Here is a 90,721-nt window from a genome sequence, read left to right as displayed (position 1 = left end):
CGAGGTCGTGGCCATGGCCAATGACACGCCCTTCGGGCTCGCCGCCTATTTCTACACCCGGGATCTCGGTCGCGCCTTCCGCGTCGCCGAGGAGCTCGAATACGGCATGGTCGGCATCAACTCCGCCATCCTCGGCACCGAGGTCGCGCCTTTCGGTGGCGTCAAGGAATCCGGCCTCGGCCGCGAGGGCTCCCTCCACGGCATGGATGAGTTCGTCGAGATCAAGTACATGCTCCTCGGCGGGCTGGGCGCGTGACAGGTCAGGACAAGCTCATGAGCCCGGACGATCTCAAGAAGCAGGCGGCCGCGCGCGCGCTCGAACTGGTTCGCCCGGGCATGAGGCTCGGCCTCGGCACGGGCTCGACGGCGAAGCATTTCGTCGACCTGCTCGGCGCTCGCGTCGCGGCGGGGCTGGATGTGCTCTGCGTCGCGACCTCCGAAGCGACGCAGGCCCAGGCCCAGGCCCTGGCCATCCCGATGTCGACGCTCGATCAGACGCCGGAGCTCGATCTGACGGTGGATGGTGCCGACGAGGTCGATCCGCAGCTGCGTCTGATCAAGGGCGGCGGTGCGGCCCATCTGCGCGAGAAGATCGTCGCGGTGGCCTCGAAGCGCATGGTCGTCATCGCCGACGACACCAAGCTGGTCGAGACGCTCGGGCGTTTCCCGCTGCCGATCGAGGTCGTGCCTTTCGGGCTCGAGGCGACGCGCCGCGCCGTGGCCTTCGCGATCGCGGCGTCGGGGGCGGAAGGCGAGCTCACGCTGCGGCTGCGCCCGGATGGCTCGACGCTGGTCACCGATGGCGGCCACTTCATCCTGGATGCCCATCTCGGGCGCATCGAACAGCCCGAGGCGCTCGCCGCCGCCCTGAACGCCGTTCCGGGCGTGGTCGAGCACGGGCTCTTCCTCGGCATTTGCTCCTGCGCCATCCTCGCCAGCAGCTCGGGCCTGAAGATTCTCGGCACGATCGAATGATTCCATTCCGGCGCAATCCGCGCTAAGGAGACGCGCACCACGCCGCCCGGAACCGGACGGATACGTCACCACGCCGATTGCGGCGATACCGAAACCGCCGGGCCGACCGGCTCGCTTGCCGAAGGGCGGGCGAGGGTCATGCCCGGGCTGTGTGAGTTAGCCTGATAATGAAGGGGCCCAACGCAATGTTCCGTCACCACCTCGCCGGCGTGGCCGTCGGTCTGGCGCTTGTTTTCGCCGTGCCTGCGCAGGCCCAGGCTCCGGCTGCGACCCCGGCTCCGGCCTCCACGGTGACGCCTTCGCAGCTCCAGGCTGGCCGCGATGTCGTGATCTCCTCGGGCATCGCACAGTCCTTCGAGTCGATTTACGGCGAGTTTCGCGATCGCGTCCGCCAGATCGTCGGCACCACCCGTCCCGAGATCCAGAAGGATCTGAATGAGGTGATCGACACGCTGAAGCCGGAATCCGATCAGAAGATCGCGGAGATGATCACCGCGGCGGGCGAGATCTTCGCGAAGAAGATGACCGAGTCCGACCTCAAGGAGGTCGCGGCCTTCTTCAAATCGCCGGTCGGGCAGCGCTACAATGCCTTCCGTCCGCAGGCGATCGACGAGATCTTCGTCGTGCTGCAGCCTTGGACCCTGCAGACCAGCAACTTCCTGTTCGATCGGTTCAGCCAGGAAATGCGCAAGCGCGGCCACCAGCTCTAAGCCGCCGAACAAGCAGTCCAACGAGAAGGCCGCCGGTGGTGAACCGGCGGCCTTTTTGGTTTTCGACGCGGCGTGGGGGGCTGTCCGTTGACCGGTGCTGCGCATCCGAGCTCCATCATCTGTACGGGGCGTCCGCTGGGGCGCCCCGGCGCGATGTTCGGGCCGATGCCTCAGTCCTCGGAGGCCTTGAAACGGTTCAGCCCGCTCATCACGAAGGGCGCGACGAGCCCGATGAAGGCCAGGCCGAGCAGGATCGCGGAGCCAGGGTTCTCCAGCAGGATCATCGGGTCGCCGAGGCTGATCTGGAGCGCGCGGCGCAATTGCGCTTCCGCCATCGGGCCGAGGATGAGCCCGACCACCATGGGCGCGACCGGATAGTCGTAGCGGCGCATCAGGAAGCCGAGGAAGCCGAAGACGAAGAGCATCGAGAGTTCGACCACCGAGGCCTTGACCGCGAGTGTGCCCATCGCCGCGAAGACAAGGATGCCGGCATAAAGCCAGGGCTGGGGGATCGCCAGAAGCCTGACCCAGAGCCCGATCAGCGGCAGGTTGATGATCACCAGCATCGTGTTGGCGATGAAGAGCGAGGCGATAAGGCCCCAGACGAGATCGGGGCGTTCGGCGAAGAGCAGCGGGCCAGGGTTGAGCCCGTATTGCTGGAAGCCGGCCAGCATGATCGCGGCCGTCGCTGAGGTCGGCAGGCCGAGCGTCAGCAGCGGCACCAGCGTGCCGGCGGCCGAGGCATTGTTGGCCGCTTCCGGGCCGGCGACGCCTTCAATCGCGCCCTTGCCGAACTCGTCGGGATATTTGCAGAGCTTCTTCTCGGTCGAATAGGACAGGAAGGTCGGCACTTCGGCGCCGCCTGCCGGCAGGGCGCCGATCGGGAAGCCGAAGGCGGTACCGCGCAGCCATGGCGCCCAGGAGCGCTTCCAGTCCTCCTTGGTCATCCATAGCGAGCCCTTGATCGGGACGATCTCCTCCGGGTCGCGGAAGCGCTTGGAGGCGACATAGAGCGCCTCGCCGACTGCAAACAGGCCGACCGCCAGCGTCGTCACCTCGACGCCGTCGAGCAGTTCAGGCACGCCGAAGGTCAGCCGCGCCTGTCCGGTCAGGCGGTCGATGCCGATAAGGCCCAGAGTGACGCCGATGGCGAGGCTGGTGATCCCGCGCAGGGGCGAATCGCCGAAGGTCGCCGATACCGTGACGAAGGCGAGGATCATCAGAGCGAAATAGTCCCACGGCCCGAACTTGACCGCGACCTCAACCAGCCAGGGCGCGAGGAACGCGAGGCCCAACGTGGCGATGGTGCCGGCGACGAAGGAGCCGATCGCGGAGGTCGCCAGTGCCGGGCCGCCGCGGCCGGCCTTGGCCATCTTGGAACCCTCGAGCGCGGTTGCGAGCGAGGCACTCTCACCTGGCGCGTTGATCAGGATCGCAGTGGTCGAACCGCCATACATGCCGCCGTAATAGATGCCGGCGAACATGATCAGCGAGCCGGCGGGATCAAGCTTGAAGGTCACCGGCAGGAGCAGCGCGACCGTCAGCGCCGGTCCGATGCCCGGCAGGACGCCGACCGCGGTGCCGAGGAAGACGCCGACCAGCGCGAAAAGCAGTTTCGATGGCTCGATCGCGACGGAGAAGCCATGCATCAGGGCGTTGAATGTGTCCATTGTCCCGGCTCCTCAGAACAGCTTTTCAAGCGGACCGGACGGCAGCGTCAGCTGCAGCAGCTTGGAGAACATCAGGAAGATGGCAAGCCCGAGCACGAGGCCGATGCCGAAATCGACGGCCAGTGCCTGACGGCCGAAGGAGCGCGCGGTCGCGGAGAAGACGATGGCCGTCGCAATGATGAAGCCGCCGCCGAGCCCGATGCAGGCGATCAGGCCGATCAATCCGCCCGTCAGCCAGAGCACCGCGGTGCTGTCGACCGCCTCGGGCTTGGGCAGGCCCTCTCGGAACGCGACGACGAGATGGCACAGGCCCAGCACACCAAGGACGGCGCTGACCACGTAGGGCATCGCCGTCGGGCCGACGCCATAGGTCGAGACGATCGTCTGCGATTTCGCGTCATAGGCAACGAGAGCCGCCGCGATCAGCAGCAGAGCTGCGACGACGAGGGCGGGGATGTCGGCGCCCTTGGCCGAGGAGGTGGAGGCCATGTCGTTCCTTACCTGGTTTGATGCGGACCAGAACCGGTGCGCCCAGCTGATGGCAAAGCGGCGAGTGCCAGAGATAACTGGCAGGAGATAATGGGCGGGCGGTGATGGCACCGCCCGCCCATGCCTATGTTCGTCAGTCGCCTGTGGCGTTACTTCACAAGGCCGACGTCACGGAGGACCTTGCCGACGCGGGCATCTTCGGCCTTCAGGAAGGCTTCGAACTCGGCGCCGCCGAGATAGGCGTCATCCCAGCCGCGAGCCTTGAGGATCTCGGCCCATTCCTTCGACTTGGCCATCTTCTCCATGGCATCGGCCAGCACCTTGCGCTGCTCGGCGGTGATGCCGGGAGGGGCGACGACCGAACGCCAGTTCAGCACCTCGAGATTGACGCCGCCCTCCTTCAGGGTCGGAGCATCGGGGGCGTTGGGGAGGCGGGTGCCGGAGCTCACGCCGACGACGCGCAGCTTGCCAGCCTTGATCTGACCCTCGAACTCGCCATAGCCGGAGATGCCGGCCGTGACGCGCCCGCCGAGCAGCGCGGCCAGGGCCTCGCCACCGCCGGAGAAGGGAATGTAGTTGATCTTGGTGGCATCGCCGCCGACAGCGCCGGCGAAGAGGGCAGCCATGATGTGGTCGACGCCGCCGGCCGAGCCGCCAGCCCAGGTCACCTTGGCCGGGTCGGCCTTGACGCGGTCGGCGAGGTCCTTGGCGGTCTTGATCGGCGAATCCGCGGGAACGACGATGACCTGAGCCTCGGCGGTCAGTCGGGCGATCGGCGTCACCTGGCTGAGATTGACCGGCGACTTGTTCAGGAGGATGGCGCCGACCATGACGAAGCCGTTGACCATCAGCTGCGAGCCGTCGCCCTTGGCGCCGTTCACGAACTGCGCAAGGCCGATGGTGCCGCCCGCGCCGTTGACGTTGTTGACCTGCACGCTCTTGGCGATGCCGGACGCGGTCAGCGCCTGCTGCATCGAGCGGGCGGTTCCGTCCCAGCCACCACCCGGCGCGGCCGGAGCCATGATCTTGAGTTCGAGCTGCGCAAATGCGGCAGTCGTCAGGCCAGCGAGCGCCAGAGCCGTCACGGCTCCGCGCGACAGAATGGATTTGAGCATGTTGTTCCTCCGCTTGCGGATTCCCGCACTGTTTTGGTGTCAGCGCTCCGCGAGTGACACTTTGACGCTCCGCCGGTCAATTGCGCCTGATTGCATAATCTCAAGTCAAGGTCTTTTGCGCATCAACGCACGCAAGCCAGCGGAATTCACGCTAGGCGGGCTTGGTGCGATCGCGTAATCGCATGACCATGAGCTTGAACATCAACTCGCGGGATGTCGATCGCGCTGTGATCACCGACCCTTCTCCATCACGCCCGGCGGTTCGACTCGCAGCGCTGGGCGGCATCCTGATGGTGGCATTGCCGCTCGTCATGTGGGCGGCAAACCGGTCCGCGCCGCTGATGCTCGGGCTGTCGGCAGCTGCATTCGCTGCCGCTGCCGTTGCCGCGGCGGGCCGCGATGTCGGCCCCCTGTTGCGGCGCATCCTTGCAGGCTTGCTGAGCCCGATCGGCCTCGCACTGACGGCCTTCCTGGCCTGGTCCCTGGTCTCGCTGCTCTGGACACATCGGCCAGCAGCCGGCTTTGCTGCCTGGGCGGAGTTACTGCTGCCGCTTGGTTTTGCACTGGTCATCGCGGCGAGTGCGTGGTTCAGGCCGCAGCAGGCACTGGTCCGGGCCCTGGCCATGTGCCTGATACTGGCCTCGGGCCTGATCTTCCTGGAGCTGCAGAGTGGCCTCGCTCAGCGCATGACGCTGGGCCTGGGTGGCAAGCAGATGGGCTTCATTTTCAACCGGCCGGTCATCGCCTGCCTGGTGCTCCTGGCTCCGGCTGTCCACTTGCTCTGGAACGCCGGATCGAAACGCGTCGCCGATCGCCTGCTGGCGGGGGCCGCAGCCGCAGCGGTTGCAGGCATCATTCTCTATTCCGATAGCGGCACTGCGAAACTGGGATTGGGCATTCTCGTCCTTGCCGGGCTGCTGGCCCGCCTGCTTCCACGCCTGACACTGGCTGCGACGGCACTTGGCTTTGCGGCGACGCTGGTGCTGGCGCCGGTGATCGGACAATTGGTCGATCGGCTTTTGCCGCCCGCGCTCTATGAGCAGACGGCCGAATCCCATTCGCGTGACCGCGTCGACATCTGGCTCAGCTTCGGGGAGGCGATCGCGGCCCGCCCGTTCATCGGCTCCGGTTTCGGCTCCTCCTCGGCCCTCCAGACGCACCCGGTCGCAGAACAGGTCTCGCCGCCACGTCGCTTGCTCCTGGCGGTTGGACACCCGCATAGCGCGCCGATTCAGCTCTGGACGGAAACCGGCATCGTCGGCGCCGCATTGCTGCTGGTTGCTGGGCTGTTGTTCTTCCGGAGGCTTGGCGCCTTGTCCGCGCGCGAACGCGCCCCGCGGCTTGCACTTTTTGCGGCAGCCTTCGTCATGGCATCGGTGGGACATGGCGCCTGGCAGGGCTGGTGGATCGCGGCCCTGGCTGCCGCCGCCCTTTGGTTCGAGTCGGGCCGAGATGTCGGCCGAGGAGCAGAGCATGGCTGATTTCGATGTCGACCTCTTCGTGATCGGCGCTGGTTCCGGCGGTACGCGCGCGGCGCGGATCTCGGCCGGGCACGGGGCGCGCGTCATGATCGCCGAGGAAGACCGCATCGGCGGCACCTGCGTCATTCGCGGCTGTGTCCCGAAGAAGCTCTTCGTCTATGCCAGCCGCTTTGCAGACGAGTTTGAGGATGCTGCCGGCTTCGGCTGGACGCTCGACAAGCCGAGCTTCGACTGGCCGACCTTGCGGGATGCCGTTGCCAACGAAGTGACCCGGCTCTCCGGCCTTTACCGCAAGGGGCTTGAAGGCGCCAAGGTCGCGATCCGCGAAGAGCGCGCCGTGGTCGAAGGGCCGAACACGGTGCGCCTGCTGAAATCCGGCGAGACCGTCCGGGCCCGGCACATCCTGGTCGCGACGGGAGGCTACCCCGCCTTCGATCCGCCGATCCCTGGCGGCGAACTCGGCATCAGCTCGAACGAGATCTTTCATCTTCCGAGCCTGCCGCGGCGCATGCTGGTGGTGGGCGGCGGCTATATCGCGCTCGAGTTCGCCAGCGTGTTCCGGCGCCTCGGCGTCGAGGTGACGGTGCTGCACCGCGGCGACAACGTCCTGCGGGGTTTCGACGAGGATCTCCGCGCGCGACTCCGCGACGCGCTGGTCCATGCCGGCATCACATTGCGGCTGGGCTGCACCATCGACCGCATCGAACAATTGCCCGACGGCGCGCGCCGCGCCCATTGCGCCACGGGCGAGCCGATCGACGCTGACGTCGTTCTGGTAGCGACCGGCCGTCGTCCCAACACGGTGGGGCTCGGCCTGGAGACCGTGGGCGTCAAGCTCGGGCCCGTCGGTCAGGTCATGGTCGATGCGAATTCCGCCTCGAGCGTGCCGTCGATTCATGCGGTTGGCGATGTCACCAATCGCATCAATCTCACGCCCGTGGCCATTCGCGAGGGCCACGCCTTCGCCGACTCGACCTTTGGCGGAAAGCCTTGGGCGATGGACCACCACGTGGTGGCCTCGGCGGTGTTCACCACGCCGGAGATCGGAACGGTTGGCCTGACCGAGCAACAGGCAATCGCCGCCGGTTACGAGCTGCGTGTCTTCGAGGCCGGTTTCCGTCCGATGAAGGCGACGATCTCGGGCCGCCATGAGCGCATCTACATGAAGCTCGTGGTCGACGCGAAGACAGACCGGATGCTGGGCGTCCACATCATCGGCCACGACGCGGGCGAGATCATCCAGGCGGTGGCCATTGCGGTCACCATGGGAGCGACCAAGGCCGATTTCGACCGCACCATCGCGCTGCATCCGAGCGCTGCCGAAGAGCTCGTGACGATGCGTACGATGCGCCACTGAGCAGCGCGGCGGCGCCCCTATCACTTGGTCAGGCCCTTCCTGGCCAGCCAATCCTGGACGACCTGCGCCACCTCGAGATTGTTCTTGTCCATCATCAGCATGTGGGAGTTGCCCTTGATGCCGATGCTGGGAAGGTTGATGACGTCGACCGAGCCGCCTGCCGCCTTGATCTTGTCGCCGAACTCGGTGCCGTTCTTGCGGATCGTCGGCCAGCGCGCATCCTGCTCGATGTAGTCGCCGTAGATCATCAGCACGGGGATGTTCTTCAGCACATCGGCCTTGGCCGGGTCTCCGAGGCCTGCCGGTTCCACGGCGACCAGGGCCTTGACCTTGTCGGGGCGGGCCTGGGCAACCTTGAAGCCGAATTGGCCCGCCTGGCTGTGGAACACGATCACACAGGGGCAGACCTTGTCGACCTCGGCCAGATAGGCGTCGATGATCATCTGGTCCGTCGACGTCCAGCGCGGCACGATCTGCTTGACGAAATTGTCGTAGCCATCGGGCGGGAACTGGCTGCCGGCCAGGAATGTCCGCTTGGCCGGGTCTTTATCATAGGCATTGGCACCGGCGCCGATCCGGAAGCGCTCGAATGGGTTCGCGGTGGTCAGGAAGACCGGCTCGCCGGGGATGACGTCCGGATACATCGCCCAGCCGGCCCGGCCGCGCTCGACGGCATCGGAATTATAGACGGCCCAACCCTTGCGCAGGAAGTACTCGAGCCAGCCCTGCCGTCCATCCGGCGTGCTCTCCCAGTTCACGCCGGTCATGCCGCCGCCATGCCAGAACAGCAGTGGCGCCGCACCGCGCTCGTTCTGCGGCAGGAAGTACTGCACATACATCTGGCCGGTCTGGTAGGTGCCGTTGGGGTCGACCTTGGCTGGTACCCCGCCAGGGGTGAAGGTGACCTCCTTCACGGGACGGCCCGAGATCTCGACCAGCTTGCCGCCGACATGGAACGAACCCATGCCGCGAAGCGCCAGGGGCTCCTCAGCCCGTGCAGCCCATGCTGTCGCCACCATGATAGCAGCAACCGCGAACGCGCGAATGACCATGCCCTGTTTCTCCCGCCGATGTTCTTGTGATCGACGGGTGACGTTAGGGAGCTGTCGAGGCGAATACAACGACGCCCGGCAGCCGGCGGCTTGCATCGCCGACGGGATGAACTCCTCCGCCGACACGCAGAGGCGAACGAACCGGCATGCCCTTACCGCGCTCTTGGGCGCTCTCGCTCACGCGGCCCGGTCCTGGTTGCCGGAACAGCTCCGCCCTGCGACGCCCAGCTCGCGCATACGTAACCGTCAACGGCTTTATGGTCTTTGCTGCGGTGCGGGTGTATAGCGCCGGGATCGCGCTGCCTTTCCGTGGGGAGGGGTGGGCGTGAGATGTTATCACCAGGAGCAAGTGAGATGTCCGAGCGGTGGACGCCCGAGAGCTGGAGGGCAAAGCCCGTCCAGCAGATGCCGGAATATCCGGACCAGGCAGCCTTGAAGGCGGTTGAGCAGCAGCTCGCCGGCTTTCCGCCGCTCGTTTTTGCAGGCGAGGCGCGCAAGCTCAAACGGGCGTTGAGCAAGGTTGCTGCCGGTGAGGCCTTCCTCCTCCAGGGCGGCGACTGCGCCGAGAGCTTCGCCGAGCATTCGGCTGATAATATCCGCGACTTCTTCCGTCTGTTCCTGCAGATGGCGGTCGTCCTGACCTTTGCCGGCGGCTCGCCGGTGGTGAAGGTCGGCCGCGTCGCTGGCCAGTTCGCCAAGCCGCGCTCGACCCCGACCGAGACGATCGGTGGCGTCGAGCTGCCGAGCTACAAGGGCGATATCATCAACGACAACGAGTTCACGGCAGAATCCCGGATTCCGGATCCGCGTCGTCAGCTCGAGGCCTATCGCCAGTCGGCGGCGACGCTGAACCTGATCCGCGCCTTCGCGACCGGCGGTTACGCCAATCTCGACAATGCGCATCGCTGGATGCTCGGCTTCGTCAAGGACAGTCCGCAATCGGGCCGCTACCAGGAGGTGGCGGGGCGCATCACCGAGGCGCTCGATTTCATGCGCGCCATCGGCATCGATCCTGAGACGCATCCCGAGATGCGGAGCACGGATTTCTACACCAGCCACGAGGCGTTGCTGCTCGGCTACGAGCAGGCGATGACCCGCGTCGATTCCACCTCCGGCGACTGGTACGACACCTCCGGCCATATGGTCTGGATCGGTGACCGCACCCGTCAGCTCGACCATGCCCATGTCGAGTTCTTCCGTGGCATCCGCAATCCGATCGGCCTGAAATGCGGCCCGTCCCTGACCCCGGACAACCTCATGAGGCTGATCGACACGCTCGATCCGCAGAACCAGGCCGGGCGCCTGACGCTGATCGCACGCTTCGGCGCCGACAAGGTCTTCGACCATCTGCCGGCCTTGGTCCGCGCCACCAAGCGGGAAGGGCGCAATGTCGTCTGGTCCTGTGATCCGATGCACGGCAATACGGTGAAGGCTGCGAGCGGCTACAAGACGCGGCCCTTCGACCTGATCCTGAGCGAGGTGAAGAACTTCTTCGCCGTGCACCAGGCCGAAGGCACCTATGCCGGCGGCCTGCACCTGGAAATGACCGGCAAGAACGTCACCGAATGCACGGGTGGCGCACGCGGCATGACCGACGCCGACCTGAACGACCGCTACCACACCTTCTGCGACCCGCGCCTCAATGCGGAGCAGGCGCTGGAGATGGCGTTCCTGGTGGCGGAACTGGTCAAGCGCGAGCGCTCGGGCCGGGCACGGCCCGAGGCCGAGGCGGCGGAATAAGCCGGCGTCATCCTGGCAGAAACAAGAAAGCCGCGGCGCGAGCCGCGGCTTTTTCCTTGCGTCCGTTTCGTCGGATCAGAATTTGACGCCCGCAGCGACGCGGGCGGTGTTGACCGTCGTCGTTGTTCCTTCGACGTCCGCGAAGCGGATCAACTGATATTCGCCGCGCAGGAACAGGTTGTCGGTCAAGGCCATGTCAACGCCGGCGCCGACCGCGAGGCCGTAGCCATAGACGTTCTTCTTGGTGGCCCCGACTCCGAGCGGGTAGCCAACCGCCATGCCGGAGTTGATAGCGCCGGTGACAGGATTCGCCTGGGTGATGAAGTTCGTTGCTGTGATCGTCGATACGGTGTCGAAGCGGCCAACGGCGCCACCGAATGTCGCAAATGGCATGATGCGGCCATAGGCCCAACCCATGCGAATGCGCGCCGTGGCGTAGTCGTTCAGCACCGCTCCCTGGCGGGTCGTCATCGACCAGTCGTTCACCGTCCCGTTTGAGGTGATAGTGCGACGCGCAATGAAGTCGTTGATGCTGTAGCTCTGATCGGAACGGGTATAGTCGACTTCGATGCCGAGCACGGCATCGCCGAAGGCTATGTTATAGCCGGCCATCCCAAAATAGGTCGCGCCGCTGTCCCTTTTGGACGGCAGATTGTTGACGAACGAGCCCATGTTGCTTTCGGCGCCAAGCAGCGTGTTCCGAAAGGCGAAGTTGGCCAGATTCTGCAGCCCGGTTCCGGGTTCGAATTTCGTTTCCGAGACGCCAGCGCCGCCGCCCAGATAGAAGCCCGTCCAGTTGAATCCGCCCGAGAAATAGTCCGATGGTGGCGGTGGTGCATCTTCGATCTGCGACCCACGCAGCACCGGATAGTCGGCCGAAACCGCCGGCGCGCCGGCGATGGACAGTCCGAGCGCTGCAAGACCCAAGGCCGGCGCAATGGAGCGGATACGCATCGTGGTCTCCCCGAGCAGAGGCCGCAATCCGGCCTTTGTGGCACTGCTCTGGGCGGTATTGATGCATTGGTAACCCTAATGCGGCGTTAACGTGCTCATCTCTGTTTGCAGCCTCGTTCCCTCAGCGTCCCATTCCAGACCGCGCTTTGCGGGCCAAAGCCCCTCAATTGATGTGCTTCGTCTGGCGCTCGACCATGCCAATCGACATGGCGAACAGGGCGGCAAGCCGCTCATGGCATCGTCTGCGACGACCGGGAGGAGAGCTATGTGATGCCGTTCCACGTGTCTCCGAAGCGCACCGGCGCGTCTACTCGGTTCGTAAGTGCGGCGCTGAAGGAACGCCAAACTGGCGACCGGCTGACAAATTGGCCCTAGGGCGCCACCCAACATCCAGGATGGCGCCCGACTTCATCGAGCCTAGGCCTTCTTGCACTCGTCGCGGAATTTCTTCCGGGCCTTCCCATGAAGTCCCTTCTGATCCGCTTGGACAGAGCACGCCTTCGACTTGGCGGTCATTCCGGAGGAGGTCGCTGTAGCCTTCTTGGCAGGCGCCGCGGGGGCCGGGGAGGTCATGGTCGGCTTTGTATCTGGACCCATCTGTACGGGTGTTTGCGCAAACCCGTATCCCGTCATCATCGCGAGCGCGGCAATCGGCAGCAGATAGCGCGAGAGGTTCATGGCATCGTCCGTCCTTAACCCGGAGGATCGGTCCCAGGCAGTCGCCGGGTCGGCTGTCGGATGGCGAATGATCGCGCCGCTCGACTTGAATGGCTACTGAACAGCTGGCTGGCTAAGTCTTCGACCTGTAGCATTTTCAACCTCGCTCCCGCGGGGCTTTTCTTTGAGGTGAGACAGTGAGCCCGAGCACCAAACAAGTGCCGGATGGTGGAAAGCGTCGCCCGCCGGCCGCTGGCTTGCCGGGATGCCATCAGCCGCTTCCGCGAACGGCTTCAGCGCCCCTCCAGCTCGACAACTCGCGCTTCGGCGGTCTGGCGGTGGCGCAGATGATCAAGGGCGACGCCAACCTGACCCTCGTTCCGCGTCTCGAACCCATCCCGTTCCCCCTCCGCAGCGCGCCAGCCGGGCGCGGAAATCGGAGATAAGGGCGAGGAGGGCTCGCACATTGGAAGGCTGGACGACGCGCTCGTTCTCGCAATCGGAAAGCCCTTGCCGGACATACGCCAGCCGTTCCTCGCTGATCGGCGCCCTCTCGGGAGTGGGGGCGTCAGTCAGGGCTCGCTCCTTGCTGGGAGGGAGGCGGCGGCGAATACCGCGAAGCCAAGATTGGTAATGCCCCAGCGACGGCCGCCGCTGGCCGCCAAGCCGAGAGGCTCAACACATTCCAACGAGTGAAGCGCCTTGAGGGCGTCGTTGACCCATTCACGCAAGCCGCGGCGGGTGCCGTGCGGGAAGCTCTTGGCGTCGATCTCGGCACACGTCAGCGAATATTCCGTGCCGCGATGCCGAGCCCGGATTTTGAGCACGGCAATCCATTTGGCGGTCAGTTGAGGCGCGTGCTCGCTCATGGCGCCACCTCGCGGAAGGGACGAACAGGGGGAAGAACGGTTTTCAGTGTTCCTCGCGGTTCCGCGTTCCTACGCGGTTGTTCCGGTGGCCGCAGAAAGCGGGTGGCTAGCAATATCAAGTGTTTGGGCAGATCGATGCTGATGCGGCGTCAACGCAGGTTGCGTTTTGCGCGTCGCCGGGAAGACATCGGCCCGATATGGCGGCGCGATTCCCGGCTGCCTGCGAAGGAGGGCGCATGATCCGCCACATCGTATTCTTCACGGCGAAGCGGCGCGAGGATGTCGAGACCGTCCGGTTATCTCTGACTCGGCTCGGCGATATCCCGCATTCGCTCGCCTTCGAGGTCGTCGCCAATGCCAAGGTCGACCCGCTCGGCAATGACATCGATGTCGTTGTTTACGGCGAGTTTGCCGATGAGGCGGCGCTGGCGGCCTACAAGGCCCATCCGATCTATGACGAGACGACGCGCCGCGTGCGTCCGCTGCGTGAGCTGCGCTATTCCGCCGATTTCCGTTCGACCTTGCGTTGATCGAAGGGCTGATCACGCGCAAATGCAGGTCAGGGCAGGGCGCGCGGCCGTTGCTGGCCCTGCCGCCGCGCGGTAAAGCCGGAGCATGACAGCGACCTCCTTCCGCCTGGCTCTGGCCCAGCTCAATCCCATCGTCGGCGACGTCGCCGGCAATGCCGACATGGTGCGCGTTGCACGGCGCGACGCTGCGGCCGCCGGCGCCGATCTGGTGATGTTCCCGGAACTCTTCCTGTCGGCCTATCCGCCGGAGGATCTGGTGCTGAAGCCCGCCTTCCAGGATGCCTGCCGCAGGGCCTGCGAGGATCTGGCGCGCGAGACCGCCGATGGCGGTCCAGCCGCGCTGGTCGGCTTGCCCTGGCTCGAGGATGGCAAGCTCTACAACGCCTATGCCCTGCTTGACGCCGGGATGATCCAGTCGGTGCGCTTCAAGGTCGACCTGCCGAATTACGGTGTGTTCGACGAGAAGCGCGTCTTCGAACCCGGCCCGCTGCCCGGTCCTGTCGTCTTCCGCAACCATATCCGCCTCGGCCTGCCGGTCTGCGAGGATATCTGGGGCGAAGAGGTCGTCGAATGCATCGCCGAGACCGGCGGCGAGATCCTGCTTGTCCCCAACGGCTCGCCGTACCGGCGCGGCGTCACCGAGGAACGCCTGAACGTCGCGGTCGCCCGCGTCGTCGAGGCCGGACTGCCGATGGTCTATCTCAACCAGCTCGGAGGCCAGGACGAACTCGTCTTCGAGGGCGCCTCCTTCGTGCTGAATGCCGACAAGACCTTTGCGCATCAGCTCCCGGCGTTCCGCGAGGCTCTGCGCCTGACCGAATGGGTGCGCGAGAACGGGTCCTGGCGCTGCCGGCCGGGCGAGATCACGCCCATCGAGAGCAGCGACGAGGCGGACTACGCGGCTTGCGTGCTGGGCCTGCGCGACTATGTCGAGAAGAACGGCTTTCCCGGCGTGGTGCTCGGCCTCTCCGGCGGCATCGATTCCGCGATCTGTGCGGCGATGGCGGTCGATGCGCTCGGCGCCGACAAGGTCCGTTGCGTGATGATGCCCTATCGCTTCACCTCGCAGGAGAGCCTGGACGATGCGAAGCGCTGTGCCGATGCGCTTGGCGTCCGCTACGAGATCGTGCCGATCGCCGAACCGGTCGAGGGTTTCGAAGCAGCGCTCGCCAGCCTCTTCGCCGGCACCAATCGCGGGGTCACCGAGGAAAACCTGCAGAGCCGCGTGCGCGGCACGCTGCTGATGTCGATCTCGAACAAGTTCGGGCCGATGGTGGTGACCACCGGCAACAAATCCGAGATGTCATGCGGCTATGCCACGCTCTATGGTGACATGAATGGCGGCTACAACCCGATCAAGGATCTCTACAAGACCGAGGTCTTTCGCATGTCGGCGCTGCGCAACCGCTGGAAGCCCGCCGGTGCGCTCGGGCCGGACGGCGAGGTCATTCCGCACAACATCATCGTCAAGCCGCCGACGGCCGAGCTGCGCGAGAACCAGAAGGACCAGGATTCGCTGCCACCCTATGACGTGCTGGACGATATCCTCGCCTGCCTGATCGAGCACGAAATGCGCCTCGCCGACATCGTCGCCCGGGGCCACGATCTCGAGACGGTCAAGAAGGTCGAGCGCCTACTCTATCTCGCCGAGTACAAGCGCCGCCAGGCCGCGCCCGGCGTGAAGGTGACGCGCAAGAATTTCGGCCGCGACCGGCGCTACCCGATCGTCAATCGCTTCCGTGATCCCGGCGAGCCCGCGCATCGGCCGGACGCCGCGCTGGTCAAGGGCGTCGGCAAGGTCGGGGGCGAGAGCTTCGATTTCTGAGCCGATTGTCGGCCCCGCGCAAAGGCGTCATAAGCCTCGTCATGACAACGCCACTCGTTCGCTTCGCGCCGTCGCCGACCGGCTATCTCCATATCGGCAATGCCCGGCCGGCGCTGTTCAACTGGCTCTTTGCCCGCCGCCATGGTGGGCGCTTCCTGCTGCGCTATGACGACACCGACCTTGCGCGCTCGAGGCCGGAATTCGCGGATGCGATTGCCGGGGATCTCGGCTGGCTCGGCATCGAACCCGATCTCGTCATTCGCCAGTCGGAACGGCTGCCGATCTATGATGCGGCGGCCGACCGGCTGCGCGCCGCCGGGCGACTTTACCCCTGCTTCGAGACCGCCGACGAACTGGATCGCCGCCGCAAGCGCCAGCTCGCTCGCGGCCTGCCGCCGATCTACGACCGCGCTGCGCTGAAGCTCACGGCCGAGCAGCGGGCGGCGCTCGAGGCGGAAGGGCGCAAGCCGCATTGGCGCTTCCTCCTCGAGGCCCGCGAGGTCGCTTGGGATGATCTCGTGCGCGGCGCGTCGCATGTCGACTGCGCCTCTCTCTCCGACCCGGTGCTGGTGCGTGAGGATGGCAGCTATCTCTACACGCTTCCCTCGGTGGTGGATGACGTGGAGACCGGCGTCACCCATGTCATTCGTGGCGAGGACCATGTCACCAACACCGCGGTCCAGATCCAGATCTTCGAGGCGCTGGGCGCCGCCCTTCCGGCGTTCGGCCACCACAACCTGCTGACCACGGCGAGCGGCGAGGGGCTCTCGAAACGGCTCGGTCATCTCTCGCTGCGCGGTCTGCGCGAGTCCGGGGTGGAGGCGCTCGCCGTCGCGGCACTGGCCGTTCTCGTTGGCTCCTCCGACGCGGTCAGGCCGGTCGCGAGCCTGGATGAACTCGCTGGTCTCGTCGACCTCGCGCATGTCTCGCGTGCACCGGCCAAGTTCGACGAGCATGAGCTTGAATCGCTGAGCGCACGCACGCTGCATCAACTGCCGTTCGATGCGGTGTCGGATCGGTTGGAGGCGCTGGGGATCGCGGCCGACGAACCTTTCTGGCTGGCAGTGCGCGGCAATCTTGCGAAGCTTGCCGAGGCGAAGGCGTGGTGGCAGGTCGTGCGCGGCCCGATTGCGCCCGTGATCACCGATGCCGGCTTTGCGGCGAGCGCAGCCGCACTGCTCCCGGCCGAGCCCTTCGATGCGACAACCTGGAAAAGCTGGACTCAGGCCGTCGGCGCGGCGACCGGCACCAAGGGCAAGGCGCTGTTCATGCCGCTTCGCCAGGCGCTGACCGGCCTCGAGCACGGGCCGGAGCTGGCTGCACTGCTGCCGCTCATCGGCCGTGACAAAGCGCTGAAGCGGCTCGCGGGCGAGGCGGCCTGAAGGTTTCACATCGTCCCGGATCAGTGCGGCTGCACCGCCTGTCCGGGACGATATCCGCCCCGCGGGCAATGGCGCCCTGGTTCACTCGTGCCGGTGCATCGCCGATTCATGCTTGGTGTCGCGCATGGTGGCGTAGACCAGCAGCGACAGGAAGATTACACCCGCCAGGTAGTAGAAGAACCACTGCTCGTGGCCCTGCTGCTTGAAGAACAGCGCGATTGCAGGCGCGGTGCCGCCAAAGATCGAGACCGTCACGGCGTAGGGCACGGCGACGCCGGTGGCGCGGATCGCGGTCGGGAACAGCTCGGCCTTCACCACGGCATTGATTGAGGTATAGCCGGCAACGAAGATCCAGGCTGCGGAGATCAGCAGGAACGCCATCCAGGGCGACTTGGTCTGCGACAGCATGGTCAGGATCGGCACCGTCAGCAGCGAGCCGGCGATGCCGAAGAAGATCAGCAGCGGCTTGCGGCCGATCCTGTCCGAGATGGCGCCATAGATCGGCTGCAGGATCGAGGCGAAGATCAGCGAACCGGCAATGACATAGGTCGTCGTGATGTCGGACAGGCCGACGGTCTGCTTCACGAAGGTCTGCATATAGGTGGTGAAGGTATAGAAGGCCGCGGTGCCGCCGGCGGTCAGGCCGACCACGATCGCAACCTCGCGCGGGTATTTCAGCAGCCCGCGCAGCGAGCTTTCGCGCTTCTTCGTCTTGCTGGCTTCGACGAAGGATTCCGTTTCGTGCATGTGGCGGCGCATGAACATCGCGGTAATCGCGAGCAGCGCGCCGATCACGAAGGGAATGCGCCAGCCCCAGGCGACGAGCTGTTCATGGGTCAGGAACACGTTCTGGAGCAGCAGCAGCACCACGATGGCGGTCAGCTGGCCGCCGATCAGCGTGACGTACTGAAAGCTCGAATAGAATCCGCGATGGTTCGGGTCGGCGATCTCGGTGAGATAGGTCGCGCTTGCCCCGTACTCGCCACCGAGGCTCAGGCCTTCGATGATCCGCGCGAGCGCGAGCAGCGCTGGTGCTGCAAATCCGATCGTCGCATAGGTCGGCGTCAGCGCGATGATCAGCGAGCCGAAGCACATCATCAGCACCGAGATCGTCAGCGAAAGCCGGCGGCCATAGCGGTCGGCGATGTGGCCGAACAGCCATCCGCCGATCGGGCGGACGATGAAGCCGGCAGCGAACAGCGTCGCGGCGTTGAGCTGCTGGACGACGGGATCGTGCGACGGGAAGAAATGGGGCGCGAAATAGAGCGCAAAGGCCGTGTAGGCGTAGAAATCATACCATTCGACCAGATTGCCGACCGAGCCCATGAAGATCGCCTTTAGGCGACGACGGGTGTCGGCCAGATCCATTCCGGTATGGGTGTCGGCTGTTGTCTCTGACATGGGACGCCTCTGCTGGGCTCTGCCAAGGAGGCCGTCAGAGTAGGATTGCGTGCTGGGAAAGCAATCCTGACGAAATCTGGCGCGTATCCAGGCCGGCCGGGGTGAAGTTGCCTGTATATGCGCCTGTCGGCGTCATGCGTCTAGCGCTTGATCTATGGGATTTTTAGCTCCGGCTACCACTTGAGCGCATGCCGTAGCATCCGCCGCCGACGCACGAGGCGCCATTGCGGCGGGGCTGCCGGTGTCAGGGCCGCGCGACCGCGGGGCCCAGATTGGGTGCGAGGTTGGGCGCGACGATCCTGACCGTGCGCCGCTCGCCGGTGATGCTGCGGCTTTCCTTCTTCACACCGTCGCCCTGTTGCACGACCTTTTCCGGCTCGACGCTCTGCGGACCCATGCCGGCCGACTCCGTGCCCGATGTCGGCGAATTTTCCGATGGCATCGGCTTGTCGTCGGCCTCAGGCAGGATCGGCTGCTGTTGAGCCGGCGTGGGTGCCGCGGTCCTGCGTTTCGGATCGGGCTTGGGCCGCGACAATTCGGCGGCGCGCTGTTCGGTGACGATGACGTCGCCCTTGCGCTTGTCGAGAAGCTCCTCGGCATTGCGCAGCGCCTGCGACCAGCTCTGGCCGGGCGCTCGGCAGGTGCAGGCGGAATCGAAGCTGCGAATATACTTTCCGGCATTCGCCAGCGACGCATAGGGCGTTCCGCTGCCGCGGGCGACGGCATTCTGAATGTCGCCGCCGGTGCTCATGCCGAAGGCCAGCGTCTCGGTTCCCGGGCAGAGCGCCTGGCACATCTCATCCTGGCCGTCGCGGCCGCCGGGGCTGTTGGCAAGCGGGAAGAAATAGCCGTCGCAGGTCCGGACGCAGACCGTATTGGGGCCGCCCTGGCGAGGCTTCTCGGAATCGAGCGGCTGCATGTCCGGATCGAGTTCGGGCATGGTCGAATCGATCTCGCCGCGGCGCGGCTCGATGCCGAAGATCGTCTCGAAGAAGCCGCGCTGCTGCTGTCCACCCCGGCAATTGGTCTCAATCGCGGCGGCGAGCTGCATGCGGCGCTGCTCGGCAGCTCCGCCCTGTGCCTGGCGCTGAAGTGCCGTGTACTGGGACTGCAATTGGTTGATCTGTGCCTGCAGGCCGCCGCATTGCGGGGGCGGCTGCGCACCAAAGAAGAGGAAGCCGCCACGTTCGCAGCCCATCGCGCGGAACTGGCTGACGCTTTGCGAGAGCTGGGCGCCGACGCGCTGCGCCTGTTGCGCGGCGCGCGGATCGCCGCCGCGCTGGCCCTGCAGGCTCGCAAGTTCGCTGCGCCACGCATTGCACGCGGGCGACTGCGCAAGCGCCGCTCCACCCATCGCCGAGAGGGCCAGCAGCATCGCGCCGAGGCGCCGGGTTAGTCGTAGTCTCATCGCCGGTTGGGCCATATTACCTGCTTGTTCGATCCGTCCCGGAGACCGGGCAATCGCTTTGCGGGAGTTTCACCTGCCAAACGCGACGGAACTAAGGACGGAGCCTGCGACGGCGCGGCGCGGATTCGGGCGCACCGCCATGGCGAAGCCCGGCATGCCATATTTGGCGGCAAGCGGCAATTCAGCCTTCGCTTTCGTGATAGCCGCCCGCGAGATGGCGGCCACGCTCGGTGAGAATCGAAAGCACGCGCTCGAACACGCGCAGCTCGTCTGCCGGCAGTCCCTCGGTCCAGCGCGCCTGGAAGGCGAGCGCCAGCGGCACGATCTCGGCATAGGTCCGGGAGCCGCGGGGCGTCAGGCTGATGAAGGCCTCGCGCCGGTCCTCGCGATTCTCGCTGCGCGAGGTCAGGCCGCGCTTCTCGAGCTCGCTGACGGCGCGCGAAACCTTGGTCTTGTGCATCTGGGACAGCTCGCCGATGTCGCGCGAGGTCAGCTTTCCGAATTCGCCGAGCTGCGCGATCACACGCCATTCGGGAATGCCTATGCCGAAGCGCTCGCTATAGATTCGTCCGAGCGCGCGGCTGGCGAAATGGCCGACGACGTTCAGCCGATAGGGCAGGAACTGCTCCAGCCGCAAGGTCGTTTCGTCGCCGGGTGGGGGAGGCTCGGGCTGCGTTGACATTAGTTTCATCTGTAACTAGCTGAGGTCGGGGCGGGACGCCCGCTCCGATCTTTCCGGAACCTGCGTTCTTGTCAAAGCGGTCCGGCAGCGGAAGGGGAAATGCTCATGAATGTCCAGGCACAGATTCATACAGCCCCGCTGCGCCAGGCTGCCACCGGCACACGCTACATGTCGGGCTTCGGCAACAGTTTCGAGACCGAGGCGCTGCCCGGCGCCCTGCCGGTCGGCCGCAACTCGCCGCAGAGGGCTGCTTATGGCCTTTATGCCGAGCAGCTGTCCGGCTCGCCCTTCACCGCGCCGCGCTCCTCGAACGAGCGATCCTGGCTCTATCGCATCCGCCCTAGCGTCAAACATGGCGGACGCTGGAAGAAGGTCGACAAGGGGCTGATCCGCAGTGCTCCCTGCCGTGACGAGGCCGAGCTGCCGATCGGCCAGCTGCGCTGGAGCCCGATCCCCATACCATCGGAGACGCTGACCTTCCTCACTGGCCTGCGCACGCTGACGACGGCCGGCGATGCCGAGACCCAGGCCGGTATGGCCGCCCATATGGTTTTCGTCACCGCCTCGATGGAACGCGAATACCTCTTCTGCGCCGACGGTGAGTTCCTGGTCGTGGCGCAGGAGGGGGCGCTGCGCTTCTGCACCGAATTCGGGGTGATCGAAATCGAACCCGGCGAGATCTGCATCATTCCGCGCGGCGTCGTCTTCCGCTGCGAATTGATGGGCGGCCCGGCTCGGGCCTATGTCTGCGAGAATTATGGCGGCTCCTTCACCTTGCCGGATCGCGGTCCGATCGGCGCAAATTGCCTGGCCAATCCGCGTGACTTCCTGACACCCATCGCGGCCTATGAAGACGACGAGACGCCGTCGACGCTCTATGCGAAATGGGGCGGAGAGCTCTTTTCCACGCCGATCGGCCAGTCGCCGCTCGATGTCGTGGCCTGGCATGGCAATTACGCGCCCTACAAATACGACCTGCGCCATTATTCGCCGGTCGGAGCGATTTCCTTCGACCATCCCGACCCGTCGATCTTCACGGTCCTGACCGCGCCGTCGGAAACACCCGGCACTGCGAATATCGACTTCGTGATCTTTCCCGAGCGCTGGCTGGTCGCAGAGAATACGTTCCGCCCGCCCTGGTACCATCGCAATATCATGTCCGAGTTCATGGGACTGATCTACGGTGTCTATGACGCCAAGCCCGAGGGCTTCACGCCCGGCGGCTTCAGCCTGCACAACATGATGCTGCCGCACGGCCCGGACACGCAGGCGTTCGAACATGCGAGCACCGTCGAGCTCAAGCCGGTGAAGCTGACCGGGACCATGGCCTTCATGTTCGAGACCCGCTTTCCCCAGCGCGTCACCGGCTATGCCGCGGGCCTGCCAGCCTTGCAGCCGGACTACAGCGCCTGCTGGGAGGGCCTGAAGAAGCGCTTCGATCCGACACGGCGCGAGGCCTGGTAGCGTCCCGATCCCTGCAAGGCACTTGCGGAGCCCGAATGCTTGTCGCTCAATGCGCTTTCCGAACTTCGCAAGGAGCGCGCCTTGGCGACACCCGCGAAAGCACCGGCCCGGCCGAGCGGCGGCAGGAGCCCGCGCGCTCGGCCCTCGCGCTCTGCGGTGCCTCGCGGTCCGGCATTGATGCGGCTCTGGGCCCAGCACTGGCTGGCAGTCTGTCGCGAGATGCCGTTGCACGGTCGGCGGTTGCTCGACCGCCTGGAGAGCGACCCGGCCAAGGGCATTCATGATTTCCGCCGCCTGATGAAGGCGTGGCGTTCCCTGCTGAAACTCTCGCCGGCTGCTCTGGAGGAGGAGACGGCGCAGCTCCGGGCCGACATCAAGCGCCTGCGCCAGAACTTCGGTGCGACGCGCGATGCAGCGGTCGTCGCGCGGACATTGCGTGAGTTGATGCCCGGTGAACGCGGCAGGCTGGTCGAGCCCCCGCCGGACCCGATGCCGCCGCCGGACACCATCGTCTCCATGCAGATGGAGCTCGACCGTCTCGCCGCCAGGATGGAGGAGTGGTCGGTGGCCGGCGAGCGTGGCGGCTTCCTGCTCGTCGCATTCCGGCGCAGCTATCGCAAAGCCAGGCGCGCGGCGCGGCAGGATCCGCGCCGGATGAGCCTGAAGCGCCTGCATGCCTGGCGCACCCGCATCATCGATCTCGGCTATCAGCTCAGCTTCTTCCAGCCCGCCGACCCCGGTCACTACAAGGAGCAGATCGAGGCGGTCGAGCGCTTGCGCACCCATCTCGGCGCGGTCGTCGATCTCGACATGGCCGATCGGCAACTGGCGGAAACCGTCGCGACCAAGCCCCTCAGGAAGGTCAGGAAGAAACTCCGCCGCCGGGTCGGCAAGCAGCGTGGCAAAGCGGCCGGGATGGTCGGGCCCGTCCTCGAGACGCGCCCGAAAGCCGTTTCTACGCATCTGGCCGAGGCGATGGCGGCGCATGCACCGCGCCGGATCAGACTTGTCTGACCCGGCGCCTGCAATCGGTCCTGGCGGCGCCTCAGCGCGACCGCAGGCGGTTCATGAACGAGTCGTAGGAGAGTTCTGCGACCTGCCACCAGAGCAGGTTTTCGCCGCGGAAGGCGACCATCGAATCGTAGCCCTTCTTGAACTGCTCGCTCTTGGCAGAGGTCTCGGCGTAGTATTCGTCTGCCGCCTTGAGAGCCGCTTCCATGATCGGCATCGGGAAGGCCTTGAGCTGTGCGCCCTGCTGGACCAGCCGGCGCAGGCCGCCCGGGTTCACGGCGTCGTACTTGGCCAGCATCCAGTTATTGGCAGCCTCGCAGGCGTGGTGGACGATCGCCTGGTAGTGCTTCGGCAGCTTGTTCCAGGCCTCCTGGCCGATGACGAGATGCAGCATGGCACCGCCCTCCCACCAGCCGGGATAATAGTAATATTTGGCGACGCGCACGAAGCCGAGCTTCTCGTCGTCATAGGGGCCGACGAATTCCGCGGCGTCGATCGTGCCGCGCTCCAGCGCCGGGTAGACGTCGCCGCCTGCGATCTGCGTCGGCACCACGCCGAGCTTGGCGAGCACGGCGCCGCCCATGCCGCCGATGCGGAATTTCAGGCCCTTGAGATCATCGAGCGAGGTCAGTTCCTTGCGGAAGAAGCCGCCCATCTGGCAGCCGGAATTGCCGCAGGGGATCGAATAGGCATTGAACTTGGCCAGTGCCGAATTGATGATCTCCTCGCCGCCGCCGAAGAACCACCAGGAATGCTGCTGACGTGCATTGAGCCCGAACGGGATGCCGGTGCCGAGCCCCAGTGCCGGCTCCTTGCCGATATAGAAATAGGTCGGCGTATGCGCGCATTCGACCGTGCCGGAGGTGACCGCGTCGAGGGCCTGCAGGCCCGGCACGATCTCGCCGGCGGAGAAGGTCTGGACCTGGAATTTGCCGTCGGTCGCGTCCGACATGTATTTCGCGAATTGCTGGGCCGTGCCGTAGATCGTGTCGAGCGCCTTCGGGAAGCTCGAGGTCAGGCGCCACTTCACCTCCGGCTGCGACTGCGCGATCGCCGGCATCGCGACCGGCGTAGCAGCCGCTGCCAGCGCACCGGTTTTCAAAAAGTCGCGGCGTTTCATAAGCTGATCTCCCAGAGGTTTGTTGCGCGCAATCTCGCGTGTTCGTCACGGATTGGAAAGAGATGAAACTCGCTTCCCTCATGCACGGTCGTGATGGCCGCCTTGTCGTGGTTTCCAAGGACCTGACGCGCGCCACGGACGCCTTTCCCGTGGTCGCGACCATGCAGGCCGCCCTCGACGACTGGGGGCGCCATGCGCCGCGCCTGGCCGATCTAGCAGAAGGTTTGGAGCATGGCTCCGTCCCATCCTTCCGTTTCCACGAGCATGATTGCGCAGCCCCCTTGCCGCGCGCCTATCAGTGGCTCGACGGCTCGGCCTATGTGAACCATGTCGCGCTCGTCAGGAAGGCAAGGGGCGCCGAGATGCCGGAGTGCTTCTGGAGCGACCCGTTGATGTATCAGGGCGGATCCGACGCCGTGCTGGGGCCGCGCCAGCCGATCCGGACCCGCAGCGAGGAGGACGGCATCGATTTCGAGGCCGAGATCGCCGTCATCACCGGCGACGTGCCGATGGGCGTCTCCGCGGAAGCGGCGCATGGCCATGTCCGCCTCGTGATGCTCGTCAATGACGTCAGCCTGCGCAACCTGATTCCGGGCGAACTGGCGAAGGGCTTTGGCTTTCTCCAGTCGAAGCCGCCGACGGCCTTCTCGCCGGTGGCCGCGACGCCCGATGAACTGGGCGAGGCATGGCAGGGCGGAAAGCTGCACCTGCCGCTGCTCTCGCTGCTCAACGGCCAGCCCTTCGGACAGCCGAATGCGGGTGTCGACATGACCTTCGATTTCGGCACGCTGATCGCTCATGCCGCGCGAACGCGCCCGCTCTCGGCCGGCACGATCATCGGCTCCGGCACGGTCTCGAACCGCGACGAGGAAGGCGGCCCGGGGCGACCGATCGCGCAAGGTGGCGTCGGCTATGCCTGTATCGCCGAGCAGCGCATGGTCGAGATCATCAAGTCGGGCACTGCCGCAACACCCTTCCTGCGCTTCGGCGATACGATTCGTATCGAGATGAAGGACGGGGAGGGTTCTTCGGTTTTCGGTGCGATCGAACAGGACGTCCTGCCCCATGTCGACTGACAAGCCCGCCTTCGCCTCCAGCGCCGATCTCGGCGAGAAGACCATTTCCTTCGATGAGATCGGCCGGGGCATCTACGCCTATACCGCCGAGGGCGACCCCAATACAGGGGTCGTCGTCGGTGACGAGAGCGTGCTCGTCTTCGATGCGCAGGCGACGCCGAAGATGGCGGAAACGGTGATCGAGCGCGTCCGCAGGGTCACCGACAAGCCGATCAGCCATGTCGTGCTCTCGCATTACCATGCGGTCCGCGTGCTGGGGGCGCCAGCCTATGGCGCCCGCGAGATCGTCGCATCCGATGTCGCCCGCGAGATGATCGTGGAGCGCGGCGAACAGGACAAGGCGAGCGAGATCGGCCGGTTTCCACGGCTCTTCCAGGGCGCGGATTCGATCCGGCCGGGCCTGACCTGGCCGACCATGACCTTTTCCGATACCGCCTCGATCTGGCTCGGCAAGCGCGAGGTCAGGCTGACGAAGCTCGGGCGCGGCCATACCGCAGGCGACATCGTCGCCTGGATTCCCGATGCCGAGGTCTCCTTCGCGGGTGATCTCGTCGAGTATGGTGCGACGCCCTATTGCGGCGATGCCCATTTCGAGGACTGGCCGACGACGCTCGACCATTTGTCCGCCCTCGGCTCGGTCGCAATGGTGCCGGGCCGTGGCGCGGCGCTGACCGACGCGGCAATGGTCGCTGATGGCATCAGTGGCACGCGCGCCTTTCTCAGCGACCTCTATGACGCCGTGAAGCAGAGCGCCGGCGCGGGTTGCTCGCTCCGCGAGACCTTCGAGCGTGTCCATGCCGTTTTGAAGCCAGGCTATGGCGACTGGGTGATTTTCGAGCATTGCTTGCCCTTCAATGTTTCGCGTGCCTATGACGAGGCCAACGGGCTCGACCACCCGCGCATCTGGACCGACGAGCGCGATCGCCAGATGTGGATCGATCTTCGGGGCTAGGGCGATGTCGCTCGTCACATATCTGCGCAAGGCGGCTCGCAACAATGGCTGGGCCAATGACCGGCTGCTGCGTGCCTGCGCCGAGCTGGACGACGAAGCGTTCAGGGCGCCGGGCACGAGCTTCTTCCCCTCGCTCCACGAGACCTTGAACCACAATCTCTCGGTCGATCAGTTCTATCTCGATGCGCTGGAGCAAGGCGGGCGCGGGCTGGCCGTCTTCGATACCTTCCGGCCGCTCGACGCGGCGGCGCTCCTCATCGTGCAGGGGCAGACCGATCGCCGCCTGATCGCGTTTTGCGATGCGCTGAGCGAGGCAGGGCTGGCACGGCAGGTCGAGACCGATCGCGGCGATGACGGCAAGGTGCCCGAGCGGATCGACGATCTGCTCGCGCATCTCTTCCAGCACCAGATCCATCATCGCGGCCAGGCTCACGCCATGCTCGCCGGCACGAAGGTCGCGCCGCCGCAGCTCGATGAGTACTTCCTCGCCTTCGATATCCGTCGGCGCGCCTCCGATCTGAAAACGCTCGGGATCGAGGGGCCGGAGGCGATCGGATGACGATGGAGATCCGCCGTTTCGCCTATCGCCGCAGCCCTGACCAGGATGCACGCGGACCGGCCCATCATCCCGTCGTCATCATCGGCGCCGGCCCGGTCGGGTTGACGCTCGCGCTCGATCTGGCACGCCGCGCAGTCCCCGTCGTGCTGATCGATGATTCCGATCGCATCGGCGAAGGCTCGCGCGCGATCTGCTTTGCCAAGCGTACGCTGGAGATCTTCGACAGGCTCGGCCTCGCCGAAGGTATGGTCGCGAAAGGCGTCACCTGGCAGCGGGGCAGGGTCTTTCACGGGCAAGAGCAACTCTATGAGTTCGATCTATTGCCTGAGCCTGGCCACAAGCAGCCGGCTTTCATCAACCTGCAGCAATATTACGTCGAAGCGGCATTGGCCGACGCTGCGGCTGCCGAGGCGCTGATCGATCTGCGCTGGTCGAACCGTCTGACTGGCATCCAGCCATGTCGCGACGGCGCGCTCCTGACCATCGCGACGCCGGATGGGCCCTACCAGCTCGACGCCGGCTGGGTGGTCGCCTGCGACGGAGCGCGTTCGCCGACGCGCGCGCTGCTTGGCCTGGAGTTTCGCGGCGAAGCCTTCGAGGACAAGTTCCTCATCGCCGATGTGAAGATGCAGGCGGAGTTCCCGACCGAGCGCTGGTTCTGGTTCGCGCCGCCCTTCCATTCCGGCCAGTCCGCCCTGCTGCACAAACAGCCGGACGATGTCTGGCGCATCGATCTGCAACTCGATCGGGACGCCGACCCCGAGCATGAACGACGGCCAGAGATCGTGCGGCCGCGCATCCGGCAGATGCTCGGCCATGATGATTTCGCGCTGGAATGGGTCTCGGTCTACCGCTTCCAGTGCCGCAGGCTCGAGCACTTCGTCCATGGCCGGGTGGTCTTCGCCGGTGACGCAGCCCATCAGGTCTCGCCCTTCGGCGCGCGCGGCGCCAATTCCGGCATCCAGGATGCCGATAATCTCGGCTGGAAGCTGGCTTTGGTCGTGAAAGGGCAGAGTCCCGCTGCGCTGATCGACAGCTATGACAGGGAACGTGTCGAAGCGGCGCAGGAGAATATCCTGCATTCGACCCGCGCCACGGAATTCATCGCGCCGCGCTCGCCAGGCGAACGGGTCTTGCGCGATGCGGCACTTGCCCTGGCCGGCAAGGCCGGCTTCGCCCGGCGCTTTGTCAATTCAGGGCGCCTCTCGCAGCCGACGACCTATCTGGCGTCGCCTCTTTCCACATCTGGCCCGGATTGGCCGAGCGGTGTCGCGGCAGGCGCCCCCTTCCTCGACGCTGCGCTGCCAGCGACTGCCGACGGGCGGCGTTGGCTGAGCGAGACGCTGGCCGAGGGCAGGCCGGTCATCATTGCCTGCGGCATGGCGGCCGAGAGCAGGGCTCTTTCCACCGCCTTGTGGGTCGATCTTCCCGCCCGAGACCCTGGGGACGAGCCCCTGGCGCGGCGTTACGGATTGACGCCGGGCGATGCCGTCGTGCTGCGTCCTGACGGTCATGTCGCGGCCCGGTTTCGCCAGGCGACGCCCACGCAACTGGCGGCCGCGATCGAGAGGCTGGAAGGGCGCGCGGCAGCATGAGCGGCGAACTCGTCACGGAATCGAATTTCTCCGATCCCGACGCGGCCTTCCGGATGATCGCGGAGGCGCATCGCGATCTCGTGGAGGCCGAGAGCGTGGCGCTCAATGCCAGGCTCGTCCTGATCTTCGCCAATCATATCGGTGACGTGGAGATCCTGCGTCAGGCCTTGGCGCTGGCCCGCGAGGCGCGGTAACGTCGCATTTCCTCTGCCGGAGCCTTGGCCGCGATGATCGATCCCGTTCCGCTCTATTCCAGCGCCATCCCGCTCTCGTTTTTCCTGTGGGGGCCGGCACTGGTGATGCTGATGTTCTGGCTCACCGGGCTTTGGGCGAGCCGCCAGGGTGTGGCGCGCATGCTCGAGAGCGACTGGAACGGCTTCAACGCTGCCGATGTCGAAAAGCTCTTCGCGGCTTATGGCGAGGAGCGCCGGAACCGCTACCGTCACCGGGTCCTGCCGGCCGATGTCGCCTTCGCCCTGACCTATGCGATCGTCGGCGCGATCACCGTCGCGGGCGTTACCATGCGCGGCTATCCCTGGTGGGTCGCGGCATTATGCGGCGGCGGCTGGCTCTTCGGCGGGCTCTGCGATGTCGTCGAGAATTTCGTCATTGCCCGGCTGCTCGACAAATACCCCAGGGTCGAGGCGGGCGATGTCGCCATGGCGAGCGGCTTCACGCAATTGAAGCTCGTGCTGTTCACGCTCGGCGTGCTCGGCGCGCTGGCCGCGGCCTATCTGGTGTTCAAGCCACTGGCGGTGTGACGGCCGGTGCCGCGGCTGCGTCATGGGTGGCAAGCCAGCCGGCGCGGCTGAGGCGGAAGTAGGCGCACAGGAAGTGCGGATCGCCCATCAGCCATGAGCGCCGGTCGCTGTCGCGCTGGAAACCGAGCTTCTCGGCCAGACGAAGGGATGCCGCGTTGAGCGGGTGCGTCAGGATGACGGCCTCGGCCAGGTCCAATGAGCCAAAACCGTGCTGGAGCAGGCGCGAGGCCGCCTCCGTCGCATAACCCCGGCCCCAATGGCGGGTGTCGAAGCGGTAGCCCAGTTCGATCTGCGCCGTCGCCGGATCGTTGGGGAACAGAGCGATATAGCCCAGCAGTTCGCCAGGGCTCCCGCGCCGGCTGATCGACCAGTAGCCCAGCCCGCGATCGACATGCGTGAAGCTGCGCTTCGCCACGGCCTCCTTGCTCATGAAGGCGGTGCCGACCGGTGCGATGTGTCGCATCACCTCCGGGTCGGAATTCATCGCAATGACATGGTCGAGATCCTCCATGGTTCTCGGCCTGAGGATGAGGCGGTCCGTCTCGAGGATCGGCTGCGTCGTCGCCGGCATCTTGCTAGTCTGCATCGGACGGCTCTGGCATTGCTTCGCTTCAGAACCCATATCCGGCGCCGGCTACGCGGAAAAGTCAGGAGATCGAGAATGCGCGCCTGTGGTACCACCTCTTCACGCGCCCTGGCCCTGGCTCTGTTTGCGCTGGGGCTCTGTCTGACCGGGCCCGCCCAGGCCCAGGAGGACCTGATCTTCAGGAAATCGACCGTCTGGAAGATGCTGACGCCGAACGACAAGCTCGCCGTCTATGGCGTCGACGATCCGATCGTCGAGGGCGTGGCCTGCCACTACACCATTCCCGAGAAGGGCGGCGTCTCCGGCATGTTCGGTGTGGCGGAGGAGGTCTCGGAGATCTCGCTCGCCTGTCGTCAGGTCGGTCCGATCAAGTTCAAGGAGAAATTCGAGCAGGGCGATGTCGTCTTCCGCGAGCGCCGCTCGATGGTCTGGAAGAAGATGCAGATCGTGCGCGGCTGCGACATCAAGCGCAACGTGCTGGTCTATCTCGTCTATTCCGACAAGCTGATCGATGGGTCGCCGCAGAATTCGACATCCACCGTCCCGATCATGCCTTGGGGCGGGGTGGGCGAGGCGCCGAAATGCTCGGACTGGGTGAGGTGAGCCGGAGCCTCAGCCGCCGCAGGTGATCGAGAGCGGCTGCTCCGCCGGTTCGGTGATGACAGGCTTCGAGACCGAACCGGTGAAATCTTCGCGCGAGGCGATGCCAAACGCGGTCGCCTTCGCAAAGCCCTGGGCTTCGCACCAGGCATCGGCGACGATCTTGCCGCATTCCGAGGTCTTCGAGGACAGGCAATCGGCGACGCCATAACCGTCGCTCGCCGGAATCAGGAAGATGCGCTGATCGTTGGATGCGGCCACGGTCTTCGAGGTCGGCAGGACTGCGAGCGAGAGGCCGGCTCCGACGATTCCGAACAGGCCGATCAGGGCGATGGCGCGGCGCATTCTCGATCTTTCCTCGTGACCCGACAGGCCAAAGAACCTTCGAAGCATGAGGATGGTTCCAGTCCGTTAAATTTGAATGAATTCGGCGTCAGCTATGTTGCGGCGCAACAAACTCGGGCGCCCTCTTGACGCAAAGCCCGCGCACAGGCAATCAGTTTTTCATGACGCAGGCCGCCATCCGGATTTGCATTATTTGCCGCTAGCTTTCGCTGGCCGGCTGCTCACGTCATCGTCCTGAAACGACCCGACAGAAAGCGCCCCCGGCCAGCGGCCCGGACCACGCTTCTCGTCGCCTATTCGCCAGGATCGTTTCGATGACGCCGACTTTAAGGCTCTACAACACGCTGACGCGGACGAAAGAGACGTTCGCGCCGATCGATCCCGGCAATGTCCGCATGTATGTCTGCGGACCGACCGTCTATGACTACGCCCATATCGGCAATGCCCGCCCGGTCATCGTCTTCGACGTGCTCTACCGGCTGCTCCGGCATCTCTATGGCGCCGAGCATGTGACCTATGCCCGCAACCTCACGGACGTCGACGACAAGATCAACGCGCGCGCCGCCCGCGATTTCCCCGGCTTGCCGCTGAACGAGGCGATTGCCAGGGTCACGCAGACGACGACGGCGCAGTTCCACAGCGATGTCGATGCGCTGGGCAATCTGCGCCCCGATGCCGAGCCGCGCGCCACCGACCATATCGAGGAGATGAAGGCGATCATCGAGCGCCTCATCGCTCGTGGCATCGCCTATGTCGCCGAGGAACATGTCCTGTTCCACGTGCCGGCTGTGGCGAGCCTGGGGAAGGCGCCGAAATACGGCTCGCTCGCCCGTCGCTCGCTCGACGAGATGATGGCCGGCGCTCGCGTCGATGTCGCTCCCTACAAGCGCGATGCCATGGATTTCGTGCTGTGGAAGCCAAGCCGCGACGGCATCGACCCCGGCTGGCCGTCCCCGGCGGGCATCGCCACGCCCGGCCGTCCCGGCTGGCATATCGAGTGCTCGGCCATGTCGATGGCCAAGCTGCTCGCGCCCTTTGGCGGCGGGCTCGCCTGCGATGATCCCGCCAAGAATGTCTTCGACATCCATGGCGGCGGCATCGACCTCGTCTTCCCGCATCATGAGAACGAGATCGCCCAGAGCTGCTGCGCCTTCGGCGGTGCCGACGGCGCCGGCCGCATGGCGAATATCTGGATGCATAACGGCTTCCTGCAGGTCGAAGGCGAGAAGATGTCGAAATCGCTCGGCAACTTCGTCACCATCAACGAACTGCTGCAGACCGATGCCTTCGGCGGCCGGACATGGCCGGGCGAAGTGCTGCGCCTTGCGATGCTGAAGACGCATTACCGCCAGCCGATCGACTGGACGGTGAAGTCGCTGGAGGAGGTCGAGTCCATCATCGCCGGCTGGGAGGAGATCCTGCGTGGCATTCCGACGGAACCGCAGACCGCTCCAAGTGACGTGGATGCGGAGATCATCGCCGCACTGGCCGATGACCTGAACACGGCCAAGATGATGACGCGGCTTCATGGTCTTGCCCGCGAAGCGAAGGCCGGCGATCCGAAGGCTGCGCGCGCACTGGCGGCAAGTGTCGATTTCCTCGGCCTGAATCGTCAGGCCTGGGGGCGAAAGGAACAGGAGTTCCTCGTCCGGGCGGCGACCGATGACGGGTTCGCGGCGCGTGTCGACGATCTGATCCAGCGCCGGCTTGCAGCGCGTCGCGCCAAGGACTTTGCCGAGTCCGACCGCATCCGCGACGAACTCGCGGCGATGGGCATCCACCTCAAGGATGGCAAGGACCCGGCGACGGGCGAGCCCGCGACAGCATGGGAAGTGAAACGATGAACCGCACCCGAGCCCCCTCTCCCCCTGCGGGAGAGGGTTGGGGTGAGGGGTCGCGCGACGCTTGCCGCTCTTCTCATTCTGCTTCAACCGGAGAGCGTGGCGCGACCCCTCATCCGGCCGCTGCGCGGCCACCTTCTCCCGCAGGGGGAGAAGGGGAGGACGCGCTGTCGTTGCGTGCCAAGCTCGGCCAGCGCGCGCGCTCGATGCGCAAGGAGCCGACAGAAGCCGAGCGCAAACTTTGGCTCCTCCTGCGCGACAGGCGGTTCAGTGGTTTCAAGTTCCGTCGGCAGGTCCAGATCGGTTCCTATATCGTCGATTTCGTGTGTCCATCGAAGCGACTGATCGTCGAAGCCGATGGTGGCCAGCATGCAGGAAACACCTATGACGAGGTGCGGGATGCCTGGCTGAAAGCGCAGGGCTTTCGCATTCGCCGCTTCTGGAACGCCGATATCCTTCGTCGTGGCGACGAGGTCCGGGACACGCTTTGGCACGATCTCCATGGAGCGACGCTCCATGAGACGGATATGACATGGGAAGTGAAACGATGAACCGGGATGCCCCGAAGATCCGGCGTGCGGGAGCGCTCTCGGTCGCGATGAAACTGGTCATGCTCGCCATGGTGATGCCACGCGTGCTGCGCTATCGGATGAGGGCCGGGCGATGAGCGCCCGCATCCATCTCTTCGATACGACGCTGCGCGACGGCGCCCAGACCACCGGAGTCGACTTCTCGCTCGACGACAAGCGCGCGGTCGCCGCCATGCTGGACAAACTCGGCATCGACTATGTCGAGGGTGGCTATCCCGGAGCGAACCCGCTCGATACCGCCTTCTTCGCGGAAAAGCCGACCTCGAAGGCCAAGTTCGCGGCCTTCGGTATGACCAAGCGGGCAGGGCGCTCGGCCGCCAACGACCCGGGCATCGCGGCCCTGCTCGAGGCGAAGGCCGACGCCATCGTCTTCGTCGCCAAGAGCTGGGACTACCATGTCCATGTCGCGCTCGAGATCTCGCTCGAGGACAATCTCGAGGGCATCACCGACAGCGTGAAGGCCGCCAAGGCGGCCGGGCGCGAGGTGATGCTCGACTGCGAGCATTTCTTCGACGGCTACAAGGCCAATCCCGACTATGCGCTGGCCTGCGCCCGGGCGGCCTATGAGGCGGGCGCACGCTGGGTCGTGCTCTGCGATACCAATGGCGGCACACTGCCCGATGAAGTCGGCGCCATCGTTGCCGCGGTCGCCAAGGTGGTGCCGGGCGATCATCTCGGCATCCATGCCCATGACGATTGCGGCTGCGCCGTTGCCAATTCGCTGGCGGCGGTCGAGGCCGGGGTCCGCCAGATCCAGGGCACGCTGAACGGGCTCGGCGAGCGCTGCGGCAACGCCAATCTGGTGACTCTGATCGGGGCGCTGAAGCTGAAGGACAGGTATCGCGAGCGCTTCAGCATCAATGTCGACGAACAGCAGCTCGGCGAACTGACCCATGTTTCGCGTGCACTGGACGAGATGCTGAACCGCGCCCCGAACCGGCACGCGCCCTTCGTCGGTTCGTCTGCCTTCGCGACCAAGGCCGGCATCCATGCGTCGGCCGTGCTGAAGGACCCGCGCACCTATGAGCATGTCGCACCGGAAGCGACCGGCAATATCCGCAAGGTCCTGATCTCGGACCAGGGCGGCAAGTCCAACCTCGTGGCCGAGCTGGAGCGCATCGGCGTCACGCTTGGGCGCGACGATCCGCGGCTCGGGCGCCTGCTCGACGAGCTCAAGGACAAGGAGGCGCAAGGCTACGCCTTCGAGGGGGCAGATGCCTCCTTCTTCCTGCTCGCCAAGCGGATCCTGCGCGAGGTGCCGGACTATTTCACGGTCGAGCGCTTCAAGGTGAATGTCGAGCGGCGCTACAACGCCAATGGCGAGCTCGTCACCTTCTCCGAGGCGATCGTGAAGGTGCAGGTCGGCGACGAGCTGCTGATCTCGGCTGCCGAGGGCTCAGCCGGCCCGGTCAATGCCCTCGACGTTGCCTTGCGCAAGGATCTCGGCCGCTATCAGTCGCTGATCGGGGGCTTGCGGCTCGTCGACTACAAGGTCCGCATCTTCCAGGGCGGCACCGACGCGGTGACGCGCGTCCTGATCGAATCCGCTGACGAGACCGGTGAACGCTGGACCACGGTCGGTGTCAGCGCCAACATCATCGACGCCTCGTTCCAGGCGCTGGTCGACTCGATCACCTACAAGCTGATGCGGGCCGGCGCGACGGCGTAAGCGAAGGGATCTTTCCATCCGCCGCGATTCCCCGGGCGAGGCGCAGCTTCGACCCGGCAATCATTCGGCGGATGGGGCGTGGCGCGGTACCGCCGCGGTCGGGAATGGCCGGGACGAGGCCCGGCCATGATGGGCTTGGTGGCTCAATCCGTCAGCCGGATCGTCCGTTCCTTGCAGAGATCGACGCCGTCATTGTCGTTCTCGACCTCGTCGGTGAAGCGACCGAGCACGAAATAGCTGCAGCCTGCCGGCTTGTTGAGTTTCAGCACGGCGCTCTTTCCGGGAGCGAGCGGCTTGGCGAGTTTGGCGACGAGGCGGGGCTGTTCACCCGAGGTGGTGATTTCGAGCGTGTTCAACGGCACGCTGCGGGCATTGGTTACCTTGATCTGCGCCGGCGGGCGCGCCGATTGCGCCAGGGCGGGAAGCGTCGCGAGGCAGAGTGAGACGCTGGCGCCGATCAGGCCGGCAAGGATAACCCGTTGAGCTCTCATGGCTGTTTCTTTCCCCGATCCGAGCGTTGACCGCTCCGACGCCATCTCACACCGGTCTTTCGACAAGAACAAGGCCAAGCCGGCGCGCGTGTTCCGCAATCCCCGGCTTGCAGCAAGGCCCATGCATTCGCCTGCGATCGCGGATATATGGGCGGTTCAACTTGGAACTGTTTGAAAAATGTCCCCGCCTGCCGCGCCGCCTCCGGCGTCGAACTTCGCCCACTCGGCTGTCCTGCAACCGGGCTCCGGCTTCGTCGCCACCTTCCGTGCGCTCTGGCCCTATCTCTGGCCGCCGGATCGCGCCGATCTGCGCAAGCGCGTGGTCGCGGCCTTCATCCTGCTGGTCGTGGGCCGCATGGTGTTGATGGGCGTGCCCTTCACCTTCAAATGGGCGACGGATGCCCTGGCGAACACGCCGACAAGTCTCGGGCGCTGGCTGCCCTGGCTGGTCGGCGCACCGCTGACCCTGACGCTGATCTACGGGCTGGCGCGCGTCGGCTCCTCGGCCTTCATCCAGATGCGCGATGCATTGTTCGCACCCGTGTTCATGCATGCGGTGCGCACGCTGGCGCTGCAGACCTTCGGCCATCTGCATTATCTCTCGCTGCGCTTCCATCTCGAGCGCAAGACCGGCGGCCTGACCCGCGTGCTGGAGCGCGGCCGCAACGGTATCGAGGAAATGGTCCGCCTCGGCCTGAACCAGTTGGTGCCGGTCGTGGTCGAGGTCGCCCTGATCACCGCCGTGCTTCTGACGATGTTCGACTGGCTCTATGTCGTCGTGCTGGTGGTGATGGTGACGACCTACATGGCCTACACCATCAAGGCGACCGAATGGCGCATCGCCATTCGCGGCGCCATGAACGAGTCCGATACCGACGCCAATTCGAAGGCGATCGACTCGCTGCTCAACTATGAGACGGTCAAGTATTTCGGGGCAGAGGCTCGCGAGACGGCCCGTTACGACCGTTCAATGGCGCGCTACGAGCGCAACTCGATCAAGGCCTATACCTCGCTCGCCTGGCTCAATTTCGGACAGGCGGCGATCTTCGCGACAGGCCTGACCATCTCGATGGTGATGGCGGTGCGCGGCTTCCAGGCCGGCACGCACACGGTCGGCGATTTCGTGCTGATCAACGCCATGCTGATCCAGCTCTACCAGCCGCTGAATTTCATGGGCACGGTCTATCGCGAGATCAAGCAGGCGACCCTCGACATCGGAGAGATGTTCGCCCTGATCGGCCGCGATCCCGAGATCCAGGACCATCCGGGCGCCCCGCCGCTTCGCGTCGATGCAGGCGAGGTCCGCTTCGAGGACGTGCATTTCGCCTATATCCCGGAGCGGCCGATCCTGAAGGGCATTTCCTTCACGGTGCCGCCGGGCAGGACGATCGCCATCGTCGGACCGTCCGGCGCCGGCAAGTCGACGATTTCGCGCCTGCTCTTCCGCTTCTACGAACCGGCCAAGGGCAGGATCCTGATCGACGGGCAGGATATCGCCGCGATCCAGCAGGTCAGCCTGCGCTCCGCGATCGGCATGGTTCCCCAGGATACCGTGCTGTTCAACGACACGATCGAGTACAATATCCGCTATGGCCGGCCGGATGCGACCGAGGCCGAGGTCGAGGAGGCGGCGCGGCTCGCCCAGATCGACCGCTTCATTCGCTCTCTGCCGGAGGGCTATGAGACCTCCGTCGGCGAGCGCGGCCTGAAGCTCTCAGGCGGCGAGAAGCAGCGCGTCGCCATCGCCCGCACCATCCTGAAGGGGCCGCCGATCCTGGTGCTGGACGAGGCAACCTCGGCACTCGATTCCTTCACCGAGAAGGAGATCCAGGACGCGCTCGACCGGGTCAGCGAGGGGCGCACGACGCTGGTCATCGCCCACCGGCTCTCGACCGTGATCAATGCTGACGAGATCATCGTGCTGGACAAGGGCCTGATCGTCGAACGCGGCCATCACCGCGAGTTGCTGGCGGCGGATGGCGTCTATGCGGCACTCTGGAACCGCCAGCGCCAGGTCGACGAGGCCAAGGCGACGCTGAAGCGCGCGACCGAGGAAGAAGAAGAGAGTGTGAGAGTGACCCTGACGCAGTAATCGGGGCGACGGAATTCTCTCGCCAAACGCGGCCTGCTTCCTGCATGCTATACCCCGCCGGTTTCACACGAAGCCGGCGGAGCATTGCGGGGGCTGCTCATGTTCGATCCGACAACATTCACCGGCTTTCACACCTGGCTCAGCCTGATCGCCATCGTCGCTGGTTTTCCGGTCGCCGCGGCCATGCTGAAAGGGCACACGCGGCCGCGCTGGACCGGAATTTTGCTCTCCACTGCGTTTGCCACCAGCGCGACGGGCTTCGGCTTTCCATTCAACGGCATCCTGCCCTCGCACATCGTCGGCGCGATCTCGCTCGTTCTGGTCGGTCTTGCCGGATACGCCCTCTACGCCCGCAGGCTCGACGGCGCCTGGCGGCGGATCTATGCGATCACGGCGATGGTCGCCTTCTATCTGCTGATCTTCGTCGCGGTCGCGCAGGCCTTCATGAAGGTGCCATTTCTCCAGGCGATGGCGCCGACACAGTCAGAGCCGCCCTTCGCGATTGCCGAAGGGCTCGTGCTGCTGATCTTCGTGGTGCTGACCTATCTCGCCGCGCGCCGCTTCGTCCGCAGCCCGACGGCGCTCGCCTGAGTTCGCGTGGCTTGCAATGGCGAGGGCTTGCATCCCAAGCAAGCTGGCCGATCCCAGCCTGCCGCGGTGACCACATGCTGAAACGCCTGCGCCTGACCGGGGCACTTTTCCTCTCCATTCTGGCCGCGGATCCGGCCGCTGCCGCGACGGGGCAGGGCTGGGAGCTCTGGATCGTCAAACCGGGACGGCCGGGCATTGTCCAGACCTGCTCGCTGCTCAAGATGTCGCCGTCGCCGCTTGAAACGACGCTTCCTGCCGATCAGCACCCGCTTCGACTCGATGAGGCGCTCTCGATTCGCTGGCAGGGCGGATATCTCGTGCAGGATGGCGCGCCTGAGAGCCCGGCAGCGAAGCGGGGCTGGAATCCGGTCGACAGTTGTTTCGTCCTGATGGTCGCGGGCAAGCCCGTCGCGACTGGCGCAGTATTGCCACGTGCCTCCGCCCAGTTGCTCCGCTTCGACACGCTCGTGATCCAGGAGGATCGGGCAGGCCAGCCGCTCGCCTTCGAACTGCTCCCGCATTTTCCGGCGGATGTCATGTTACCGGCCCCTGGGCCATGGTCGGCGGCGCTCGGTGCGCTCAGCCGCCCCTCCGGGGCCGCGCGATGACGGTAGCGAAGCGCTTGCGAGCGATGCTCCGGCTCGGCGCCGGCCTGGTCCTGGCGCTGCCGGCCCTTCCGGTGCAGGCCTCCGGCACGAAGAAGGTCGGCAATTGGGTGGTCATCACCAATGACCGGCAGGGCGGGCGCCAGGATGTCGCGGCGGTGCTGAGCGATAGAGAAGCCCATGTCGGCCTCGCGATCCGCTGCATCGATGCCAGCCTGTCCATCGCCTTTCTGCCGCTGAACAATGACGGGCTGTTCGGCCGGGCGGGGCGGGCGGCTGCATCCTTCGTTCAAGCCGATGGCCAGGCGGCGGTCGAGCTGGCGGGCTCGGTCGGGGCGGACCGGGCCGTGCAGGTTGCGCGCCCGGCGTCCCTCCTCGGATTGATCCTCGGCGGGGCCGAGATGAGTGTGTTGATCCCGGTCCAGGGCAACGGAGCTGTTTCGGCCGGCTTTGACCTTGCAAACAGCCGGAGCGCCCTGGCCGAGCTTGTCGGGCAGTGCCCGGCCGACTGACGCCAGCGCTCAGCCCAGCTCCAGTCGGTAGCGCAGCTTCAGCCGCTCGCCGCGAGCATAGCTTTCATAGTCTTCCGGGATCGTGACCTCTTCGACGAGGGCGCAGCCGAGCCTTTCCAGCGTACGGCGGGAGGCGAGATTGTCGGGGGTCGTCGTCAGCCAGAGCTCGGTAAGGCCGCACGCTTTGGCCAGGGGAAGCAGCGCCTTCACGGCTTTCCCGGCGAGGCCGCGCCCGCGACAAGCGGGCTCGATGGAAAAGCCGATCTGCCCTGCGAGATGGGTCAGGAGATAGCTCGCGCCTGGCCGCAGGCTGATCGTGCCGGCGGGCTCGTCTCCGGCCAGGACGTCGAAGCGATAGGCGGCGACGCGCCACAGCGATGTGTCGGGTGAATAGCTCCGGCTCAGCCGCAGCCTGACATCGTCACAGCCAAGCTTGCCCAGGAGAGCCGTGCCGATATCGCCGGCCTCCGCCATGTCCCGCACTCCCCGCCAATGCCATGGCTGCGCTTCTAGCCGTTCGGCTACCCTGTCTGGAAGACGCGGCGGCAAAGAGGCGGAGTTTCGTCCGCCACAAGGGGCGCGGCATGCGGCCTCTTCCCCCGGAGCGCCGAACCCCGTAAATCACGCGGCAATGCCTGCCGCCCCAATCGGGCCGCAGGGGAGCGTCACTCTGCCGACGCGCTGACAAGACCAAACAGGATTGCCCATGTCGCTCGTCGATTCCGTCCGCAAAGTGATCGTTCCCATCCACAAGGAGGGCTACGTCTTCATCGCGATCGCGCTGGTGGCGACGATCGTGCTCGCCAATCTCTGGTCGCCCTTCGGCTGGCTCGGCGCGATCATCACGATCTGGGTCTGTTATTTCTTCCGTGATCCCATCCGGATCACGCCGCAACGCGAGGGGCTGGTGATCTCGCCGGCCGATGGCCGCATCAGCCAGATCGCCTCCGCGCTGCCGCCGCCGGAGCTGAACCTGCCGGCCGAGCCGATGACGCGCATCTCGATTTTCATGAACGTCTTCGACTGCCATGTGAACCGCGCCCCGGTCTCGGGCCGCATCATCAAGATGGCCTATACGCCGGGCCTCTTCCTCAATGCCGAGCTCGACAAGGCGAGCGAGGACAATGAGCGCAACGCGCTGGCGATCGAGACCCCGGCCGGCACGGTCGGCGTCGTCCAGATTGCAGGCCTGATCGCGCGGCGCATCGTGCCCTTCGTCAAGGAGGGCGATTCGATCGCGACCGGCGAGCGTTTCGGCCTGATTCGCTTCGGTTCGCGCGTCGACGTCTATCTGCCGACGAGCGTGATCCCGCTGGTTGGCGAAGGCCAGACCGCCATCGCCGGCGAGACCGTGCTGGCCGACGTCTCGGCCAGCGAAATACGGCGCAGCTTCCGCGGAATCTGAGCGCTTTCGACATCTCGGAGCGCCGTGATGCGGCGCCCGGGATGATCGCCGAGTGCTCCTAGCCTCCGCGCCTAAAACCGCGTATTCCGGCTGGCATGAGCGATCTCTTTCCTCCCTTCGAGCCCGAGCAGGCTGAATCGAAGCGCACGCGCTTCAAGGCGATCCCGTTTCGGCTGATCGCACCCAATGTCATCACATTGCTGGCGCTCTGCCTCGGCCTCACCGCGATGCGGCTCGTGGTCGAGGGCAAGCTCGAATCGGCGACGATCTTCATCCTGATCGCCGCCGCGCTCGACGGCGTCGACGGGCGCCTGGCGCGCATGCTGAAGGGCACGTCGCGCTTCGGCGCCGAGCTCGACTCGCTCTCGGATTTCGTCAATTTCGGCGTCGCAACCGGCTATGTGCTCTGGATTTTCGTCCTGCACGATCTGCGTTCCTTCGGCTGGATCATCGTGCTGACGCTGGCCTGCGCCATGGCGCTCCGGCTCGCACGCTTCAACGTGATGATCGACGATCCCAATCGTCCCGACTGGCAGAAGAACTTCTTCGTCGGCATGCCGGCGCCCGCGGGCGCGATCACCGCGATGCTGCCGCTCTATCTGCACTTCATCGGCGTGCCGGTACAGGAATATGGCGCCCTGCTGGTTGGGATCTATATCCTGTTCATCGCCTTCCTGACGATTTCGCGCATCCCTTGCTATGCCGGCAAGACGCTCGGCACCCGGGTGCCGCGTGAGAAGGTGCTGCCGCTCTTCGTCGCGGTGGTGGTGGTGGCGGGGCTGCTCTTTGCCTACCCCTTCGAGATGCTGACGCTGATCGTGCTGGCCTATCTCGCGCTGATCCCGATCAGCGTTGCGCGCTATCGCAAGCTCGAGCGCGAACACAATGCCGGCTTGGCGGAAGCTCCGTCCGAGGTGGGCAAGGCGTCCGTGTCGGATACCGACTGAAGCATCGGCCCGAAAAGTGGATTGCGGTTTTCGGAAGAGCCGATGCGAACGCACTAAAGCATCGGCCCGAAAAGTGGATTGCGGTTTTCGGAAGAGCCGATGCGAACGCACTAAAGCATCGGCCCGAAAAGTGGATTTGCGGTTTTCGGGATAGCCGATGCAAACACACTAAAGCATCGGCCCGAAAAGTGTCGGGCCGGATGCGAGATCCGGTCTCGATAATTTAGCGGCGGCGGTTGCTCAGTCGCGCCGCATTGGCGCGGGTTCGTTTCGAGAATGGCTCGAGCGTGTTGCTGGTCGCCCGGGCGACGGCCTCGCTCATGTCGAGCTGGCTGAATGGGCTGAAGGCCAGATCCCACCAGAACAGGCTGACGGCCTGGCTCGCGGCGAGGCCGCTTTCCATCACCGCGGAAACCTTCTCGGTCAGGGCCTTCGTCGCCTCGCGCTGGCCGCGCCGGTCGCCGAGCGCGCCCTTGAGCAGGATCGGCATCCGCATTGCGATGGTCAGCCCGGCCTCGGCCTGCATCGTCATGACCTTGCTCACGAGCGCCTGCGCTTCCACTCCCGTTCCCAGAGCGGAACGCGGACGTCGGGTCGATGTGGTCATTTCGGTGAAGGGCTCCAGAACACGGGACAGGTCGGAAAGGACTCCGGCCTCGCAAAGAGGCCGCGTCTGCGGGCCGCAGGCTTTAATGTGTCAAGTGAAAGGCTGAAACGCAAGGGTGAGGCTGCGTATTTTATGCGCAGTGGACATAACGAAGTGGGTATTGCGCTCCAGGGCTGCACTCGGCGCGTGGCGGCTCAGAGAGATTTCGCAACCGGCGAAAATGATCTAGAGGCTTGGGCGGAGGGTGTCCGCCATGGGCGCCTGCGAGCCTCAGAGACGAACGCCCTTGAGTTTCTTCTCCACTCCCAAGCAGCCCGGCTGGCGGCCGATGCTGGTCCTGGCTTCGGCCTCTCCGCGCCGGCTGGCCTTGCTGGAGCAGGCCGGGTTGAAGCCCGACGCCATGCTGCCATCCGATCTGGACGAGACGCCGCTGAAAGGCGAGCGTCCGCGCGATCTCTCGCGCCGCCTGGCACGCGAGAAGGCGCAGGCCGCGCGGGAAGGCGCGAAGAGCCGCCCCGATCTCGAAGGCTGCTACATCCTCGCGGCCGATACCGTGGTCGCAGTCGGCCGTCGCGTCCTGCCCAAGGCGGAGATCGTCGATGAGGCGGCTGCCTGCCTGCGGATGCTCTCCGGGCGCGCCCATCGCGTCTATACCAGCGTAGCCCTGGTGACCCCGGGCGGCGCGATCCGTGACCGCATCGTCGAGACGCGCGTGCGCTTCAAGCGGCTCTCGACCGAAGATCTCGAGATGTACCTCGCCTCAGGTGAATGGCGCGGCAAGGCCGGCGCCTATGCCATCCAGGGCATTGCCGGCTCCTTCGTGGTCAAGCTCGTCGGCTCCTATACCGGCGTTGTCGGCCTGCCGCTTTACGAGACGGTGAACCTGCTCGGCGGCGAAGGCTTCCCGATCCGGTTCGGCTGGATGAATGTCGGCTGAGCGTCAGCGCATCTTGCCCTGACCTGCGGTTATCCCGATCCTGTCGCCGCTGCCGCTTCGGCAGCGCGAGGCGCGCAACCAGGGATGGGGTCGATGACGGAACGCTTGAGGGGCAAGGTTGCAATCGTCGCGGGCGCGGGCTCGATCGGGCCCGGCTGGGGCAATGGCAAGGCAACCGCGACGATCTTTGCGCGTGAGGGCGCCAGGGTGGTCTGCGCGGATGTCAACCGCGATGCCGCCGAGGAGACGGCGGCGATCATCCAGAACGAGGGCGGCCAGGCCTTTGCGGTGCAGACCGACGTGACCAGGGCCGATTCGATTGCCGATCTCGTCGGCCAGGCGCTCGGCCGCTATGGCCGCATCGACATCCTCGACAACAATGTCGGCATCGCCGAGGTCGGCAGCGTCGTCGATCTGCCCGAGGAGACCTGGGAGCGGGTCTTCAAGGTCAATGTCACCAGCGCCTTCCTGGCGATGAAACACGTCATCCCGGTGATGCAGCGTCAGTTCGAGGAGACGGGCGAGGGCGGCTCGATCATCAACATTTCCTCGATCGCCTCGATTCGCCACACCGGCGTGCCCTATGCCAGCTACTCCGCCACAAAGGCGGCGCTGAATCACCTGACCCGCACGACCGCGGTGCAATACGCGGCGCAGAAGATTCGCGTCAACGCGATCCTGCCCGGCCTGATGAAGACGCCGATGGTCGAGCATTCCGCCGGCCTCGCGCAGGCCTATGGCGAAGGTGACATCGCCGCGATGTGGAAAGCGCGCGATGCGCAGGTGCCGATGGGGCATATGGGCGAGGCCTGGGACGTGGCCTACGCCGCGCTCTTCCTTGCTAGTGACGAAGCGCGCTATGTCACCGGCATCGAACTCGTGGTCGATGGAGGCATCACGCTCAAATATGGCTGAGAATCAGGACACCTCACCCCCGCCGGCACCCAGGCCCTGCCCGATCTGCGGCAAGCCGGCGGTGCATCGCTTCAGGCCCTTCTGCTCGTCCCGCTGCCGCGACATCGACCTCGGCCACTGGCTGAAGGGCAGCTATGTCATTCCCGGCGAGCCGGTGGAGGAGGCTGAAACCGGGTTACCCACACGCGAAGACGAGACTTGATCGGAAGCCGGCTGAAGCGACTGGACAGCCCGCCAATCACGCTCTATATCGCCCCCACCAACACGAAGCGCTTGGCGCTTCGCCGGATGCCCAGATAGCTCAGTTGGTAGAGCATGCGACTGAAAATCGCAGTGTCGCTGGTTCGATTCCAGCTCTGGGCACCACTCCCCCTCTAAGGGGTTGATCAGTAAAGAAAAGCCGCTAAATCAAGAGCTTGCAGGCGCCCGAGTGGTACAAACGGGTGATCCAAATGGTTCTCGCAATGGCGAGTCCGTTCAAGCATCCCAAGACAGGCGTCTACTGGTTTCGCAAAGCGGTGCCGAAGGACCCTCAGGAGACCCTTGGCAAGCGCGAAGAGAAACGCACGCTTAAGACCAAAGGACCCTGCGGAGGCCCGCGCGGCTCACGCGAAGGTGGCTTTGGCATATACCGGGGCTCGCGTCGGGGAGATCGCTCAGCTCCGCAAGGAAGACATCCGGCAAGAGGCAGGGCATTGGGTGATCCGCATCACGCCCGAAGCAGGAGCCGTGAAAAACGGATCAGGCACGGGATGTCGTGCTCCATGCCCATTTGGTCGAAAGGGCCTTCCCGCATTCGTGGGGGAGTCGAAGCCGGGGCATCTCTTCATCACGCCTGCCAAGGCAACCGGCGATGTTCTTGGGCCTCTTCAGGGCATCGCCAATCGGCTCGGGGAGCAGGCGCGAAAGGTCGTGACGGCCCCGCTGGTGAAGCCCAACCACGGCTGGCGGCGCCGCTTTAACACAATCTCTCGCAGCGTCGGGATAGACCCGAGAGTCATGGATGCTATCCAAGGGCACGCTGCGCGAACGGCCGGCGATGACTACGGGGACGTGACGATTGCGGCGATAGCTCTCGCCTTGTCGAAGTTCCCGAAACAGTACGAGCTTGCAGCGCCAGCGGCCGAGGAGTCTTCAGGAGCCCAGCGGTAGCCTGAAGTAGCGAACGGATCTGTACGCTGAAGATGCGAGGCGGGGAGCCCGACAAGTTCGGCAATTGGGCTCCTGTCATGAGCGCCCGGTTCTACAAGCTCCGGCTTGATCGGAAGATGGACAACAAGCCGGAAGGGAAGAAAGTGTCCCGCGTCAACTTCCACTCGTTCCGCCGCTGGTTCGCGGGATGCAGTGGTACGCAGTCGCGAGCCCTCCCGGCTGGGCCAGTGCCGGCCATCCTCCGCAATGCCCTGTATGCTCCTGACCTGTACCGGCAAGAAGCCCTTCAGGAGCCCGGCAGGCTCCCGTGATGGCGATGTACCGAAAGCGCGAGGGGGCACTGGAGAAATCGGAGAGCGGCCGGGCAGGGGAGGGTCTTAGATTTTTTCGCTAGAATGTCTGCCGTTATTTTGATCCGCAAAGGCATTCCGCTGTGACGGAAGGGTGGCTGAGAAAGCGAGCTGTTTCCCATAGTCGGTTAGTGCGACGTGATTGGTCGTACTCGGCTTGTCAAAGCTATAAGTTTGTATCTTTTCAATTCGAATGAGATTTTGTGTCGCAAATTCAGCAAGAATTTCTCTCGCTGCTGGTTGTTGAATCGTAGATAAATAGTATCCATCTACGTTTTCGGTTTTAGGAAAGATATATTTAATGATTATGTTTCGGACGGAGGACATGCTTGGCGATAAAGAAAATTCTTTAACGCAATATAGAAATATCTCAAGAAGATCTATATTTTCATTAATTTTGGGTCCGTCTGTATCGTTTTCACTGATTTTTATATCGTAATCTGTAGCTTTCTTGTTCTTTAGAAGGTCGATGCGGTACAATATATCCTGTGGAACTTTGATGGAGTTTTCCGCCGCCTCAAGCGCGGAAATCTGATCTTGAAGCCTTCTTTTCTCTTCGGAGAGTTTAGAAATCTCATTGAGTGCCATTTCTGGCGCTACGGTATTCGCTCGGACCCAGCCAATTCGGGGGCTGTCGGCCATCAGGGCAACCAGAGAAACGGCCACTTTAGCAGCAAGATCATCCGGGTTTCTCCAATGTTTGACCAGTTTTCTCTGGCATATTTTCCTAAATGAGTTGATGCTGGATTGCTTGTCAAACTCGACTTTGTCTCTTGCAAGGGACGCGCGAGCGTCCTCGTGAAGTAAGAATGATATGACAGGAACGCCGGATGAGGAGGCGAATTCATACTCCATTTGAGTATAGCTTTTCCCCTTCGCTCCTATCGATCCATATCTTTCGGATAGTATCAAAATGTAGTAGTCACAATCGAGTATTCTTTTCTTGATGTGAGACCACTGAGATTCATCCGCCGCCTGGAATAGCTCCATCCCAACAGGAATATGGCCAAGATTTAGGATCTGTTCCATAACAATTCGTCGCTCTTCGATTAGGTCTGTATATGTTGAGCTGACGAAAATCTGGTACTTCACATTCATAAGTTGCCCCTGAGAACCAGGCATCCCGCTGGGCTGGGAGCCAACGGGAGCTTCGCCGCTTCTCGGCGGCATCTGCAACCCCGCACGAAGTAGGGGGGGCGATTCTGAAGTCTCTCTGTGAAGTGGGGGAATGGGGCAACTCTGCTTCTCAGTGAAGCCTCGACGGGTGGTGCACGGCTATGATCCAGAGACCTCCTTATCAGGTCTCTTGTATTATTGATTTTATTGTGCTTTTTCGCGCTGAAAGCGCGGTCCAGCTCTGGGCGCCCCTCCCCCTCTAAGGGGTTGATCAGCAAAGAAAACGCGCTCCACCGAAAGCCCATTTTCCCGATGACGGTGAACGGGAGCGACCTATCAGGCCTGAAGACGCTCGTCGCATGGGCTGTAGCAAACCACTGCGTCCTCACGAACCCTCCCCTCGGAGTGACAGTTGTCTCGGGTGGACCCCAAGTCTCCAATGCGGAATGCTTGGCGCACGGCTCGAATCATTGCTGCCACGTTGCTCTTTCTCGCCGCTCTCGGGATCGCCCAAGTGGCTCTCGCTGCCGGTGCCTGCCGCGCCACGCGCGACGGCAAGGATCGCATTGAGCTCACAGGTGGCTGCCCAAGCGGCTACTACGTGCGGGGGGCGTGCTGTGAATCCTTCAATGCCATCTCTCCACAGGCACAGCCGAATGCCAGCAGCGCGAAGACGTGCCCGGCCGGCACCGTGTTAAAGCTTGGGGTCTGTGTCGCTGGCCAGTGATCGGACTGGGGGGCTAGCGCGGAGCGGACCTTGCAGTCTGTTCCCTATCGGGAGGGGCCGGTCGATTTGTCATTCTGCGCGACCGGCCTTCGCGCGCCGGCCCGCGGACTCTGTCCAGCTCAACACCTGCATCAAGCCCTTCAGGAGCTGGCGAGGTGGCAGCTTGGGTTCCAACAGTGGCGCATCGGCAGGGGGCTACGGAGTTGCTCTATGGTTCCAGTGGGATGCTCTGTCTGAAGATGACAATTGAGGTGACGGCAAGCGCCAGCCAAAACCCCCAACCGCTCAAGATCGCAACATCGCCGCTGAGGACCGTGCGGCCGCTTACACGCCAATAGAGGGAGAAGGGGCGTCTTCCGTAGTCACCGATCGCGAGCCTGCCCAGCGTAAGGCCGCGAATGAGCGCCTTGCCGGTCACGTAGCCGATGATCTGAACAATGAACTCGACCAGCAGACTGAGCACCGCATCCAGCACGATCGCCACCCCCAGTTATGGACTTCCGCTGCTGACAGCGGAGAGGGCTGAAAACCCTCCCGGCCACCGCGCCGGCTCTCTTCGTATGGCCCTGTGCCCTGCTGCTGACGGAGGCAGGCGCTCCCGGCCCCTCGGGGGGCGGCCCAAACACCCAGCTCGCGAAATTGCCGCTTCAGTGTCGCGGCTCGCTGCCACCCTTCAGCTCCACTTCAAATCGCAAGAGTTGGTCGAACAGCGGCGCCTTTCGGACGTCATCATCGAGCCCGCCGTCGGGCCTCTTCTCCGATCGTCGGCTCTCGAGGAGCCCGAGCCATGACAACGGACGGAGCACCCGCGTCGTCAGGGCGAACGCGGGAAAGTCGGGAGCGATCGGGTCCCCGATGGTCTCCATGATCGTGCAGGCCGGCATCAGGTCCTTCGCATGGGACCAGCCATGCGCCGTCACCGACAGGCTCCACAGGATCACGCCCATGTGGTGCTGGGGCCAGAACTCCAGCGGGTTCCGGTCGAAGTCCTGGAGGTTCACTTTCCAGAATGTCGCTTCGAACAGCTCGGCTAGCAGCGCCGGGGCGGCCTCGGGCGCCAGCATGGCCTTGCCTGCCTTGCTCGCCTTCAGGATCCCCGAGCGTTTCCGCAGGAGCCGGGCCGCCTGCAGCACGATCCGTGTGAACAGGACCCCGTAGGCATCGTGCTCGTTGATGACCTTGTTCGTCGCGAGCGTGGTGGCCCTGTCGTATCCCGGCCAGTCCGTCCGGTCGAAGACATGCCGGACATCTGCCCGCTTCAGGGCTCCCGCAGGGGTGAGGGCCAGTCCGCCCGTCTCCACGGCAAGCGCCAGCAGGAGCCTCGCGGCGATGACCATGGGAGCCTGAAGGGCGACCTCGACGGAGACACTGTCGGGCGTGAGGCGGACAGCCTGCGGGACCCTGCCGGGGGGGCTCAAGGAGCGCCTTGAGGGCGGACGGCTGAAGATGGGCCCAGGCGGGGGGAAGGTCAGTCACGGGGAGAGCGTAGGCGGCCCGGAGCGATTGCTCAACTCTGCGTTTCGCTGGAGGTATGGGCCTCGGCAGGTGACACAGGCCGGTGACACGAAGTCATGCCTGATGGTCTATCGAGGCTTTGATTTGAACGCGGTTCTTGCGCCGAACGCCCTGTCGGGCCAGGGGCGCAAGGCTCTTGGTCCCGGCTTTCGGTCAGTCACCGCAATGGCCCGCGGAAGGCCGGCGCGAAACCTTCGCCGGTCTGCCGAGCGGGCCATTCACGAGGAATCTAGCGGCCGAAGATGCTCTTGAAGAACTTCGCCACCGTGTTTCTGCTCTTCTTGCGCTCGAGTTCGGATGCGTCGGTGATCCACGCCGTCTGAACGACACGCCGCTCGCCCGCGAAGGGCTTGTGGCCGTGCCAGGAATTGTCGGAGCGCAGGAAGCCGAAAACGGCACCCATGGTCGGAGGCACCTCGCAGGCGAAGGGCTCGAAATTCGTGCCGTCATAGAGCACGCGCAACCGGCCTTCCGAAGCTGGTGACCAGTCGTCGTTCAGATAGAGCAGCACGGTCATGACCTTGCTCGGGCCATCGGTGTGAATGCGGCCGTCCTTCGCCTGCGAGAGCTTTCGGACGGTGGTCAGGCGCGGAAAAGCGTGGAGGTCTTTTCCAAAGCGCTGCGAAAGCACCTCGGTGAGGTCCGGGCTCTCCATTTCATCGATCAGCTGTTTAAAGCTTCCCGCCAGCTCGATATCGTCGACGGTCAGATAGCCAGGCTTCGTAATGGCCGGGTAATCCCGGCGTATATCCGGGATGGCCTCAGGCCTCAGAAAGTTCTCACCAAGGAAATGCGGATAAGGTTGCAGTGAGAACGCACTGTCGCGGATCGCATCTGCATTGAGTAGCTTGAGAGCCATAGCCGTGGTCCCTTAGTAAATTACATTCGGTAATTTCGACCGGTGGTAGACATGTAAGAGCTGCTGACCGTGCCTGCGTGCGCTGGAGAAGGAGCCAAGGCTTGCAGACAGGAATCGAGCAGCCGAAATCGTATCTTATCCATACATGCGAGCCTTCACGATGCAAGATTGCTTGTCTGGTCCGCGGCGAAACCGTTCGGCGGGCGAGAATTCGCAGGGTGTCGGCGCTACGATTGCCGGAGGCGGGCTCCCCGTTCTGCTTCGATCCGGCTGTCTCTCCCAGGATAGGAGGCGGGCGCGGTCCATCCTCGCACGCGCATGCCGCGGGCTGAGCGTCGCATTGCTGCGCAACGCCGATGACGAAAATTCGCATGTTCGGGAATAAACGGCGCTGAAGACCTGTCTCCTCAATGAACGCAGCGTGGTTGCGTTCCTGGGAGATCGACCATGACACATCATCGGATCGACAATGGGCGGCCTGACACCACCCGCCGCGAGACGCTCGAATGCATGATCTGGGCCGGGACCGGCGTGCTCTGGACGGTGGCGAGCGGGGTGCCGGTCTCGCTGGGCCTCCTCGGCAAGGCCGAGGCGGCAGAAGCGGTCACCAAGGGGTTCACCTTCCTGCAGATATCCGACAGCCATGTCGGCTTCGACAAGGCCGCGAACCCGCATGCTCTCGACACGCTCACCGAGGCCATCGCCCAGATCGGGGCGCTCCCGGCCAAGCCCGCCTTCATGATCCATACCGGCGACATCACGCATCTCTCCACGGCCGCTCAATTCGATGATGCGGCGCGTGTCATCGGCGGCGCGAGGCTCGACGTTCACTACGTGCCTGGCGAACATGACGTGATCGACGAGGGTAACGGGCAGGCCTATTCGGAGCGGTACGGCAAGGGCAAGCAGGGCGCCGGATGGTATTCCTTCGACGAAGGCGGCGTGCATTTCATCGGCCTGGTCAATGTCGTGAACCTCAAGGCCGGCGGGCTCGGCCAGCTCGGGCTTGAGCAACTGAAATGGCTCGCCGACGATTTGCGCGGCCGCAGCGCCTCGGCTCCCATCGTGGTCTTCGCGCATATCCCGCTCTGGACGGTCTATGCCGATTGGGGCTGGGGCACCGCCGACAGCGCGCAGGCGCTTGCGCTGCTCAAGCCTTTCGGGTCCGTCACCATCCTCAACGGCCACATCCACCAGATCATGCAGAAGGTGGAAGGCAATGTGACCTTTCACACTGCAAGGTCGACGGCCTTTCCGCAGCCGGCACCGGGGACCGCCTCCTCGCCCGGTCCCCTGACCGTCCCGGCTGGCGAGCTGCGCAGGTTCCTCGGCATTACGAGCGTCGCCATTCGCCCGGGCGCAAACGATCTGGCGATCATCGACAGTACGCTCGCGCGCGGCTGAGCGAGGGATGGCGTAACCGTGCAATCGGGAGAGCGACATGACTTGCAGGCACAGGCCCCTCTGGGCTGCGGGCGCGATCATCGCCCTGTCGGTCCTCGCCGTATCCCGTCCCGCGGGGGCGGAGGAGGCTCTGGTGAGGATCTCCAACTTCGCTTTCGTTCCGCCGGACCTCACCGTGAAAGCCGGAACGACGGTCACGTTCCGGAACGAGGATGACGAACCGCATCTGGTTGTCGCCGGTGACGGCTCGTTCAGATCCCGCGCGCTCGATACGAAGGACAGTTTCGCGTATGCTTTCACCCGGCCGGGGGAGTTTTCGTATTTTTGCAGCCTTCATCCGCATATGCAGGGAAAGATCCGCGTGTCCCGCTGATCGGACCTTGTGGCCGGGTGTCCAGACGGCGAGCCGACAGTGGCAGCAGGCGGCGATCCTTCCGCCGAACGGTTTCGCGAGGTGGTGTTGCCCCATCTCGCGGATGCGCTGGCCTTCGCTCGCTGGCTCACCGGCAATGCACATGATGCAGAAGACGTCGTCCAGGAGGCTTGCCTTCGCGCCTATGCCGGCATCGGAACCTATGCGGGCGGCAGCGCTCGCGCCTGGCTTCTCGCGATCGTGCGCAATGCCTGTCACACATGGCTCGCCAGGAATCGCGGGCCGATGCTCGTGCCGCTGGACGAGGTTACGGATGCGGATCTCCTGGCCGCCGGCTCATCAGGCGATGACGACGCGGAGGCGGCCATGATCGCCCGCGCCGACGCGACAGAGATCGAAGCGGCGATTGCAGCGTTGCCGCCGCCGTTCCGCGAGGTTCTCGTGCTGCGCGATATCAATGGGCTGGGCTATCGCGAGATCGCCGATCTGATTTCGGCGCCGATCGGCACCGTCATGTCCCGCCTGTCGCGAGCCCGCACGATCCTGATCCGCCAGCTTGGGGGACGCAATGACCGAGCGTGACGGCCAGCCCATCGATCCAGGCGAAGCGCGGCTGCTTCTCCATGCTCTCGTCGACGGGGAACTCGATGCGGCCAGTGCATCTGCGCTCGAGCGCCGCCTCGCGACCGATGCGCCCCTCGCGGCGGAAAGGGCGCGGATCGTCGCCCTGCGCAGCGCGATGCGGCAGCTGCCCCGGCCGGAGCCCAGTGCCGATCTGCGCCGGCGGGTCATTGCGATCGGCACCGATGCATCGGCGCGGCCGCGTCGCAGTTTTGACTGGCGCGCACTGGCCGCAACCGCTCTGATCGCCAGCCTGGTGGCCGGGGGCGGAACCTATTGGGGCGTGTCGAGGGTGGCCCCGCAGGACATGGCGGGCGATATCGCCAGCAATCACCGCCGAGCCCTCATCGCGCCCACCCCGGTCGACATGGCCTCGTCCGATCGACATCAGGTGAAACCATGGCTTGATGCCAAGATCGGCCTGTCTCCGCCGGCCGACGACTTTGCGCGGGATGGTTTTCCCCTCGTCGGCGCACGCATCGATGTCATCGGCAATCTCGTCGCGCCGACCCTCGTCTACCGCCACAATGAGCATCTGATCTCGGTCGTCGCCTTGCCGCGCGCTGCCTCGCCGCAGCCGCCCGCCGGGCCCAGCGGCAGCTCGGCACGGGGTTTTTCGCTGGTGACCTGGGAGGACCGCGCCTTCACCTATTGGGCGATCTCCGATCTCGAGCGGGCGGAGCTCGATGCCTTCGTGCGGCTGTTTCAAGCGCGTGCTGCCGAAAAGGGGTGACCAGCGGCATCGCTCGCCGCTTCCGGGGCGATGGTGCCGGGCTCTTCCGGCGCGGAACCTTGGGCGTTCGGCTGGCCCCCCTTCAGCGGGGGCACCAGTCCCAGAAGCCGGTCGTGCGCCGGGGCGTGGTGTAGTACCAGCAATAGCCCGCGCGCGGCGCCGGGCCGGCGAGCGAGACAGCCGCTGCCCCGGCGATGAAGCCGAGCGCCGCTCCCGCTGCAACCGCTCCGCCGCGATGCCAGTGACGCCGCGGATGAACGACGGTCACGCGACCCGGGCGATCATGCCGGACATGCGGGCTCGGCCGATGGACATGCGACGGGCGCGTATGCGGACGGTGCTGCGGACGGCTGAGATGCGTCCCGTCGCCGGGCCGTGGCCGTTGGGCGCTGGAATGGTGGCCCCTGCGGTCAGTCTGCCCCGACATCTGCGGCGAGCCGGAGGAGCGGACCTGCGCTTCGGCCTTGCCCAGGCTGGGCAGGGGCGGCACGACGCTCGCCAGGAGGGCGAAGAGCATGAGAAGTGATGTCAGCTTGAGAGAATGGCGCATGATCTCTTCTCCTCCACGGCAGTCGCTCACGCCCATCGAGCCCTGGCGCTCCGGTGGCTTCGCGTTGCCGCCCATCCATGCTGGCCTGCCTCGTGGAAGTCGATCAACTCATTGTGGGTTGGTGGCCTGGATGGTCCGGCAGGCTTGCCCGGATTCCTTGCGGGCTGTACGTCATCGGTTAACGTGCCGGGCGCAGGTTCCAGATAGACTTGAACCGATCGATCGTGGCGGGGATTTGCGAATTGCCGGGTCAGACTGAAGAGCGCCGCCACCACCGCAAGAAGGTTGTGCAGGAAGCGCGAATCCGTCTTCCCGGCCAGAACAACGAGATTCCCTGCATTATCCGCGATGTCTCGGTGTCCGGCGTCAAGCTGCGCGTGCCGATGGGTTTTGAGGCACCAGACGTCTTCAGGCTGATCGCTCCGGCCCTGCACATCAACAGCTGTGTACGGATTGCCTGGCGCAGCCAGCACTCGATCGGCGCGACCTTCATCGCGGATGCCGAACGTCCTGACTGAACATTGCGAGAGGCGCGGCATTCTGCGAGGGGCGGAGGCCCTGGGTCGGTATTCGTCATCTTGCCGCAGGTCGGGTTCGATGCTGAGTTTCGCGGGTGCCGGAGGTGCCCGATGCCGTTCAGCTCCCTTCCCGAACTCCTCGAGCTCGCGACAGCGCGCGAGGCCTTTGAGATCGCCTGGGCTCATATCGAGCCGTCACTCTGTTTCCAGGCCGCCAGCAGCGAGAGCATGAGGCTGTGGCTGGGCCATATCGTTGCCGGCCTGTCGAGTGCCCAGCCGGATGTCGATATCGTGCCCCTGGCAGTCGAGCAGTTCCTGGCGACGGTGCCGATCTCCCACTAGATCACGCTGGGCCGCCCTGGTGCCAGGGCGCAGGAGCGCCATTGCAGGCTGATGTCTGCCGATCTCATGGACCGATCAGTGGTTCGGCCTGGGCGAACTGGGCTGCGGAGGCCGTGATCAGTCCGTCATCGGCCATGCGTCGGAGCACCCAGTCGCGCCGTTCCTTGGCGCGTCCCCGGTTGTCGGCGATGTCGAGCCGGTAGGTATTCGGCGCCTTGGGCAGGGCGGCCAGATAGGCGGCTTCCGCGACGCCGAGATCGGCCGGGCTCTTGCCGAAATACTGGGCCGAGGCAGCCGCGATGCCATAGGCGTAGCCGCCGAAATAGATCTGGTTCAGGTAGAGTTCGAGGATCCGGTCCTTGCTCAGAGCGTCCTCGATCCGGCTCGCCAGGACGATCTCCTTCACCTTGCGGGCGAGCGAGGGCGGCTGGCCCGGCAGCAGCAGGTTCTTGGCGAGCTGCTGGGTGATGGTGGCGGCGCCTGCCGGCGTCCGGCTCTCGCCCAGGCTCGCAAGGTTCTGGGCTGCGGCCCGCAGGATGGCCGGCAGGCTGTAGCCGCCATGGCGGTAATAGTCCTGGTCCTCCGCCGCCAGGAAGGCCTTCAGCACATGCGGCGGGATGGTCGAGAGCGGCACCGGCCGCCGATACTCCCTTAGGCCGCCATCCCTGCCGTAGCGCTCGATAATGGGCGGGGCATAGCGGGCAATCTCGGCCGTGCTCGGCAGGTCCCTGCCATGAGCCCAGAACAGGCCGCCGATTGCCGACGCGCTCAGGCTCGCGAGGAGGCCGAGCAGGGCTGCGCCGCGTAGCGCGGTGCGCTTGATGCTGCCCGCCACCGCATAGGGCATCGACAGTGGCTCGCGCGCCACGCCCCAGGCTTCGCTGAGCTTCGCGATCATCTCGGCCGAGAGATGCCGCCGGCGGTTCAGGACCTCCGAGGCGCGCGAGCGCGAGCCGAGAAGCTCGGCGAGCTCGGCTTGCGTCCGCCCCTTCGCCCGCATCGCGAGCGTCAGGTAGGTGATGGGGTCTGGCGAAGCGATCGGATGGGTCTTGCGCTCGTAATCGGCGACCAGCAGGCACAGAACCTCGAGCCGGTCGGCCGCCTCGGAGCCTGGCTCCGCGGCAAACAGCCGGTCGATCTCGGTCAGCGCTGCGCGATGATCGGCCTCGCTCCTGATCGGCCTGACGGGAAGGGTTTCGCGCTCCGTCACGTTGCGTCCTCCTCGTTGATGGTGGTGACCGCGATGATGCGGATCACGCCCAGCTCGAAATGAATCCTGAACGCCACGCTGCAGCCGACATGCGGCAACGCAAACGCGACCGCGTCCTCGCTCACGAAGCGGGCAACCGCGCCGCAATCGCGCGCAAGCTCGTTGCGCGCCCGCCAGGTCGCCTGCCGCAGCAGCGCATTCAGCGCGCGCAGACCGGGGCCGGCCTGTGGGTGCGCTTCGCCATAAGCGGCCAGGGCCGAGGCTCCGATGACGATCATGCTGCTGCGATCATAATGTTCCCATAATTGGGAGCAATTGATTTTCTGCTCCCGTTTTCGGGAACATTGATAGGCGCTCGCGCCCGCGGTTCAAAGGATGAAGTGATGCGCCGTCTTCCCCGCCTTGCGCTCGCCGCGCTTTCCCTCCTCACGCTCTTCATCCTGATCGGCAACAGCAGTCTCCTGGCTTCCCGGCCGCAGGGCAGGCCGACCTTGCTCGCCCATCGCGGCATCACCCAGCTCTACGACAAGACCGAGCTGCGCTCCGAGGCCTGCAGCGCGGCGCGCATGCTGCCGCCGCGCCATGATTTCATCGAGAACACGCTGCCCTCCATGCGGGCAGCCTTCGAAGCAGGAGCCGATATCGTCGAGCTCGACGTGCACCCGACCACCGACGGCCAGTTCGCGGTCTTCCACGACTGGACCCTGGAATGCCGGACGAACGGAGAGGGCGTAACGCGGGAACGTTCGATGGCGGAGCTGAAGGCCCTCGACGTCGGTCATGGCTATACCGCCGATGGTGGCAGGACCCACCCGTTGCGCGGCAAGGGCATCGGCATGATGCCGACGCTCGACGAGGTGTTTGCCGCCTTTCCCGGGCGCCGTTTCGCGATCAATGTGAAGAGCCGGGACAGGAGCGAGGGCGAGAAGCTCGCCGCCGTGCTCGGGGCATTGCCGCCGGAGGCCCGTGCGCGCCTGGTCGTCTATGGTGGCGACGAGCCGGTCGAGACGATCAGGCGCCTCCGGCCGGATATCCCGGCCATGACCAGAAGCACGCAGATCGGCTGCCTGACACGCTATGTCGCCTATGGCTGGACCGGTGTGATGCCGGAGATCTGCCGGCGAACGATCGTCCTGGTGCCGATCAACATCGCGCCATGGCTCTGGGGCTGGCCGGACCGTTTCCTCAACCGCTTCGACAGCGCCGGCACCCAGGTCTTCGCGCTCGGCCCCTATCAGGGCGGAGGGTTTTCGACGGGCCTGGATACGCTCGACGACTTGTCGCGTCTGCCCGTGGGCTATTCAGGCGGGATCTGGACCGACGAGATCGCGGTGATTGCGGGGGCGGTGAAACCGGCGCGCTAACCGCGTTCGCTTAGATCATCGGGCCGGATATCGTATCCGGTCCGATGATCTAAGCATTCATGATGGCATCGGCCCGAAAACCGCAATCCAGTTTTCGGGCCGATGCTTCAGCGGCGCCGACAGAGGGCCGCCTCATGCGCAGTCGCGCGACGAAGGACCTTCGTCGCCATGATTCGCACCGGCGGTCCGTCCTCGACGGTGCCGGAGAGGACGAGGCGCCCGGAATAGAGGCCATTGGCGAGGTCGCGCCGCGCAGCATCCGCTGGCGGCAGGGCAGACAGGTCCGGATCGGTCTTCGCATAGCGCCGACCCGACGGGACGAGAACGACATCCTTCGAGGGGCAGGGCGCCTGGACGCAGCGCAAGCCATTGTCACAGGTCACGAACAGCACCTGGGCCGCTGCCGGGTGCGGCATCGCGGCGGCAGCCAGGAGAACGAGCCCGGCGCCGAGACGGCGCAGACGGCTGCCTCCGTGCCAGGGCAAGACGGTCACTTTCAGGGCAGCGTGCATCGGCCATTTCCCCAGCCCGACGAAGATGGCTGATAATCTTTCACACTGACGGCTTGTCAAAGCGCCGGGCAATCGGGCATAGAGCCGGTAACGGAGACGTGGCCGAGAGGCTGAAGGCACTCGTTTGCTAAATGAGCATACCCCACAAGGGTATCGAGGGTTCGAATCCCTCCGTCTCCGCCACTACCCCCTAAGCCTCTGATCGTCCTTAAAGAGTGTTGTTCCCACTGCCTCTTGGAGGCACGGCTTGACCGCTGTGCCCTGAGTGGACGGTGCCGTTGGCAGCGGCGTTCTCACGTGCTCGTCGCCGCTGTTCATGAGCAATTGCTGACGGTGATGACGCGCCCAAGCAGGCCGTCTCGATCATTGTAGCGGTAGAAATAGGTCAAGCCGTTTCGGATATGCTTTGCCATGTTCGCGTTGGAGCAAACGTCAGCACGAATAGAGGCTTCGGCCGTCGTATCTTCTGCCATTTGCGCTTGTGTCATGTTGGTGCTGTACGAGTATGTGGTAGCCTTCCGATCTATTTCAATTCTGTCGAGCGTCATACGTTCATTGATTTTCTTTGGAAGATCTTTGTTTACTTCTAAATTGACTTCACGGCGCGCCAATTCATCGCGAATAAAAACAACGGCTTCTCTGACGCTTACGAAGCCAATTCCCCAGGCGGCGATGGTTATGGCCCAATTGGCCAAGCTTTTCTTCTTTTTTTCGACAGTTCCGGTGTTCGTCATAGCCCGTTCTTCTCCGAAAGAATCGATGAGCAGATTGCCATTGTTGACGCTGAAGCGACAGCTTGGTGTTGACGTTGCGTCCAGCATTCATCCGGCGATAAGTTCAGCCCGAGAGCGCAGGTCGATCCAGCTCTTGGTCGGCAATCCGGGCACGCGCGGAGATCGCAGCGTGCACGAGCTGGGGATAGATTGATTCACTGCGCCCCTTGCGTGTTCTGCGAGACCGTCGCCCGCCGGAGGGGGGCACCTCCGCGATCACCGGCCAACCTCTCCCGCCGCCGACCCTATTCAGCGGGACGATGCGGCTTGGCCGCCGCCTCGCCGGCCTGCGGTGTTGCCGCCTCTGCCTTCGGCTTTGGCCGTGTCGAGGGGCGCAGGCGTTCCCGCATCGATTGGAAGAAGACGTAGAGCGGCGGGATCACGAAGATTCCGAGCAGCGAGGCGAAGATCATGCCGCCGAAGACCGGCGTGCCGACATTGCGCCGGGCGAGCTGCGAGGCGCCGGTGGCGATGACGAGCGGCAGCAGCCCGAGGATGAAGGCAAACGAGGTCATCATCACCGGGCGGAAGCGCAGCCGGGCGCCTTCTGCCGCGGCCTCGAGCAGCGGAACCCCGCTCTCGCGCTGCTCCTTGGCGAACTCGACGATCAGGATGCCGTTCTTCGCGGCAAGGCCGATCAGCACGATCATGCCGATCTGGGCATAGACATCGAGTGTCAGGCGTCCGAGCACCATGAAGGCGAAGGAGCCGAGAATGCCGACCGAGACCGAAAGCAGGACGGGCACCGGGATCGTCCAGCTTTCATAGAGCGCGACGAGGAAGAGGAAGGCGAAGAGCACGGCGAAGGCGAGGATGATCGGCGTCTTGCCCTCGGCCCGCTTCTCCTGAAAGGCGGTATCGGTCCATTCCCCGGCATAGCCCGCGGGCAGCACGCGCGCCGCGACCTCCTGCATGGCGTTGAGCGCCTCTCCCGAGGAGACGCCGGGCGCCGGGCCGCCCTGGACCGTGACGGCGCGCAGGTTGTTGTAGCGGATCAGCGCGGGAGGGCCGACGACGACGTGGATCTCCAGCAGGCTGCGCAGCGGCACCATCTTGCCGTCGGCGCTGCGCACATTGATCCGGTAGATATCGTCGATCGAGGCGCGGTCGACGGCCTCGGCCTGGAGCTGCACCTGCCAGGTCCGGCCGAACAGGTTCATGTCGTTGGCGTAGTAGCCGCCGAGCGAGGCCTGCAGCGCCTGGAACACGTCCTGGAGCTTGACGCCGAGAATCTGGACCTTGTTGCGGTCGATATCGAGATAGATCGACGGTGTCGTCGCCGAGAAGGTGCTGAACACCCGCGATAGTCGCGGGTCCTGGTTGGCGGCAATGGTCAGGCCGCGGACGACCTGCGCCAGGGTCTTGGGGTCGCCGCCGCGCAGATCCTCCAGCACATAGGTGAAGCCGCCGCCGGTTCCCAGGCCGATGATCGGCGGTGGCGCCAGCGGCACGACGGTGCCGCCCTGGACCTGCGCGAATTTCGGCGCCAGCCGGCGCATGATGGCGGGCACGCCGAGATCGGCCCCCTGTCTCTCGCTGAACGGCTTGAGTGTCACGACCATGAAGGCGGAGTTCGCCTGCGAGTAATTGTCGATGAAGTTGAGGCCGACGACGGAGGTGTAGTCGGCGACCGTCGCCTCGCCCTTGAGGATCTCCTCGGCTTGCTGGACCACGGCCGAGGTGCGCCCGACCGCAGCGCCGTCCGGCAACTGGACCACCACGAAGAAGGCGCCCTGGTCATCCTCGGGCAGGAAGCCGGTGGGGGTGAATTTCGAGAGGCCGCCAATGCCCACTGCCGCGATGGCGACGAGGACGAGGCCCATCACGGAGAAGCGGACGATGCGCGCGACCACCGCGCCATAGCCGTCGCGGACCCGGTCGATGCTGCGCATCACATAGCCCATGAGGCCGCGCCTTGGGCCATGATGCGGCTTGAGCAGGATACCGCACAGCGCCGGCGAGAGCGTGAGCGCGTTGATCGCAGACAGCACCATGGCGACGACGACCGTCACGGCGAACTGGCGAAACAGCTCGCCTGCGATGCCGGGAATGAAGGCGACGGGAACGAAGACGGAGAGCAGGACGAGCGTGATCGCGATGATTGGCGCGGTGATTTCCCGCATGGCGACCTTCGTCGCCTCGCCCGGCGTGAGCTCCGGCCGCTCCTCCATCACGCGCTCGACATTCTCGACCACGACGATCGCGTCGTCGACGACGATGCCGATGGCCAGCACGACGGCCAGCAGCGAAACCGAGTTCGCGGAGTAGCCGATGGCGTTGAGGACGATGAAGGCGCCGATCAGGCTGACCGGGACCGCGAGCGTCGGGATGAGCGTCGCGCGGAAACTCCCCAGGAACAGATAGACGACGATGACGACGAGCACGAAGGCCTCGATGAGCGTCTTCTTGACCTCGTCGATGGTGGCGGTGATGAAGGCGGTCGGATCGTAGGTCACCTTCCATTCCAGGTCTTCGGGAAAGCTCTTGGCGAGCTCCCTGACCTGGGCGCGGACGGCATCGAGCGTGGTGATCGCGTTGGCGCCGGGGGCCTGGTAGAGCGCGATCACGGCCGCCGGGCTGCCGCCGAGGCGGGTGTCGCGGTCGAGATTGTTGGCCCCGAGCTCCAGCCGCGCGACATCACCGAGCCGCAGCACCGAACCATCCGGGTTCGTGCGCAGGATGATGTTGGAGAATTCCTCCGTCGTGGCCAGCCGCCCCTTGGTCTGGATGCTGAGCTGAAGCTGCTGGTCGTCGGAGATCGGCCGTCCGCCGATCCGGCCGACGGCGGCCTGCACGTTCTGCGACTGGATGGCGGCGATGAGGTCGCCGGTCGTCAGGTTGAGCCCGGTCAGTTCGTCGAGCTTGATCCAGGCGCGCATCGCATAATCCTGCGCGCCCCACAGAGCGGCATCGCCGACGCCCTGCGTGCTCTTGATCCGGTCGAGCATGTTGATGGTGACATAATTCGACAGGAAGAGCGGATCATAGGTGCGCTTCGGCGAATAGACGGCGAGCACCCCGAGAAGGGCCGAGGACTTCTTCTTGACCGTGACGCCCTGGCGCTGGACATCCTGTGGCAGCTTCGACAGGGCGATCTGAACGCGGTTGTTGACGTTGACCGCGTTGATATCGGGATCGGTGCCGAGCTCGAACGAGGCGAGCAGCGTGTAGCTGCCGTCGTTGCCGCTGACGCTCTTCATGTACATCATCTTGTCGACGCCCACGACCTGGGCCTCGATCGGCTGCGCGACCGTCGCGTCGACGACCTGGGACGATGCACCGGGATAGACCGTCGTCACCGAGACCTGCGGCGGCACGATGTCGGGGTATTGCGCGACCGGAATCGCCAGCAGCGAGAGCAGGCCGGCGATCGTGGTGACGATGGCGATGACGATGGCGAGGCGGGGCCGATCAACGAAGATCGCGGAGATCATGGGCTTCAGCTTCCCTTGATCATCGCCGGCACTGGGCGTGCCCGGACCGGTGCCCCAGGCCTGACGGCCTGCAGGCCCTCGACGATGATCTGCTCGCCGCCGGCCAGGCCCTCGGACACGACGGCATTGGGGCCGTCCTCGCCGCCGAGCTTCAGCCGCTTGACGACGGCCTTGCCGTCCACGACTGCAAAGACATAGACGCCGGCCTGGTCGGCGATCAGGGCTGCCTGCGGCACCACGACCATCTGCTGCGGATCGCCCACCTCCAGGGCGACACGTACCAGCTGTCCGTCGGTCAGTGCGCCGGTCGGATTGGGCATCCTCGCCCGCACGAGCACGGTGTCGGTGCCACGATCGACCGAATTGTTGACGAAATCGATTTGCCCGAGCTGGTCGTAGAGGGAGCCGTCGGAAAAGCGGAGCTGCACCTTGACCGCCTTGGGATCGACATGCTTGCCCGCTTCGGCGCTCTTGAGGAATTCGCGCTGGCTGACCGGGAAGGTCACATACATCGGATCCTGGCTGATGATCGTCGTCAGCACGCCGCTGTCGGGGCCGACCACATTGCCTTTCGTCACATTGGTCAGGCCGATCTTTCCGGAAATCGGCGCCGTGATGGAGGTATAGCCGAGATTGACTTTCGCGGTGGCGAGATCGGCCTGGTTGGTCATGATCGCGCCGGCGGTCTGCTGCTTCTGGGCAACGGCCTGATCGCGCGCCACGACGGTGCCGGCCGCTTTGGCCAGCAGGTCCTGGGCACGTTCGAGCTGGATCACGGCCAGGGCGTCGGCCGACTTGCTGATCTCGAGCGCGCCCTGCGCCTTCTCGACCGCTGCCTGGAAGAGATCGCGCTCGACCCGGTAGAGCGGGGCGCCGGCCTTGACCATGTCGCCTTCCTTGAAGAGCACCTCCTCAAGATAGCCGGTGACCCGGGCCCTGATGTCGACCTTGTCGATTCCGGAGATGCGGCCGACGAAACCGAGAGACTTGGAAATCGGTTTGCGTTCTGCGTTGATGGTGCCGACCTGAACGGCGGCGGGCTCGCCTGTCTGGGCCAGGGCCGGCCCAGCAAGGGCGCAGGCGACAGTCGCCACATATGCAATTCGCCACATCGACGCCTCCCTGCCAGCCGTGGTGAAGACTTCCCGGGCCGCTACATGGCGCAGCGGTATAGGTTTCGCCGATCTCGTCAGTGACCGTGAGATGCCGATCGAGCGTGTCGTCCCCGATTGTGATCGCTGCCCCGGCGGGGCCAAGCGTGATCGGCGTCGCGCAGACCGGGATGAGAGCGCGCCTGTCGCCCTTTGGCGTCAGCCCGATGACCTGACAGCTGGCCGAAGGGCGGCATCGCCCATCGAAAAACTCTCGCAGACGCCGTCATCCAGTGACCCCATCGCAAAGGTGATGCTCGATAGGTCCTGACAGTCGTTCCAAACGCTTCTGCCTAGAACTTTGATACTGTAACACCCGCAGTCCGATACAGTAAGTCGGTGCCGCCGGCCTATGGTTCGTCTCCACGCCGAAACCGCGATGTACCGCTAGGGCAATCCGATGACGGCTTGCCGAACGCAGGCAACCTCTCAGGCGTTGCTTCGGCGCCGGGGCGGATGACGACAAGACATGGGACGGAACCCGAGCAAACGGCGAGCTGGCTCGTCAGCCGAGCGCGGCGCCGGCGCCGTCTTCGACTCGCCTTTGGACCATCGATCTAGCGCTTTCTTAAGAGCTCTTCAGGCAGCGTCTGCAGTTCACCGGAGAGCAAGCACCTTCAGGGTAGCCTGTCACGACAGTTGATTCGGCCTCCTCGCCAGAGAGCGGCGGCCGATCGAACCGACGCTGCTCCTCGATGCGTGTCTGGACGATGGAACGAACCCGATGAAGAGCCTGACGATACGCCGCCGCATTCTCGTGAGTTTCGCTGCGGTCCTGGCGGTGATGTCGGCGATGGCCGCCATCACCTATCTCTGGTTCGTTCAGACCGAGCGCGAAGCGGCGAGGGTCGAAACCAACACGGTGCCGGCGCTCTATTTCAGCACCCGGCTGATGACGACCTGGACGGAGGCCAGCAGCCTCCTGCGCGAATTCGTGCTCGAGGACGTTGCAGCGAACAAGGCCAAGATTGCCGATGCCATGCTCGCCAATCGCGATCAGCTGCGCGGCTTGCTGAAGTCCTATGAAGGCACGCTCGACACCGAGCAGGATCGCCAGAACTATGCCCTGGTCAAACAGCTCTTTGACCAGGTCTTTCCGGCCGAAGACGCGATCGTAGCCGCAGGCAAGCTCGCCGCGGCTGGCGGTCAGGCTCTCGACCAGCGCGGGGCAGTCCGGAGCGAGTTCGAGCCGATTGCCGCCAGGCTGCGGACAAGCCTGCAGGCGATGGTCGAGTACAACAAGTCGGAGGCCGATGAATCGACCCAGCGCATCGTCTCGATCGTGCGTACGGCGGAATTGGGCCTGGCCGTCAGTTTCCTGGTCGCGCTCGCGCTCGCGGCGCTGTGCGGCTACCTGCTGTTTCGCGCCATCACCGTGCCGCTCGGAATGTTGCTCGGCATCGTCGATCTAATGCGGCGCGGAGATTTCAGCGCGCGGCTCGAACTCCAGCGTCGCGATGAGTTCAGCACGCTGGCCGACGGCGTCAACGCCATGGCCGACGATCTCGCCGGCCTGATCGGCCAGGTCCAGAAATCCAGCATCCAGGTCAACACCTCGATCACCGAAGTCGCCGCGACCTCCAAGGAGCAGCAGGCGACGGCCAGCGAGATCGCCGCGACGACGACGGAGATCGGCGCGACCGCCAAGGAAATCTCGGCGACCTCGAACGAGCTCGTGCGCACCATGGACGAGGTCTCGGTGGTCGCCGAGCAGACTGCGGTGCTTGCGGGGGGCGGGCAGGCCGGGTTGTCGCGCATGGAAACGACGATGCGCCACGTCATGGAGGCGGCCGGGGCGATCAATGCCAAGCTCGCGATCCTCAGCGAGAAGGCGGGCAACATCAACCAGGTCGTCACCACCATCACCAAGGTCGCCGACCAGACCAACCTGCTTTCGCTGAACGCCGCGATCGAGGCGGAAAAGGCCGGCCAATACGGCCGGGGGTTTGCGGTCGTCGCGACCGAAATCCGTCGCCTCGCCGACCAGACAGCGGTGTCGACTTACGATATCGAGCAAATGGTCAAGGACATCCAGTCGGCCGTCGCAGCGGGCGTGATGGGCATGGACAAGTTCTCCGAGGAGGTGCGCCGCGGCATGCAGGAGGTGCAGCAGGTCGGCGGGCAGCTGTCGGAGATCATCGAACAGGTGCAGGGGCTGGTGCCGCGCTTCGAGGTGGCAAACGAGGGCATGCAGGCACAGGCAACCGGTGCCGGCCAGATCAGCGAGGCCCTGTCGCAGCTCAGCGAAGCCGCCCAGCAGACGGTCGAGTCGCTGCAGCAGTCCACGCTCGCGATCGACGAACTGAACCAGGTCTCGAGCGGGCTGCGCAGCAGCATCTCGCGTTTCAAACTTCGCGCGTAGCAGGAGCTGGCGAGCCGAGCCCCGTCCGATGCTGTTTCTGATGTTCCGCCTGGGTCAGGACCGCTATCTGCTCGATGCCGGGCAGGTTGAAGTGGTCTTGCCCCTGCTCACCGTGAAAACCCTGCCGGCTGCGCCGGCCGGCGTCGTCGGTGCCATCAATTATCGGGGCGCACCGGTGCCCTTGATCGATCTCAGCCTGCTCGCGCTCGGGCGCAGTGCTGCCCCCTTGCTGAGCACGCGGATCATCCTCGTGCGTTATCCGGTCGACGCAGGCGAGCACGCCCTGCTCGGGCTCATTGCCGAGCGCGCGATCGAGACCGTCGAGCGCGATCCGGCGGATTTCGTAGCCACGGGTGTCGAGGCTGGAATGCCTCCCTATCTCGGCCCGGTCGCCTCCGACGGCAGGGGGCTGATCCAGCGGATCCGGGCGGAAGCCCTGCTATCCCCCGCGATCCGTGAGATCTTGTTCCAGCAGCCCGCGACGCATTCCTGATGGACAGGGCCATGGGCACAGGGGCGTTCGAACAGCTTCTCAGGGAAATGATCGGGCTGAGCAGCGAGACGGTCGGCGCCTCGGTGATCCGCCATGCGCTGAAGCGGCGGATGACCGCCTGCGAGATGCCGGACCTCCACAGCTATTGGAGCTATCTCAGCGAGAACCGCACCGAGCGTCAGGAGCTGATCGATGCGGTCGTCGTGCCGGAGACCTGGTTCTTCCGGGATCGCGAGGCCTTCGCAGCGATGACGCGCCAGGCCCGCGAACGCCGGGGTTCCGGCGTGCCGCTCAGACTCCTGAGCCTGCCATGCGCGACGGGCGAGGAGCCCTATTCCATGGCGATGGCGCTGTTCGACGCGGGCTTCGAGGCAAGGGAATTCCGCATCGACGCCATCGATGTGAGCACGCGCAATCTCGTCTACGCCGAACGTGCCGTCTACGGGCGCAACTCCTTTCGTGGCGAGGAACTCGGCTATCGTGACCGGCATTTCGATGCGGTCGATGGCGGCTTCCGTCCGCATGAGGGTGTCCGCCGGCAGGTTCGCTTCACGCTCGGCAACCTGCGCGGGCCGGCCCCGCAACCGAGAACCGACCCTTACGACGTCATCTTCTGCCGCAACCTGCTGATCTATTTCGATCGCGAGACGCAGGGGCTGGCAATGGACCGGCTCAGGCAGATGCTCGCAGACGATGGCCTGTTGCTGGTGGGGCCGGCGGAGTCCGGATTGCCGACCTTGCATGGCTTCGCTTCGGTGCGCTTTCCCAGGGCCTTCGCCTTCATCAAGGCAAATGCCGTGCAGCAAGCGCCGGCAGCGGCTCCCGCGCGGAGGTCGCGTCCGACGCCACAGCCCGCACAAGCGCCACGGCCTATCGCGCCGCCCCCGCGCGTGCGCCCCTTCGCGCAGAAGACCGCGCCAGGAGAGGCTGCTTTGCCAGCGCCCGACCGGGCAGCCATGAGCCTTGCCACCATCGAGCACGCCGCCAATGCCGGCCACCTCGGTGAGGTCAAACGCGCCGCTGCGAGCCATCTCGAGGAATTCGGGCCGTCATCGGAGGTCTTCTACCTGCTTGGCCTCGCCTATGATGCCGATGATGCGCCGTCGGACGCGATCCAGAATTACCGGAAGGCGCTCTATCTTGCGCCCGACCATCGGCAGGCGCTCGTCCAGCTCAAGCTCCTGCTGCAGCGGCAAGGCGACAAGGCCGGCGCCAAGGCGCTGACCGACCGGCTCGACCGGATTGCGAAGAGGAGTGACGTCTGATGTCCGTCACGGCTGGCATGCAAGCGACGGAACAGGGACCGGGCATCAATGAATGCTGGCGCCAGATCGGCGTCAGCGGAGACAGGTCCTGCCCGGAATTGCGGGAGCATCTGCATTGTCGGAACTGCCCGACGCATGCGGAGATCGCACGCAGTCTGCTCGATCGCCCCGTGCCTGCGGGGTATTCCGACGAATGGGCTCTGCATTTCGCGCGGGCTGCCGACCGTCCCGAGGCCGAGGGTGAGGCTCGCAGCGTCGTTCTCTTTCGCCTGGGGGAGGAATGGCTCGGCCTCCCGACGACGACCTGTCACGAGATCGCGGAACCCCGCCGCATCCATTCGCTGCCCCACCGCCGGACCGGCGCAGTGCTGGGCATCGTCAATGTCCGGGGCGAACTGCTGATCTGCATGTCCCTGTCGGAGCTCCTCGGCATCAACACGGGCGGGCAGAGTTCAGGCGGTGGCAAGATCGCCGTGTTCCGCCGTCTGATCGTGATTGGCAGGGATGAAAGGCGCGTCGCCTTCGAGGTCGACGAGGTGCACGGCATGCATTCCTACGCGGAGCGCGACCTGATCGCGGTGCCGGCAACAATAGGCAAATCGGCCTCGACCGTCATCCGGGCCATGCTGTCCTGGCAGGGGCGCACGGTCGGCTGCCTCGACGAGGCACCGCTGCTCGCCATGATCGACCGGAGCATCGCATGAGCGGCGAGGATTTCAGCCAGCTCTCGATGCTGGACCTGTTTCGCGCCGAACTCGACTCGCAGTCGCAGGCGCTGACCGCAGGCCTGTTGGCGTTGGAGCGCGATCCCGTCGCGGCCGTTCATCTCGAAGCCTGCATGCGCGCTGCCCATTCGCTCAAGGGCGCTGCCCGCATCATCGACCTGACGCCGGCGGTGCAGGTGGCGCATGAGATGGAGGAATGCTTCGTTGCTGCCCAGCGCGGGCAGGTCAGGCTCAATCACGCCCATATCGATGCGCTTCTGAAAGGCGTCGATCTGCTGGCCGTGATCGCCACTGAGCCGGGGCCTGGCGAGGAGGAGACCCAGCGCCGAATCGCAAGCTTTGCGCAGGCGCTTCAGCAGGCCGGCTCTTCGTCCTCAGGCGCCGCGGGTACGACTGAGGAGGAGCGTGCGGTGCCTCCCGCGGCTCTGCAGAGCCATCATTCCCCCGACACTGCGGCCGCTCCGGCTCGGGCGCCGGATGCAGGTTCAGCGCATGCATTGTCCCAGACGCCGGGGAGTCCGGGACCGGACCGCATGGTGCGTGTCACGGCCGAAAGCCTGAACCGCCTGCTCGGGCTTGCCGGTGAATCCCTGATGTCGGCCCGGCGGCTAAGACCGTTCAACGATGGGCTCTTGCGCCTCAGGCGCGTCCAGACCGATCTTGCCAAGAGCTTTGACGCGCTGCGTGCCGCGATGCCGGCGGTGACGACCGATGTCCGGGCCCTGCAGGCGCTCGCCGAGGCGCAGCTCAAGCTCGGGGAAAGCCAGGCGATCCTGGCGCAGCGCCTTGACGAGCTCGATGCCGTCGACCGGCGCGCCACCGATCTCGCCAATCGGCTCTATGACGAGACGCTCGCCAGCCGGATGCGCCCCTTCGACGATGGCGTCCGCCATTTTTCGCGAACCGTCCGCGATATCGGGCGGGCGCTCGGCAAGAAGGTCCGCCTCGAGATCGTTGGTGGCTCGACGAGCATCGACCGCGACATCCTCGAGGAACTTGATGCCCCGCTCGGGCACCTCCTGCGCAACGCCGTCGATCACGGCTTGGAGCCTCCCGAGGAGCGGCGGGCCGCAGGCAAGGCGGAAGAGGGCCTGATCAAGCTCGAGGCCCGGCACAATGCCGGCCTGTTGCAAATCATCGTCGCCGATGATGGCCGCGGGATCGATCTCGATGCGCTGCGCCGGGCGACGAGCGGGCGCGGCCTGACGACGGCCGAGACGGCGCAGAGCCTGAGCGAAGCCGAGCTCCTGGAGTTCCTGTTCCTGCCCGGCTTCTCGATGAAGGGGAGCGTCAGTGACATTTCCGGACGCGGCGTCGGCCTCGATGCCGTGCAGGCGATGGCGCGCCAGGTCCGGGGACAGGTGACCGTGTCGTCGGAGCTCGGCGCCGGGACGCGTTTCCAGCTTCAGCTGCCGCTGACGCTCTCGGTGATCCGCGCCCTGCTCGTCGAGATCGATGGCGAGCCCTATGCGTTTCCGCTGACCGGAATCACGCGGACGCTGATGCTGCCGCGGGAGCGGATCGAGATCCTCGAAGGCCGGCCGCATTTCCGCTTCGAGGAGCGGCAGGTCGGACTGGTCACGGCGCATGAGGTCCTGGGGCGTGACGAGCCGCAATCGGACTCGGTCGATCTCGCTGTCGTCGTTGTCGGGGAGGGGGGCGAGGCCTACGGGCTGGTCGTCGACCGCTTCCTTGGCGAGCGTGATCTCGTCGTCCGGCCGCTCGATCCGCGGCTCGCCAAGGTCAAGGACATCAGCGCCGCGGCCCTGATGGAGGATGGTTCACCCGTCCTGATCCTCGACGTCGATGACCTGATCCGCTCGATGGAAAAGCTTGCCTCGACGGGCAGGCTCAAGACCCTGGAGCGCGTCGTTGCCAGCGTTGGCCAGAAGCGGCGCAAGCGCGTCCTGGTCGTCGACGATTCACTCACCGTGCGCGAACTGGAGCGCAAGCTGCTCGATCATCACGGCTACGAGGTCGAAGTCGCGGTCGACGGCATCGATGGCTGGAACGCCGTCCGATCCGATCCGTTCGATCTCGTGGTCACCGATATCGACATGCCCCGCATGGACGGCATCGAGCTCGTCACACTGATCAAGAAGGATAGCGGGCTTCGGAACCTGCCGGTCATGATCGTGTCCTACAAGGATCGGGAAGAAGACCGTCGCCGCGGGCTCGACGCCGGTGCGGACTATTATTTGACTAAGGGTAGCTTCCACGACGAAACTTTGATCCATGCCGTCGCCGACCTGATCGGTGAACCATGGAGCTGAGCGGCAGCACGGAGAGAGGTTCATGAGGATCGGCCTCGTCAATGATCTGCCGATGGCGGTCGAGCTGCTTCGGCGCATCGTCGTTTCGACGACCGAGCATGCGGTCGCCTGGATCGCGGTGAACGGGCTCGAAGCGGTGGAGGCGTGCCGACGCGACAGGCCGGATCTGATCCTGATGGATCTGAACATGCCCGAGATGGATGGCGTCGCGGCCACCCAGCGGATCATGGCAGAGACGCCCTGTCCCATTCTGCTGGTGACCGCGAGCGTCGATGCCAACGTCTCGGGCGTCTATGACGCCATGGGCCATGGCGCATTGGACGCGGTCGACATTCCCAGCGTGGGGGCCGACGGCAATGCCCAGGCTCAATCGGCGGCGCTGCTTGCCAGGATCGCGATGATCGGCCGGCTCTCGCGCGATGTTACGCCTGCCGCTGGGACGACGGCTCCGGCCCGCAGGGCTGTAGCATCGGCGCAGCGGCTGATCGCGATCGGTGCTTCGGCGGGGGGGCCTGCTGCCGTGGCCTCGCTGCTGGCTGGACTGCCGCGCGGTTTTCCCGCTGCGCTCGTTCTCGTCCAGCATCTCGATGCGCATTTCGTGCCGAGTTTCGCGAGCTGGCTGGGCCAGCACACCGCCCTCGCCGTGCGTCCCGCCATCGAAGGCGACAGGCCCGAACCGGGGACCGTGCTGATCGCAGCGAGTGGCGATCACCTGGTCTTCAAATCGGGCCATGACCTCGGTTATAGGTCCGAACCGCGCGACTACGTCTACCGGCCGTCGGTCGACGTGTTCTTCGAGAGTGTTGCGCAATGGTGGCAGGGAGATCTGGTAGGAGTGTTGCTGACCGGCATGGGCAGGGACGGCGCCCGCGGGCTGAAGCTCCTGCGCGACAGGAAATATTTGACCCTGGCACAGGACAGGGCGACGAGCGCCGTTTACGGAATGCCCAAGGCGGCCGCTGCGATCGATGCAGCTTCCGAAATTCTACCACTTGCCGCGATTGCGCCACGCCTTGTCGAGGCATGCCGTCAGTCGTTCTGAAGAGGTTGTCTTTATGACAGTCGAACCGACCCGCACCATGTCTTCCGTGCCCCCGCCGGCGGATAGTTACATGTCCATGATCCTGCTCATCGATGACCAGGTCATGGTCTGCGAAGCCGTGCGGCGGGCGCTGGCCAACCAGCCCGATCTCGATTTCCACTACTGCACCGACCCCTTGGCGGCGATCAAGGTGGCCGAACAGGTGAAGCCGACCGTGATCCTGCAGGATCTCGTCATGCCGGGCGTCGACGGGCTGGATCTGGTGCGGCAATATCGCAAGCACCCGTCGATCCACAACGTTCCCGTCATCGTTCTCTCGACCAAGGAAGACCCCGCGACCAAGAGCGATGCCTTCCAGGCGGGCGCGAACGACTATCTCGTCAAGCTCCCCGACAAGCTCGAGCTGATCGCGCGGGTGCGCTACCACACCCGCGCCTATCTCGATCACGTCCAGCGCGACGAGGCCTATCGGGCGCTGCGCGAAAGCCAGCGCGAGCTGATGCGGGTCAATCTCGAGCTCGAGCGCCTGACGCGGATCGACGGGCTGACCGGACTGGGTAACCGCCGCTATTTCGACGAGTATCTTGCGGCGGAGTGGAGACGCTGCCTGCGCACGCAGCATCCGCTGTCGGTCCTGATGATCGATGTCGATCACTTCAAGCGCTACAATGATGCCTATGGCCATCTCGCCGGCGATGAGGTGCTGAAGCAGGTCGCCAACGTGATCCAGGGCGGCTGCACCCGCTCGACCGATCTGGCGGCGCGCTTCGGCGGCGAGGAGTTCGTCGTGATTTTGACGGATGTGCCGCAGGACGGCGCGAGATACGTGGCGGAGCGGCTGGTTCAGGGCGTACGGGATCTGAACATCGCGCACGGCACGGGCCGGGTCACGATCAGTGTGGGCATGGCAACGACGATGCCTCACGAAGGCGGAGAGCCGGCCAAACTGGTCAATGCCGCCGATCTCGCGCTCTTCCGCGCCAAGAACGAGGGGCGGGACCGTTCGGTCTCGTCGGAAATCTCGGCGGTGCCGTAGCATCGTTCCGGCACTCTCCGGGGCCGACACTGTCGGACTGGCGCGCGCCGCTCACCCGGTATTGCGCAGGCCGGCAGCGATGCCGTTGATCGAGATCAGGATGCCGCGGCGGGCCTTCTCGTCGATCTGGCCGGAGCGCCAGCGGCGCAGGAGCTCGACCTGGAGATGGTTGAGCGGGGCGATATAGGGGAAGCGGTGGATGATGGAGAGCGCCAGGGCCGGGTTATCGGCGAGGCGCTGCGTTTCGCCGGTAATGGTCGTGATCGCCTGAACCGTCCGGGTCCATTCTGCTTCGATCTCGGCGAAGATGCGCTCTGCAAGCTCGCGATCCGGAACGAGATCGCAGTAGCGCCGGGCGATGCCGAGATCGGCCTTGGCCAGGACCATGTCCATGTTGGACAGAAGCGTGCGGAAGAACGGCCACTCCGCGCTCATCCGTTGCAGCAGCGCGATGCGCTCAGCCGGCGCGGCGGCGATGAAGCCCTCGACCGCGGAGCCGAAACCGAACCAGCCGGGCAGGGCCAGACGGCTCTGACCCCATGAGAAGCCCCAGGGGATCGCGCGCAGATCCTCGATCGAGCGCGTCGCCTTTCGCGACGCCGGGCGCGAACCGATATTCAGCTCCGCGATCTCGGTGATCGGCGTGGCTGAATAGAAGTAGTCGGTGAAGCCGGCGGTTCCATAAACCAGCGCCCGATAGGCGGTCATGCTGCGCATGGAGAGTTCGGCCGCGATGTCGAGAAATTCGGGCGCGGCCTCGGTGCGCGGCTGCAGCAGGGTGGCTTCCAGCGTCGCTGCCAGCAGGGTTTCCAGGTTGCGCCGTCCGATCTCAGGATTGGCATATTTGGCATTGATCACCTCGCCCTGCTCGGTCAGGCGGATCTGCCCCTTCACGGTGCCGGGAGGCTGGGCGAGGATGGCTTCATAGCTCGGCCCGCCGCCACGCCCGACAGTGCCCCCGCGGCCATGGAACAGCCGCAGCGTCAGCCCCGGCTTGGTCTCGTAGAAGCGGACCAGCGCCGTCGACGCGCGATAGAGTTCCCAGTTGGATGTGAAATAGCCGCCGTCCTTGTTGCTGTCGGAATAGCCGAGCATGATGTCCTGCTCGCCGCCGGAATTGCGGATCAGCGCCTCGATGCCGGGCTGGTCGTAGAAGCCGCGCATGATCGGCTCGGCCGCGCGCAGATCGCCGATGGTCTCGAACAGCGGTACCACGATCAGCTCGACACCGGCCTGGGTCGCCTCGCCGGGCGCAAGCGTGCCCGCCATCAGGCCGCATTCCTTTTGCAGCAGCACCACCTCCAGCAGATCGCTGACCGTTTCGGTGTGGCTGATGATGTAGTGGCGAATGGCATCGGTGCCGAAATCGGCGCGGACCTGTTTTGCCGCCTCGAAGATCGCAAGTTCTCCCTCGGTCTCCGGGGTGTAGGCGGCGTTGCGCACACGAAGCGGGCGCGGATCGGCCAGCAGGGAGAGCAGCAATGCGCGCTTGGCGTTCTCGTCGAGCGAGCCATAGCGTGGCTCGATGCGCGCCGTGGCCAGGAGCTCGGCCATGACCGCCTCGTGCTTGTCCGAGCTCTGGCGCAGATCGATGCTCGCCAGATGGAAGCCAAAAACCTCCGCTGCGCGCAGCAGGGGCGAGAGCCGCGCTCCTAGGAGCAGGCTGCCATGGTGGGATTGCAGGCTGTCGGCAACGATGCGTAGCTCGGCCACGAAATCCGCGGGCGCCGCATAGGGCGCGCTCGGCGCCACCGCATGACGGAGCGCCTCGGTGCCGGTCAGCTTGCGCAAGGTCGCAGCCAGCCGGGCGTAGATGCCGATCAGGGCGCGGCGATAGGGTTCGTCGGAGCGATGGGGATTGTCGTCACCGGAGCGATCGGCAAGGTCCCGCAGCGCCTGCGTGCTGCCGACCAGCGCGTTGGAAACCGGCAGTTCGGCACCGAGTTCATGCACTTCGGTCAGATAGTGGCGCAGCGCCGTCTCGGCCTGAAGGCGAATCGCCATCAGCAGGGTTTCGGCGGTGACATTGGGGTTGCCGTCGCGATCGCCCCCGATCCAGCTTCCCATCCGGAAGAAGCTCGGCACGCGGGCGCCGAGCAGCTCCTCGAGCTCGGCATAGAGGCGCGGGATCTCGCGCAGGAACGTGGCGCGATAATAGCTCAGCACATTCTCGATCTCGTCGCGCACGGCGAGCTTGGAGTAGCGCAGGAGCCGTGTCTGCCAGAGCTGGGCGATGCTGGCCCGCAGTGCCGTCTCGTTGCGGGCGCGTGCTCGCGAGCCACGCAGATTCGGCCGGGCGGCGAGCAACTCGGCAATGGTGCGCTCGGCGTCGAGAATGCTCTTGCGTTGAACCTCGGTCGGATGCGCGGTGAGCACGGGCGACACGAGGCTGCGCGAGAGGGCGCGTTCGATCGCTGGCGCCCTGACGCCGGCCTGCGCAAACAGGTCGAAACTATGCGCAAGGCTGCCGTCGGGATGGGCGTCAACGGCCTCCAGATCGGCCTGCCGGCGGAGCTGGTGGCAATCCTCGGCGAGATTGGCGAGATGCGAGAAATAGGTGAAGGCGCGAATGACCGAAACGGTCTCTTTCGGGCTCAATCGCGCCAGCAGCGTATCGAGATCGCGACCGGCCTCGACGTCGGCCTTGCGCTGGAAGGTGACCGAGAGCCGCCTGATCGCCTCGATCAGCTCGAAGGTCTGCTCGCCTTCCTGCTGCCGCACGGTGTCGCCGAGGATCTGTCCGAGCAGCCGGATATCCTCGAACAGGGGCTGGGCGTCGGCGGGGCCGGCGATGGGATCCGGCCGCGGATCGATGGCGGTGACAGGCAAGGGCGCCTCGCGAGGAAAAGGGCCGACATGCGGCGTTCTCGGCCATGGCAGCATGACTCGTGCCGCCTTGCCAAGCTTCATTGTGCAGTGCAACCGTGTCCTCTGGGCCCCGGGGCGGTGGTGATCGTGCTGTAAGGGGTCACTGAAGCGGACCGCGGGCGGGGCAGGCGAACCGGCCTCACGCTGCCGGGGCGATCCGATATCGGCGGCCCTGGCGATGTATATTCTGCATATTTCAGAGATATCGTAGGAGTGGGCAGGTTTTGTTCCTTGTTTATTGTATTGATTGATTTTTTATCGAAGTTGTATTTATATTAGTTTGTATTATATAGAAAGAGATAGTTTTATACATAAAATATACACAAAATATCGCGCTCGAAACAGAGGCAAGAATCCCGTTCCCGAGCGTTAAAATTAAACGCCGTTCGATGGTGGCTGATCTGAGCCATTCGCCCCTGCCGGAAATCTAGCATGGCGTCGCGCAACAAGACGTCAGAGACTACGGACTTTGGTTGCATACTTGGCACGACCTTCTCCTCTTACTGAGCCTCTGCCGGCAGAACTAAAGGTTAGCGTTGAGGCGCGCTCTGGTTCAGTCCGAAAAAGGGGAAGAGGGCATGTATCTTTCGCGCGAGACCACTGGCATCCGGTTGAAGGAAGCTGAGAGGGCTCTGGAGAACCGGCAGGAGATCGTCAAGGCCCTTTCGGTGGGACAGATCACCAAACGCGACCTGCTGCGGTGGGGGTATTTCACCGCTGGCGGGCTGCTCATCGCAAAGAATGGGCTCAGCCCCTTCGCCAAGAGCGCCTATGCCCAGGTGCCGACAGGGGCGCCGCGCAGCCCGACCTTCGGCGCTGTCAAATTCCATGAGCCGATGCCGCGGCCGGAAGTCCAGAAGCCGGTGCCGCTTCAGCGCATGTCGAATGGCGATGCGGCTTGGCAGTTCCCTGGAGGAGGCCAGGAACTGCCGGCGAAGAATTTTTCCTACCACACCGACTTCAGCAATTCCGGCGGCACAGCCTACCGCAACCCGGTGACCTGGGTCGGACCGATGGAAGGACGCCCGCCGGGCGAGTTTTTCGCGCATCAGCGCTGGGAGGAACTCTATCCGAAGAAGGGCTATCTGCTATCCCTGGGACAGATCGGCACCGGCAGCCGCTTCTGTGCCGAAATGCCCGACCAGGACGCGACTGCGATGTGGACCTTCGGTCCCCGCCAGCCCGGCCAGGCGGGGGCTACCGCCGGCCTGCGCACTGGCCTCGGCCGTCCGATCCTGATCAAGGCGCGCTATGGCGAGCCGGTCCTGACCCGCATCTACAATGATCTGCCGGTCGATCGGCGCATGAATGGCGGCTTTGGACGGAACGAGATCTCGATCCATTTCCACAACGCCCATAACGGTGCCGAGAGCGACGGCGCCTGCAATGCCTATCATTTCCCCGGGACCTTCTACGATTATCACTGGGGCATGGCGATGGCCCGGCGCGACATGCCGAGCCTCTGGCCGACAGGCGATCGTGATTACGTCCGCAAATGTTCGGGGCCCGACGATGGCGAAGGCTACGTCTCGGTTCCAGGCGACTATCGCGAAATCCAGGGCAGCCTCTGGTTCCACGATCACCGCTTCTTCTTCACGGCCGAGAACGTGCACAAGGGCATCTTCGCTCTCTGCAACATCTATAGCGGGCCGGACAGGGGCCGTGAGGATCTCAATGACGGCGTTAACCTGCGGTTGCCCAGCGGCTCGCAGCTGAAATGGGGCAATCTCGATTTCGACGTGAATCTCGCGATCTCGAATCCGGCCTTCGACACCAGAGGCCAGTGCCGCTTCGATATCTTCGATACCGACGGTTTCCTCGGCGACATGCTCTGCGTCAATGGCGGCTATTACCCCTATTTCGAGGTGTTGCCGAGACGCTACCGCTTCCGCATCCTGAATGCCGCGATGGCCCGCTTCGTCAAGCTTGCGCTTGCGGTCAACAAGAGCCGGCGCTTTTCGCAGGGCACGAAAGTGCCCTTCTACTTCATCGCCAATGACGGCAACCTGGTCGTCAATCCGATTCTGCTGACCGAGACCGACGAGATGGGGGTGGCGGAGCGCTACGACATCGTCGTCGATTTCTCCGCCTTCGCGCCGGGCGACAGCGTCTACATCATGAACCTGCTGGAACAGACCGACGGGCGAAAGCCCAAGGGCGCCGTCTCGATCGAGAAGGCCTTCAAGGGCAGGGATGACGACCCTTGCGTCGGTCCGATCCTCGAATTCAGGATCGTGAGCCAGGTCCAGAGCGTCGACAATCCCGGCAAGGTCTACAATGCCAGCAACCCGCTCGACGCCGATCGCAGCGCCAATTTCGCCGATCCCGATTGGAAATCCGGGGTCAAGACGCTGACCACCCAGATCCCGATCGTCGCTCCGGTGCGCGAACGAGTGATCGAGTTCGGCCGCTCGGGAGAGGGCGATTCCCGCAAGACCTCGGATGGCCAGTGCATTCCCGATTGCGGCGACATCAAATCCTTCCCCTGGACTATCAAGATCAATGGCGAGAAGGCGCATTCGCTCAACGCCAACCGCATCTCCCTGCTCATGCCCAGGCCGGGCGAGGTCGAGCACTGGACCCTGATCAATGGTGGGGGCGGCTGGGACCATCCGATCCACCTGCATTTCGAGGAGGGCGTCACCATGGACCGGGGCGATGCCCCGATCCCTGCCACGGAGCGCCTGGTGCGCAAGGATGTCTGGCGGCTGCGACCGTCCGGGAGGGTGCGATTCCAGGTGCGCTTCGGCGAGTTCGGCGGCGCCTATGTCAGCCATTGCCACAACACGGCGCATGAGGATTTCGCGATGCTGCTGCGCTACCAGCTGCAGACTCCGCCTCCCGGCGACCCTGACTACAAGGGACAACCGCAATATCAGCTGACCATGACACCGATCCCGACACCGAATGGCGTGGTCTGGAAGCAGCCTGAGGTCCTGCCCGAGGGCGATCCAAGCAGGATCAAGGTCGCAGGATCCGCGACACGCAGCTGACCTTCGAGCGCAGGGCCAGACGCCGGGCAGGCACAGCGCCGCCCGGCGTGAGGACAGGCGGCCTGAGCGGCGAAAACTGTTGCGACGCGCCTTCGCTCTTCATCGCTGCGTTGCCTGGCGCGACCTGGTCGAATGTCCCTGCCTGCTGGGTAGCTCATGTACTTGCGCGGCTCCACGCTGATCCGCGTCGGCCCGGCCCGGAGCCGCGGCGCGGGATCGTGAAACCCGAAAATCCCCTCTATCCCCGCCAATCCAGGAGCGGGGCTGCCGCCCAGCATGGCGGGGCGTCATCTCGCAGCCCGTCCCGGTGGAGGCGAGCGAAGGTCGCCGCTCTCGTCTTGCGTCACTCCCCCACCTCCATTCGCGACCGGCCCTCTGGCGCCTGTTCGGGATGGAGAGGCGCATGGAAACCCTTGGAAAGCGAGGCGATGGCGGGGAGGCGCGACTGCGAACAGCTCCGGGAGAATTGCTCCGGCAAGTCGGGCATGGCCGGCGCAGCACTCAATAGGGACCTTGGTCGCTCGTGTAGGGAGTTAGGTCTGAATGCGCGCCCCGACCAAACTCCGCCGCCGCCCCCAGACGCTGGTCGGGAAATAACATCCGACATAGTCCTCTAACGACCAGTTTTGCCGACAGGCATCATGCTGCTCTGCGATAGGCCCATGACGGGCTGAAGCGCTGTCCGATCAAGTTCTGGCCAACGATGCAACAGGTGCCGTGCCGCTTTGGCGCGAGCGGCGGAGCATGGTCCCAGGGCAAGGCCAACACGGGGTCCTGGAAACCCCAGGAGGGCATCATGGTACAGTTTGTTCGCTCCGACCTTGAGTTCATTCTCGAGCAGATCAGGATTGCGGAGCGGAATGCTCAGGGCGAGAGCCTGACTGACATCCTGCCCAGCGCCCAGGTGCCATTCGGCCTGCGGACCGTCGACGGCTCGTTCAACAATCTGGCCCATCCCGAATTCGGGGTCGCGGACCTGGCGTTCCCGCGCCTGACCGATCCGTCCTTCCAGGCGGCCGAGGCCGGCACCAGTTACGCGAATCCCGGCCTCGTGCAGGACTCCGAGCCGCGCACGATCAGCAACCTGATCGTCGACCAGACCAACAACAATCCGGCGGCCGTTGCGGCTGCTGCGCAGAATCCCGGGTCGGGAACCGTCACCAGCCCCGGGCTGGATGGGATTTTCGGCACCGCGGATGACAAGCCGGTCAATTTCATCCCGAATGTCTCCCCGGATGTCGGCCTTTCCGCGCCGTTCAACGCCTGGATGACCTTCTTCGGCCAGTTCTTCGACCACGGTCTCGATCTCGTCACCAAGAGTTCGAGCCAGACCGAAGTCGTCTTCATTCCGCTGAAGCCCGATGACCCGCTGTTCAGCACGGCTCCCGGCGCTTTGAACTTCATGGTTTTGAGCCGCGCTGCAGGTGGCCAGGCTGCCACGAACACGACCTCGCCCTTCGTCGACCAGAGCCAGACCTACTCCTCGAATCCCTCGCATCAGGTCTTCCTGCGTGCCTATGAGCTGGATGCCAATGGCGACCCGGTGGCGACCGGCGAACTGATCACCAACCGCAATCTCGGCGCTGACGGCAGGTTCGGCTCCGCCGACGATGTCGAGATCGGCGGCATGGCGACCTGGGCTGTGGTCAAGGCCCAGGCCCGCGACATTCTCGGCATCAATCTCACCGATGCCGATGTCGGCAATGTGCCGGTCCTGGCCGTGGACGCCTATGGCAACTTCATCAAGGGGCCGGGCGGCATGCCGATGGTCATGATGTCCGACGGCAGCTTCACCGAGGGCAACCGGGCGGCGCCGATCAGCCTGGTGGGCGCAGCCCATACCGGCCATGCCTTCCTGAACGACATCGCGCATAATGCCGATCCGACAGGCAAGACCGCGGATACGGACGGCATCGTCAACACCGGCCCGCTGGCGGCCGGCCAATACGATGACGAGCTCCTCGACGCGCATTACATCGCTGGCGACGGCCGCGTGAACGAGAATATCGGCCTCACCGCCGTGCACGCCGTGTTCCATTCCGAACATAACCGTCTGGTCCAGCAGACCAAGGACGTGGCGCTGGCGACCGGCGATGTCGCCTTCCTCAACCAATGGCTCGACACCCCGCTGACCGTGGGCACGACATTCCCGCTGACGCAGGCCCAGATCGACGCGCTCGACTGGAACGGCGAACGCCTGTTCCAGTCCGCCAAGTTCGGCACCGAGATGCAGTATCAGCATCTGGTGTTCGAGGAGTTCGCCCGCACGGTCCAGCCGCAGGTCGACGAATTCCTGGCGCCCAACGGCTACGACACCACGATCAACCCGGCGATCCTCGCGGAGTTCGCGCATACGGTCTATCGCTTCGGCCATTCGATGCTGACCGAGACGGTCGATCGCTTCGACCCGAACTTCAACACCGTCGGCGGCGACCCGCAGCTCGGCCTGATCGCAGCCTTCCTCAATCCGCTCGCCTATGCCGCGAGCGGCGTCACTCCGGAGCAGGCGACCGGCGCGATCGTGCGTGGCGTCACCCGCCAGGTCGGCAATGAGATCGACGAGTTCGTCACCGAGGCGCTGCGCAACAACCTGCTCGGCCTGCCGCTCGACCTTCCGGCGCTGAACATCGCGCGCGGTCGCGATACCGGCATCCCGTCGCTCAACAATGCGCGCTCCGAATTCTTCGCGATGACCGGCGACAGCCAGCTCAAGCCCTATACCAGCTGGACTGACTTCGCCGGCCATCTGAAACATGCGGAGTCGCTGATCAACTTCATCGCGGCCTATGGCACGCATGCGTCGATCACCGGCGCGACGACGCTGGCCGACAAGCGCGCAGCAGCCACGCTGATCGTGCTGGGCGGGGTCGGGGCGCCGACCGACCGTCTCGACTTCCTGAACGCGACCGGCGCCCATGCCGGCGGTTCGCTCGGCGGTCTCAACGATGTCGATTTCTGGATCGGCGGCCTAGCGGAGGAGAAGATGCCGTTTGGCGGCATGCTCGGCTCGACCTTCAATTTCGTCTTCGAGACCCAGCTTGAATCCCTGCAGAACGGCGATCGCTTCTATTATCTGTCGCGCACGGCCGGCATGAATTTCGGCACCGAGCTCGAGAACAACTCCTTCGCCAAGCTGGTGATGCTCAACAGCGACGCGACGCATCTGCCGAACGCGATCTTCACGACGCCGACCTTCACGCTCGAAGTCGACCCGAGCAAGCAGCATACCGGGCTCGGCCCGGATGGTCGTGCCGATCCGACCGGCGGCATCGAGATCAATGGCGTCGAGATCGTTCCTCTCGTCATCCGCGACAATCCGGCGACGGCGGGAGCAGACACGAACTATCTTCAGTACAACGGTGAGGACCATGTCGTCCTCGGCGGCACCGCCGGCAATGACGTCATCATCTCCGGCGATGGCGACGACACGCTCTATGGCGATGGCGGCAACGACCGGCTGGAGGGGGGCTACGGCAACGACACCATCCTGGGTGGCGCCGGCGATGACATCATCCAGGACCTGGGTGGCGACGACCGGCTCGAGGGCGGCGACGGCAACGACGTCATCCACGCCGGCAACATGATGGTGGGCGGCGTCGGGAATCTGATCCTGGGCGGCGCCGGCAAAGACTACATCGTCACGATGGAGGACATCTCGACCACCTTCGGTGGGCGGGGTGACGACTTCATCTACAGTGCCAAGACCAGCTTGCCGCCGACCGGAAACGAAGGCGACGACTGGATCGAGAACGGCACCCAGGACGGCGCCCCTGGCGATAATTTCGCGCCCTTGCTGGCCGATGACGTCATTGGCAACGACATCTTCGTGGGGGGCGGCGGCTTTGACGAGTTCATCGGCGAGGGCGGCGACGACATCTTCGTCGGCAGCGATGCCCAGGACAAGATGGACGGCATGTCCGGCTTCGACTGGGTCACCTACAAGAGCGACAAGCAGGGCGTCACGGTCGACCTGACGCTGGCCGCACTGGCCCAGCCGCATGGCGAGACGCCTGCAGCGAATACCGGCGTCGTTCAGCCAATAGCTGCCTCGCCGGCGTCAATCCTCGATCGGTTCGCCGAGGTCGAAGGTCTGTCCGGCTCGCGCTTTGCCGACATCCTGCGCGGCGACGATGTCGATGCGGTCACGATCCTCAATCATGGGGGCGCCACGGGCGGGGCGTTGACCAATGTCGCCCTGATCAACGGGCTGGCGACACTCCTGGGCCAGGCGGGGCTCTCGACCACCGGCTTCGCCACCGGCAATATCATGCTCGGCGGTGCCGGCAGCGACCTGCTCGAGGGGCGTGGCGGCGACGACCTGATCGATGGCGACCGCTGGCTGAACGTGCGCATCAGCGTGCGGGCCAATGTCGATGGGACCGGCGCGGAAATCGCCACCTTCGACAGCATGGTCGCGCCGCAGCTGCTGCAGAACATGCTGAGCGGCGTCTGGAATCCCGGTCAGCTGGTGGCCGTGCGCGAGATCATCGACGACAATAACGGCTTCGACACCGCGATCTTCTCCGGCAACAGGGCCGACTACACGGTCACCACGACCAATGGCGTCACCACCGTCACCGACAATGCCGGGACCGATGGCACCGATACGCTCGTCAATGTCGAGCGGCTTCAATTCTCGGATCAGAACCTGACGCTTCCCAACGGCATCGGCCTGAACGCCGACCCGACGGGCCAGCTCAGCATTCTCGACGCCACATCGAGCACGCCTGACGGCACTCCGACCTCAGGGCAACTGCTGCGCGTCTCGATCGCGGGCGTGACCGATGCCGACACGGGGCCCGGCGCTGTCAACGGCGTCGTTCCAGGCTCGATCTCCTATCACTGGCAGTTCGAAGCGACCCCGGGTTCGGGCATCTTCGAGGACATCATCCTGCTCCCGCTCGGTGATCTTGCCTTCCAGAGTGCCGATGGCACGACCTTCAGGGTCACGCCCGATCTCGCCGGTTCGGCGCTGCGGGTGAAGGCGATCTTCACCGACGGGCATGGCGTCACCGAGACGGTGTTCTCGGCTCCGACCCAGCCGGTCGTGGCGGGTCCCGTGGCGCCGCCGGTCGCGCCGACGCCGGTCGTCGATGCGACGGCGGGTGGCGAGGGCATCATGCTGGTGCGCTCGGACCTCAACTTCATCCTCGACCAGATCAAAATCGCAGAAGCGAATGCGGCCGGTACGCCGCTGACCTCACTGCTGCCGAATGTGCGGGCGGCGCTTGGCCTGCGCACGGTCGATGGTTCCGGAAACAACCTGCTCAATCAGCAGCAGAGCGACACGTTCGGAGCCGCCGACAACGTCTTCCCACGCGTCACGACGCCGGTGTTCAATCCGGCGCAGTCGGGTACCTCCTACCAGCAGACGAACGGCCTGGTGATCGACTCGCAGCCGCGCACGATCAGCAATCTCATCGTCGACCAGACCGCGAACAATCCCGCTGCAATCGCGGCGGCCCTTCGCAATGCCGGCTCGGAAAACATCACGGCGGATACCGCGACCTTCCTGGCCGCGCTCCAGGCACTCAACGCTGTGAAGGCCGCTGCGGCGAGCGGAGTTGCCGCTCTGCAGACAGCGCTCGGTGCTTCACAGGCGGTCCTTGCAACGGCGGATGCCAATCTCGCCGCAGCGACGACCGCTGCTAACACCGCCACCACGGCGGCCGCGTCCGCAGCAGGCGCGGTTACGGCTGCGCAACTGGCGGAATCGACCGCGCAGACGGCTTTGGCCTTGGCGGTCGCCGCGGTGCCGGCGGGTGAAGACCCTCTGGCTGATCCGGGTGTGCAGGCGGCTGTCATCGCGCTCGATAACGCCGTTCAGGTGCGGACGGATGCCGAAGCTGCGTTCGCAGAGGCGGACGCACTCGTTACCTCGACCCAGGCCGCTCTGGGCCCAGCCCAAACCGCCCAGACGCAGGCGGCAAACCACGTTGCGCTCGATCAGGCGGCCTTGAACGACGCGAATGCCCCCGTCGTCGCAGCCCAGGCGACCTTCGACGGCGTGGCCGACGGTCTCGGCCTGACCATCGTCACCAGCCCGGGACTCGACGGCCAGTTCGGCACGGCCGACGACAAGCAGGTCTTCGAGATTCCCAATATCGCTCCGGATGCCGGTCTGTCGGCGCCGTTCAACGCCTGGATGACCTTCTTCGGCCAGTTCTTCGACCACGGCCTCGATCTCGTGACCAAGGGCGGCTCCGGGACGGTCTTCATCCCGCTTCAGCCGGATGATCCGCTCTATGTGCAAGGCAGCCCGACGAACTTCATGGTCCTGACCCGGGCGACCAACCTGCCCGGACCGGACGGGATTCTCGGCAATGCCGACGACATCCACGAGCACACGAACACGACCTCGCCCTTCGTCGACCAGAACCAGACCTATTCCTCCCATCCCTCGCACCAGGTCTTCCTGCGCGGCTATCAGCTCAACGCTGCCGGCGATCCGGTTGCGACGGGCCAGCTGATCACCAATCGCGATCTGGGCGCCGATGGGAAGTTTGGAACAACCGACGACACCGAAATCGGTGGCATGGCGACCTGGAAGGTGGTCAAGGCTCAGGCGCGCGACATCCTTGGCATCAATCTCACCGATGCCGATATCGACAGCGGTCCGCTGCTGGCGACCGACGCCTATGGCAATTTCATCAAGGGGCCGAATGGCTTCCCGCAGGTTGTCATGCGGGTCAACAATGGGCCGGACGGCATTGCCGGCAACGCCGATGACGTCACCACGCTTGTCGAAGGCAATCCGGCAGCTCCGATCAGCCTCGCGAACGCGGTGCGCACCGGCCATGCCTTCCTCAACGACATCGCGCACAACGCCGTACCGGTGTTCAACGCCGGTGTCCTTGCGCCTGACGCCGATACGGATACCGGAAATGCCGTCCCCGTGGGGCCGGGAGGCAACAACCTTGCCTATGATAACGAGCTTCTCGACGCGCATTACATCGCCGGCGACGGTCGTGTGAACGAGAATATCGGCCTCACCGCCGTGCACGCGATCTTCCACTCCGAACACAACCGGCTAGTCGAGCAGACCAAGAACACGGTGCTGACCTCAGGCGATCTCGCCTTCCTCAAGGAATGGCTGATCCCCGGCACCGAACCAGCGACCTTCCCGACGACGCCCGGCGATATCGCGAACCTGCAGTGGAATGGCGAGCGCCTGTTCCAGACCGCGAAATTCGGCACCGAGATGCAATATCAGCATCTGGTCTTCGAGGAATTCGCCCGGACCATCCAGCCGAATGTCGATCTCTTCTTCGCGCCGACACAGGTCTATGATGTGGACTTGGATCCTTCGATCGTCGCGGAATTCGCGCACACCGTCTATCGCTTCGGTCACTCGATGCTGACCGAGACGGTCGACCGCTTCACTGCGGATTTCGATGTCGTCTCGTCCGATCCAGGCAATCCCGACCAGCAGATGGGGCTGATCGCAGCCTTCCTGAACCCGCTCGCCTTTGCGGCCAGCGGTGCCAATCCGGAGGAGGCGGTCAGCGCGATCGTTCGCGGCGTGACCCGCCAGGTCGGCAACGAGATCGACGAGTTCGTCACCGAGGCTTTGCGCAACAACCTGCTCGGCCTTCCGCTCGACCTTCCCGCGATCAATATCGCACGGGGTCGTGACGTTGGTATTCCCTCGCTGAACGAGGTCCGTCGGCAAATTTATACGCAGACAGGCGAAGTCCAGCTCAAGCCCTATGCGAGCTGGGTCGATCTGGTTCAGAGCCTGAAGCACCCGGATTCGGTGATCAATTTCATCGCCGCCTACGGCACGCATTCCTCGATCACGGGCGCCACGACCCTCGCGGCCAAGCGTGCGGCGGCCATGGCGTTGGTCCTCGGTGGAGATGGCGCACCTGCCGACCGGCTCGACTTCCTGAACGGTACGGGAACGTGGGCCAACGGCACCAATGGCGTCACCATTACCGGCGTCGATGCGATCGATCTCTGGATCGGTGGTCTCGCCGAGGAGAAGATGCCCTTCGGCGGCATGCTGGGCTCGACCTTCAACTTCATCTTCGAGAACCAGCTCGAAAAGCTGCAGGACGGCGACCGCTTCTACTATCTCGAGCGCACGTCCGGCCTGAGCTTCAATGCGGAGCTCGAGAGCAACTCCTTCGCCAAGCTGATCATGGCGAATTCGACTGCGACACACCTCCCGGGCGTGGTCTTCACGACCCCTGGCTTCACGCTCGAAGTGAACCAGGCGGCGCAGCACACCGGACTTGGCGTGAATGGCAACGACGACCCGACAAACGGCGATCCGCTGCTTCCGCTCGTCATTCGCGACAACCCGAATACTGTCGGGCCCGACACCAACTACCTCCAGTACACCGGAGACGAGCATGTCGTTCTCGGCGGTACTGCCGGCAATGACATCCTGATCGCGAGCGAGGGCGACGATACGATCTGGGGCGATGGCGGCAACGACCGCATCGAGGGCGGTGACGGCAACGACCAACTGCGTGGTGGCGCCGGTGACGACATCATCACGGACACGGGTGGTGACGACAATATCCAGGGTGGCGACGGCAACGACGTCCTCCACGGTGGCAACGGCGTCAACCTGATCATCGGCGGCTTCGGCAGCGATTTCATCGTCACCGGCGAAGACGCATCGGAGGCCATTGGCGGCCAGGGGAACGACTTCATCCTCGGCAGCAAGGCCAATGAACAGGATATGGGCAACGAGGGCGACGACTGGATCGAGAAGGGCACCTCCGACGGCGCTCCTGGCGACAATTTCGATCCGCTCGGCAATGATCCGGTCATCGGCAACGACGTCTTCATCGGCGACGGCGAGAACGACAAGTTCAACGGCGAAGGCGGCGATGACATCATGGCCGGCAAGACCGGCTTCGGCGACCGCTATATCGGCGGCTCCGGCTATGACTGGGCGATCTACAAATACAACACGACCGGCGTCTATATCGATATCTCCGATCGTTTCTTCGATCAGCCGCCGGTCCCGGGCGGGTCGACCTCGCTCAGCCGTTTCGACTTCGTCGAAGGCCTCTCCGGTTCGCGTTTCGGCGACGTCCTCAACGGCGACGACTCCGACGCCACCACGCTGGGCACCGCCGGTGCCACGGGCAGCGTGCTGACCAATATCGATCTGATCGACGGCTTGCGGCCCTTGCTTCCTGCCGGTGCGACCTTCTTCGATGGCGGCAACATCATCCTCGGCGGCGCCGGTAGCGACATCATCCAGGGCCGCGGCGGCAACGACATCATCGATGGCGACCGGTGGCTGAACGTGCGCATCAGCGTGCGGGCAAACATTGACGGCACGGGCGCCGAGATCGCTTCGTTTGATAGCATGGAGCCGATGGTCCCGTTCATGCTTGCCGGGACTTACAATCCCGGCCAGCTCAGGATCATTCGCGAGATCCTGACCTCGGCAACCGCCGATTTCGACACGGCCAAATTCTCCGGCGTGCGGGCTAACTATACGGTGTCGACCGCTCCCGACGGCACCGTGACGGTCACGGACAATGTCGGCACGGATGGGACGGACACGCTCCGCAACATCGAGCGGCTGGAATTCGCCGATCAGTCCGTCGTGCTCGGCGGCACGAACAACCTGCCCGTGGGCAGACCAGTGATCGTCGATCCGACGCCCGCCAATGGCATTCAGGTCGGCGATGTGCTGACGGTGAACCTGGCCGGGCTGACGGATGCGGACAATCCGGGCGGAATCGTGCCGGCAGCCCCTGTATCCTATTTCTGGCAGGTCGATGACGGCACCGGTTTCGCCGATATCGAAACCTTCGGAGCCGGCGAGGTGGAGCGGGTGCATGGCCCGACCTTCACGGTCACCGATGGCGAGAACGGGCTGCCGATCAGGCTGCGCATGGTCTACCAGGACGCCCGCGGCGTGCTCGAGGAGGTGTATTCGCTCCCGACGGCGACCGTCGGCACGAATGTCCCGCCTCTGCCGGCCACCACGATTGTCGGTACGCGTGCCAACGACGTCCTTGTCGGCACGGCGGGCGCCGATACGATCACCGGCGACCGTGGCGACGACACGATCACAGGCCTTGCCGGCAATGACACGATCGACGGCGGCCGCGGCGCCGATACCATCGATGGGGGCGACGGCGACGACACCATCCTGGGCGATCGCGACAACGACATCCTCAATGGCGGGGCCGGGAACGACACGATCGATGGCGGCCGCGGTGACGACACCATCAATGGCGGCCTGGGCAATGACACGATCCTCGGCGATCGCGGCGATGATCTGATCATTGTCGGGTCCACCGAAGGACGCGACATCATCGATGGCGGACGCGACACTGACACCGTTCGGATCGTGGGGGATGCGACGACTGAGGTCTTCCAGATCTATGCGGCAGCCAATGCACCGGCCGCGTTCAATCTAAACCCGGCAACGGAGATCGCCATCGTCCGCAATGGCGTGGTGATCGCGGAACTGGCAAACATCGAGGAAATCCAGATCACCGGTGGCGGCGGCGGCGATTCCTTCCAGGTCATCGGCAATTTCGCGGCGACCACGTTGTTCACCAACACCATCACGATCGATGGTTCGACGGGCGATGATACGGTCAATATCTCGGCGCTGACCTCGGCGCACCGCATCGTCTTCAAGTCGATGGGCGGCCACGACACGATCATCGGGACCTTGCGACCACAGGATGTCATCGAGCTGGCGCCCGGTTCGACGCTCGCCAACTACACGAGCACGAACAACGGCAACGGCACGACGACGCTGACGAATGGCGGCCATACCATCACTTTCGCAACCCTGGCGGGCGGCGCTTCTCCGACCTTCGCCAATTCCGGCGGCAGCGGTGGCAATGGTGGTGGCGGAAATGGCGGTGGCAACGGAGGCGGAGATGGTGGCGGGAACGGGGGAGGCGATGGCATCACCGGCGCGTTCGAACTCACTGCCGGCGACCTTTCCGGGCTGAAGCACCTGGTCAACGGGCAGGAAGTCCCTGGCGATGACGACACGGTGCCCGGCGTCCGCGATCTCAGCGGCCACGGCAACAATGTCGCCCATCCCGATTACGGTGCGGCGGACGAGCACTTCATCCGGCTGACCGAAGCCCGCTATGGCGACTACGACGCGGCGACCGGCAACAACAAGATCAACCCGATCTTCGAGGGGCTCGATCCGCGCAACATCAGCAATATCCTCGGCGTACAGGAAGCCGATCTGCCGAAGAACGGTAACGACGCCAATATCTTCTTCATGGCGTTCGGCCAGTATTTCGACCACGGCCTCGACTTCCTGCCGAAGGGTGGCAACGGCACGATCCAGATCGGCGCTCCCGGCAACGGTGCGCCCGGATCGGGCAATCCGGCCGATCTCACCCGGGGTACGGTCGACGAGATTGTCGACGGCGTTCCACAGCATATCAATCGCACCTCGCCCTTCGCGGACCAGAACCAGGCCTATGGCTCGAACGGGCTCGTCGGCCAGTTCCTGCGTGAAGGGGACGGTGATGGCGGCCTCGGCTCCATGCTTCTGGCTGGAGCGCCGGACCCGTCGGATCCGAACTTCCGGTTGCTGCCGACGCTGCGCGAGCTGATCCTCGAACACTGGGAGAACAACACCGTCTTCACTGGCCTCCCGGGCGGCCCGGTCGCCTTCCGGACCTATTTCGCCGGGCTGGTTGATGGCGGCGGCGTGATCAACACCACGATGGCAGCGAACATGGCGTCCAATTTCATGGGCACCGGACATGCGCTGCTGCTCGATGCCAATCCGTTCATCAGCGTGCTTGACCACTATATCGCCGGCGACGGCCGGGCGAACGAGAACTTCGCCCTGACCGCGATGCACACGATCTGGGCGCGCAATCACAACTTCCACGTCGAGAATCTGGTGGAGGCCGGCTTCCAGGGCACGCAGGAGGAACTCTTCCAGGCGGCCAAGATTATCAACGAGGCCGAGTACCAGCGCGTCGTCTTCGACGAGTTCGCCGATCATCTCATCGGCGGGATCAAGGGCGATGGCAACCACGGCCATGGCGACTACAATCCGGATGCGACGGCTGCCATCTCGCATGAGTTCGCGGCGGCCGTGTACCGGGTCGGTCACTCCCTGATCGGCCAGACCATGACCGTACTCGATGCGGATGGACAGCCGAAGCAGGTGGCGCTGTTCGACGCCTTCCTGAATCCGACGAACGACGCCGGCGCCTTCACCGCGCCCTTGCCTCCCGGCTATGTCCCGCAGCCCGGCTATGAGCAGCTCGGTGTGGAATCAATCCTGGGCGGCATCATCAGGCAGCCGGCGGAGGAGGTGGACTTCAACATCGTCGACGCGGTGCGCAACGATCTGGTGCGTATCAATGCCGACCTGTTCGCCTTCAATGTGGCGCGCGGCTGGGATGTCGGGCTTGGCACGTTGAACCAGGTGCGTTCGGATCTTGCCGCTTCGCAGGATCCCTATGTCTCGGAGGCGGTTGGATATGCCGGAAACCTCTCGCCCTATACCTCGTGGGAGGATTTCCAGCAGCGCAACAATCTGAGCGATGCCGTGATCGCCCAGTTCAGGCAGGCCTATCCGGACCTCGTCCTGGACGCCAATGAGATCGCGGCCTTCCAGGCGATCAATTCGAATATCAACGTGGCTATCCAGGCCGATGGCACCGGCATCGTGAAGGGGATCGACCGGGTCGATCTCTGGGTCGGCGGCCTTGCCGAGACGCATATCAATGGCGGCATGGTCGGCCAGACCTTCTGGGTCGTGCTGCACGAGCAGTTCGACCGCCTGCAGGAGGCCGACCGGTTCTACTATCTCGACCGTGTCGAGAACTTCGACTTCTACGAGAACTTCATCGACGGCCAGGAGTTCGCGGACGTCATCGCCCGCAATACCAGCCTGACCAATCTGCCGGAGAACATCTTCGAGACCGTCGTCGGCGATGACGGCGACAACGGTACCGGCACGGGTGACGGCGACGATGACGATGATGACGACGACGATGACGGCACCGGCACAGGTGATGGCGACGACGATGACGATGACGATGACGGCGCCGGAGATGGCGACGACGATGATGACGACGATGACGGCGCCGGAGATGGCGACGACGACGATGACGACGATGACGACGGCGCCGGCAATGGCGACGACGATGACGATGACGATGATGACGACGATGATGACGACGATGATTGCGGCTGCGATGACGACGACGATGATGATGACGGGGCTGGCACGGGCACGCCGCCTCCTGGTCCGGGCACGGCTCCTGGGACGCATGTCGGGACGGCTCTGAGCGATGTCCTGATCGGGGCGGCGGGAGCCGACAACCTGATCGGCCAGGGCGGTGACGACGTCCTGATCGGGGCGGGCGGCGACGACACGCTCTCGGCCGGCGACGGCAACGATTTCGTCGATGC

At 64.8% G+C, this 90,721-nt stretch carries 75 protein-coding genes and 2 tRNA genes; 49 read left to right on the top strand and 28 right to left on the bottom strand.

All coding sequences use genetic code 11. From position 1 onward, the window contains the following. The 3 genes from AB4099_RS30455 to AB4099_RS30445 form a co-directional block, all read left to right on the top strand. A partial coding sequence (locus AB4099_RS30455) for an aldehyde dehydrogenase family protein (RefSeq protein ID WP_441480841.1) occupies window positions 1-256 on the top strand: 256 nt, incomplete at its 5' end. Window positions 257-273: 17 nt separating this feature from the next. Then, complete coding sequence (gene rpiA, locus AB4099_RS30450) at window positions 274-975, top strand: ribose-5-phosphate isomerase RpiA (protein ID WP_441480840.1); 702 nt, start codon at window positions 274-276, stop codon at window positions 973-975. A gap of 185 nt (window positions 976-1,160) precedes the next feature. Beyond that, complete coding sequence (locus tag AB4099_RS30445; RefSeq protein ID WP_162768021.1) at window positions 1,161-1,685, top strand: DUF2059 domain-containing protein; 525 nt, start codon at window positions 1,161-1,163, stop codon at window positions 1,683-1,685. A 170-nt stretch (window positions 1,686-1,855) separates the two neighbouring features. On the opposite strand, the gene AB4099_RS30440 is transcribed toward AB4099_RS30445, so the two are convergent. The 3 genes from AB4099_RS30440 to AB4099_RS30430 form a co-directional block, all read right to left on the bottom strand. Beyond that, window positions 1,856-3,355: a tripartite tricarboxylate transporter permease gene (locus AB4099_RS30440; RefSeq protein ID WP_069877181.1), complete on the bottom strand. Its 1,500-nt coding sequence runs from the start codon at window positions 3,353-3,355 to the stop codon at window positions 1,856-1,858. A gap of 12 nt (window positions 3,356-3,367) precedes the next feature. Next, on the bottom strand, window positions 3,368-3,844 hold the full coding sequence (locus AB4099_RS30435) for a tripartite tricarboxylate transporter TctB family protein (RefSeq protein WP_113512879.1): 477 nt from the start codon (window positions 3,842-3,844) through the stop codon (window positions 3,368-3,370). A gap of 149 nt (window positions 3,845-3,993) precedes the next feature. Then, window positions 3,994-4,959, bottom strand: a complete 966-nt coding sequence (locus AB4099_RS30430) for a Bug family tripartite tricarboxylate transporter substrate binding protein (RefSeq protein ID WP_441480839.1) — start codon at window positions 4,957-4,959, stop codon at window positions 3,994-3,996. Window positions 4,960-5,141: 182 nt separating this feature from the next. On the opposite strand from AB4099_RS30430, the gene AB4099_RS30425 reads away from it, so the two are divergent. Together AB4099_RS30425 and gor are read left to right on the top strand one after the other, a co-directional pair. Next, window positions 5,142-6,440: an O-antigen ligase family protein gene (locus tag AB4099_RS30425; protein ID WP_441480838.1), complete on the top strand. Its 1,299-nt coding sequence runs from the start codon at window positions 5,142-5,144 to the stop codon at window positions 6,438-6,440. Continuing rightward, the gene (gene gor / locus AB4099_RS30420) at window positions 6,433-7,797 is read left to right on the top strand and encodes a glutathione-disulfide reductase (protein ID WP_441480837.1); all 1,365 of its coding nucleotides are present in this window, start codon (window positions 6,433-6,435) and stop codon (window positions 7,795-7,797) included. Before AB4099_RS30425 ends, gor begins: the two co-directional genes overlap by 8 nt. Window positions 7,798-7,817: 20 nt before the next feature. Here the strand turns inward: gor and AB4099_RS30415 are convergent, their stop codons facing one another. Then, window positions 7,818-8,849: an alpha/beta hydrolase gene (locus AB4099_RS30415; RefSeq protein WP_441480836.1), complete on the bottom strand. Its 1,032-nt coding sequence runs from the start codon at window positions 8,847-8,849 to the stop codon at window positions 7,818-7,820. A gap of 354 nt (window positions 8,850-9,203) precedes the next feature. Here AB4099_RS30415 and AB4099_RS30410 point away from each other — a divergent pair, with 354 nt between their 5' ends. Then, entirely contained in the window at window positions 9,204-10,589 is a 1,386-nt protein-coding gene (locus AB4099_RS30410) for a class II 3-deoxy-7-phosphoheptulonate synthase (RefSeq protein WP_113512887.1), read from the top strand. Window positions 10,590-10,664: 75 nt separating this feature from the next. On the opposite strand, the gene AB4099_RS30405 is transcribed toward AB4099_RS30410, so the two are convergent. The 3 genes from AB4099_RS30405 to AB4099_RS30395 all read right to left on the bottom strand — a co-directional run bounded on the left by AB4099_RS30405 (window position 10,665) and on the right by AB4099_RS30395 (window position 13,069). Further along, window positions 10,665-11,543 carry an outer membrane protein gene (locus tag AB4099_RS30405; RefSeq protein WP_113512889.1) on the bottom strand — a complete coding sequence of 293 codons (879 nt, stop codon included), beginning with the start codon at window positions 11,541-11,543 and terminating at the stop codon, window positions 10,665-10,667. A gap of 417 nt (window positions 11,544-11,960) precedes the next feature. Then, complete coding sequence (locus AB4099_RS30400) at window positions 11,961-12,221, bottom strand: PsiF family protein (RefSeq protein ID WP_113512891.1); 261 nt, start codon at window positions 12,219-12,221, stop codon at window positions 11,961-11,963. A gap of 551 nt (window positions 12,222-12,772) precedes the next feature. Continuing rightward, window positions 12,773-13,069 (bottom strand): DAHP synthetase I family protein, encoded by a 297-nt coding sequence (locus AB4099_RS30395; protein WP_113512893.1) that lies wholly within the window; start codon window positions 13,067-13,069, stop codon window positions 12,773-12,775. A 236-nt stretch (window positions 13,070-13,305) separates the two neighbouring features. Here AB4099_RS30395 and AB4099_RS30390 point away from each other — a divergent pair, with 236 nt between their 5' ends. From AB4099_RS30390 to gltX, 3 genes are all read left to right on the top strand, one after another. Further along, window positions 13,306-13,599 carry a Dabb family protein gene (locus AB4099_RS30390; RefSeq protein ID WP_113512895.1) on the top strand — a complete coding sequence of 98 codons (294 nt, stop codon included), beginning with the start codon at window positions 13,306-13,308 and terminating at the stop codon, window positions 13,597-13,599. Window positions 13,600-13,684: 85 nt separating this feature from the next. Continuing rightward, window positions 13,685-15,424, top strand: a complete 1,740-nt coding sequence (locus AB4099_RS30385) for an NAD+ synthase (RefSeq protein WP_441480835.1) — start codon at window positions 13,685-13,687, stop codon at window positions 15,422-15,424. 41 nt (window positions 15,425-15,465) lie between these two features. After that, entirely contained in the window at window positions 15,466-16,806 is a 1,341-nt protein-coding gene (gene gltX, locus AB4099_RS30380) for a glutamate--tRNA ligase (protein WP_441480834.1), read from the top strand. An 81-nt stretch (window positions 16,807-16,887) separates the two neighbouring features. Here gltX and AB4099_RS30375 read toward each other — a convergent pair whose 3' ends face one another. From AB4099_RS30375 to AB4099_RS30365, 3 genes are all read right to left on the bottom strand, one after another. Beyond that, window positions 16,888-18,207 carry an MFS transporter gene (locus AB4099_RS30375; protein WP_441480833.1) on the bottom strand — a complete coding sequence of 440 codons (1,320 nt, stop codon included), beginning with the start codon at window positions 18,205-18,207 and terminating at the stop codon, window positions 16,888-16,890. 244 nt (window positions 18,208-18,451) lie between these two features. Then, window positions 18,452-19,615, bottom strand: a complete 1,164-nt coding sequence (locus AB4099_RS30370) for a DUF2865 domain-containing protein (protein ID WP_441480832.1) — start codon at window positions 19,613-19,615, stop codon at window positions 18,452-18,454. Window positions 19,616-19,796: 181 nt separating this feature from the next. Then, window positions 19,797-20,297: a MarR family winged helix-turn-helix transcriptional regulator gene (locus AB4099_RS30365; protein WP_162768023.1), complete on the bottom strand. Its 501-nt coding sequence runs from the start codon at window positions 20,295-20,297 to the stop codon at window positions 19,797-19,799. Between the two features lie 105 nt (window positions 20,298-20,402). Between AB4099_RS30365 and hmgA the strand changes: the two genes are divergently transcribed. Beyond that, window positions 20,403-21,761, top strand: a complete 1,359-nt coding sequence (gene hmgA / locus AB4099_RS30360; RefSeq protein ID WP_441480831.1) for a homogentisate 1,2-dioxygenase — start codon at window positions 20,403-20,405, stop codon at window positions 21,759-21,761. A gap of 219 nt (window positions 21,762-21,980) precedes the next feature. Continuing rightward, a complete protein-coding gene (locus AB4099_RS30355) occupies window positions 21,981-22,775 on the top strand; it encodes a CHAD domain-containing protein (protein WP_441480830.1) in 795 nt (264 codons plus the stop codon). A gap of 31 nt (window positions 22,776-22,806) precedes the next feature. Here the strand turns inward: AB4099_RS30355 and AB4099_RS30350 are convergent, their stop codons facing one another. Beyond that, window positions 22,807-23,892, bottom strand: a complete 1,086-nt coding sequence (locus tag AB4099_RS30350; protein ID WP_113512911.1) for a TRAP transporter substrate-binding protein — start codon at window positions 23,890-23,892, stop codon at window positions 22,807-22,809. Window positions 23,893-23,954: 62 nt separating this feature from the next. Here AB4099_RS30350 and AB4099_RS30345 point away from each other — a divergent pair, with 62 nt between their 5' ends. From AB4099_RS30345 to AB4099_RS30320, 6 genes are read left to right on the top strand one after another with little or no spacing between them, the layout of a single operon-like run. Then, window positions 23,955-24,968 carry a fumarylacetoacetate hydrolase family protein gene (locus tag AB4099_RS30345; protein ID WP_441480829.1) on the top strand — a complete coding sequence of 338 codons (1,014 nt, stop codon included), beginning with the start codon at window positions 23,955-23,957 and terminating at the stop codon, window positions 24,966-24,968. Further along, entirely contained in the window at window positions 24,958-25,920 is a 963-nt protein-coding gene (locus tag AB4099_RS30340) for an MBL fold metallo-hydrolase (RefSeq protein ID WP_113512915.1), read from the top strand. Before AB4099_RS30345 ends, AB4099_RS30340 begins: the two co-directional genes overlap by 11 nt. Window positions 25,921-25,924: 4 nt before the next feature. Beyond that, a complete protein-coding gene (locus AB4099_RS30335; RefSeq protein ID WP_113512917.1) occupies window positions 25,925-26,479 on the top strand; it encodes a DinB family protein in 555 nt (184 codons plus the stop codon). After that, a complete protein-coding gene (locus AB4099_RS30330; RefSeq protein ID WP_441480828.1) occupies window positions 26,476-28,074 on the top strand; it encodes an FAD-dependent oxidoreductase in 1,599 nt (532 codons plus the stop codon). The genes AB4099_RS30335 and AB4099_RS30330 overlap by 4 nt, the downstream gene beginning before the upstream one ends. Further along, window positions 28,071-28,268, top strand: coding sequence for a DUF2783 domain-containing protein (locus AB4099_RS30325; RefSeq protein WP_441480827.1), 198 nt, complete (start codon window positions 28,071-28,073; stop codon window positions 28,266-28,268). The genes AB4099_RS30330 and AB4099_RS30325 overlap by 4 nt, the downstream gene beginning before the upstream one ends. A 33-nt stretch (window positions 28,269-28,301) precedes the next feature. Beyond that, entirely contained in the window at window positions 28,302-28,835 is a 534-nt protein-coding gene (locus AB4099_RS30320) for a hypothetical protein (protein WP_113512922.1), read from the top strand. Here the strand turns inward: AB4099_RS30320 and AB4099_RS30315 are convergent. Then, the gene (locus tag AB4099_RS30315) at window positions 28,816-29,421 is read right to left on the bottom strand and encodes a GNAT family N-acetyltransferase (RefSeq protein WP_162768025.1); all 606 of its coding nucleotides are present in this window, start codon (window positions 29,419-29,421) and stop codon (window positions 28,816-28,818) included. The genes AB4099_RS30320 and AB4099_RS30315 overlap by 20 nt on opposite strands. Window positions 29,422-29,496: 75 nt before the next feature. On the opposite strand from AB4099_RS30315, the gene AB4099_RS30310 reads away from it, so the two are divergent. Further along, window positions 29,497-30,024, top strand: coding sequence for a CreA family protein (locus AB4099_RS30310; protein WP_441480826.1), 528 nt, complete (start codon window positions 29,497-29,499; stop codon window positions 30,022-30,024). 9 nt (window positions 30,025-30,033) lie between these two features. Here the strand turns inward: AB4099_RS30310 and AB4099_RS30305 are convergent, their stop codons facing one another. Next, window positions 30,034-30,366, bottom strand: a complete 333-nt coding sequence (locus tag AB4099_RS30305) for a hypothetical protein (RefSeq protein ID WP_113512928.1) — start codon at window positions 30,364-30,366, stop codon at window positions 30,034-30,036. A 314-nt stretch (window positions 30,367-30,680) separates the two neighbouring features. Here AB4099_RS30305 and cysS point away from each other — a divergent pair, with 314 nt between their 5' ends. The 3 genes from cysS (at window position 30,681) to cimA (ending at window position 34,466) form a co-directional block, all read left to right on the top strand. Continuing rightward, complete coding sequence (gene cysS, locus AB4099_RS30300) at window positions 30,681-32,210, top strand: cysteine--tRNA ligase (RefSeq protein ID WP_441480825.1); 1,530 nt, start codon at window positions 30,681-30,683, stop codon at window positions 32,208-32,210. Window positions 32,211-32,380: 170 nt separating this feature from the next. Further along, window positions 32,381-32,758, top strand: coding sequence for an endonuclease domain-containing protein (locus AB4099_RS30295; RefSeq protein WP_441480824.1), 378 nt, complete (start codon window positions 32,381-32,383; stop codon window positions 32,756-32,758). Between the two features lie 112 nt (window positions 32,759-32,870). Next, window positions 32,871-34,466, top strand: coding sequence for a citramalate synthase (cimA, locus tag AB4099_RS30290; protein WP_113512932.1), 1,596 nt, complete (start codon window positions 32,871-32,873; stop codon window positions 34,464-34,466). A gap of 143 nt (window positions 34,467-34,609) precedes the next feature. Here the strand turns inward: cimA and AB4099_RS30285 are convergent, their stop codons facing one another. Continuing rightward, complete coding sequence (locus tag AB4099_RS30285; protein ID WP_113512934.1) at window positions 34,610-34,957, bottom strand: hypothetical protein; 348 nt, start codon at window positions 34,955-34,957, stop codon at window positions 34,610-34,612. Between the two features lie 178 nt (window positions 34,958-35,135). On the opposite strand from AB4099_RS30285, the gene AB4099_RS30280 reads away from it, so the two are divergent. The 4 genes from AB4099_RS30280 (at window position 35,136) to AB4099_RS30265 (ending at window position 38,757) form a co-directional block, all read left to right on the top strand. Beyond that, complete coding sequence (locus AB4099_RS30280) at window positions 35,136-37,049, top strand: ABCB family ABC transporter ATP-binding protein/permease (protein ID WP_441480823.1); 1,914 nt, start codon at window positions 35,136-35,138, stop codon at window positions 37,047-37,049. A gap of 99 nt (window positions 37,050-37,148) precedes the next feature. Next, the gene (locus AB4099_RS30275) at window positions 37,149-37,640 is read left to right on the top strand and encodes a hypothetical protein (RefSeq protein WP_441480822.1); all 492 of its coding nucleotides are present in this window, start codon (window positions 37,149-37,151) and stop codon (window positions 37,638-37,640) included. Window positions 37,641-37,714: 74 nt separating this feature from the next. Continuing rightward, complete coding sequence (locus tag AB4099_RS30270) at window positions 37,715-38,248, top strand: hypothetical protein (RefSeq protein ID WP_441480821.1); 534 nt, start codon at window positions 37,715-37,717, stop codon at window positions 38,246-38,248. Beyond that, window positions 38,245-38,757 (top strand): hypothetical protein, encoded by a 513-nt coding sequence (locus tag AB4099_RS30265; RefSeq protein WP_441480820.1) that lies wholly within the window; start codon window positions 38,245-38,247, stop codon window positions 38,755-38,757. The genes AB4099_RS30270 and AB4099_RS30265 overlap by 4 nt, the downstream gene beginning before the upstream one ends. Before the next feature lie 9 nt (window positions 38,758-38,766). Here AB4099_RS30265 and AB4099_RS30260 read toward each other — a convergent pair whose 3' ends face one another. Next, window positions 38,767-39,231, bottom strand: coding sequence for a GNAT family N-acetyltransferase (locus tag AB4099_RS30260; protein WP_113512944.1), 465 nt, complete (start codon window positions 39,229-39,231; stop codon window positions 38,767-38,769). Window positions 39,232-39,463: 232 nt separating this feature from the next. Here AB4099_RS30260 and AB4099_RS30255 point away from each other — a divergent pair, with 232 nt between their 5' ends. Both AB4099_RS30255 and AB4099_RS30250 read left to right on the top strand, forming a co-directional pair. Continuing rightward, a complete protein-coding gene (locus AB4099_RS30255) occupies window positions 39,464-40,162 on the top strand; it encodes a phosphatidylserine decarboxylase (RefSeq protein WP_441480819.1) in 699 nt (232 codons plus the stop codon). 95 nt (window positions 40,163-40,257) lie between these two features. Beyond that, window positions 40,258-41,109, top strand: coding sequence for a CDP-alcohol phosphatidyltransferase family protein (locus AB4099_RS30250; protein WP_441480818.1), 852 nt, complete (start codon window positions 40,258-40,260; stop codon window positions 41,107-41,109). 223 nt (window positions 41,110-41,332) lie between these two features. Here AB4099_RS30250 and AB4099_RS30245 read toward each other — a convergent pair whose 3' ends face one another. Continuing rightward, entirely contained in the window at window positions 41,333-41,716 is a 384-nt protein-coding gene (locus tag AB4099_RS30245) for a hypothetical protein (protein WP_441480817.1), read from the bottom strand. A gap of 328 nt (window positions 41,717-42,044) precedes the next feature. Here AB4099_RS30245 and AB4099_RS30240 point away from each other — a divergent pair, with 328 nt between their 5' ends. The 5 genes from AB4099_RS30240 to AB4099_RS30220 all read left to right on the top strand — a co-directional run bounded on the left by AB4099_RS30240 (window position 42,045) and on the right by AB4099_RS30220 (window position 44,530). Continuing rightward, window positions 42,045-42,653, top strand: a complete 609-nt coding sequence (locus tag AB4099_RS30240) for a Maf-like protein (protein ID WP_162768357.1) — start codon at window positions 42,045-42,047, stop codon at window positions 42,651-42,653. A 93-nt stretch (window positions 42,654-42,746) separates the two neighbouring features. After that, window positions 42,747-43,568, top strand: coding sequence for an SDR family NAD(P)-dependent oxidoreductase (locus tag AB4099_RS30235; RefSeq protein ID WP_441480816.1), 822 nt, complete (start codon window positions 42,747-42,749; stop codon window positions 43,566-43,568). Continuing rightward, window positions 43,561-43,770 (top strand): DNA gyrase inhibitor YacG, encoded by a 210-nt coding sequence (yacG, locus tag AB4099_RS30230; protein ID WP_441480815.1) that lies wholly within the window; start codon window positions 43,561-43,563, stop codon window positions 43,768-43,770. Before AB4099_RS30235 ends, yacG begins: the two co-directional genes overlap by 8 nt. Before the next feature lie 88 nt (window positions 43,771-43,858). After that, window positions 43,859-43,934 (top strand) — tRNA-Phe (locus tag AB4099_RS30225). An 86-nt stretch (window positions 43,935-44,020) separates the two neighbouring features. Then, a complete protein-coding gene (locus AB4099_RS30220; protein ID WP_441480814.1) occupies window positions 44,021-44,530 on the top strand; it encodes a DUF6538 domain-containing protein in 510 nt (169 codons plus the stop codon). 567 nt (window positions 44,531-45,097) lie between these two features. Here the strand turns inward: AB4099_RS30220 and AB4099_RS30215 are convergent. The 4 genes from AB4099_RS30215 to AB4099_RS30200 all read right to left on the bottom strand — a co-directional run bounded on the left by AB4099_RS30215 (window position 45,098) and on the right by AB4099_RS30200 (window position 49,287). Then, window positions 45,098-46,240, bottom strand: a complete 1,143-nt coding sequence (locus AB4099_RS30215; protein WP_441480813.1) for a DUF4062 domain-containing protein — start codon at window positions 46,238-46,240, stop codon at window positions 45,098-45,100. Window positions 46,241-47,121: 881 nt separating this feature from the next. After that, window positions 47,122-47,397 carry a hypothetical protein gene (locus AB4099_RS30210; RefSeq protein WP_441480812.1) on the bottom strand — a complete coding sequence of 92 codons (276 nt, stop codon included), beginning with the start codon at window positions 47,395-47,397 and terminating at the stop codon, window positions 47,122-47,124. A 163-nt stretch (window positions 47,398-47,560) separates the two neighbouring features. Then, complete coding sequence (locus AB4099_RS30205; protein WP_441480811.1) at window positions 47,561-48,331, bottom strand: hypothetical protein; 771 nt, start codon at window positions 48,329-48,331, stop codon at window positions 47,561-47,563. A gap of 326 nt (window positions 48,332-48,657) precedes the next feature. Next, window positions 48,658-49,287 (bottom strand): 2OG-Fe(II) oxygenase, encoded by a 630-nt coding sequence (locus AB4099_RS30200; protein ID WP_113517545.1) that lies wholly within the window; start codon window positions 49,285-49,287, stop codon window positions 48,658-48,660. A 447-nt stretch (window positions 49,288-49,734) separates the two neighbouring features. On the opposite strand from AB4099_RS30200, the gene AB4099_RS30195 reads away from it, so the two are divergent. Genes AB4099_RS30195 through AB4099_RS30180 form a run of 4 tightly spaced genes read left to right on the top strand, consistent with a single transcriptional unit; the run spans window position 49,735 to window position 52,418 of the window. Then, window positions 49,735-50,691 carry a metallophosphoesterase family protein gene (locus tag AB4099_RS30195; protein WP_441480810.1) on the top strand — a complete coding sequence of 319 codons (957 nt, stop codon included), beginning with the start codon at window positions 49,735-49,737 and terminating at the stop codon, window positions 50,689-50,691. A 37-nt stretch (window positions 50,692-50,728) separates the two neighbouring features. Further along, window positions 50,729-51,064 (top strand): cupredoxin domain-containing protein, encoded by a 336-nt coding sequence (locus AB4099_RS30190; protein WP_441480809.1) that lies wholly within the window; start codon window positions 50,729-50,731, stop codon window positions 51,062-51,064. A gap of 39 nt (window positions 51,065-51,103) precedes the next feature. Then, complete coding sequence (locus AB4099_RS30185; RefSeq protein WP_441480808.1) at window positions 51,104-51,646, top strand: sigma-70 family RNA polymerase sigma factor; 543 nt, start codon at window positions 51,104-51,106, stop codon at window positions 51,644-51,646. Beyond that, complete coding sequence (locus AB4099_RS30180; RefSeq protein ID WP_113517542.1) at window positions 51,633-52,418, top strand: anti-sigma factor family protein; 786 nt, start codon at window positions 51,633-51,635, stop codon at window positions 52,416-52,418. The genes AB4099_RS30185 and AB4099_RS30180 overlap by 14 nt, the downstream gene beginning before the upstream one ends. A gap of 82 nt (window positions 52,419-52,500) precedes the next feature. Here the strand turns inward: AB4099_RS30180 and AB4099_RS30175 are convergent, their stop codons facing one another. Further along, window positions 52,501-52,968 carry a hypothetical protein gene (locus AB4099_RS30175; RefSeq protein WP_441480807.1) on the bottom strand — a complete coding sequence of 156 codons (468 nt, stop codon included), beginning with the start codon at window positions 52,966-52,968 and terminating at the stop codon, window positions 52,501-52,503. 242 nt (window positions 52,969-53,210) lie between these two features. On the opposite strand from AB4099_RS30175, the gene AB4099_RS30170 reads away from it, so the two are divergent. After that, on the top strand, window positions 53,211-53,486 hold the full coding sequence (locus AB4099_RS30170; protein ID WP_162768355.1) for a PilZ domain-containing protein: 276 nt from the start codon (window positions 53,211-53,213) through the stop codon (window positions 53,484-53,486). A 111-nt stretch (window positions 53,487-53,597) separates the two neighbouring features. After that, entirely contained in the window at window positions 53,598-53,828 is a 231-nt protein-coding gene (locus tag AB4099_RS30165; RefSeq protein WP_441480806.1) for a hypothetical protein, read from the top strand. A gap of 64 nt (window positions 53,829-53,892) precedes the next feature. On the opposite strand, the gene AB4099_RS30160 is transcribed toward AB4099_RS30165, so the two are convergent. Both AB4099_RS30160 and AB4099_RS30155 read right to left on the bottom strand, forming a co-directional pair. After that, the gene (locus AB4099_RS30160; protein WP_441480805.1) at window positions 53,893-55,038 is read right to left on the bottom strand and encodes a helix-turn-helix domain-containing protein; all 1,146 of its coding nucleotides are present in this window, start codon (window positions 55,036-55,038) and stop codon (window positions 53,893-53,895) included. Then, on the bottom strand, window positions 55,035-55,316 hold the full coding sequence (locus tag AB4099_RS30155; protein ID WP_441480804.1) for a hypothetical protein: 282 nt from the start codon (window positions 55,314-55,316) through the stop codon (window positions 55,035-55,037). Before AB4099_RS30155 ends, AB4099_RS30160 begins: the two co-directional genes overlap by 4 nt. A 105-nt stretch (window positions 55,317-55,421) precedes the next feature. On the opposite strand from AB4099_RS30155, the gene AB4099_RS30150 reads away from it, so the two are divergent. Beyond that, window positions 55,422-56,402, top strand: a complete 981-nt coding sequence (locus tag AB4099_RS30150; RefSeq protein ID WP_441480803.1) for a glycerophosphodiester phosphodiesterase family protein — start codon at window positions 55,422-55,424, stop codon at window positions 56,400-56,402. Window positions 56,403-56,509: 107 nt separating this feature from the next. Here AB4099_RS30150 and AB4099_RS30145 read toward each other — a convergent pair whose 3' ends face one another. After that, window positions 56,510-56,914, bottom strand: coding sequence for a hypothetical protein (locus AB4099_RS30145; protein ID WP_441480802.1), 405 nt, complete (start codon window positions 56,912-56,914; stop codon window positions 56,510-56,512). A gap of 92 nt (window positions 56,915-57,006) precedes the next feature. On the opposite strand from AB4099_RS30145, the gene AB4099_RS30140 reads away from it, so the two are divergent. Further along, window positions 57,007-57,097: transfer RNA gene (locus tag AB4099_RS30140), tRNA-Ser, on the top strand. A gap of 131 nt (window positions 57,098-57,228) precedes the next feature. Here AB4099_RS30140 and AB4099_RS30135 read toward each other — a convergent pair. The 3 genes from AB4099_RS30135 to AB4099_RS30125 all read right to left on the bottom strand — a co-directional run bounded on the left by AB4099_RS30135 (window position 57,229) and on the right by AB4099_RS30125 (window position 62,233). Beyond that, window positions 57,229-57,735 carry a hypothetical protein gene (locus tag AB4099_RS30135; RefSeq protein WP_441480801.1) on the bottom strand — a complete coding sequence of 169 codons (507 nt, stop codon included), beginning with the start codon at window positions 57,733-57,735 and terminating at the stop codon, window positions 57,229-57,231. A 197-nt stretch (window positions 57,736-57,932) separates the two neighbouring features. Further along, the gene (locus tag AB4099_RS30130) at window positions 57,933-61,121 is read right to left on the bottom strand and encodes an efflux RND transporter permease subunit (protein ID WP_441480800.1); all 3,189 of its coding nucleotides are present in this window, start codon (window positions 61,119-61,121) and stop codon (window positions 57,933-57,935) included. Between the two features lie 5 nt (window positions 61,122-61,126). Then, on the bottom strand, window positions 61,127-62,233 hold the full coding sequence (locus AB4099_RS30125) for an efflux RND transporter periplasmic adaptor subunit (RefSeq protein ID WP_113517530.1): 1,107 nt from the start codon (window positions 62,231-62,233) through the stop codon (window positions 61,127-61,129). A gap of 763 nt (window positions 62,234-62,996) precedes the next feature. Here AB4099_RS30125 and AB4099_RS30120 point away from each other — a divergent pair. The 7 genes from AB4099_RS30120 to AB4099_RS30090 all read left to right on the top strand — a co-directional run bounded on the left by AB4099_RS30120 (window position 62,997) and on the right by AB4099_RS30090 (window position 71,468). Beyond that, the gene (locus tag AB4099_RS30120) at window positions 62,997-64,634 is read left to right on the top strand and encodes a methyl-accepting chemotaxis protein (RefSeq protein WP_113517529.1); all 1,638 of its coding nucleotides are present in this window, start codon (window positions 62,997-62,999) and stop codon (window positions 64,632-64,634) included. Between the two features lie 28 nt (window positions 64,635-64,662). Beyond that, the gene (locus AB4099_RS30115) at window positions 64,663-65,127 is read left to right on the top strand and encodes a chemotaxis protein CheW (protein ID WP_441480799.1); all 465 of its coding nucleotides are present in this window, start codon (window positions 64,663-64,665) and stop codon (window positions 65,125-65,127) included. Window positions 65,128-65,138: 11 nt separating this feature from the next. Next, the gene (locus tag AB4099_RS30110) at window positions 65,139-66,392 is read left to right on the top strand and encodes a CheR family methyltransferase (protein ID WP_441480798.1); all 1,254 of its coding nucleotides are present in this window, start codon (window positions 65,139-65,141) and stop codon (window positions 66,390-66,392) included. After that, on the top strand, window positions 66,392-67,096 hold the full coding sequence (locus AB4099_RS30105; RefSeq protein WP_441480797.1) for a chemotaxis protein CheW: 705 nt from the start codon (window positions 66,392-66,394) through the stop codon (window positions 67,094-67,096). The genes AB4099_RS30110 and AB4099_RS30105 overlap by 1 nt, the downstream gene beginning before the upstream one ends. After that, window positions 67,093-69,390: a hybrid sensor histidine kinase/response regulator gene (locus AB4099_RS30100; protein ID WP_441480796.1), complete on the top strand. Its 2,298-nt coding sequence runs from the start codon at window positions 67,093-67,095 to the stop codon at window positions 69,388-69,390. The genes AB4099_RS30105 and AB4099_RS30100 overlap by 4 nt, the downstream gene beginning before the upstream one ends. Before the next feature lie 22 nt (window positions 69,391-69,412). Continuing rightward, the gene (cheB, locus tag AB4099_RS30095) at window positions 69,413-70,432 is read left to right on the top strand and encodes a chemotaxis response regulator protein-glutamate methylesterase (RefSeq protein ID WP_441480795.1); all 1,020 of its coding nucleotides are present in this window, start codon (window positions 69,413-69,415) and stop codon (window positions 70,430-70,432) included. 70 nt (window positions 70,433-70,502) lie between these two features. Continuing rightward, window positions 70,503-71,468: a GGDEF domain-containing response regulator gene (locus AB4099_RS30090; RefSeq protein ID WP_441480794.1), complete on the top strand. Its 966-nt coding sequence runs from the start codon at window positions 70,503-70,505 to the stop codon at window positions 71,466-71,468. 51 nt (window positions 71,469-71,519) lie between these two features. Here the strand turns inward: AB4099_RS30090 and ppc are convergent, their stop codons facing one another. Further along, entirely contained in the window at window positions 71,520-74,351 is a 2,832-nt protein-coding gene (gene ppc / locus AB4099_RS30085) for a phosphoenolpyruvate carboxylase (protein WP_441480793.1), read from the bottom strand. A gap of 563 nt (window positions 74,352-74,914) precedes the next feature. On the opposite strand from ppc, the gene AB4099_RS30080 reads away from it, so the two are divergent. Beyond that, a complete protein-coding gene (locus AB4099_RS30080) occupies window positions 74,915-77,329 on the top strand; it encodes a multicopper oxidase domain-containing protein (RefSeq protein WP_113517523.1) in 2,415 nt (804 codons plus the stop codon). A 796-nt stretch (window positions 77,330-78,125) separates the two neighbouring features. Next, window positions 78,126-90,721: peroxidase family protein (locus tag AB4099_RS30075; RefSeq protein WP_441480792.1), on the top strand; the 12,596-nt coding region annotated here is incomplete at its 3' end.

Source organism: Allobosea sp. 2KB_26 (genome assembly GCF_052115715.1).
Classification (GTDB): domain Bacteria; phylum Pseudomonadota; class Alphaproteobacteria; order Rhizobiales; family Beijerinckiaceae; genus Allobosea.
This window is presented reverse-complemented; position numbering and strand designations above follow the sequence as displayed.

Coding starts and splice junctions, on each gene's coding strand:
- AB4099_RS30190 (WP_441480809.1), top strand. CDS start 50,729: ATGACTTGCAGGCACAGGCCCCTCTGGGCTGCGGGCGCGATCATCGCC.
- AB4099_RS30145 (WP_441480802.1), bottom strand. CDS start 56,914: ATGCACGCTGCCCTGAAAGTGACCGTCTTGCCCTGGCACGGAGGCAGC.
- rpiA (WP_441480840.1), top strand. CDS start 274: ATGAGCCCGGACGATCTCAAGAAGCAGGCGGCCGCGCGCGCGCTCGAA.
- AB4099_RS30330 (WP_441480828.1), top strand. CDS start 26,476: ATGACGATGGAGATCCGCCGTTTCGCCTATCGCCGCAGCCCTGACCAG.
- AB4099_RS30395 (WP_113512893.1), bottom strand. CDS start 13,069: ATGAGCGAGCACGCGCCTCAACTGACCGCCAAATGGATTGCCGTGCTC.
- AB4099_RS30180 (WP_113517542.1), top strand. CDS start 51,633: ATGACCGAGCGTGACGGCCAGCCCATCGATCCAGGCGAAGCGCGGCTG.
- gltX (WP_441480834.1), top strand. CDS start 15,466: ATGACAACGCCACTCGTTCGCTTCGCGCCGTCGCCGACCGGCTATCTC.
- AB4099_RS30080 (WP_113517523.1), top strand. CDS start 74,915: ATGTATCTTTCGCGCGAGACCACTGGCATCCGGTTGAAGGAAGCTGAG.
- AB4099_RS30155 (WP_441480804.1), bottom strand. CDS start 55,316: ATGATCGTCATCGGAGCCTCGGCCCTGGCCGCTTATGGCGAAGCGCAC.
- AB4099_RS30215 (WP_441480813.1), bottom strand. CDS start 46,240: ATGCCGCCGAGAAGCGGCGAAGCTCCCGTTGGCTCCCAGCCCAGCGGG.
- AB4099_RS30120 (WP_113517529.1), top strand. CDS start 62,997: ATGAAGAGCCTGACGATACGCCGCCGCATTCTCGTGAGTTTCGCTGCG.
- AB4099_RS30410 (WP_113512887.1), top strand. CDS start 9,204: ATGTCCGAGCGGTGGACGCCCGAGAGCTGGAGGGCAAAGCCCGTCCAG.
- AB4099_RS30175 (WP_441480807.1), bottom strand. CDS start 52,968: ATGCGCCATTCTCTCAAGCTGACATCACTTCTCATGCTCTTCGCCCTC.
- AB4099_RS30270 (WP_441480821.1), top strand. CDS start 37,715: ATGCTGAAACGCCTGCGCCTGACCGGGGCACTTTTCCTCTCCATTCTG.
- AB4099_RS30285 (WP_113512934.1), bottom strand. CDS start 34,957: ATGAGAGCTCAACGGGTTATCCTTGCCGGCCTGATCGGCGCCAGCGTC.
- AB4099_RS30415 (WP_441480836.1), bottom strand. CDS start 8,849: ATGGTCATTCGCGCGTTCGCGGTTGCTGCTATCATGGTGGCGACAGCA.
- AB4099_RS30125 (WP_113517530.1), bottom strand. CDS start 62,233: ATGTGGCGAATTGCATATGTGGCGACTGTCGCCTGCGCCCTTGCTGGG.
- AB4099_RS30445 (WP_162768021.1), top strand. CDS start 1,161: ATGTTCCGTCACCACCTCGCCGGCGTGGCCGTCGGTCTGGCGCTTGTT.
- AB4099_RS30130 (WP_441480800.1), bottom strand. CDS start 61,121: ATGATCTCCGCGATCTTCGTTGATCGGCCCCGCCTCGCCATCGTCATC.
- AB4099_RS30320 (WP_113512922.1), top strand. CDS start 28,302: ATGATCGATCCCGTTCCGCTCTATTCCAGCGCCATCCCGCTCTCGTTT.
- AB4099_RS30195 (WP_441480810.1), top strand. CDS start 49,735: ATGACACATCATCGGATCGACAATGGGCGGCCTGACACCACCCGCCGC.
- AB4099_RS30235 (WP_441480816.1), top strand. CDS start 42,747: ATGACGGAACGCTTGAGGGGCAAGGTTGCAATCGTCGCGGGCGCGGGC.
- AB4099_RS30310 (WP_441480826.1), top strand. CDS start 29,497: ATGCGCGCCTGTGGTACCACCTCTTCACGCGCCCTGGCCCTGGCTCTG.
- AB4099_RS30440 (WP_069877181.1), bottom strand. CDS start 3,355: ATGGACACATTCAACGCCCTGATGCATGGCTTCTCCGTCGCGATCGAG.
- cheB (WP_441480795.1), top strand. CDS start 69,413: ATGAGGATCGGCCTCGTCAATGATCTGCCGATGGCGGTCGAGCTGCTT.
- AB4099_RS30435 (WP_113512879.1), bottom strand. CDS start 3,844: ATGGCCTCCACCTCCTCGGCCAAGGGCGCCGACATCCCCGCCCTCGTC.
- AB4099_RS30220 (WP_441480814.1), top strand. CDS start 44,021: ATGGTTCTCGCAATGGCGAGTCCGTTCAAGCATCCCAAGACAGGCGTC.
- AB4099_RS30260 (WP_113512944.1), bottom strand. CDS start 39,231: ATGGCGGAGGCCGGCGATATCGGCACGGCTCTCCTGGGCAAGCTTGGC.
- AB4099_RS30400 (WP_113512891.1), bottom strand. CDS start 12,221: ATGAACCTCTCGCGCTATCTGCTGCCGATTGCCGCGCTCGCGATGATG.
- AB4099_RS30200 (WP_113517545.1), bottom strand. CDS start 49,287: ATGGCTCTCAAGCTACTCAATGCAGATGCGATCCGCGACAGTGCGTTC.
- AB4099_RS30275 (WP_441480822.1), top strand. CDS start 37,149: ATGTTCGATCCGACAACATTCACCGGCTTTCACACCTGGCTCAGCCTG.
- AB4099_RS30375 (WP_441480833.1), bottom strand. CDS start 18,207: ATGTCAGAGACAACAGCCGACACCCATACCGGAATGGATCTGGCCGAC.
- AB4099_RS30110 (WP_441480798.1), top strand. CDS start 65,139: ATGGGCACAGGGGCGTTCGAACAGCTTCTCAGGGAAATGATCGGGCTG.
- yacG (WP_441480815.1), top strand. CDS start 43,561: ATGGCTGAGAATCAGGACACCTCACCCCCGCCGGCACCCAGGCCCTGC.
- AB4099_RS30345 (WP_441480829.1), top strand. CDS start 23,955: ATGAAACTCGCTTCCCTCATGCACGGTCGTGATGGCCGCCTTGTCGTG.
- AB4099_RS30280 (WP_441480823.1), top strand. CDS start 35,136: ATGTCCCCGCCTGCCGCGCCGCCTCCGGCGTCGAACTTCGCCCACTCG.
- AB4099_RS30115 (WP_441480799.1), top strand. CDS start 64,663: ATGCTGTTTCTGATGTTCCGCCTGGGTCAGGACCGCTATCTGCTCGAT.
- AB4099_RS30315 (WP_162768025.1), bottom strand. CDS start 29,421: ATGCAGACTAGCAAGATGCCGGCGACGACGCAGCCGATCCTCGAGACG.
- AB4099_RS30245 (WP_441480817.1), bottom strand. CDS start 41,716: ATGACCACATCGACCCGACGTCCGCGTTCCGCTCTGGGAACGGGAGTG.
- AB4099_RS30405 (WP_113512889.1), bottom strand. CDS start 11,543: ATGCGTATCCGCTCCATTGCGCCGGCCTTGGGTCTTGCAGCGCTCGGA.
- AB4099_RS30135 (WP_441480801.1), bottom strand. CDS start 57,735: ATGCTGGACGCAACGTCAACACCAAGCTGTCGCTTCAGCGTCAACAAT.
- AB4099_RS30370 (WP_441480832.1), bottom strand. CDS start 19,615: ATGAGACTACGACTAACCCGGCGCCTCGGCGCGATGCTGCTGGCCCTC.
- AB4099_RS30090 (WP_441480794.1), top strand. CDS start 70,503: ATGTCCATGATCCTGCTCATCGATGACCAGGTCATGGTCTGCGAAGCC.
- gor (WP_441480837.1), top strand. CDS start 6,433: ATGGCTGATTTCGATGTCGACCTCTTCGTGATCGGCGCTGGTTCCGGC.
- AB4099_RS30430 (WP_441480839.1), bottom strand. CDS start 4,959: ATGCTCAAATCCATTCTGTCGCGCGGAGCCGTGACGGCTCTGGCGCTC.
- AB4099_RS30265 (WP_441480820.1), top strand. CDS start 38,245: ATGACGGTAGCGAAGCGCTTGCGAGCGATGCTCCGGCTCGGCGCCGGC.
- AB4099_RS30425 (WP_441480838.1), top strand. CDS start 5,142: ATGACCATGAGCTTGAACATCAACTCGCGGGATGTCGATCGCGCTGTG.
- AB4099_RS30150 (WP_441480803.1), top strand. CDS start 55,422: ATGCGCCGTCTTCCCCGCCTTGCGCTCGCCGCGCTTTCCCTCCTCACG.
- AB4099_RS30390 (WP_113512895.1), top strand. CDS start 13,306: ATGATCCGCCACATCGTATTCTTCACGGCGAAGCGGCGCGAGGATGTC.
- AB4099_RS30365 (WP_162768023.1), bottom strand. CDS start 20,297: ATGTCAACGCAGCCCGAGCCTCCCCCACCCGGCGACGAAACGACCTTG.
- AB4099_RS30255 (WP_441480819.1), top strand. CDS start 39,464: ATGTCGCTCGTCGATTCCGTCCGCAAAGTGATCGTTCCCATCCACAAG.
- cysS (WP_441480825.1), top strand. CDS start 30,681: ATGACGCCGACTTTAAGGCTCTACAACACGCTGACGCGGACGAAAGAG.
- ppc (WP_441480793.1), bottom strand. CDS start 74,351: ATGCTGCCATGGCCGAGAACGCCGCATGTCGGCCCTTTTCCTCGCGAG.
- AB4099_RS30105 (WP_441480797.1), top strand. CDS start 66,392: ATGTCCGTCACGGCTGGCATGCAAGCGACGGAACAGGGACCGGGCATC.
- AB4099_RS30250 (WP_441480818.1), top strand. CDS start 40,258: ATGAGCGATCTCTTTCCTCCCTTCGAGCCCGAGCAGGCTGAATCGAAG.
- AB4099_RS30355 (WP_441480830.1), top strand. CDS start 21,981: ATGCCGTTGCACGGTCGGCGGTTGCTCGACCGCCTGGAGAGCGACCCG.
- AB4099_RS30165 (WP_441480806.1), top strand. CDS start 53,598: ATGCCGTTCAGCTCCCTTCCCGAACTCCTCGAGCTCGCGACAGCGCGC.
- AB4099_RS30240 (WP_162768357.1), top strand. CDS start 42,045: ATGCTGGTCCTGGCTTCGGCCTCTCCGCGCCGGCTGGCCTTGCTGGAG.
- AB4099_RS30385 (WP_441480835.1), top strand. CDS start 13,685: ATGACAGCGACCTCCTTCCGCCTGGCTCTGGCCCAGCTCAATCCCATC.
- hmgA (WP_441480831.1), top strand. CDS start 20,403: ATGAATGTCCAGGCACAGATTCATACAGCCCCGCTGCGCCAGGCTGCC.
- AB4099_RS30325 (WP_441480827.1), top strand. CDS start 28,071: ATGAGCGGCGAACTCGTCACGGAATCGAATTTCTCCGATCCCGACGCG.
- AB4099_RS30100 (WP_441480796.1), top strand. CDS start 67,093: ATGAGCGGCGAGGATTTCAGCCAGCTCTCGATGCTGGACCTGTTTCGC.
- AB4099_RS30305 (WP_113512928.1), bottom strand. CDS start 30,366: ATGCGCCGCGCCATCGCCCTGATCGGCCTGTTCGGAATCGTCGGAGCC.
- AB4099_RS30350 (WP_113512911.1), bottom strand. CDS start 23,892: ATGAAACGCCGCGACTTTTTGAAAACCGGTGCGCTGGCAGCGGCTGCT.
- AB4099_RS30335 (WP_113512917.1), top strand. CDS start 25,925: ATGTCGCTCGTCACATATCTGCGCAAGGCGGCTCGCAACAATGGCTGG.
- cimA (WP_113512932.1), top strand. CDS start 32,871: ATGAGCGCCCGCATCCATCTCTTCGATACGACGCTGCGCGACGGCGCC.
- AB4099_RS30340 (WP_113512915.1), top strand. CDS start 24,958: ATGTCGACTGACAAGCCCGCCTTCGCCTCCAGCGCCGATCTCGGCGAG.